Genomic DNA, 114013 nt, shown 5'->3' with positions numbered 1-114013 from the left:
TCAGCGTGGTACCGTCTTCCATCGCCAGGCGCACTTCTGTCCCGGCTGGCTCCAGCTTCGCAAGGCGGGTCCTGATCCATGTGAGGCCGTCAGCCGCTTTGATTGCAGCTTCCAGCTCCGCATTCAGCTCCCGGTTCAGCACATTGTAGCCGAAGGCCTCAAGCCCCAGTTCCGAGGCATCGAACGTGGTTTCGGGCGCGCGGATCAGGCGGCGGGTGTCGTCGATGAGGCGCATGTGAGCGAGCGGGGCCGAGCGGGCGGCGAGCTTGTCCCAGATACCGTTTTCGTCGAGAAGGGCAACCGAGGCCTGCAGCAGAGCCGTGGTGCGGGCGTCTTTCGTGTTGACCTCCGGTGCTACCAGAACAGTGCGCAGCCCCCGTCTGGCCAGCAGAAGGGCAGCGGCCATGCCGGACGGGCCCGCGCCAATGACAGCAGCGTCAAAATCCGTAGTGCGGTTCTGGCCCTGTGCCTTGTCCATCGTGCCTGTTGCGGAAGCTGTGTTCATGTCTCTTGCCCGATCTGTGGCCTGATCTTTTGACCTGTTGAAGACAGGATGGTGCCCCATGAGCGAAATGCAAGGCCTTGACCTTGCGCAAAGCGTCGCGCCCTGCGCCGGGGTAAGGGGTATGGTACTGACAGGCAAGTGCTTTCGCTTGAGGGGCCGGAGCACTTGACCGGTGGACGGCAGGAAAGATGCTCATGGGCAGCAGTGCGCCAATGTCTGAAGACCTCGAGGCTGGGGACGCCGGGAAGAAGATCGTGGCCAGCGGCGCGTCCGGCGGACGCCGTCTGGTCATTCTCCTGTGCAGTCTGCTGGCGGTGGCCGGATGGCTTTACCTTGCAGCTGTCGTCGCGGCGATGGTTCCGGTCATGGACATGACCGAGGCAGGGCCGGGCATGGGGCTCTTCAACGCTTTCAATATCTTCGGCGGCTTGCCAACGGATGTGCGCGCGGCACTGGCGGTGCTGTGCCTGCCGGCAGGCGCCACCACGTTCGGCATGCCGGCTGATGACTGGGGCATGGGCGGGGCAGGGCTCGTCTTCCTCATGTGGATGATGATGACGCTGGCCATGATGCTGCCCACGGCGATGCCCGTATTTCTGGCTCATGCAAAGCGCCGTGCCCATGCCGCCGCCGGTCCCTCTGCGGCGGTCACGGTCAGCCTGCTGGCACTCGGCTATCTCACCATCTGGACGGTATATTCGCTCGCCGCCACGCTGGTCCAATGGCTCCTGACGGATTACGGGCTGCTGTCATCCATGATGGCGCCAGTGTCGCTGGTGTTCTCGGCAACGACGCTGATGGCCGCCGGGCTGTATCAGTTCACCCCGGCCAAGCAGGCGTGCCTCCTGCGCTGCTGGTATCCGCGCTGGTCCAGCCCTGTTTCGGGCGGTGCGGCGGCGGCGTTCTACCGGGAAGGCCTGATCCAGGGGCTGGCCTGCCTCGGCTGCTGCTGGGCGCTTATGACCGTGATGTTCGCGGTCGGCATCATGAACATCATCTGGGTGGGCCTGCTGGGTGCGGTGATGGCGCTGGAAAAGAACCTGCCGAGCGGGTGGTTCTACAAGGCTGTTGGCGCTTTCCTGCTGCTGTGGGGGCTGTCCCTGATGGGGGCAACGTTGTTTCTCAGCGGGAAAATTTGACCCGAGAGCTGCAGAAATCCGCCAGTTTCAATGAAAATCCTGCTTTGCTGCCTGTCATGATATTGAAATATTGCCCAAACAGGTGCATTGATCCTGCTTGCGCAGGTGTGAGCCGGGCGTGGTGGGAACCAATGCGCCGGTCGCGTGTTTAGTCACGGATGCGGGCAGGGGTGTGCCAGCATCCGGTTCTAGGAACCGGCTTGGGCAGGATCTGTACCTGCCGCACGCAAGAAGCGTGAAAGCTTGGACAGATGTGCCGTTGAAGGCACCGGCATCCGGACCGCTCCAGGGCGGACCGGGCAAAGGGAAAGTGAACGCCGTGACTGACATTACCCCTGAAAAGCGGTCCCATGTGCCGGCGCTGTTCCTCATCCATGTGCTGACGGCCTCTGGCGCGCCGATTGCTCTTGCCGCTCTTCTCGCAGGTGCCCGCGGCAACTGGCAGGAAATGTTCGTCTGGCTTGGCCTTGCCCTTGTGGTGGATGGCATCGACGGCCCCCTCGCGCGCAAGTACAACATCGCGGAACGGCTGCCGCGCTGGTCTGGCGCATCACTGGATTTCGTCATCGACTACGCCACCTACGTATTCCTGCCCGCCTTTGCTCTGGCTGCGGGCCCAATGCTGGACCGCCCGTGGAACTGGGTTTGTGGCGGGCTCGTTGTCTTCACTGGTGCACTCTATTTTGCCGACAACGGCATGAAGACTCATGACAAGGCGTTCAAGGGGTTCCCGGCCTGCTGGAACATGGTCGTTTTCGGTCTGATGCTGCTGTCGCCCTCGCAGGGCTTCACCATTGCCGTCGTTCTGGCCTGCTGTCTCTTCACCTTCATGCCGGTGCGTTTCGTCCATCCTGTGCGGGTCAAGCGCTGGCGTCCGCTGACGCTGGTGATGACCTCTGCATGGCTCGCAACTGCCGGCATTGGGCTGTGGAACGAAATGACCTTGAGCGAGCCGATGGCTTGGGTCTTCGGTATTTCCAGCCTTTATCTGCTGACCGTTTCGGCGGTGCATCAGGCGCTGGAACGCTACGCCTGACCCAAAGCTGACAAGGGCTGCTTTCGCGTCAGAAAGCGGCTTTCCCATTGAGCGGTATTGCCTTTATCCTGCGCGCGAGAATGCCGTGTGCGGAAGCTGCCCTTTGCTGACTGCAGCTCGGGCCGGTTTTGCCGTACGGCACAAATCATCTGGAGGAGACATCATGGTTCACGCCATCCGCATTCATCAGACCGGTGGTCCCGAGGTTCTGACCTGGGAAGCATTCGAGCCGGGCAAGCCCGGGCCGGGTGAGGCGCGGGTGCGCCATGAGGCCGTGGGCCTGAACTTCATCGATGTCTATTACCGCACCGGGCTTTATCCGGCGCCGAATGGTCTGCCCTTCGTTCCCGGCAACGAGGGGGCCGGCGTTGTGATTGAAGTTGGCGACGGCGTTTCACATGTGGTGCCGGGTGATCGGGTGGCCTATGTCGGCCCGCTTGGCTCCTATGCGCAGGAGCGCCTTGTGCCGGCTGACCGTCTGGTGAAGCTGCCTGAGACGATTTCCAGCGACGTTGCCGCTTCCATGATGCTGAAGGGCATGACGGCGCGCTACCTGCTGCGCCGCACCTTCAAGGTGGGGCCTGGTTCCACGATCCTGTTCCATGCTGCTGCCGGCGGCGTTGGCCTCATTGCCGGGCAATGGGCTGCGCATCTGGGCGCAACGGTCATCGGCACCGTTGGCTCGGACGAGAAGGCGGAACTCGCCAGGGCCAATAGCTACACCCATGTCATCAATTACCGGACGGAGAACTTCGTCGAGCGGGTGAAGGAGATCACCGGAGGCAAGGGCTGCGATGTGGTCTATGATTCCGTCGGCCGCGACACATTCCCCGGTTCGCTCGACTGCCTGAAATTCATGGGCCTCTTCGCCTCCTTCGGCCAGTCCTCCGGCCCGATTACTGATTTCAACATCGGCATGCTGGCGCAGAAGGGCTCGCTGTTTGCCACCCGCCAGACGCTGTTCAATCACATTGCCGCCCGCTCCGACCTTGAGGAAACGGCGGGTGAGCTGTTTGACGTGGTGGAGCAGGGCATTGTCTCGATCCAGATCAACCAGCGCTACAAGCTGTCTGATGCGGCCACCGCACACCGGGATCTGGAATCGCGCAAGACCACCGGCACATCGGTGATGCTGCCCGAGTAAGGCTGACAGGTGAAAAAGGTGAGGGCGCATGGAAACCGGGCGCAAGCCAGCCGAACCTGACCGGTCGCGCAGTCTCTATGCGCCCGCCATGCGCTACTTTGCGGCTGTCGCCGCAGCCGGATCGATCCGCGCTGCAGCGCGTCAGTTGAATGTCGCTTCCTCTGCGGTGAACCGGCAGATCCTGTGGCTGGAAGAGGCGCTGGACCTTGCCCTGTTCGAGCGTCTCGGCCGGGGCCTGCGCCTGTCTCCGGCAGGCGAGGTGCTGCTTGCCCATGTGCGGCGCACATATTCCGATTTTGAAGGCACGGTGGCGGAACTGGACGCCCTGAAGGGCCTGCGGCGCGGCACAGTGTCGGTTGCTACCGTCGAAAGCGTGGCCGATTCCATCCTGCCGCAGATTATCGGCTCTTTCCGCAAGTCCTACCCCGGAATCCACGTGTCCGTGACGGTGACGAGCGCCCTGCAGGCGACCGGCATGGTGGAACGGGCAGAAGCAGATATCGGCTTTACCTTCGATCCGCCGCGCACATCCGCTCTCACGACTGCCTTCGCCCATGAACTGGTGATCGGTGCCGTGATGACGCCGGATCATCCGCTGGCCAGCCATGCGGGGGATCTGACACTGGCCGATTGCCTGCGCTATCCGCTGGCGCTGCCTGCAAAGGGCCTGTCACTGCGCGCCCGCATCGATGCCGCTCTCACCCGCTTGCCGGGCAACATCCGCACCTATGTTGAGGCCAATTCCCTCAGTTTCATGCGGGCGCTGACAAGGCGCGGGGCGGTGGTCAGCTTTCAGACGAAGATCGGGCTTGAAGCTGATCTGGCCGGTGGGCTTCTGGTTTTCCGGCCCTTGAGTGACGCCCCGCTTCAGGCGGACCGGCTGGCGGTGGTCACGTCGTCGTTGCGGGCGCTCGGGCTGGCGCCAGGTATGTTCTACGATCATGCCATGCTCGCCATCAAAGAGCACTTGCCGTTGATTGATGCCATTTAGGCATCGCTCCGCCCGCTAATCGGTTCTATTGTTTCCCCGGAAAGTAAGGCAACCTCAGGGTTGAGAAATTTCGGCTGGCGCGGGATGCCAGCCAGCCCGGGCTTGCGGACGCGCGGCAGACCGGGGCAGGACGAGAGGGAGAGCAGAATGGGCCGTCTGACTACGCATGTCCTTGATACCGCCTTGGGCAAGCCTGCGGCTGGACTTGTGATCGAGCTTTGGGCGGTGGAGCCGAAGCCCTCGCGCCTGCGCCGTGTGGAAACCAACGCCGATGGCCGGGTGGATGGGGCTATCCTGGAAGGATCGGAATTCGGCCCCGGCATCTATGAGCTGCGGTTCTTTGCCGGAGATTACCTCAAGGCCAGCGGCGCGCCGGTGACGGAACCTGCCTTCCTCGACATGATCCCGATCCGTTTCGGCATTTCCAATGCGCGCGAGCACTATCATGTGCCGCTGCTGCTTTCGCCCTACGGCTATTCCACCTACAGGGGGAGCTGAGCCATGCGGGACACGATCCGCTTCCTGCGGGCAGGAAAAGTGGTGGAGCTTACGGATATCGGGCCGATGGATACGGTGCTCGACTATCTGCGCCTCACCGAAAGGGCGACCGGCACGAAGGAAGGCTGCGGTGAAGGCGACTGCGGCGCCTGCACAGTTGCGCTTGGCCGGGTGATTGGCGGCAGGCTGACCTATCAGCCGGTCAATGCCTGCATCCAGCTTCTCGGCATGATCGACGGGGCGGAGCTGGTGACGGTGGAGGACCTCGCTGCCGATGGCCGCCTGCATCCGGTTCAGGTGGCGATGCGTGATCTGCACGGCTCGCAATGCGGCTTCTGCACGCCCGGCTTCATCATGAGCCTTTTCACGCTCTATCACGCGGAAGGCATGGAAAAGAGCCGCAAGGCAGTGACGGAATGGCTGGCGGGGAACCTCTGCCGCTGCACCGGCTACCGGCCGATCATCGACGCGGCACTGGCGAGCTGTTTTGAGGCAGCGGATGACGTCTTCTCCTGGCGTGCAGCCGAAACCCGTGAGGCGCTGCGGCGGCTCGCCGATTCCCGGGATGTGTTCATCGGTTCCACCGATAGCTTTTTTGCCGCTCCGGCGACAGTGGAAGGCCTTGCCGCGCTCTACAGCCAGTTTCCCGATGCCACGCTTGTGGCGGGTGCCACAGATGTGGGCCTGTGGATCACCAAGAGCCTGAAGACCCTGCCGCGCATCATCTGGCTTGGCCATGTGGCCGGGATGGACCGGGTGGAAGTGACGGGAGAGGGTATCATTCTTGGCGCTGCCGCCACCTATGCGGCGGCCGAACCGGCGCTGCGCGCTCTGTCGCCGGATCTCGGCGTGCTGCTTGGGCGCATCGGGTCAAAGCAAGTCCGTGCATCGGGTACCATTGGCGGCAACATCGCCAATGGTTCGCCCATCGGCGACATGCCACCGGCGCTGATTGCCCTTGGCGCCAGCATCGAATTGCAGCAGGGCGACAATCTGCGCGATCTGCCGCTGGAGAGCTTCTTCATCGACTATGGCAAGCAGGACCGGCAGCCGGGCGAATTCGTGGCCGGCATTTTCGTGCCGCGTCCGGGCTCCGACCAGCATTTCCGCTGCTACAAGGTGTCGAAGCGGTTTGATCAGGACATTTCCGCCGTCATGGCCGCCTTCAATCTGACGGTGGTGGAGGGCGCGATCACCGCAGCCCGCATCGCCTTTGGCGGCATGGCGGCCACTCCGCGCCGGGCATTGGGCACAGAGGCAGCGCTGACGGGGGCGCGGATTGACGATCCTGCCACCTGGGGTGCGGCGATCCGGGGGCTGCAGGACGATTTCAAGCCGATCACAGACATGCGCGCGAGTGCAGCCTACCGCATGGAAGTGGCCCGGTCCCTGCTGGCCAAGGCCCTGATGGAAATCGCCGGACCCGCAGAGCCCTTGCGCCTGCTCGCGCTTCAGCCGCAAGGAGGCGATCATGAATGCGCCGCATGACACCGCGATCATGGAAGGCGCAGAGGCGCTGACCCATGTGCACCGCTCGCTGCCCCACGACAGCGCCGAACGGCATGTCACCGGCACGGCGGTCTATATCGACGACATGCCGGAGCCGCAGGGCACCTTGCATGTGGTGCCGGGCTGGGCGCGCCATGCGGTGCGCGGGCCGCTGCTGGCGATGGATCTGGACGCCGTGCGCAATGCGCCGGGTGTGGTGGCGGTGCTGACCGCTGCCGATGTGCCGGGCCTCAACGATTGTTCGGCCTCCTTTGGCGGCGATCCCGTACTGGCGGACAAGGAGATCCTGTTCTATGGGCAGGTGGCTTTTGCCGTCGTTGCCACCAGCCGGGATGCTGCGCGCCGCGCCGCGCGCCTTGCGCAGATTGATGTGGGGCCGCAGACGCCGATCATCTCCGTTGAAGACGCCATCGCCGCCGATGTGACCGTGCTGCCGGACTACCAGTTCCGCCGTGGCGCTCCGGAAGCAGGGCTGGCCAGCGCCGAACACCGGCAATCCGGCACATTTCATGTGGGCGGACAGGAGCATTTCTACCTCGAAGGCCAGATTGCGCTGGCGATTCCTGGCGAGGAGCGGGCCGTTCAGGTTCATTCCTCCACCCAGCATCCGACCGAAGTACAGCATGTGGTGGCCAAGGTTCTGGGCGTGTCCGATGCGCTGGTGACAGTCGATGTGCGGCGCATGGGCGGCGGCTTTGGCGGCAAGGAATCGCAGGCAAACCAGTGGGCCTGCCTTGCCGCACTCGCCGCCCGCGTTACGGGCCGGCCCTGCAAGCTGAGGCTCGACCGGGACGACGACATGATCATGACCGGCAAGCGGCATGATTTCCGTGTCGATTGGTCTGTTGGCCATGACAACACGGGCCGCATCCGCGCCGTGGACATGACTTTCTTTGCCCGCTGCGGCTATTCGGCGGATCTGTCACTGGGGGTGGTGGACCGCACCATGTTCCATGCGGACAGCAGCTATTTCTATCCCGATGCCCAGATCCGCAGCCGCCGCCTGCGCACCGATACCTGTTCCAACACGGCCTTCCGCGGCTTTGGCGGACCGCAGGGCATGCTGGCGGCAGAACGGATGATCGATGCCATCGCCATCACGCTGGGGCTCGACCCGCTGGAAGTGCGCAAGCGCAATTTCTATGACTGGGCCCGCAACCAGACGCCTTATGGCATGGTGGTGGAGGAGTGGCAGACACTGCACACTATCGTGGAGCAGCTCGAGGCCACTTCCGCTTACTGGCAGCGCCGGGAAGAGGTGCGCGCCTTCAACGCCCGCAATCACGTGCTGCGCAAGGGGCTGGCGCTGACGCCGGTGAAATTCGGCATCTCTTTCACGCTGAAGCATCTCAATCAGGCCGGGGCGCTGGTGCATCTTTACACCGATGGTTCGATCCAGCTGAACCATGGCGGCACCGAGATGGGGCAGGGGCTTTATCAGAAGGTGGCGCAGGTGGTGGCCGAGGAATTCGGCGTCACCCTCGACAAGGTGATCATCACCGCCACCTCCACCGGCAAGGTGCCCAACACCGGGCCGACGGCTGCCTCCTCCGGCACCGATCTCAACGCCATGGCCGCACGCAATGCCGCCCGCGCCATCAAGGACCGGTTGATCGCCTTTGCGGCCGGGCACTTTCACTGCTCTCCCGAGACGGTGGTTTTTGCGAACAATCAGGTGCGCGCCGGAACCCATGTCATAAGCCTGGCGGAACTCGCCAAGCTTGCCCACATGGGCCGCGTCCACATGTCCGATGCCGGTTTCTATGCAAGCCCCAAGATCACCTGGGACCGCGAGAGCGCCAGCGGACGCCCGTTCCTCTATTTCGCTTATGGTGCTGCTGCATCCGAAGTCACCATCGACACCATGACCGGCGAGATGACCGTGGACCGGGTGGATATCCTTCACGACGTGGGCCGCTCGCTCAATCCGGCCATCGACATTGGCCAGATCGAAGGCGGGTTCATTCAGGGCATGGGCTGGCTGACGACGGAAGAACTGGTGTGGGATGAGCAGGGGCGCCTGCGCACCCATGCACCCTCCACTTATAAGATCCCGGCCATATCGGACACGCCGGCCGAGTTCAACGTCGCGCTCTATGCTTCACCGGGCAATCCGGAGGAGACGATCTACCGCTCCAAGGCGGTGGGCGAGCCGCCGGTGATGCTCGCCAACTCCGTCTTCTGCGCCATCACCGATGCGGTCGCCTCGTTGCGTCCGGGCACAGTGCCGCAGCTGGATGCGCCAGCCACGCCCGAAGCGATCCTGAAGGCGGTTCAGGCCATGCGGCAGGCAGGAGGGGCGCGATGATCCTCTGGCGGCGGATTCTGGATGAGTTGCGCAAGGACGGGGCCTGCTGCCTCGTCACCGTCGCAGCATCGGCCGGATCCGCCCCGCGTGAGGCGGGTGCCCGCATGACCGTGCGCGCGGATGGCAGCATTTCCGGCACGATCGGCGGCGGAACGCTGGAATTCGAGGCGATCCGATGGGCGCTTTCCGGCATGCGCGAAGGCCGCAGGGGGCTCGTCTTCCGGCGGGTGTCGCTGGGGCCGGATCTTGGCCAATGCTGCGGCGGGCGGGTTGATCTGGCGCTGGAGCATTTCACGGCAGAGGATATCGAGGCCGTACGGGTGCTGGTCCATGCGCAGGAGGAGCGCGGCGGTAAGCTGGCGGTCCTGGCCGTATTCGAGAGGGAAGGCATTCCGCTGCAGCGGCAGCTGCTGGGAGATTTGCCCGCCGGGCCGGATTTCCTGCTTGCGGAGGGCGTCATCACAGAGCGCTTCGGGCCCGAGCTTCAGCCGGTCTGGCTGTTCGGCGCCGGTCATGTCGGCCGGGCCGTAGTGCTGGCGCTGGCGCCGCTTCCCTTCGATGTCACCTGGATTGATAGCCGGGCGGATCTTTTCCCGCCCGCAATGCCCGGAAATCTGCGCTATGTCAGCGCTGGCCGGCCGGCGGAGTTGCTCAAGGACGCGCCGGACAGTGCCTTCATTCTGATCATGACACACTCCCATGCGCTGGATGAGGATATCGCTGCGGCTGCATTGGCGCAGGACCGTTTTCCCTACGTTGGTGTCATTGGCAGCGAGACCAAGCGGGCAAGGTTCATGAACCGTCTTCGCCGCCGGGGCCTTCAGGGGCGGCAGGTTGACCGGCTGGTCTGTCCAATTGGCACCTGCGGCGTGAAATCCAAGCTGCCGGCTGCGATTGCCGCGTCTGTTGCAGTTGAAATCCTGATTAAAAATGAGGCAGTAAAGCTGGAAGGTCTATACAATCAGCCTCTTGCGCAGGGGCAGCAGCCGGTCAATAACGCGGGGTGAACCCGACGGCAGAAGGGGCAATGTGGAGTGGGCAGTCTCGATCAGACCGCAGATGGGCAGCAGGCCGCTGGGGGCATGGCACGGCGGGCGCAAGGTGCGCCGCTGCTGAATGCGCGCGGCATCAGCAAGCATTTTGGCACCATCGCGGCCAACAATGCGGTTAATCTCACCGTCAACAAGGGTGAAATCCACGCGCTTCTGGGTGAAAACGGTGCGGGCAAGTCCACGCTGGTGAAGATCCTTTATGGCGCTCTGCAGCCTGACGCTGGCACGATCGAATGGGACGGGCGCCAGGTCCGAATCAACAGCCCCGCCGCCGCCCGGCAGCTTGGCATCGGCATGGTGTTCCAGCATTTCTCCCTGTTCGAAGCCTTGAGTGTTGTCGAGAATATTGCGCTGGCTCTTCCGAAACCTGGCGCGATGCGTGACCTGGCCGCACGGATCGAAAAGGTTTCGCGTGAATATGGCCTGCCGCTGGACCCGCATGCGCTCGTTGCCGATCTTCCGGTCGGCATCCGCCAGCGCATCGAGATTGTCCGCTGCCTGCTTCAGGCCCCGCGCCTGATCATCATGGATGAGCCGACCTCCGTCTTGACCCCGCAGGAGGCAGACGAGCTGTTCGTGACGCTGAAGCGCCTGGCAGATGAAGGCTGCGCAGTGCTCTACATCAGCCACCGTCTGGACGAGGTGCGCCGCATCTGCCACCACGCCACTATCCTGCGCCACGGCCGCTTCGTGCGCGAATGCGACCCGGCGCTGGAAACCCCCGCCTCGATTGCCCGCATGATGGTCGGAGCCGATGTCTCGCATGTGACCAGTTCCGGCGCGCTGACGGGCAGCGGGCCGGTGCGGCTTGCCGTGCGCAATCTTGAGACAAGCCCGCTTACGCCTTTCTCCGTGCCGCTGGCGGGCGTCAATCTGGATGTGCGGGCCGGAGAAATCGTGGCAATCGCCGGTGTCGCGGGAAACGGGCAGGGCGAGCTGTTCGATGCCATCAGCGGAGAGCGGCGCAGTGCACAGGGCATGGTGGAAATCGACGGCACGCCTTGTGGCAATGAAAGTGTCACCCGCCGCCGCCAGCGCGGGGCGGCCTTCGTGCCGGAGGAGCGGCTGGGGCACGGCGCTGTGCCCGGCATGCGCCTGTCGCACAACATCATCCTGACGCGTCATTCTACCGGCGATGATCTGGTCCGTTCCGGCTTTGCTGCCTATGGCCGCGCAGGCGAGATGGAAAAGCACATCACGCGGGCCTATGACATCCGCATGTCCCATGATGATCCGGAGGCGCGTTCGCTTTCAGGGGGCAATCTGCAGAAATTCGTCGTTGGCCGCGAGCTGAGCCGCAATCCCGGCATTCTGGTAGTCAATCAGCCGACCTGGGGGGTGGATGCAGGAGCCGCAGCGCTCATCCGCCAGTGCCTGCTGGACCTCGCCCGCAAGGGATCGGCGGTTCTGGTCATCAGTCAGGATCTTGACGAAATCTACGAGATTGCCGACCGCATCGCTGTCATTTCCCGCGGGCACCTGTCGCAGGCAGAGCCGGCCTCATCCATGACGCTGGAGCGTATCGGTCTTTTGATGGCGGGTGATGCGGAAAAGCCTGCATCTGTAAATCTATCCAGGGAGGGCGCGTGATGCGTATTGAACTCGTCAAGCGCGCCGAACACAGCGGGCTGATGACCGCCGTTTCCCCGCTGATCGCCGTGATGCTGACCATGGTCTGTGCGGCTGTCCTGTTTGCCATGTCCGGCGCGGATCCGCTGGAAGCGCTGTTCCGGTTCTTCATCGAGCCACTGACGGAAGCCTGGTCCCTGCAGGAAGTGCTGGTGAAGGCGACGCCGCTGGTGCTGATCGCCTGCGGTCTCAGCGTCTGCTACCTGTCGAACAACTGGAACATCGGCGCTGAAGGGCAGTTTGTGGCCGGCGCCATTGCCGGGTCTATCCTGCCGGTCATGTTCCCGGAACTGCAGGGCTTTTACACTCTGCCCGTGATGCTTCTCTGCGGTGCGCTTGGCGGGGCAGCCTATGCCATGATCCCGGCCATCCTGAAGACGCGCTTCAGCACCAACGAGATCCTTACCAGCCTGATGCTCGTCTATGTGGCCAACCTGCTGCTCGATTATTTGGTGCGTGGCCCCTGGCGCGATCCGCAAGGGTTCAATTTCCCGGAGACGGCTCTGTTTTCCGCATCCGCCACGCTACCGTCCCTTGGCCTTGGCCGTCTGTCGGTGTCGGTCTTCGTGGCAATGGGTGTCGCGCTGTTCCTGTGGGTGGTGCTGTCGCGTTCGCTGCGCGGCTATCAGATCCGTGTGCTGGGTGAGAGCCCGCGTGCAGGCGCCTTCGCCGGGTTCTCGGCCAAGCGTATGACGGTCTTCGCCTTTGCGCTTTCAGGGGCGCTGGCGGGCCTTGCTGGCATCATGGAGGTGTCCGGCTCGCTGAACCAGCTGCTGCCCGCCATCTCGCCCGGCTACGGCTTTACCGCCATCATCGTTGCCTTCCTTGGCCGTCTCAATCCGCTGGCGATTGTCGTGGCAGGTGTTGTTCTGGCCTCCAGCTATATCGGCGGGGAAAGCGTTCAGGCGTCGCTTGGCATCTCCGACAAGATTGCCAGCGTGGTGCAGGGCATGCTGCTGTTCTTCGTGCTCGCTTGCGACACCCTGATCTTCTACCGCGTCCGCCTGCACCGGAAGGTGCTTTCTGAAAATGCCGGGGAGGGCGCCCATGTTTGAAGCCATTCTTCTCACCGTCATCACAGCGGCAACGCCATTGCTGCTGGCGGCCATCGGCGAGCTGGTTGTCGAGCGTTCCGGCGTTCTCAATCTGGGCGTGGAAGGCATGATGGTGATGGGTGCTGTGACCGGATTTGCCGCCGCCAATCTCACCGGCTCCGGCACGCTCGGCATTTTCGCAGCCATTGCGGCTGGCATGGCCATGTCGGCCCTGTTCGGCGCGCTGGTGCTGGGCCTTGTCACCAATCAGGTGGCCACCGGACTGGCGCTCACGCTCTTCGGTCTCGGATTGTCGGGGCTCGTGGGTGAGAGTTTCATCGGGGTTCCGGGCCTCAAGCTGCCGAAGCTTGAGATCCCGCTCCTGAGCGATTTGCCGTTCCTGGGGCCTGTGCTGTTCGGGCAGGACGCCGTGGTCTATCTCGCCTTCGCCCTGGTGGCCGGTGTTTCCTACATGCTGACCCGCACACGTATGGGGCTGATCCTGCGCGCCGTGGGCGACAACCACGCCTCGGCCCATGCGCTTGGCTATTCGGTGCTCAAGGTGCGCTTTCTGGCAGTGCTGTTCGGCGGCGGCTGTGCCGGTCTTGCGGGCGCCTACATGTCGCTCGCCTATACGCCGCAGTGGGTGGAGAACATGACGGCGGGGCGCGGCTGGATCGCGCTTGCGCTGGTGGTCTTCGCCTCCTGGCTGCCCTGGCGCGTTGTCGCCGGCGCCTATCTCTTCGGCATGGTCACGGTGCTGACCTTCCATGCGCAGGCGAAGGGCATGGGTATTCCCTCGCAGCTTCTGTCGAGCTTGCCCTATCTCGCCACCATCATCGTTCTGGTGCTGATTTCTGCCAACAGGCGCCTGACGCTCGTGAATACGCCGGCCTGCCTCGGCAAGCCGTTCGTGCCGGATCGCTGACATCCGGTCCGAGCCGGGACCTCAATGGGGTCCGGTCCCGGCCGCCATCTTTGGACCCGCTGCATACCCGGTCCCAACGAGAACCGAAGGGGAAGTGTCAAAATGAAGACTCTGCTGAAAGCCACTGTCGCCGCCGCCGCACTGGCGGGCTCGCTTGCAACTGCTCAGGCTGCCGACCTCAAGGCATGCTTCGTCTACATCGGCCCGGTGGGTGACTTCGGCTGGACCTACCAGCACGACCAGGGCCGCCAGGCTGTCGAGAAGCATTTTGCCGGCAAGGTTGAGACCGCCTATCTGGAAAACGTGCCGGAAGGCCCGGACAGCGAGCGCGCCATCGAGCGCTTTGCCCGTGAAGGCTGCGGCATCATCTTCACCACCTCCTTCGGCTACATGAACCCGACCATCAAGGTGGCGCAGAAGTATCCGAACGTGAAGTTCGAGCATGCAACCGGCTACAAGACCGCTGAAAACGTTGCGACCTATAATTCCAAGTTCCATGAAGGCCGCTACATCATTGGCCAGATTGCAGCCAAGATGTCCAAGACTGGCACCGCCGGTTACATCGGCTCCTTCCCGATCCCGGAAGTGGTCTCCGGCATCAACGCCTTCATGCTTGGTGCTCAGTCGGTCAACCCGGACTTCAAGGTCAAGATCGTCTGGGCCAATTCCTGGTTCGATCCGGCCAAGGAAGCCGATGCTGCCAAGGCTCTGATGGATCAGGGCGCTGACGTCATCTCGCAGCACACGGATTCCACAGCGCCGCTGCAGGTGGCCGAGGAGCGGGGCATTGTTGGCTTCGGTCAGGCGTCCGACATGATCAACTTCGCGCCGAAATCGCAGCTGACGGCCATCGTGGACGACTGGGCTCCCTATTACATCGAACGCGTTCAGGCTGTCCTCGACGGCACCTGGAAGAGCGAACAGACCTGGCACGGCCTGAAAGAGGGCCATGTCGTGATGGCGCCTTACACCAACCTGCCGGACGATGTTGTCGCCATGGCCAAGGCCACGGAAGAGAAGATCAAGGGCGGCTGGGAGCCTTTCACCGGCCCGATCACCAAGCAGGACGGTTCGGAAGCCGCTGCTGACGGCGTGCGTCTCGACGATGGCGCCATCCTCGGGATGAACTGGTACGTCAAGGGCATCGACGACAAGCTGCCGCAGTAAGGAGAGCAGCAGCCCGCAGGTGCCGAACCTGCGGGCCTGATTGCTCTTGCACCGTGACCGTGCGCGGCCGGGCGTTCCGGCAGGGCCGCGCATGTCTTTCAGATAATAACAATTCCGTTCCAGAGCCTGCCCATGACCATGACCTTTGCCGCTGAATGGCTGAATCTGCTTTTCCGCTGGGCCCATCTGGTGGTGGGGATCGGCTGGATCGGCACATCCTTCTATTTCATCGCGCTCGATCTTTCGCTGCGCAAGCGGGAAGGCATGCGCGAAGGCGTCTATGGCACGGCCTGGGAGGTACATGGCGGCGGGTTCTATCACGTGGAGAAATTCACGGTTGCCCCGGCCTACCTGCCGCAGGATCTCATCTGGTACAAGTGGGAGGCCTATCTCACCTGGGTGACCGGATTTGCCCTGCTGGTGGTGCAGTATTACTTTAATGCATCATCTTATCTCATTGATGTGAATAAGCTTCAGATGATGCCGTCAGAGGCGGTTCTGATCTCGGTGATCAGTCTCGTGGCGGGCTGGTTCATCTATGACGGGCTGTGCCGCTCACCCATCGGCCGCAGCACGCCGCTGCTGGCGCTGTGTGTCTTCGGGCTCATCATGGGCGCCTCCTACATGTTCACGCAGGTGTTCTCAGGGCGCGGCGCGTTGATCCACGTGGGGGCATTCATCGGCACGATCATGGCCGTCAACGTGTTCGGCCTGATCATTCCGAACCAGAAGAAGATCGTCGCCAGCCTGCTGCGCGGCGAGGCCCCGGACCCGAAGCTGGGCCAGATGGGCAAGCAGCGCTCGGTGCATAACAACTACCTGACACTGCCCGTGCTGCTGATGATGGTATCGAACCATTATCCCATGCTGACCGGCCATCCGCAGGCCTGGCTTCTCGTCGGGCTCGTGCTGCTCATGGGCGGCATGGTGCGGCATTTCCTCAACCGGCATGAGGCGGGTGATCCGCTGAACCGCTACTGGTGGAGCCTTCCCATTGCCGCGCTTGGCTTTGCCGCAGCGCTGGTGATGACCGCCCCGCGCGACTTCTCCGGCGGCGATTCTGTCTCCGATGCAACGGCGCTGACGCTGATCCGCAACAATTGCGCCATGTGCCATGCTGCTACGCCGACGCATGAGGGCTTCAGTGAAGCACCCAAGGGTATCCATCTTGAGACGCTGGCCGAGCTGCGCCGCTATGCGGATCAGGTGATGGTGCAGGCGGTCCAGTCCGATGCCATGCCGCTTGGCAATGAAACAGGCATGACGCCGGAACAGCGTGAGGAACTGGGCCGCTGGATCGCCCAGAACAAGTGAATGGACCGGGACAAAAGACAGTTGGAGCACACCCACATGTCCGCCACGCCGATTGCCTTTCCCATCCCTGAAGCTTCGCTTGCGACGCTTGAGTTTGAGGCTTTCATGGCTGCCTTCGGCGATGTGGCCGAGCATTCGCCCTGGGTGGCGGAAGCCGCCTTTGCAGCGGGGCCTTTTGTCCGGCGGGAGGATTTGATCGCCGCATTTGAAGCAGCGATGCAGGGCGCTTCGCATGAAGAGAAACTGGCGCTGATCCAGGCCCATCCGGATCTGGCGGGCAGGGCGGCGATAGCGGGGGACATTGCAGAGGATTCGCGGAAGGAGCAGGCGGGGGCGGGCCTTGACCGGCTGACGGCCGATGAGTTTGCCCGATTCACTGCCCTCAACGATGCCTACCGTGCCCGCTTCGGCTTCCCGTTCATCTTTGCGGTGAAAGGCGCGACGAAGCACATGATCCTTGATGCTTTCGAGGCAAGGCTTGGCAATAGCCCGCAGTCCGAATTTGAAACCGCACTGGCCCAGATCACCCGTATCTTCCGTTTCCGCCTTGAAGACAGGATTGTTGCGGCCTGAGGCTCAGTTGGCGTCCAGAGGCTCGAACCGCCCGTCCATGAATTCGCCGCAGGGGCGGGCCCAGATGGTGCCATCTGTTCCCTGATAGAGGAAGGCCTCTTCGCCCGTGGCCTCGATCCGGCATTTGCCAACGATCCGGTAGATGCCGCCCGTTTTGCGGTGCTGCCACCGGGTGCCGCGCAGGGCCGGATCAAGCCCGTCGCAGGCAATCATCATCGTGGCATCTTCCGGTTCAGGCATTGGTACTTTCCGCTCTCTCTATCTGATGGCCCGCCGTCACGGGAGGCAAGCCATTTAGTTCAGCTTAGCGGCGCGTGATCTCGACGGGAACATTGAAATTCCATGTCGGTCTGCCTTCCTCTGCCGGAATGGGCGGGAAGGGCGCGGCGCGGCGGACGAGTTCCAGCGCGACTTCATCCACCTGCGGATTGCCAGAGCTGCGGGAGATGCGAATGGAGGAGACGCTGCCATCCTTGCTGACAACAAAGGACACGGTAGCAAGGCCTGCATCCCGCGAACGGACGCGGCGCATTGCCCGCTGCAGCGCGCGCTGGACCTGGCCCTTGTAGTTCGTGCGGTCCGAATTGCCGAGGACCGTTGACCGGCCCTGATTTTCGGAGCTGCCTTGTGAGGCTACCTGATCTGCGGCGCCGCCAGCGCCCTGAACCGCGTTGGCGCGGCTCTTGCCCTTCTGCGTGCTTGGCTGTCGCTGCGCTTCCGGCTTCTTCGTCTGGGTCTTCTTGACCGGCTGCACGGGCTTTGCCTCGCCCACCTTGACGGGCAGATCCTTCGGCCGCATGTCCGGCACGGGAACAGGCTCGATTGCGGTCACGGTCTCTTCCGGCGCCTCGTTGACCGGCGCGATGGCCTCCGCGCTGGTCAGCGGCTGGATCGCCAGCTCTTCCACGGGAGCAATTTCCTGCGGCTTGATGTCCTGAGGCTGGACTTCCGCCACCTGCTGCAGTGGTTCCTGAACAGGTGTCTCGACCGCTTCCTGCACTGGAGTTTCCTGCGGGTTGACCTGCTCCTGCGCCTCTGGCTCGGCCGCGTCGGGATCAACCGGCGCCAGCGTGTCGGGTGACTCGGCGGCAACCGCGTTGGCCGTGTCCGGATCACCCGCAGTCAGCATGTCCGTATAGGCTTCGCCCAGCATGGAGACGGAACCACCGCCCCCCCCTTCCAGCAGGGCCGGTTCCTCGGACGTATCCACCGTCAGCGCGACCGCGCCGAAATGAAGGCTCACGGAGGCCAGCAGAGCGGCTGCGAGATGCCAGGGTTTCAGTTTCATTGCGTGCCTGCCTTCCGCGTTACGACACGGATTGCCGGCGCACCGGCGGCATAGAGTTCGTCAACGATTTCCACGAGACGTGCCGCATCAAGATTGCGGTCCACACCGAGTTTCAGCAGGCTGTCCGGCCCCTCGGCGGGCAGCCGGTTGGCGGCGATATAGGAAGCCGCATCCGTGGGCTGGCCGCGGAACACCAGCGTGCCATCCGCGCGCACATAGAGCGCCTCCGGCGGCGGCAGGCTTTCCGCATCCGTGGTCTCCACCAGTTCCACCTGCTTGTCGGCGGGAGGCGCAAGCTGGCCTGCGACCAGAAAGAAAATCAGCATCAGGAATACGATGTTGATCAGCGAGATGGTGGTCTCCATCTGCCGCTTGTTTTTTTCGCGCGGGATCCGCACAGCCATGTCTGTAGCTCCTTGCTTCCGCAGCCGTTAGCGGGCGACGTGCAGGGTGAGCGCCGGCGCAAGGCGGCGCACGGTCTGGACGGTGTCGATCAGTGCCTGGGCGTTGGCCCCTTCGCGGGCGACAACGAGGGCGGAGGCCGCACCCTTTTCCTGCAGGTCAGACAGCCGTTCCTGCATCTCCTCAGGCAACACCGGAATGCCGTTGATGCGCAGGCCATCGGCCTCGACAAAAACGAGGATGCCCGGAGTGCCGGAGGCGCCGCCGCCAGCCTGACCGGGCTTGCCCAGATCCACCCCCGCAAACCGGGTGAAGGTGGTCGACAGCATGAAGAACAGCAGCAGCAGGAAGATCACGTCGATGAGGGAGGTCATCGACAGCGGCTTTCTGCGCCGCTGCGGCATGTCAATGCGCATGGGAAACCTTCCCGAGTGCAGCACCGTCCTGAGCGGCAGGCACATGGCGCTCGTGGTCATGATGGGCAACATCCACCAGAACCTGTGCGCTCAGGGTCTCAACCGCAACGCGCTCAGCCTCGATCCAGGATTCGAACATGGCCAGCAGGGCGGCCACCGGCATGGCGACGGCAAGGCCCGCTGCGGTGGTCAGCAGAGCCACCCAGATGCCGCCGGCGAGGATCGACGGATCAACCGCATCTCCCGCATTCTGCAGCGCCTGGAAGGCGTCGATCATGCCCAGAACCGTGCCGAACAGACCCAGAAGCGGGGCCAGCTGGGCGATGTTGTCCAGGGCACGGGTGCCGGACTGGAGCGAATGCAGCTGCTGGGTTGCCACACGGGCAATTTCGTCCTCGATGGCACTGCGGTCCATCTGGCCGGCTGCCGTCAGGCGCATGGCGGTGACGACCGCATGTTCTGCGGCGCTGACGGGGCGCGCCAGGCGCACCAGCGCTTCCTTGCGCCGGCCAGCCCGCCACAGAGCTGCTGCTTCCCGGGCCCGGCCCGGACGGGCAGTGCGGAAGCGGGCGAACTGGACAAACTTGGCAATGACAATGGCGCCAGCAACAACCGACATGAGCCCGATGATGGCGACGACCGAGCCGCCAAGCTCGATGAAGCTGAAGATCGGGGCGAGATAGGGAGAATCCAGCATGTCCGTGTCCTTACCGGGTAAAGCCGATGTCAGTGCGGCTTGTGGTGGTCAGCGGCGCGCTGCACAGCGGGCTGGCAGCGGCTGTCTTGCAGCCGGATGCGCCGTTGACGAGAATGGAACCGATGCCCGTGCAGGGCTGGTTCGGGATCTGGAACTGGCGGACCACTGTCTTTCCTTCCGGCAGGGCGCCGAAGTCGAAGACGGTCATGCGGTCCACCAGTCCCTCCTTGTTGAAAAGCACGAATTCGAAGCCTGCCGTCTCCAGCGCTGCCCCGGTGCCATTGGTGGCAACGAAGGTCAGCAGGCAGCCATTGCCCGCGTCCGCCGCCCGGTTCAGCTCCAGCTTGACCCCTTCTGCAGCAGCCGGGCCTATCTGGGCCAGAGCTACACCGGAGAGGGTGGAGACCGACAGCGCGGCGGCTGCGATCACTTCGAATTTGCGTGCCAGTGTCATGTCACCATCCGAATTTTTTGTTGACGGACAATTTGAACGTGCGCCCCTTGCCGTCATCGCCGGAGAGATTGTTGCGGTAGCGCTTGTCAAAGATGTTTTCGACGGAGGCGCGCAGCTCCAGTCCCTTGAACTGGCCCTCATCGAGCTTCCAGTTCACGAAGGCATCATGCAGGGCATAGCCGGGGAAGGGGCCTGTGGTGGCGCCAGCATCGGCAGAGCCGGTGAAATTGGCGCGCCAGCCGAAATTGACGTTGTAGTCCGGGATACGGCCGCCAAGCGTGAGGGCAACCGTTTCAGCCGGAATGGTTGTCAGTGCGGTATTGGTGGTTTCGTTCTTGCCGCGCGTCCAGCTGTAGGCGGCGCTGGCAAACACGTAGTGCGAGTCATACGCGGCTTCGAGTTCCACGCCGTAGATGTGCGCGCTGTGGACGTTCACATAGTAAGGCACAGCCGTGCGCTGGCGCTGCGGACCGGTGGTGATCAGGTTCGTCAGATCGTTGTAGAAGCCGGTGGTCTTCAGCGCGATGCTGTCATTGTCCTGGAACAGGTTCTGCCGGTTGATGGCAACGCCGGCCTCGTAGTTGAAGGATTCCTCCTTCTTCAGGTCAAGGCTGACGCTGCGCCCGCCGGGATAGGTCGCGTTGCGCGGGCCTGTCGAGAACAGTTCGTCCAGTGTCGGCAGGCGTTCGGTACGCGCAACCGAGCCGAAGACCGAGAAGCTGTCAGTGAACTTGTAGAGCGCGGCGAGCTTTGGCGAGAAGGCGTAGTCGGACTGGGTTGATGCGTTCGGGATCACGCTGTCCGGGCGCACGGTCACATAGTCAAGGCGCATGCCCGGAGTGATGGTCAGCCGGTCGTTCCAGATGAACTCGTTCTGCGCAAAGACGCCGATCTTGGTGTCCGTGCCTTCCGGATGAAAGTCGATCCAGCCCGTGCCACCCTTGGTGCTTGCGGTACGCTCCTGGTAGCTGACCTGCGTGCCCGCAGTCAGATAGTTTTCCCAGGTGTCACCTTTGAACTCGAAGGTGTTCTCCGCCTTGGCCTGCCAGGTGCGGTAGCCGTAGTCGGCATCGTAGAACAGCTCCGGCGAGCGCATCATGGAGCTCCGCGGCGCACGGGCGTTGGTCTGTTCGACCTGCGTGTCGGAGAAAGAGAGATTGACCTTCAGATCCAGGAACGGATTGTCGCTGGCCGGGTTCGCATAGGCCAGAACTACAGTCTGGTCAGTGATCTCGCGGTCGATGTTTCCGAAGGCATCCAGCGTGCCGGTCTGTGAATAGGCGGTGTTGTCCGCGTCGCTCTGCCAGCGCTCATAGGACAGGCGCACCGACTGCTCGTTGTTCTCGCCGAAGTGATGGGTGACCTTGGCGAGGCCGGAGAAGCTGTCGAAAGCCGAGCCAACCACACGGGTGCCATTGCCCGTCTCGTAGTCGGACGAGCGGCGGAAGTTGCCATTGATCAGGGCTTCGGTATTGGGGCCAAGCCGCATGGCGGCAATGGCGGAAGTCATCAGACCGTTCTTGTTGCTGTCAAATCCGGTCTTCAGGCGGACGGCAACCTTTTCTCCTTCTTCAAGGAAATCGGAAGCATCCTTCGTCTCGAAATTGATGACACCGCCAAGGGCGCCGGCTCCATACAGCGTGGAGGAGGCAGGGCCGCGCAGAACCTCGACACGCTTGTAGAGCTCAGGGTCCGAGAAGAAGGAACCCATGCGGTACATTTCGAAGAACTTGTTGGCGCCGTCGACCGTGATGATGATCTTGGATTCGTCCGCCGACCCCAGATCACCGATGCCGCGGATGTTGAAGGCCTGGCCGCCGATGCGGTCGCTGCCGACCACGGTGATGCCCGGTGTCTGGCTGAAAATGCCGCCGATGGTCGTCGCCTGGGCGTTGTCGATCTGCTCCTGATCGATCACCGTCACGGCCTGCGGGGTATCGATGGCGACCTTTTCCTGTCCGGCGCCGAGAACGATCTTCTGCAGTGACGTCGTGGCCTGCGGCTTGTCTGCTGCCTTTTCTGCCACTGGTGCCTGCTGCGCATTTGCGCTGCCAGCATATGCGAGCGCAATCAGCGCCACGCCGCTCAGCCAATACCCTGCCGTGCCCCGTCCGCGAGTCATTTGATGTGCCTCTTTCTGGTGTGTCTCGCTGGCTGGCAAAGGGCTCGCTCGCTGAACTGTCAAACGCTAAAACCTGATTAACGTATTCAGGTATTGCGGTCGATACAAAAGATGAATATTGAAGTCAACTATCGGCGTGGCAATCCTGTCGCGGATCAGCATTTTTGCGGGATCTTGCGCGGTTGGGCCGCCGGATGAATCTGAACAGAACGGCGGGCCTGCCAGGCAAGACCCCAGCTTCCGGCCGCCGGTTCCCATCACGCACCATGCTTGAAACGCGTTCTGCAAGGGCTTGGCGTTAGCAGGCGCGAACGCTTGCCTGCTCCCAGCAGCAGCACCCAGCAAACCGGGGGAAACGATGACGTCTACTGCCTATCGCGATCTGGCGCCGGAGGAGATCCGCGCCGCTGTCAGCGCCAATCCGGACCGCCGCGAGCGCGATCTGGCGCAGGAACTGGGGATCAGCGAAGCACAGCTTGTGGCCTCGTTTTGCGGCCATGGCGTGCGCCGTGTCGAGCCTTCGATGGCTGGCATCTGCGAGGGCATGCGGGCTGTGGGGGAGGTGATGGCTCTGACCCGCAACGAAAGCGCCGTCCATGAAAAGATCGGGCTATTTGAAAAATTCGTGAACGGCACCCGCACCGGCCTGATGCTGGGCAGCCAGATCGACACCCGCATGTTCCCATCGCATTGGGTGCATGCCTTTGCGGTGGAAAAGCCCTCTGATCAGGGGCCGCGCCGCAGCCTGCAGGTGTTCGACGCTCATGGAGAGGCCGTGTTCAAGGTGCATCTGCGCGCCGCTTCCAATGTGGAGGCCTACGAGGCGCTGGTGGACCGCCTTATGCTGCTGGACCAGACGCCGGGCCTCGGCACAGTCCCCCTGCGCCCGCAGCCTGAGCCTCGCCGCCCCCTCGATGGCAGCAAGGCGGATGACCTGCGCAGCCGCTGGTCTGCCATGAATGACCCGCACCAGTTCTTCAACATCCTGCGTGAACTCGACATCGAACGCATCAATGCGCTGGCGCTGGCGGGCGAAGACAAGGCCTGGCAGGTGGATGGCGACAGCATCCGCGTCATGTTGCGGCTGGTGTCCGACAATGCCATTCCGCTGATGTGTTTCGTCGCCAACCGGGGATGCGTGCAGATCCACTCCGGTCCGGTGATGAACATCAAGGAGATGGGGCCGTGGATCAATGTCATGGACCCGGCTTTCCATCTGCATCTGCGGCTTGACCACATCAGCGAGATCTGGGCCGTGCGCAAGGGCGCTGATGTGGGGCATGTGACGTCGCTGGAAGCCTATGGCGCTGATGGCAATCTGATCATCCAGTTCTTCGGCGTGCGCGGTGAAGGCAACCATGAGCGCGGCGACTGGCGCGAACTGGTGGAGCATCTGCCACGCCTTGTTTCTCAGACAGCGGTGCTGCCGTTTGCAGCCGAATGAGCCCGGCGCCTTGCAAGGATAAGATGATGCGTGTGCTTTTCTCTCTCTCCCGTCCGTGCAGCCTGCCGCTCACGCCCATGGCCGTAGCGCTGCTGTGTCTTGGTCTTGGCTTCACGGCACCTGAAGCCCGTGCGCAGGAGCCTGCCTCTCTGGCTGAAGCCCAGCGTATCGTCTCCGTTGGTGGAGCCGTGACGGAGGTGGTCTACGCCCTTGGCGCGGAAGAGCGTCTGGTGGCGCGCGACAGCACCAGTTCCTATCCGCCGGAGGCGCTGGCGCTGCCCGACACGGGTTACATGCGCGCGCTGTCGCCGGAAGGCGTGCTGGCGGCCGCCCCCGATGGCCTGCTTGTCATTGAAGGCAGCGGCCCGGCGGAAGCGCTGGATGTGCTGAAGAAGGCCGGTGTGCCGCTCGTCATGGTGCCGGACCGCTACACCGCAGAAGGTGTTGCCGAAAAGGTGCGCGTGGTGGGCAAGGCGCTGGGGCTGGAGGACAAGGCCGAGGACCTGGCGGTGAAGCTGGAGGCGGATCTCAAGGCTGTGGCGGAAGCTGCGGCCAAGCGGCAGGTGAAGCCGCGCGTGCTCTTCATCCTGTCCATGCAAGGCGGCCGCATCATGGCCTCCGGTGAAGGCTCGGCTGCCGACGCTGTCATTCAGCTTGCCGGCGGCGTCAACGCGGTTTCCGGTTTCAACGGTTACAAGCCGCTGAGCGATGAGGCGGTTACGGAGGCAAAGCCGGATATCATTTTGATGATGGAGCGCGGCGGGCAGCATGATGCGACCCTGGAGCAGATGCGTGCCAATGCAGCCCTGGCGCTGACACCGGCAGTTCAGGCCGGGCACATCGTGCGGATGGACGGGCTGTTCATGATCGGCTTCGGGCCACGCACTGCCGATGCCGTGCGCGAGCTTTCGGCCGCCTTTGACAAGGCCGCAGCGGCGGGCCAGTGAGGAACCGGCAGATGGCCATGACAGCAGCTGAGACAGTCGCCGCCGTGCACGGGCCTCTTGAAGGAGACCGCAGCGGGCGGGCGCGGCTGGTGATTGCCGGGCTCTCCGTCCTCCTGATCCTCGCCATCCTGCTGGCGCTGATGACCGGCCCGACGGGCCTTGCGAGCCTTGATGCGCTTCTCGGCATTCTCACAGGCCGCGAGAGCGAGGGCCCCTTGGCCCTGCGCAACCGGATCATCCTCGCCGATATCCGCTTTCCGCGCATGGTGGTGGGCGTCTTCATCGGCGCGGGGCTGGCTGTCTCCGGCGTGCTGATGCAGGGGCTGTTCCGCAATCCGCTGGCCGATCCCGGCATTGTTGGCGTCTCGTCAGGGGCCGGACTTGGAGCAGCGCTGATGATCGTCGCCGGGTCCTGGCTGCCGGCCGGTCTGATGGCTTCGCTGGGCATTCTCGCGCTGCCCCTTGCTGCCTTCCTTGGTGCGCTGGGGGCGACGGTGCTGCTCTACCGGATCGGCACGCGCGGCGGCTACACGGATGTGGCAACCATGCTTCTGGCGGGGCTCGCGGTCGCAGCCCTTGCGCAGGCTGCCATCGGCTTCCTGATCTTTACAGCCGACGACAAGCAGCTGCGGGATATCAATTTCTGGCTTCTTGGATCGCTCGCGGGCGCGACATCAGACAAGATCCTGATGTGCGCACCGGTGATCGCCGCCGTGCTTGTGTTCATGCCTTTCATGGCGCGCGGGCTGAACGCGCTGGTGCTGGGCGAGGCGGCGGCGGGGCATCTGGGCATTCCCGTGCAGCGGTTGAAGCGGCTGTGCATCGTCGCCGTTGCGGCGGCGACCGGGGCCGGTGTGGCCGTCAGCGGCAGCATCGGCTTCGTCGGCATCGTCGTACCGCATCTGCTGCGCCTGACCATCGGCCCGGATCACCGCTACCTTCTGCCTGCATCTGCGCTGCTGGGGGCAAGCCTGCTGCTTCTTGCCGACACGGTGGCACGCACCATCGTGACGCCCGCCGAACTGCCCATCGGCATTCTGACCGCACTGGCTGGCGCGCCCTTCTTCCTCTGGATCCTACTGAAACGGCGGGGCTTTGCGCTGAGGTGACGGACATGGCAACGCTGGATGTGAAGACCCTTACCGTTTCGCTCGCCGGGCGCGACATCGTGCGGCAGATTTCCTTCGAGGCGCGGGCAGGCGAGGTAACGGCGATTGCCGGGCCGAACGGATCCGGCAAGAGCACGCTGCTCAAGGCCATCTGCGGTGAACACCGGTATGACGGAGACGTCTATCTGAACGGCCATGATCTGCGCCGTGTTCCGGCCCATGTGCTCGCGCGCTTCAGGGCCGTTCTGCCGCAAAGCTCGGCCATCGCCTTTCCGCTGACCGTGACCGAACTGGTGCGGCTGGGCGGCGCGGGAGTGCCGCCGCCGGATTCCCGCGTGCGCGAGGCGCTGGCTCGGGTGGGTCTGAACGGTTTCGGCGGGCGGCAGTATCAGTCGCTGTCGGGCGGCGAGCAGCAGCGGGCGCAGCTTGCCCGCGTGTTGTGCCAGATCTGGGAACCAGTGGGGCCGGAAGGGCCGCGCTGGCTGTTCCTGGACGAGCCTGTCGCCAGCCTCGACATTCACCACCAGCTGATGATCATGGACCTGGCCGCAGATTATGCGCGGGCCGGGGGCGGTGTCGTGGCCGTGATGCACGATCTCAACCTCACGGCGATGTATGCGGGGCGTGTGCTTGCCCTGAAAGCGGGGAAGGTGATTGCCTGCGGCACGACCGCCGAAACGCTGACGACCGAGGTTCTGTCCGAGGTCTATTCCTGTCCCTTGCGCGTCGGTGCCGTGCCGCCGCCCGGAACGCCTTTCATCCTGCCGCATCTTTGCCATGCGCGTCTGCATGCTGCGGAATGACGACGATCTGCGCCTCTGTGGTTTCATCCGCCAGTGAGGATACAGATCAGTCCATTCCAGACACAGGAAGCCTGATGATGCGCCTTCTTCCAGTTCCGCCCCGCGCCTTTGCCCTTGCGGTCCTGATGGCCGCCGCTCTTGTTCCGGCGGGCTGCGCCTCGGTCGGCGTTGGCGGTGCGGTGATCACCTCCAGCCCGGAAAATGGCACGCAGGTGCGCGGCGGCGCTGCCGGTCTTTCCACCGGTCCCGATGGCATCACCGCCAGCCGCGTGACCATTGATGGCGGTTCGGCTGGCGGATACTGAGGTTATTTGGCTGGCTCAAGGCGAACCAGCTTGCCGTCTTCTGCATCCGTCAGCAGATAGAGGAAGCCGTCCGGGCCAGTCCGCACGTCGCGGATGCGCCAGCCCTTGTCTTCCAGCAGCCGTTCCTCACCCACGATCTCGCCGTTTTTCATGTCGAGCCGGTTGAGGTGAGTGAGCGCCAAGGCGCCCATGAACAGGTCTCCCTGCCAGCCCTTGAAGGCATCGCCCTGATAGAAGGCCATGCCGGACGGCGCGATGGACGGCACATAGACCTGGATCGGCGGCGTCACGCCCTCCTTCTCCGGCCCTTCGCCCATAGGCAAGCCCGAATAGGCGCGGCCGTGAGTGGTTTCCGGCCAGCCGAAGTTGAGCCCGGCCTTGATGGCATTCACTTCATCGCCGCCGCGCGGCCCGTGTTCGTTCGCCCAGATCTCGCCATCTGGCGTCAGCGTCATGCCCTGCGGATTGCGGTTGCCATAGGTGTAGATTTCCGGCAGCGCGCCAGCGGTGTCGAGGAAGGGATTACCCGGCGCAGGTGCGCCATCCTTCGTGATGCGGATGATCTTGCCCGAGTGCAGCGACAGATCCTGCGCCGTATCGTCTGCGCCATGGTCGCCGATGCTGGCATAGAGATAGCCGTCCGTCCCGAAGACAAGCCGGGAGCCGAAGTGGCGGCCATTCGAGCCCTTCGTCTTCGCGGTGAAGAGAACGGTCACGTCCTCAAGTCCTGTATCCGTCAGCTTTGCCTTGGCGATGCGCGTGGTGCCGCGCCGCTCCACCGGGGTGGAGTAGGAGAAGTAGATGGTGCTGTTCGCCGCAAAGTCCGGATCAAGGATCACATCCAGCAACCCGCCCTGACCGCTGTCATAAATCTCTGGCATTCCTTTGAGCGGCGCGCTCAGGCTGCCATCGGCGCCCACGATCCGCAGGCGGCCCGGCCGTTCGGTGACGAGCATCCGCCCATCGGGCAGGAAGGCTAGGCCCCAGGGATGCTCCAGATCCCCGGCGACTTCCACGATCCTGAAATCTGCGGCTCTTGAGCGGACGGTTTCCTGCGCGAGGGCGGCAGGCGCGGCGCAGCCCATGAGCGCGGCAAGACCAAGGGGGAAGAGGCGTGACAGGGGCATCAAGGATCTCCGCAGCTTGAACAAGACGTTTGAGCACGCGGCAGAGCCGCGCGCAGCGTCATTCGCATATGGGGCGTGTGCTGGGAGAACCAACAAGGGAAGCCGGGCATGGGATGGAGGCTCACGCAAGCGTGAATGGGGGAACTTACAGGAACTGCAAGCCGAACTGCCTCGAGCTGGCATTGCGACGCCAACAGGCACTGGGTCACCCCGGCCAAGCGTAGCGCGAGCCGGGGCCTACTCGTTTGCAGAGAGATGCCGAAATCTGCTGAACTGAAGCCCGGGTGACATCAGGAGCTTGCCGCACCTTCCGCAGTTACAATGACCGCTCTGGGAGCGAGTAGTCCCCGGGTCTTCGCTTCGTTCCGCCCGGGGCGACCGCTGCGGATGGGATGGCATCGGGAATAATGACTTCGCCTCCGCATCCCCTCGCTCCCTCTCACCCCCGGCGCGGCAGGGATTGGCCTTTTTCCGCGATGTCCAGGAACAGACCGGTCATCAGCCGCATGCCTTCTTCCATCACCGGCAGCAGCACGTGCTCGTTGGGGCCGTGCTGGCCGCATTCGGCGTGGGAGTGGGGCACCCAGATGGTGGGCAGACCGAGGATTTCGGTGAAGGCGTCGTTGGGCAGGGATCCGGCAAGGTTCGGCAGAACATGTGGCTTCCTGCCGGCCGTTTCCGCCAGCGACTGCTCCACAAATTTGACCCACGGATGATCCGGCGGGAAACGGGTGGCGCGGAAGCCTTCGCCGCGTGAGGGTTTCACCTCGACCTGCGGGAAACCTTCCTTGTCCAGATGACGGCGCAGGGCAGGGATGATGCTTTCCACATCCGTGCCGACCACAAAGCGCAGCTGGATCGTTGCCTTTGCCTTGCCGGAAATGGCGTTCTGCGGAGCATCGATATTGCCGTTGGCCATGGCCAGCACGGCCACCGAGTTCCAGCCGAAGACGCGCTCCGAAGGTGTCAGGTCTTCCTGTCCCCAATCCGCATCATGGCGGCGGGGCGGCAGATCCTTCAACGCGGCGCGGATATCCGGCGTCAGGCTATCGGGCAGCCATTCCTTGATGCGGATCTGTCCGCGCTTGTCGGTGATCGAGGCAATGGCATGGGCGAGGATGATGGCCGGATCGGCCAGCAGCCCGCCGAAATTGCCCGAGTGGTGGTCCGAGGGGCGCAGATCGACGGTGAGATCGATACCCATGCCGCCGCGCGAGCCCATGAACATGGTCGGCGTATCAGCGGCAAGGCGCGGCCCGTCCGATGCAATGAGAACGTCCGAGGCGAGCAGGTCCTTCTTTGCCTCAAAGAAATCCCTGAGGCCATAGGAACCGGTCTCTTCGGCCATCTCGATGATGACCTTGGCATTGAATCCGAGACGGCCCTTCTCCTTGAGAATCAGTTCGATGGCCTTGAGGTTGATGAGATGCTGCACCTTGTTGTCGGCGGTGCCGCGCCCGTAGAGCTTGTCATCCTCGCGGGTCAGCACGAAGGGAGAGAGGCCTTCGCGCCAGCGGTGCGCCTCGCCATTGCATACATCGCCATGGCCGTAGACCAGCACGGTGGGCAGGGCCGGGTCTTCAATGCGCACACCGGTCAGCAGCGGCGCGCCACCCGGACGGGGATTGGCGTGAATGGCCACGTCGAAACCCATGGACTTGAGCATCGGCTCCATCTCACCAGTGAGATAGGCCATCAGGTCTTCCGGCTTGCCTTCGGACTGGCTGACCGACTTGTGCGCCACAAGCCGTGCGAGATCGGTTTCCAGTCCGCCCTCCGTGACATAGCGGGAGGCGGCGGCGATGAGGTCCTGTCGTGTTGTCATATCTCAAATGCTCATGCTGGGATGGGTTGCGGCGCCGTGATGGCGGGGCCAAGGGCGGCGATGTCCGGCACTTCCCAGCCGCGGCCGGGCATGGCGGAGAGAAGCTGGCGGGTATACTCGTTCTGCGGGTTGCCGAAAACCTCGTCCACCGTGCCATATTCCACCGCGACGCCTTTCTGCATCACGAGGATATGGTCGGAGATTTCGGCCGCCACCCGCAGGTCGTGGGTGATGAAGAGGATCGTCAGGCCGACCTTTTTCTTGATGTCTGCCAATAGCCTCAGCACATCCTTCTGAACCGATACATCAAGTGCCGAGACGGCCTCGTCGGCGATCAGGATCTTCGGATCGACCATCAGGGCGCGGGCGATGGAGATGCGCTGGCGCTGGCCGCCGGAGAATTGCGAGGGGTACCGGTCGAGCGCATCCTGCTCCAGCCGGACGATCCTGAGCAGCTCCTTCGCCTTTTCCATCGCCTGCGCACGCGGCACGCCGAAGTTGGCCGGACCTTCGAGCAGCAGGTCGCCGACCTTCCGGCGCGGGTTCAGTGAGCCGTAAGGATCCTGGAAGACGATCTGGATGTGGCGGCGGAAAGCGCGGCGGCCGGCGGCCGTCGTGATGTCCAGCCGTTCATTGCCGATGAAAACGGAGCCTTCATCCGGCTCTTCCAGTCCCATGAGGCAGCGCACCAGTGTGGTCTTGCCCGATCCGGACTCGCCAACGATGCCGAGGGTTTGCCCCTGCAGCACTTCGAAGTCGATGGGGCGCACGGCCTGGACCGTTCTTGCGGGTTTGAACAGGCTGCGCGGGCTGCGGAAGGTTTTTTCGATGCCTGCGACCTTGAGAGCCACAGGCTTGCCGGTTTCCGGTCCGCCCTTGCCGCTGTGCTTGCGCGGCACGGCGTCGATGAGCATGCGGGTATAGGGATGCTTCGGCCGGTTCAGCACCTCATCTGCCGAGCCTTGCTCGACGACAATGCCCTTCTGCATCACCACCACGCGGTCGGCGAGCTCCGCCACCACATCGAAGTCGTGGGTGACGAACAGGATGCCGGCCTTGTGGGTTTCCTTGAGCTGCTTGAACATGCTCAGTATCTGCGCCTGTGTGGTTACGTCCAGTGCCGTCGTCGGCTCGTCGGCGATCAGCAGGCGCGGTTCCATGGCCAGTGCCATGGCAATGACGATGCGCTGGCGCTGGCCGCCGGACAGCTGGTGCGGATAGGCATGGTAGATCCGCTCCGGGTCGGGCAGGCGCACTTCCGTCAGCAATGCAATCGTGCGGGCCTTCTGCTCGGAGGGGGGCATGGTGGTATGGGCGCGGAAGACTTCCTCGATCTGCTCTCCCACCGTATAGCAGGGGTTCAGAGCGCTCATCGGCTCCTGGAAGATCATGCCCATGCGGTTCCCACGCAGCGCCATGTGCTCGCGCGCAGATAGTTTCAGCAGGTCCTTGCCCTCGAACCAGATCTCGCCCGCCGATGGCTTCAGCGCCTTGGGCAGCAAACCCATCGCGGCAAAGGACGTGATCGACTTGCCCGAGCCAGACTCTCCGACGATGCAGAGGATCTCGTTCTCGCGGATTTCGACGGAGAGGTTTTCCACGGCATGGGGCCGGTCGCCGCCTTCCGGCAGGTCGATGGTCAGGCCCTTGATGGACAGAACGGTGTTGCCGGCAGTTGTCATCAGTTTCTCCCTTCCGGCGCGGTGATGTCGCGGATGCCATCGCCCAGCACGTTGATACCGAGGACGAGCGCGAAGAGGGCGGCGCCCGGGATGGTGATCAGCCAGCTCTCGAACAGGATCATCGACTTACCCTCGGAGATCATCAGGCCCCAGGACGGCAGCGGCGGCTGCACGCCAAGACCGAGGAAGGACAGGGCGGCTTCCAGAATGATGGCGTGGGCCATTTCCAGCGTGATGACGACGATCAGCGCATTCATCACGTTGGGCAGCACGTCCTTCCACAGGATGCGCGGCAGGCTGGCACCCAGCACTTCTGCAGCGGAGATGTAGTCCATCTGACGCACCTGCATGGTGGCGGCGCGCATGACCACGGCAAAGCGGTCCCACAGCAGCAGGCCGAGCACGGTGACGACGACCTGCAGCGAGCCGCCAAAGATGGCGACCACGGCCAGCGCCACCAGTGTGGCCGGCAGGGCGAGGCGCACGGACAGTATGAACATCACCACGGCATCCACGCGCCCGCCGAAATAGCCTGCGAGCACGCCCAGCGTGGTGCCGATGACAGCAGAAATGAACGCGGCCACAAAGCCGATCAGCAGAGAGATCCTCGCGCCATAGATGAGGCGGGAGAGATAGTCACGGCCGAGCTGGTCGGTGCCCAGGATGTGCTCCCAGGTGCCGCCCATGAAGACGGGCGGCTTCAGGCGCATCAGGAGGTCCTGATGATAGGGATCATGCGGGGCAAGGACCGGGGCCAGCAGCGCCACGGCGGCCGTGAAGGCGACGATGACGAAGCCGATGAGAAAGCCCTTGTGGCGGAAGGCCTTGCGCAGGAGCTGGCGTGAGGGCGAAAGCGCAACGCGGGGTGCAGCCGCCGGAGCGGCTGTGTTGGAAGGTGTGCTCATGTCAGGCGCTCCTCAGCCGCGGGTCCAGCCAGGCGTTCAGCACATCGGCCAGGAAGGTGAAGATGATGTAGAGCATTGCAAAGATCAGAATGAGAGCCTGCAGGGTCGGCAGGTCATTGCGGGAGATGGACTCCCAGGCGAGAAAACCGGCGCCGTGCAGGGCGAAGATCGTCTCCACGATCACGGAGCCGCCGAACATGAAACCCAGCTGCACGGCAGCCAGGCTGACGACCGGGATGATGGCGTTGCGGAGCGCATGCTTGAACATGATGATGCGCCAGTTGAGCCCCTTTGCCCGCGCGGTGCGGATGTAGTCCGCCGATAGAACTTCCAGCATGCCTGCACGGGTCAGGCGCATGATGGCGGGCGTGGCATAGTAACCAAGCACGACCATGGGCAGGATATAGCCGGTCCACACGCGCGTGCCGGATGCCGGAACGACCCCGAGATTGACAGCAAAGATGACAATCAGGATCAGCGCGAACCAGAAGCTCGGGATTGCCTGGCCGACGACGGCGATAGCCAGGGCGATGCGGTCGATGATCGTGTTCGGAAAGGCGGCGGCGATGACGCCCATCGGAATGGCAACGATGAGCGCAAAGCTCATGCCCAGGCTGCCGACGATGAAGGTGACGGGCAGCCGGTCAGCAATGAGATCTGCCACCGGCACCTTGAAATAGTAGCTCATGCCGAAATCCCCGGAGAGCGCCCGCATCAGCCATTGCGCATATTGGGTCAGCAAGGGCTTGTCGAAGCCGTACTGGGCACGGATGGCGGCGATGGCTTCCGGCGGGGCTTCATGACCGGCGATGGCGATGGCCGGATCGCCTGCCATGAAAAGCAGCATGAAGCTGAAGAAGGATACTGTCAGCGCCACTAGGGCCGCCAGTCCGAGCTTTGAGAGAATGAACTTGAGCATGTTGCCGCCTGCATGAAAAGGAAGGGAGACGGGCTGGCCGCCTCCGGTCTTGTCTGGGCGCAGCTTCGCCGGTGTGGTGAAGGCACGGACAGCCCGGAGCCGGGCGGGCCCGGCTCCGGCGGATCAGGAGCTTACTTCCAGCTGATCTCGTTGAACCGCACCAGCTCGTCCGGGGTGGGGGTGAAGGACACATCCTGGCCCATCACGTAGTTGGACGAATAGGTCCACAGCGGCACCCAGTAGGCCTTGTCGACGATGTAGGTCAGGGCTTCCTTGTAGGCCGCCTTGCGCGCGGCGTCGTCGACAGAGAAGTCGCCCTTGTCGAGGATGGCCTGCAGGTCCGCGTCACGGGCATCATCCTCGCCCTGCATCTTGAAGAACTGGCTGGCGATGGCCGACACATCGGCGATGGAGTTCGAGCCCCAGGTCTGGAAGGAGATCGCAACCTCGCCCTTGAGACGCTTTTCGCGCAGGGCCGAATACTGCAGGTAGTTGAGGTTTGCCCTGATGCCCACGCCAGCCAGCATGCCGATCATGGCTTCGGCGAGCGGACGGTCGCGGTAGGCGTAGAGCTCCATCTCGAAGCCGTTCGGGTAACCGGCCTCGGCAAGAAGGGTCTTGGCCTTTTCCGGATCATAGGTGTAGGTCGGCAGGTCCTGATCACATCCGAACTGGACGGGCGAACAGGCGCTGTCCACCACCTGCGAGGATCCCTTCAGCAGCGCATCGACAATGCCCTGGCGGTTGATGGCATGATAGATCGCCTGCCGTACCCGCACGTCCTTCATCGGCGTGCCGGGAGAAGAGCGGCCGGCGGCATCCATCGTCAGATAGCCGATGCGCATGGTCGGGGCGTTGACGATCTGAAACTGCTCCAGCGTCGCCATCTTTTCCGCCTGGTCTGCGGGCACACCCCAGACGAGATCGACGGAGCCGCTGAACAGCTCGGCCATCTGCGTGTTGGTGTCCGGAACGGTGCGGATGTCCACGGTGCCGATGGAGGCTTTCGGCTTTGCCGTTTCGACGTATCCGTCAAACCGCTTCAGCACATAGTGCTTGCCCGGATCAAGGCTCTCGACCATGTAGGGGCCGGTGCCGACCGGCTTGGTCGCAACACCGTCCGGACCGACGGCGGCATAATATTCGTTGGGGTGGATGATCACGCCGTTGGCGAGATATTCGAGGGCGGCCGGGAAGGGGCCCTTGGTGTGAATGCGGACCGTGTACGGGTCCACCTTTTCAGCGTGATCGATCCAGCTGGTCTTGGCGGTGGCCTTGATGCCGTTCTTCGGATCGACGGTGTAATTCAGGGTGTAGACGACGTCGTCGGCATCGAATGCCTCGCCGTTGTGGAACTTGACGCCCTCGCGCAGCTTCATCTCCAGGGTCTTGTCGTCAATCCAGTTCCAGCTGGTGGCAAGGACGCCCTTGTATTCGCCGGTTTTCTGGTCGCGGTAGACAAGTTCATCCCAGATTGCAGTGGCCAGAAGAAGACCTTCTCGGGCTGTGTTGAAATAGGGATCGATATGCTCAACTTCCTTGGTGAAGGCAATGTTGAGTGTATCATCTGCTTTTCCGGCAAGTGCTGAGGTGGAAAGCAGGCATGCAGGCAGGATCGCTGCCACGGCAGTCGTCAAAAGCTTCATCAATCTTCCCCTCTTGCCCGTTTCGAGCTTGTTACATTGTCAGCGTACGCGATTTTTAAGTTTTGTACACAAAAAATGACATACTACATGCAATCGGATGCTACGCTGTTCTGACCTTGCGGGAGATCCAGCTTCCCGCCATAGAGGTTTGCGGGAGAAGGAGAACGGCTTTGGGCACTGTCAAACTGCCAACCGCAGAACATATTTTTGAGCAGCTTGAGGGCCTTATTGCCGAGGGGCGTTTCAGTCAGGGCGAGCGGCTCGACGAGGTGTCACTGGCCCGTGAGTTTGGTGTGTCGCGCACGCCGCTGCGCGAGGCCTTGCGGCTGCTGGCTGCCTCCGGTCTCGTTGAGCTTATCCACAACCGCGGGGCCTTCGTCCGCCAACCCGACTTCGTGCGGCTGGTTGAGATGTTCGAGGTGATGGCCGAGCTTGAGGCCTGGTGCGCCCGTCTTGCTGCAGCCCGTATTACGGCCGCGCAGCTGATGCTGCTGCGCCGTGCGGCGGATGGATGCGAGCGGGCCTTCGCCACCGGCGATTTCCGCAAGTACTATGACGAGAACGCCGTCTTTCACGGCCTCATTTATGATGCGTCCGGCAACAGTTTTCTGGCGGAAGAAACGCGCGCCATGCAGCGCCGCCTCAGGCCTTTCCGCCAGGCACAGCTTTCTGCCGCAGACCGGCTGCGCGCCTCCATGCAGGAGCACAGGGATATCCTCAACGCTCTGGAGGCCGGGGACACGGCTGCGGCAGAACGGCTGATGCGCTCCCATATTCAGGTGCAGGCGGCCGTATACGGCGAATTGCGCGGTGAATTTGCCATGCGCACGCTGGAGCAGGCCAGCGCCTGACATTGGTTTAAGAAGAGCGTTAAGGGCCGCCAGTGATCGGCTCGCCCAGCGCGATGCGCATGGAATTGGTGATGTGATGCGCCAGCGCCTGCTGCGCATCTGCGTAGCGGCCTTCTGCCATTGGCTCCAGAAACGCCAGGTGCTCGCGGATGACGCGCACCGCATTCGCCGGCGTCACCTTGATCTGCGATTGCACCGCCATCCGCACCTTGATGGCATTGACCCGGTAGACATTGCTCATAACCGCATTGCCCAGCGCTGCGATCAGCCCTTCATGCATCTCCCAGTCGAGATGCTGGATGGTGTGGGCGGCTGCGTCATGGCCTGACGGATCTGCGTGCAGCAGCTGCGCCTGGCCGTCCTGGTGGCGGGCAATCCAGCTTTTCAGGCGCGCAGGCTCCAGCCTTTCGGCAATCTCCGGCAGGGCGGCCACTTCCAGCAGGCGGCGCATCTGATAGGCATCGCGGACGAAATGAATGTCGAGTCCCGGCACCATCAGGCCGCGTTTGGGAACGGTCACCAGCAGACCCTCCGCCTCGAAGCGCGGGATGGCCTCACGCACGGCGCCCAGCGTTGCGCCGGTCATGTCCATGAGTTCACGCTGGCTGATAAGCTGGCCGGGCCGCAGGCGGCCTGAGTTCAGCAGCTCCTCGATCCCTTCATAGGCGGCCTGACGCAAGGAGACGGGCTTTGCTCCGGCGCCTTCTCCCTCAGACACTGGCTCCTTTTTCCGGGATATCATTTGCGTGTTCATTCCTGCTTGACCCAGATTGCTAACAGCATTCTGACATGTTACGACACTGTCACGCCGTTTTCCAGTGGTGTGAATTTCACGCTGGTCTGGGAAATGGGGCGGCCACCTGGCCTGGAGGAGCAGGACCGGGGCCCGAACAAGACCGAACTGGGAGGATATGATGGATCTGAGCCTGACACGCCGCAAGTTTCTGAGCACCGTCGCCGCCGTTTCTGCGGGCGCAGCCGTGCTGTGCACGATTCCGGCATTCGCTGCTGACAAGGTCACCCTGCGCATGTCGACGCCTGCGACCGAGACCGACAGCCGCACTGTTGCTCTCTCCACGGTCTTCGCACCGGCAATCGCAGAATTTGCCGAGTATCAGCCGCATTATAATGCCTCGCTGTTCAAACAGGGCACCGAGCTGGAAGCCATCGCCCGTGGCAACCTAGAAATGGCCATCACCTCTGCTCAGGAGCTGGCAGCAATCTTCCCGGAATTCTCGATTTTCACGGCCGGCTACCTGCACAAGGACGCCGAGCACCAGAAGAAGGTGTTTGCTGCCGATTTCATGCAGCCGCTGAAGCAGAAGGTTGAGGATGAGCTCGGTGTCAAGCTGCTCTCCGTCATGTATCTCGGCCGCCGCCAGTTGAACCTGCGTACGGACAAGGAAGTGAAGACCCCGGCGGATCTGGCCGGCGTCAAGCTGCGCATGCCGGGCTCTGATGCATGGCAGTTCCTCGGCAAGGCGCTGGGTGCAAGCCCAGTTCCGATGGCCTTCACCGAGGTCTATACCGGTCTGCAGACGGGTGCGATCGACGGTCAGGACAATCCGCTGCCGACCAACCGCGACGTGAAGTTCTATGAAGTCACCAAGCAGATCGTGCTGACCTCGCATCTGGTAGACCTCAACTATATCGCCTTCTCCAAAAAGGTCTGGGACAGCCTGACCCCGGAACAGCAGGCCGCCGTGCAGAAGGCTGCCGACGATGCCGCCGAAAGCGGCCGCCAGAAGCAGCTGGCTCTTGAGTCCGAGCTGGAGCAGTTCTTCAAGGACAAGGGCCTGAAGGTCTACACGCCGGATGTCGAAGCGTTCCGCACCCATGTGCAGAAGCAGTATCTGGAGTCGGATTTCTCCAAGTCCTGGCCGGAAGGCATGGTCGACAAGATCAACGCTCTCTGAGTTCCGGAGATCCAGGTCATGCGTGATATCGCCCGCCGTTTGCAGGCCGGGGCGGACCATGTGGCGGCGGGGCTTCTCGCTGCCATGTTCGCCACTTTCATCTTTCAGGTGCTCGCCCGCTATGTCTTTCTCCGGTTCTATCCGGGGCTCGAGATTGGCTGGACGGTGGAATTCAGCATGACCCTATGGCTTTGGGTGGTGCTCTGGGGGGCGGCTTTCTGCCTCCCGGAAACTTCCCATGTCCGTTTTGACCTGTTCTATCAGGCGGCAGGCCGCCGCACGCGCCGCATGATGGCCCTTGTGGCCGCGCTGGTGATCATTGCCGGTTTCGCTGCGGCTTTGCCTGCAACCTGGGACTACATCACCTTCTACAAGATCAAGAAGAGCGCCATCCTGAAATGGCGCCTTGACTACGTCTTCGGCATTTACGCGCTGTTCGCCGCTGCCATCATCGGCCGCTATATCTGGCGGGCCGCCAGGATCGTGCGCGGGCAGGCCCCCGGCGAAGACGATACGGACAACTCGGCCGAAATCCTGGCCAATGGGGGAGGGCGGCTGTGACCCTTGCATTCATCGTCTGCCTGGGCGTGCTGCTTGCACTGGCTGCCCTCGGGGCTCCCATTGCCCTGTCCATGATCGTTTCCTCGATCGTCTATGTGGCGATGCGCGGACAGGATCTGGCTTTGCCTGCCGAGCAGCTCATTCAGGGCATCTATGACAGCTACGTCATTCTCGCCGTGCCGCTGTTCATCGTTGCAGCCAATATAATGAATGCGGGAACCGTGTCCGAGCGGCTTCTGGGCTTTGTCGTAGCCATTGTCGGCCGCTTCCGGGGCGGGCTGGGCCATGTGAATGTGGTGGCAAGCCTCATCTTTGCCGGCATGTCCGGCTCGGCGGTGGCCGATGCGGCCGGTATCGGCAAGCTGATCATCAACATGATGCGCGAGGGCGGCCGCTATACGGCTGGCTATGCCGCTGCCATTACCGCAGCCTCCTCGACCATCGGTCCGATCATTCCCCCGTCGATCCCGATGGTGCTCTATGCACTCGTGTCGGACCAGTCGATCGGCTACCTGTTCCTGGGCGGCGTCGTGCCGGGCCTGATCATGGGCCTTGTGCTCATGGTGATGAATGCGCGCATCGCCCGCATCCGGAACTTCAAGCTGGAAGAGCCGGTTCCGGCCCGCGATATTCCGCGCCTGACGCTCAACGCCTTCCCGGCGCTGATGATGCCGGTCATTCTGCTGGTGGGCATCTATGGCGGCATGACCACGCCGACGGAAGCTGCGGCGCTGGCAGCGCTTTATGCTCTGTTCCTGTCGGTTGTCTTCTACCGTGCGCTGTCGTTCCGCGCCTTCTGGGACATCATGCGCGTCAGCGCCAGCCAGTCAGCTTCTGTTGGTGTGGTCATCGGCGGCGCGCTGATCTTCAACTACATCGTCGCCTCGGAGAATATCCCGGCGCATATGCAGGCCTTCGCCGGATCGCTCGACATTTCGCCGCTGATGTTCCTGCTGATGATCAACGTCCTGCTGCTGCTGCTCGGCTGTCTGTTGGATGCCTCGACGCTGATCCTCGTCATCATTCCGCTGTTTTTGCCCGCATGCCGGGAGCTGGGCATCGATCTGGTGCATTTTGGTGTCGTCGCCATCGTCAACTGCATGATCGGTCTCATCACGCCGCCCTATGGCATCGTGCTCTTCGTCATCAACGCCGTCACGGGCATCGCTCTCAGGGACATGATCCGCGAGATCTGGCCTTTCCTCGGGGCGCTTCTGGCGGCGCTGCTGGCGCTCATTCTCTTCCCTGATCTGGTCCTCTGGCTGCCCCGCATGTTCGGCTACGCCGGCTGACCTCACCTGTTCTTAATGCTGAAAGGAACCTGACGTGTTCGCTCCTATTGGCGGAATTGTGCCTGTCGTCCTGACCCCGTTTACCCCGGACAACCGGATCGACTGGGAGGGCTACGAGGCCCTGATCGAGTGGTATCTGGCCCATGGCAGCGAGGCGCTCTTTGCCGTCTGCCAGTCTTCCGAAATGCAGTTCCTGAGCCTTCAGGAGCGGGTGGATCTTGCCCGCTTCACAATGGACAAGGTGAAGGGCCGCGTGCCGGTCGTGGCCTCGGGCCATATCTCGGACAGCGCCGAAGACCAGAAGGCGGAAATGACCGCCATTGCCGCCACGGGCGTTGACGGGCTGGTGCTCGTGACCAACCGTCTGGCGCAGAAGGATGAGGGCACGGATGTGTTCCGCGCCCGTCTTGAGGATCTGCTGGCCGCCCTGCCGAAGGACGTGCCGCTCGGCCTCTATGAATGCCCCGCGCCGTACCGCCGCCTGCTGACGGATGACGAGATCAAGTTCTGCGCAGACACAGGCCGCTTCCTGATGCTGAAGGATGTCTCGTGCAATCTGGACGTGGTCAAGCGCCGCGTGGCGCTGACCAAGGGTTCGCCGCTTGCCATCAGCAACGCCAATGCGGCCATTGCCTATCCGGCGATGCAGGCCGGCTCCAAGGGCTTCTGCGGTGTCATGAACAACGTGCATCCGGATCTTTACCGCTGGCTGGAGGATCACGGCACGTCCCATCCGGAGCTGGCTGAAGAGCTGGCGGTGTTCCTTGCCCTTGCCGCGATGTGCGAGCCCATGGGCTATCCGAAGCTTGCCAAGGTCTACCATCAGCGCCTCGGCACCTTCCGGCATGACCACTGCCGCACCATCACCTATGACATCTTTGACAAGTTCTGGGCGCTGGATGTGATCCTCGACCGGATTGAGCAGGGCACGGCGCAGTTCCGTCAGAAGATCGCCGCGCTTGGGTGAGGCGCGGTTGTAAAGATCCGGTGGAACTATCTCCGGGCTTGCGAATTTTGACGGGGGCGCTAGTCCTCGTCAAAAGCTTCGGTCAAACCGTCGCGGGCGAGTCCGGGAGAAGTCACGCATGCCGCAGTCCTCATCCGCCTTAAACAATCGGTCCTCCGGCGGGAAAGCGGCAAGGCAGTTGATCAGAAGCCTGAGGAACGGCAGCGCGGCTCTGGCGCTTGCTGTAAGCCTTGGCTGTTTCGCTGCGGCCCACCCGGCCCTCGCGCAGGCGCAGGACGATCTTTCGCTGCCCGGGGATATGAGCCGCTATATTGGTCCGGCTGCGAAAGAGCGGGATGACCTGCGAAAGGCCCTGACTGAGGAACTTGCCGAAAAGGACCCCGAACGCGCTGCCGCGCTCGTTACCGAACTTGCAGACAAGACGGCAGCCGCAGGAGGTTGGCCGGAGGCATACAAGGCTATTGCTGTTGTGGCGGCGCCCTTGTTGGAGCGGCTGGAGGGGCCGCGTCTCGATTCATTCCTGTTCGATTTTTCCGTGGCCGCAGGCAATGCCGGCAAGAAGGATCAGCAGGATGCGCTTCTGCGGCAGATGGTCCGGACGGCGGAGGCCGAAGAGGGCCAGGCATCGAACCGCTACCGCCGGGCCATCGTCAACAAGGCCTATTCCCTGCTTTCCGCCGACCGGGACGATGAGGCCTTCGCAGCAATAATGGCGGCGCTGGACACGCTGGAGGCATCCGGCGATGAGAGCCATTTCTTCAACACGGTTCCGGAGGCCGGAGACGCCTTCCGCAGCCATGCAGACGCCGAACAGGGTGCGGAGATTTATGAGCGCGGCATGACCTCGCCGCTGTTCCGCACGACGACCAGCCCAGGCCGGGCCTTCATGATGTTCAACTATGCGGTTTTCCTGCGGGACATCGGCAAGTATGACGAGGCGCTGCGGCTGCATCTGCCTGCGATGAACGAGCTCTTCAGCATTTTCGGGCCGGAGAGCAAGGAGGGCTACAATGCCTATGACGGCCTTGCCCAGACCATGCATGCCGCCGGACAGCTGGCGGGGGCAGAGGCGGCCTACAGCTATATGGTGCCGCAGATGTGGCGCCTGTTCGGGGGGGACGATCCGGATTACTGGCGTGTCAGGAACAATCATGCAGCCGTGCTGCGCTCGCTGAAACTGCCGTCCGATGCGCTGATCATCGACTTTGACGTCTATCTGAAGCGCCATGACAAGTTCGGCAATGCGGCGCCCGTGACGCTGGCATCGGCCTTGAACATGGCCCATGACCAGCTGGATCTGGAACGCTGGGAGGATGCGGAGCGGACGCTGAAGCCGCTTGAGGCCATCGCCACAGATATGGACTACGCGCCGCGCTATATCCAGATGATCGCTGCCTGGCGCGATTACGTGGCCTACCGCAGCGGTGTGAAGGCGATTGAGGATGCGGCGCTGCGCGATACTGCCGGGCTTGAAGGGCGTACTGCCGGAACCGAGCAGCGGCTGGCCTATCTTGATCTCTATGCCTCGGAGGCAGAGCGGCGGGGGTATGACGATCTGGCGCTGACCTACCGCGAGAGCGCCCGGGATGTGGCCTATGAGCGGTTCACGGACGCTCATCCCTTGAGTTTCGACGCGGAGCTTGCGCGCCTGCGGCTGCTGAGCCGGTTGAAGCCGGAAGAGGCCGCAGAGGGCTTCCGGCAGCTGGATGCGGCGATGTCCGGCTGGACGCGGGCGAATGTCACGGCGGCCGGAAGCCTGAGCGCCGCGCGCTCGGCGCGCATTCTGGCCGACGACATGCTGGCGGCCTTCGCGGATTTTGCGCGGGATAACGCGGATGCCGCCCGCCACTTCGCCGCCGCGCTGGACAGCTGGAAGACCCTGACGCGCCAGACCGAGCTTGATCTGCGCCGGGAAGCCGAGACCACGGATGACCAGGCTTACCGGGAACTGATCCTCAGCTATTTCCGCAAGTTCGGCCGCTTCCGCGAGCTGGTGACGGGCACGCTCTATACGGATGAGCTCGATCCTCAGCGGCAGGAAATGGAGGAGGCCCGCAACGCACTCAACGAGGCCCGTGCGGCGCGTGGCATGCCCGAGGTGACGCCCTGGTTCCTTGGACCTGTGACGGTTCCCGAAGCGGTTGCGGAACCGGAGGCGGGGGATGTGATCGTGGATCTTGCGGTCACCCGCAGATGGCCGGTGGAACGCCGGGGCTATCCGGATACTTACGAGATCCGTGCTGTGATCTCACGCCCCGGCCAGCCGCCGCAGGTGGACCAGATCGGCACCATCCGCATGAAGGATGGCGAGGCGCCGGCAGGCTTCGTCATGAAGGCGATCGAGACGCGCCTTGCCAAGGTTCTGGCTTCGGCCGCCGAAGGTGCTGGGGCGCTGTATATCATCCCGGACGACTCGCTCTATCAGTGGGCGCTTGCCGAATTGAGGACCGGGGATGGCAAGCGTCTGGGCGAGCTGGTGGACGTGCATCTCATCACCAGCCGCGCGGCCTATGCCTACCGGGACAGCCACAGCAGGCCGGAACCGGGGGCGGGGATTCTGTTGGCTGGCGGGCTGGACTATGGGCCGGATGCCAGCGTGCTGCCCTTGCCCGGAACTGCCAGCGAAGTGAACGAGATTGCGGAGCTTGCCGGTGCGGCCGGCTTCAAGCCCAGCCTTCTCACCGGCAAGATGGCGACTGAGGCCGGAGTCCGGGCGGGGGCGGAAAGCTCTTCCATCATCCATCTTGCCACCCACGGTTTCTACCGGGAAGTCGATGGCGGCGCCGAGCGGCTGACCAATACGGGTTTCGTGCTCGCAGATCTCAAGGACAGCTGGGAGGGCGATAATCCGTCCGACAATATTGTCCATGCCCGCGAGGTGCTGGACTGGGACCTGAGCGGTGCCGGGCTTGTCGTCATCGCTGCCTGTGAAACCGCGCTGGGAGACCCTGGGGTCACGGCCACGGTGCGCGGTCTGCCGATGGCGCTGTCCATCGCCGGTGCCCGCCGGTCGCTGCTGACCATTGATAACGTGCCGGACCAGGCGACCTCCCGTTTCATGATCCGCTTTCATGAACACCTGCTGGGCGACGGCATGACCTATTCCAAGGCCTTCATCGAAACCAAACGCGATGCCTGGGCCGGGCGGATCGAGGGCGTCGATCCGGAACTGACCTATGCCTTCGTGCTGTTCGAACACTGAGGCCGGGCCAAATATGCCGCCAATCTGCGTTTAGGCGGGCACGGGCATACCGGGAATTACACATTGGCAGGACTGAGGCTTAGCCTTATATTTTCAAAATAATGAAAATATGGGAATCCCGATGCCCGTACCGACTTGCGCCTTTCCGCCCGCGCGTTCGCGCCGCCTTTGTGATCCTCAACACCTGATCTGCACGGCCGCTGTCGTTGCTGCCTTGCTTCTGCCCGCCGGGGCCGGCGCGGCTGATCTTGCGGTCCAGCCGCTGGAGGTGACCGACTGGAAGGCGGTTTATGCGACTGTAGAGCCATCTGTCCGGGTGCCGGTGCGGGCCCGCACGCAAGGCACGGTGACGGAGCTGGCTGTGAAAGAGGGCGACGCTCTGCAGGCGGGGCAAAGGATTGGCCGCATCGTCGATGAGAAGCTGGCATTGCGCCGTCAGGCGCTCAGCGCCCAGATTGCGGCGGCGCAGTCCGAAGCGGCCAATCTGGAGACGGAGGCGGGCCGGGCGCGGCAGCTGCTGGCGCGCGGCACCATCTCGCAGGCCCGTGTCGATCAGCTGGAAACCCAGCTGGAGGTGGCGCGCAACAGTCTGAGGGCCGCCGAAGCCGAGCGTGACGTGCTGGATCAGCAAGAGCGGGAGGGCGAGATACTGGCTGCGGCCAGCGGCCGCGTTCTGTCCGTACCCGTTGCGCTTGGGGCGCTGGTGATGCCGGGCGAAACCATCGCCGAAATCGCGCGTGAAGGCTTTATCCTGCGGCTGGAGCTGCCCGAGCGCCATGCGGGTCTGATGAAGGCCGGAGACACCCTGCACCTGCCGCAAGAGGAGGGCGCTGCCCGGCGCAGCGGCGAGATCACGCTGGTCTATCCGGAGCTGCGCGGCGGGCGGGTGATTGCCGATGCCTCTGCGCCGGACATGGGTGACTTTTTCGTCGGCGAACGGATACCGGTCGAGATCGCCACGGGCACCCGGCGTGTTCTGGCCGTGCCTGAGGCGGCGCTGACGACCCGTTACGGGCTCGATTATGTGCAGTTGCGCCGCAAGGACGGCAGCGCTGCGGCCATCACCGTTCAGCGCGGACAGGTGTTCGAAACGCAGGATGGCCCGCAGGTGGAAGTCCTGAGCGGTCTTGCCGCCGGTGATGTGGTGGTTCTGCCATGACGAAGACACCCAACGGCATGCCGCCGCAGACGGGCCTGGGCCTGTCGGGCCACCTGACTGCCGCTTTCATCGCATCGCCGCTGACGCCGCTGCTGCTCTTTGCCTCGCTGATTGTCGGGCTCATCTCGCTGGCCACCCTGCCGCGCGAGGAAGAGCCGCAGATTTCCGTGCCAATGGTGGACATTCTGGTCAGCGCCGATGGCCTCAAGGCCCCCGATGCGGTCAAGCTCGTCACCGAGCCGCTGGAAACCATCGTCAAGGCCATCAATGGCGTGGAGCATGTCTACAGCCAGACCCAGGACGACCGGGTCATGGTGACAGTCCGTTTTCTGGTCGGGACGCCCTCCGACAGTGCCATCCTGCGGGTGCATGAGAAAATCCGCGCCAACATGGATCGCATTCCTTCCGGCATTCCCGAGCCGCTCGTCGTCGGGCGCGGGGTGGATGATGTGGCCATCGTGGTGGCAACGCTCGCCCCGGATGCGGCCTCGGCAGAGAACTGGAGCCCGTCGGCGCTCTACGGACTCGCGCAGGAAGTGCGCACGTCACTGGCGCGGCTGGATGATGTGGGATTGACCTATCTGGTGGGCACTGGCCCGGACGAGATCCGCGTGGAGCCGGACCCGGAACGGCTGTCGCGGCTCAATGTGACGCTCGACCAGCTTTTGGGCAAGATCACCAGCGCCAACCGCTCGTTCCTCGCCGGAACCGTGCGGCAGGAGGGTGAGGCGCTGCAGGCTGTCGCGGGGCAGACGCTCGGTACCATTCCTGCCATCGGCAACCTCTTGATCACCAGCCGTGATGGCCGCCCGGTCTATGTCAAGGACGTGGCCACCATCACGGTCGGCGCAGGAACGGAAGACCGTCAGGTCTGGCATTATGGCCGTGACACGTCTTCCGGCGGCCTGACGCCGGTGCCGGCCGTCTCCATTGCGGTTGCCAAGCGGGCAGGGGCCAATGCGGTGCTGATCGCCGAAGAGGTCCGCGATCATCTGGAGAGCCTTCAGGGCTCGCTGATCCCGGAAGGCGTTTCCGTCCACATCACCCGCGATTATGGCGAGACGGCCAATGAAAAGGCCAATGAGCTGCTGTTCCATCTGGCGCTGGCGACGGTGTCCATCGTCATTCTGGTGGTGGTGGCAATCGGCTGGCAAGCCGGGCTAGTGGTGGCCATCGTCATTCCCGTGACGATCCTGCTGACGCTCTTTGCCGCCCAGATGATGGGCTACACCATCAACCGGGTGAGCCTGTTTGCGCTGATCTTTGCCATCGGCATTCTGGTGGATGATGCCATCGTGGTGATCGAAAACATTGCCCGCCACTGGGCCATGAATGATGGCCGCAGCCGGGCCAGCGCAGCGATTGCCGCCGTGGCGGAGGTTGGCAATCCGACGATCATCGCCACGCTGACGGTGGTGGCCGCGCTGCTGCCGATGATGTTCGTCTCCGGCATGATGGGCCCCTACATGAGCCCGATCCCGGCCGTGGCCTCGGCGGCGATGCTGTTCTCCTTCTTCGTTGCTGTCGTACTGACGCCTTGGGCGATGCTGAAGATCGCCGGGCGCAAGGCGGGCGAAGGCCACCACGAGGCAGCAGACGGGGGCAAGCTGGGGCGGCTGTTCCGTGCTGCCGCGCGGCCATTGCTGAAGACACGGAGCCGGGCGCTTGCCTTTCTGCTGCTGGTCGGCTTTGCAACGCTTGCCAGCATGGTGCTGATCTACACCCGGCATGTGACGGTGAAGCTGCTGCCCTTCGACAACAAGTCCGAGGTGCAGGTGGTGCTGGACATGCCGGAGGGCACGGCGCTGGAAATGACCGCCCGCCAGCTGGGCGAGGCTGTGCGCCTGCTGGAAGGCGTGCCGGAGATCCTGTCCGTTCAGGCCCATGCGGGCACGGCAGCTCCCTTCAACTTCAACGGTCTCGTGCGGCATTACTTCCTGCGCAGCGGGCCGGAACTGGGCGATCTGCAGGTCAACCTCCTGCCGAAGGGTGAGAGGTCCCGCGAGAGCCACGCCATTGCGCTGGAAATCCGTGAGCGGCTGGCGGAGCTTGATTTGCCAAGCGGCTCCTCGGTGAAGGTGGTGGAAGTGCCGCCCGGACCGCCGGTTATGGCGACGCTGCAGGCGGAAATCTATGGGCCGGACCCCGACATACGCCGGGCTGTGGCGCAAAGGGTGGCGGATATCTTCAGGGCAGTTCCCTATATCGTTGATATCGATCTCAGCCAGGGGCTTCCTGCCGGGCGCATCCGCATTGAGATCGACAGCGAGAATCTGGAGTTCCACGGCGTCTCGGAGGCAGACGTCTACCAGTCCATCAGCACGCTTCTCGGCGTCACGCCTGCGGGCTATTCGCACCGGGGCGCGGGGCGGGCGCCGCTCGCCATCGTTCTGGCGCTGCCGAAGGCAGACCGGAGCCTCGGACAGCGGCTTCTCTCGACGCCTGTGGCCGCCAATGCCATGCCGGGCAGCCGTGGCGTTGTCGAACTGGGCGATGTGGTGCGCCTGACCCGTGAACCGGCGTCCCACCTCATCTACCGCCACAATGGCCGCCCGGCCGAACTGGTGACGGCCGAACTCGCCGGGGATTTTGAGGCACCCATCTACGGCATGCTGGCGGTGGCGGAAGGCATCGATGCCGCAAGCTGGAATGACCTGCCAAGGCCACGCATCAGCTATCACGGCCAGCCCGTCAGTGATGACGAAACCGTGCTTCTGTGGGACGGGGAGTGGGAGGTGACCTTCATCACCTTCCGCGACATGGGCGCGGCCTTTGCCGTGGCGCTGCTCGGCATCTACGTGCTGGTGGTGGGGCAGTTCCGCTCCTTCACCGTGCCGCTGGTGATCCTGACGCCGGTGCCGCTGACGCTCATCGGCATTCTGCTCGGGCACTGGATCTTCGGGGCGCCGTTTTCCGCCACCTCGATGATTGGATTCATCGCGCTGGCTGGCATCATCGTGCGCAACTCGATCCTGCTGGTGGATTTCATCCGCCATGCCCGCAGGCCGGAACGCTCCCTGCGCGATGTGCTGCTGGAGGCAGGCTCCATCCGCTTCAAGCCGATCCTGCTGACGGCTGTGGCGGCGATGATCGGCGCGGCAGTGATCCTCACCGATCCGATCTTCCAGGGGCTGGCGATTTCGCTGCTCTTCGGCCTTGCGTCCTCGACGCTGCTCACCGTGCTGGTGATCCCGGCGATCTACGTGGTGCTGCGGGAGGATGGCCGGACATGACGGAAACGGCCTGAGACAGATCTGCATCAGGCCGGACCCCTTCAGGAAACCGCCGTCCTCATGGCGCCATTGCGCCTCTGGTGAAGGCGATGATGCCGTCGGCGACGAACTGGATGGAGAGCGCGGCCAGAAGCACGCCCAGCAGCCGGGTGACGACCATCTGCACCGTATCGCCCATCAGCCGCTCGATCTTGTCGGCCAGCAGGAATGCGCCCATGCAGCAGGCAAGGATGCTGAGGATGACGCCGGCCACCCCGGCATAGGTTGCCGTATCAGGCGCCTGGCTCGACAGCAGGATGACGGCGGAAATGGCCGCAGGACCAGCTATGAGCGGGATGGAGAGCGGGAAGACCGCGAGTGCCTGCAAATCCTGCCGGCTGTGCACCACGGCTTTCTCTGCCGTCTCCGACTTGCGCTTGTTGCGGTGGTCGAACACCATTTCAAAGGCGATGGCAAACAGCAGCAGGCCGCCCGCAACGCGGAAGGCCGGGACGGAGATGCCCAGAAGGTTCAGCACCGTCTGGCCGCTGAAGAAGAAGACAAAGAGGATGGCTCCCGCCGTCAGCGTCGCCCGGACCGCCACGCGGCGCCTGTCAGCCGCTGAGACGCCAGCGGTGAGCGCCAGGAACATGGGCGCCAGACCCACCGGATCGATGGTGACGAAGAGCGTCGCAAAGGCGTTCAGGATGAACTCGATCAAGACCATTCCCCCCAAGGATTCCGGTGACCTTATGCTTCTTTATAGCAGCGTGGCGGGGCGTTTTGCCCGCATGCTGCCGCATTCTTTTCCGGGGGCTGTGAATTGTTCCTGTAAGTCATTGATGAGCATAGAGAATATCTGGCGCCGCCGGGGCGGGGCGATTTGGAGGGCAGGGCGGAATCGGCTATAAACGGCACAGCATAAAGAGAGAAGGCGAGTAACTCCTTGGCCGATCAGGATTCAAGTACGCCGGGCGCATCCCTGCCGTCCGACATTCGCCCCGTCTCCATCACGGATGAGATGAAGCGCAGCTATCTCGATTACGCCATGAGCGTGATTGTCAGCCGTGCGCTTCCGGACGTGAGGGACGGGCTCAAGCCTGTTCACCGGCGCATCCTCTATTCGATGCACGAGAACGGCTACGAATGGAACAAGCCCTACCGCAAGTCGGCCCGCGTGGTCGGTGATGTTATGGGTAAGTATCACCCGCATGGTGACAGCGCGATCTATGACGCCCTCGTGCGTATGGCGCAGAGCTTTTCCCTGCGTCTGCCGCTCATCGACGGGCAGGGCAACTTCGGCTCGGTGGACGGCGACCCGGCTGCGGCCATGCGCTATACCGAGTGCCGTCTGGAAAAGGTTGCCCACACACTTCTGGATGACATCGACAAGGATACCGTCAATTTCCAGGAGAACTACGACAGCTCCGAGACCGAGCCTGTCGTCCTTCCGGCGAAATTCCCGAACCTGCTCGTCAATGGCGCAGGCGGCATCGCAGTCGGTATGGCCACCAACATTCCGCCGCACAACCTCGGCGAAGTGATCGATGGCGCCATCGCTGTGATGGAAAACCCGGCGATCAGCCTCGGCGAGCTGATGGAAATTATCCCCGGCCCGGACTTCCCGACCGGCGGCACGATCCTCGGCCGCTCCGGCATCCGCTCGGCCTATGAGACGGGCCGCGGCTCGCTGGTCATGCGCGGCAAGGTCGAGGTGGAGCAGCTGCGCGCCGGGCGCGAGGCGCTGATCGTCACCGAGATCCCCTATCAGGTCAACAAGTCCACGATGATCGAGAAGATCGCCGAACTGGTGCGCGAAAAGCGCATCGAAGGCATCTCCGACATCCGCGACGAGAGCGACCGTCTCGGCATGCGCGTGGTGATCGAGCTGAAGAAGGATGCCGTCGCCGACGTGATCCTCAACCAGCTCTACCGCTTCTCCTCGCTGCAGCAGAGCTTCGGCTGCAATATGGTGGCGCTGAACGGCGGCCGTCCCGAGCAGATGACGCTGATGGACATGCTGAAGGCATTCGTCGCCTTCCGCGAGGAAGTCATTGGCCGGCGCACCCGCTTCCTGCTGGCCAAGGCGCGTGACCGCGCCCATGTGCTGGTGGGCCTTGCCATCGCCGTTGCCAACATTGATGAGGTGATCCACCTCATCCGCACCGCGCCGGACCCGGCCACCGCCCGCGCCCTGCTGATGGGCCGCGACTGGCCGGCCAAGGACATGGAGCCGCTGGTCCGCCTCATCGACGACCCGCGCCACACCGTCAACGAAGACGGCAGCTACCGGCTTTCCGAGGAACAGGCCCGCGCCATCCTCGACCTGCGCCTGCAGCGCCTGACCGCCCTTGGCCGCGATGAAATCGGCGATGAGCTGAACAAGCTCGGCGACGAGATTTCCGACTATCTGGAAATCCTGCGCTCGCGTGCCCGGGTGCAGCAGATCATCCGCGAGGAGCTGCTGGCCATCCGCAACGACTTCGCCACGCCCCGCAAGACGGAGCTGGTGGAAGGCGGCGCGGATCTGGAGGATGAAGACCTCATCCAGCGCGAGGACATGGTGGTCACCGTCAGCCATGGCGGCTACATCAAGCGCGTGCCGCTGGCGACTTACCGCGCCCAGCGCCGTGGCGGCAAGGGCCGCTCGGGCATGGCGACGAAGGACGAGGATTTCGTCACCCGCCTGTTCGTGGCCAACACCCACACGCCGGTGCTGTTCTTCTCTTCACGCGGCATCGTCTACAAGATGAAAGTCTGGCGCCTGCCGCTGGGCGGGCCGACCTCGCGTGGCAAGGCACTGATCAACATGCTGCCGCTGGAACCCGGCGAGCAGATCTCCTCGATCATGCCGCTGCCGGAGAACGAGGACACCTGGGGTGATCTGGACGTGATGTTCGCCACGACGCGCGGCACCGTGCGCCGGAACAAGCTGTCCGACTTCACCCAGATCAACCGCTCCGGCAAGATCGCCATGAAGCTGGAAGAGGGCGACGGCATCGTCGGCGTCTTCACCTGCACCGAGCATGACGATGTGATGCTGACGACGGCGGCCGGCCAGTGCATCCGCTTCCCCGTGTCCGATGTGCGCGTCTTTGCGGGCCGCAACTCGGTCGGTGTGCGCGGCATCAACCTGGCGGACGATGACCGTCTGATCTCCATGACGATCCTGCGCCACTTCAACGCCACCTCGGAAGAGCGTGCCGCCTATCTGAAGCTCCGCCGCCTGATGCGCGGTGAGGCCGATGATGCGGGCAGCGAAGCTGTGGCCGAGGAAGGCGAGGAAGCCGCAGCCGGTGAACTGCCGCAGGAGCGCTATGCCGAAATGAGCGCGGCGGAACAGGTGATCCTCACCGTCTCCGAAAACGGCTACGGCAAGCGCACCTCGTCCTTCGAGTACCGGGTGACCGGACGCGGCGGCAAGGGCATCACGGCCATGGCGGTGAACAAGCGCAACGGCCCGCTGATTGCCTCCTTCCCCGTGGAAGACCGCGACCAGATCATGCTGGTGACCGACGGCGGCCAGCTGATCCGCTGCCCGGTTGACGGCATCCGCGTCGCCGGCCGCGCCACCCAGGGCGTCATCGTCTTCAACACCGCCGAGGACGAAAAGGTTGTCGCCGTGGAACGCGTCAGCGAGGAAGACGACAGCGAAGAAGCCGTGGACGGCATCGCCGCTGAAGGTGCTGCCGGTGAGGGCGCTGGCCCGGAAGCTGGTGAGGACACCGGCGGCGAGGACACGAGCGGCGAAGAGTAAGCCGCACGGTGTTCTGACGCAGAAACGAGAAGGGCCGTCCCATCTGGGCGGCCCTTTTGCCTTGCGGTACGATAAGTGCCCGTACAATGTGATCTTCTTACTGAGATTTTTAAATAATATTCCGGAAGACCTGAGTATATATAAAGTATCCTGCTTCTCCTGCCGTTGTCTTGCGTGTTCTTGCCGGTGGCATTATAACGGCTCTTGCATAACAATATCGTGAGGTATGTCTTATTCTCATGGACGACGAATGGTTGCAGCCGCAAACTGAGCAAGACAATATAGCTATTATGATGTTTCTTGGGCGCTATGTTCGCTGCGTAACGGGGGGTGAAATTGTTCAGTCTTGGCCGAAGATACGAGCACCTTGCTCACAATGCTGATTGTGCCTGCCATAGTCTTGGCGCTCAGACGCTGTTTGCAAAGATTGGCCGTGACATGTCGCGCCGTTCGGTGATCAAGGGAATTGCTGCGACACTTTCAGCCCCTGCTCTGGGGCTCGTCAATCCTGCCTTCGCGCAAACGGCCGGCAGGCCCGTGCTGTTCACGAATGCCAGTGTGTTTGATGGTGTGGGCACGAAGCTGATTGGCGGACAGAATGTTCTAGTTGAAGGCAAGCTAATCAAGGCGCTCGTACCGGTGGGCGAAACCGTGGCAGATGCAGAAGTGATTGACTGCGGCGGCCGCACACTGATGCCTGGTATGATTGATGCGCACTGGCATTCCATTCTGGCTGGGATCTCACGTGTTGTGGCGATGTCTGCCGATGTTCCCTATGTTCATCTCGTCGCCGCCCAAGAGGCCGAGCGGACTGTCCTTCGCGGCTTTACAACAGTGCGTGACACTGGCGGTCCTTCGTTTTCCCTGAAGCGGGCCATCGACGAGGGACGCATCGCGGGGCCTCGCATCTATCCTTCCGGTGCCATGATTTCCCAAACCTCGGGCCATGGCGATTTCCGCCTGCGAACTGACTTGCCGCGATCACCGCAGACCAATCTCAGTGCCGCAGAGGAGGCCGGCATTTCAGCGATTGCCGACGGCGAAGCGGAGGTGTTGCGCCGCGTTCGTGAGCAGCTGATGCTGGGTGCCAGCCAGATCAAGATCATGGGCGGCGGAGGTGTGGCATCGGTTTATGATCCGATCGACACTGTTCAATATTCAGAAGCCGAAATGAGGGCCGCAGTTTCCGCTGCAGCTGACTGGGGGACCTATGTCTGTATTCATGCCTACACTTCGGCCGCTATTCAGCGTGCTCTGGCTTGTGGCGTGAAATCAATCGAACATGGCCAGCTCGCAGATGATGAGGCCGCCAGACGTATGGCCGATTCAGAAGCATGGTGGAGCATCCAGCCTTTCCTTGCCGATGAGGATGCCAATTCATATTCATCGCCTGAGCAGCGGGCTCAACAGAAGCGCATCGCCGAAGGTACAGCTCGTGCCGTCGAACTTGGCCGCAAGTACGGGGTTAAGATGGCTCTGGGAACCGACATTCTTTTCAATCCGTTGGGGACGGCGTCTCAGGGTAAACAATTAGCCAAGTTTGCAAGGTGGTATGGCAATGCAGAGGTGCTCCGGCTTCTGACGAGCGGAAATGCAGAGCTTGTAGCTCTGTCTGGAGCACGCGATCCGTATCCTGCGAAGCTGGGATACATCGGGGCTGGAGCCTATGCGGATATTCTGGTGATCGATGGCGATCCTCTGGGGAACATCAGCCTGATTGCGGACCCTGATCGAACGTTGAAGCTCGTCATGAAGGATGGGCGTATCCATAAGAACATGCTGTCTGTATGAACGAGGGGAGGAGAACTTGAAAAGAGTTGCAGCGTTTTTCATTCTGTTCTTGAGCTCGGCTCATGCGGCGGGAGCAGCAGATGTCGCTATGGGGCAGGGTGTTTCCCTTTCCGAGCCGGAAGATGATTCACGCTGGGTGACACAGGTCACGCCTTATCTCTGGGCGGCCGGCCTTGAGGGGAAAATTTCACCTTTCCGGCGCGGCCCCGTCATCGAAACGGACAAGTCCTTTTCCGATGTGCTTGATGACCTGAATTTTGGCGGTTTCGCCAATCTCTGGACACGTCATGGCCGTTTCGTCTTTTCGGGCGATGCTATGTACATCAAGACTACAGATGCCGACGCCATCGGGCCGTTGCCCGCGTTTCAGATACCCGGCCTTGGCGTAACCATTCCTGTAGGGGCCACCATCGGCGCACGTGTCGATACTGAGCAATTTATGGCGACTTTGCAGGGTGGATACCGCATTGTCGAGACTCCGCGGTTCACGCTTGACGCGCTTGCAGGTGCCCGGATCTGGCATATCTCCAATGAGATCAAGGTGACGGCAGAGCACACCGGAATTGGCCGCCGGACTGCTAGCTATGGGGAGAGCTTCGGCTGGGCCGATCCGCTCGCGGGCCTTCGCGCATTTGTCCCTCTAACTGAACAGTTTTCGCTACAGGCACAGGCGGATGCTGGCGGCTTTGGGGCGGGTGCAGACCTTACGTGGTCTGTGCTGGCTACAGCAAACTATACGGTGAATGATAGCCTATCCTTGTCTGCGGGTTACAAGGCATTGAAAGTTGATTATGACCGCGATGGGCACGTCTATGACGTGTTCTTAAGTGGTCCCGTTGTTGGCGTGACCTTGCGTTTCTGAGCCATTCTCGTTGAACGTAAAGCCGCTGGCTCTGTTCTGTCTAAATGTTTTCGAACGATGATAGGCGCATATCTAGTTTACGCCTGTACAGAACCTGGATTGAAGGCGGTGTCTGTGAAAACAGCAATGAACCTGACGCTTTAGCTGGCTGATGCGCCTTCCGAGCTGCTAGGCGGTACGATCTTGCAAGAAAATTTAGATAAGAAAAGACGGATGAGGCTGCTGCTCTCATCCGCCTTTAGTCGTGGGGGGAAGTTTGGGGGAGGGAGGAGGTCAGAGGTGGGGATCAGCCTTCAACCGGGGTCCGCACGAGGACCGAAACCGGGCCGCCGGGGCGCTGTTCCACCGTGGTGGTGGAGATGGAGCGCACCGTGCGCTCGCCGTTGAGGCTGGCGAGGCAGGCGGCAGACCAGTTGCCCCAGCTCTGGCCGTCACAGGCAGAGGGAAGGCTTGCTTCAACCCGGTTGCCCTTGGTCGCCTGAGCGGTCTGGGTGGTTTCGAACTGGGCGAAGGCCAGTGCCACGGAGGCAAGGACGCCGAGGATGGCCAGCGCAAAAAGTCCGGCAACTCCGGCGAAGCTCAACCTGGCAATGTTGAAGCTGGTTGTCCCGGAAACATGCGGTGTAAAGCTGTTCTGCGTCGTCATCTGGCTCTCTCCTGCCATCTGGTCAGGTTGTGAGAGCATAACACCTCAGAAACGGCTTTGGTTCCGTGACAGGCGTCACAAGTTGTCACGAAAAAAGCTGCAGGCCGCCACGGTGATGCCGGAACTTACCTTGGGTCAGATCCGGATGGGGCGGCCTGCTGTCTGAATCAGAGGGCCAGAATTCAGGTGCCAGGCTCAGAGAGCCGGGCCGCCGTTGCGTGGCCGGTCGTCGCGGGCGCGGTAGGAGCAGGCCGGTTCTTCCTTCAGGAACTTCAGTTCGGCGCAGCCGTAAGGATCCTTCACGGCAGTCTTGCCGGGCGTCAGCGTCTGAGGCGGCAGAGGGGCTGCGATCGTGTCGAGGCGGGCAATGCCCGCGCCCATGAGGAGAACGAGTCCGGCCAGCGCTGCCAGCCAGAAAGCAACAGGTGTTGAGACGCGCGAAAAAAGCCCGTCTCTCAGGGAGGAGAGGAATGTTGTTTTCATGATGAGCCGGATATGGGCCTGTTCGGGCCTCATGTCCAGCCAAGCTGGCTAAACAAATTGTCAACGTTATGTGAACACGTTGAAACTGTGTTCAGTGAACGGCAGGCGGGTTTCAGATGCGCCCATCTTTGTGCAAGCCGCAGGCCCGGTGCCGCGATGGCTTGCCGGGCAATGCCAAGGGCGCTATCACTTTGCCATGACACGTACCGCCCTTTACGCTGGATCCTTTGATCCCATCACCAACGGCCATCTCGACGTGCTTGTCCAGGCGCTCAGCCTTGCGGACAAGGTGATCGTCGCCATTGGTGTCCATCCCGGCAAGACGCCGATGTTCTCGTTCGATGAACGGGCGGACCTGATCCGCGCCTGCGTGGCAGACAGGCTTGGGGAAGCGGCCGGGGAACGGGTGTCCGTGCTGTCCTTCAGCGGGCTTGTGGTGGAAACGGCGAAGGCCGAGGGCGCCAGCATGCTCATTCGCGGCCTGCGCGACGGCACGGATTTCGACTATGAAATGCAGATGGCGGGTATGAACGGCACCATGGTGCCCGATGTTCATACCGTTTTTCTTCCCGCCTCACCGGGCGTGCGTCACATCACTGCCACGCTTGTGCGTCAGATCGCGCGCATGGGCGGTGATATCACCCCCTTTGTCCCGGCACCGGTTGCAGGCCCGCTTGCGGCCCGGGCTGCGGAAAAGGGCTGATCTGTCAGCTGTCCAGTCATTTGTTGTATCAGGAGCATCGCGTGAAACGCATTTTTGCATGCCTTGCGGTCATCTTGTCGCTCGTCCTCGCCCCCGCGATCCCGCAGGCCCAGACGCTCGACAAGGAAAACACCCTCTATCTGGACTTGAAGGATGGCCGCGTCGTCATCCGCCTGCGCCCGGACCTTGCGCCCAATCATGTGGAGCGAATCAAGAAGCTGACCCGCGCAGGCTTCTATGATGGTCATGTCTTCCACCGCGTCATCGACGGCTTCATGGCCCAGACGGGCGACCCCACCGGCACCGGCATGGGCGGCTCCGGGGAGCCGGATCTGGCGGCCGAGTTTTCCCGCACACCGTTCAAGCGCGGCACGCTCGGCATGGCACGTGCCGCTTCGCCGGACAGTGCCAATTCGCAGTTCTTCATCATGTTTGCGGACGGCGACTGGCTGAACGGCGAGTACACGGTCTGGGGCGAAGTGGTCGAAGGCATGGAATTCGTCGACAAGATTGCCAAGGGCGAGCCGCCCGCCAACCCGGACAAGATCATCAAGATGACGGTTGCTGCCGACGCGGGTTGACCGCGGCGCTGTGCAGGCTAAAACCCGTCCATACACAAGCATCCGAACTGGAGATCCAAGTGGCAGACTACAAGGACAGCGAAAACACGCTCCTGATGGAAACGACCAAGGGAGCCGTGGTCATTGAAATGCGTCCGGACCTTGCGCCGACCCACGTGGCCCGCATCAAGGAACTCGTCCGCGAGGGCTTTTACAACGGCATCGTCTTCCACCGCGTGATCGAAGGCTTCATGGCCCAGACTGGCTGCCCGCATGGCACCGGCACCGGCGGCTCGGGCAAGAAGCTGAAGGCCGAATTCTCCAAGGAGAAGCACAAGCGCGGCACCTGCTCCATGGCCCGCGCCATGGACCCGAACTCCGGCGACAGCCAGTTCTTCATCTGCTTCACCGACGCGCCCTGGCTCGATGGCCAGTACACCGTCTGGGGCGAGGTGATTTCCGGCATGGAAAACATCGACCAGATCAAGCGCGGCGAGCCCGTCCGTGACCCGGACAGTATCGTGTCGCTGAAGGTTGCGGCGGACGCCTGATTTTCGTATGAGCCGGGAAACCGGCATCATGTAGCGCGGGCGTGGCGGATCAGATCTGCCGCGCCCGATTGCTTGTGCCCTTGCTCCGACACCGTTGCTGAAGAACCGCCCCCATGCGTGTTGACGACTTCGACTTTGACCTGCCGCCCGAGCGTATCGCCCTGAGGCCCGCCCGGCCGCGTGATGCGGCGCGCATGCTGCTGGTGCGCCCGCAGGCTGATGCGGTTCTGGAGGACCGGGGCGTTCTCGATCTGCCTGGGCTGCTGCAGCCGGGCGATGCGCTTGTCTTCAACAACACCAAGGTGATCCCGGCACAGCTGGAAGGCACGCGCCAGCGCGGCGATGCGGTCGCCACCATCGGCGCCACGCTGCATCTGCGCGCCGGCGCTGACCGCTGGTGGGCCTTTGTCCGTCCGGCCAAGAAGCTGGTGCCCGGTGACCGGGTGCGCTTTGGTACGGCCAGTGAGGGCATGGCCTGCCTGGCAGGCGTGCTGGATGCGACGGTGGCGGAGAAGAAGGACACGGGCGAAGTGCTCTTCGTCTTTGATCTTGCGGGGCCGGATCTAGACGCCGCCATCCACGCCACCGGCCATATTCCGCTGCCGCCCTATATCGCAGCCAAGCGCGGCGAGGATGCGCAGGACCGGGAAGACTATCAGACCATCTATGCCGAGAAGGAAGGCGCTGTGGCCGCGCCGACTGCGGGCCTGCACTTCACCCCGCGCCTGTTCGAGATGCTGGATGCGCGCGGCATCGAGCGCCACACGGTGACGCTGCACGTGGGCGCCGGCACCTTTCTGCCCGTGAAGGCGGATGACACGGACGAGCACGAGATGCACGCCGAGTGGGGCGAGATTGCCGGTGAAACGGCTGCGGCGCTGAAGGCGGTGCGGGCGCGGGGCAACAAGGTGGTTGCCGTGGGCACCACCTCGCTGCGCATTCTGGAAAGCGCGGCACAAGGCCCCGGCGGGCTTGCCGCCTTCCGGGGCGAAACGCGCATCTTCATCACGCCGGGCTACCGCTTCCGCGCCATTGATGCGCTGATGACCAATTTCCACCTGCCGCGCTCGACGCTGTTCATGCTGGTGTCCGCCCTCAGCGGCCTGGAGACCATGCGCGCGGCCTATGCCCATGCGATTGCCGATGGCTACCGGTTCTACAGCTATGGCGACAGCTCGCTGCTGTTTCCCGCTGCCGGAAGCATCGCCGCCCAGGATGAGATCGACCGATGACCGGTGACACCCAGCGTTTCTCCTTCCGCCTGCTTGCGACCGATGGCATGGCCCGGCGCGGGGAGATCACCACGCCGCACGGCCTCGTGCGCACGCCAGCTTTCATGCCCGTGGGCACGCAGGCAACTGTCAAGGCCATGTACACCGATCAGGTGCGGGAGCTTGGCGCCGATGTGGTGCTGGGCAACACCTATCACCTGATGCTGCGCCCCGGTGCCGAGCGTGTGGCACGTCTTGGCGGGCTGCATCACTTCATGAAGTGGCCGCACACGATTCTGACAGACTCGGGCGGCTTTCAGGTCATGTCGCTGGCGCAGCTGCGCAAGCTGGACGAGACGGGCGTCAAGTTCCAGAGCCATATCGATGGCCAGCGTTATCATCTGACGCCGGAACGCTCCGTCGAAATCCAGGGGCTGCTCGGCTCCGACATCCAGATGCAGCTGGACGAATGCATCGGCCTGCCAGCACCTGAAAAGGAAGTGCAGCGGGCGATGGAGCTGTCGCTCCGCTGGGCCGAGCGCTCGCGCGCGAAGTTCGAGGCCATGGGCGGCGTTGAAAAGGGGCAGGGGCTCTATGGCATCGTGCAGGGCGGAGACGTGCCGCATCTGCGCATCCGCTCCGCCGAGAGCCTCGCGGCCATGCCGTTCGAGGGCTATTCGGTTGGCGGCCTTGCGGTTGGCGAGCCGCAGGACGTGATGCTGCGCATGCTGGAAGTCACCACACCGGTGATGCCGGTGGACAAGCCGCGCTATCTGATGGGCGTCGGTACGCCGGACGATATTCTGGAAAGCGTTGCCCGCGGCATCGATCAGTTCGACTGCGTAATGCCGACCCGCGCCGGCCGCCATGGCCTCGCCTTCACCCGCCGCGGCAAGATCAACCTGAAGAATGCGCGTCACGCCGATGATCCGCGTCCGCTGGACGAGGAGAGTGATTGCCCGGCGGCGCGCGACTACTCCCGCGCCTATCTGCATCATCTGGTGAAGGCCGGTGAGGGGCTGGCGGCCATGCTGCTGACCTGGAACAACCTTGCCTATTACCAGCAGCTGATGCAGGGCATGCGCGATGCCATCGAGGCCGGACGCTTCGAGGATCACCGCCTCAGCGTCAAGGAAGGCTGGGCCAAGGGCGACCTGCCGCCGCTGTAAGGGGGGGCTCAGGTGGTCGCTACTGCACGTCGAACACACGTTCCGAGCCGCCCCGGCCTTGTGCCGGGGCCTGTGAGGCGGGTACCGCCTTCGCGGCTTTAAAGGCTGGCTTGAGCAGGCTGGAGGTGCAATGTCACTGCGTCCCTGACAGGTCCCGGCACAAGGCCGGGACGGCGCGTGAGGAGGGGATGCGGGCCGTAGTGTTTGCCCGCATGCTTTGCAAGCCCGACAACGCCTTGCAATCCGCTTACGCCTGAAAGCCCTTGTCCTTGCGCAGGATGCAGCCGGAAATGCCCCAGGTGCCGTCCTCACGCCTTGCAAAGGAGTAGAGCGCCAGCCAGTCGTCCCCATCGGGACCGGTGACGAAGACTTCCTGAACGGGTCCGTTCTTCGTCTGGCGCAGCTTGCCGAAGCTGACGCTCTTTGGCCGGTAGACGGGCAAGTAGACCTCCCTCACCATGTTGATGAAGATGTCTGGCGTCATGAACTGCTTCTGCAATCCGGGTGTGGCAAAAGAAAAGGCCCCCGCAGCGTCATTGCGCCGGAAGGCCTGCATCTGCTGCTGGATAAGCTGACGGAACTCCTGTCCCGTGGCATCCTCAGCCTGAACCGCCTGAGGCCCGAGCCTCAGCGCTGCCGGGTCTGGCGTTATGAAAAGGCCCAGACTGCCTGCCAGAACCCACATCACTCCCTTGGCTGCTGCGTTCATGACACGTCTCCTCACGTGGGGAACATGAGAAGACTACGCCAGAAAACAAAAAAGGGATCTGCCTGTTTCGTCACGTTTTCGGGAAGAGGCGGGTTTGAGACAGAGAAAAGGGGCGGATTGCTCCGCCCCTTGAATTCGCCCGTGCCCGGAATATTGCTTATTCGGCAGCCTTGGCGCGGGTCAGGTCGGACATGATCGTCATCAACTCGCCCGAAATGTCGGACTGCTCGAGGCCGAAGGCGATGTTGGCGGCGATGAAGCCGATCTTGGAACCGCAGTCATAGGAGCGGCCTTCAAACTGCAGCGAGGTGAAAGTCTGGCTTTCCATCAGTTTGATCATGCTGTCGGTCAGCTGGATTTCGCCGCCTGCGCCCTTTTCCTGATCGGACAGCAGCTTGAAGATTTCCGGCTGCAGGATGTAACGGCCGGTGATCATCAGGTTGGACGGAGAGGTTCCCGGAGCCGGCTTTTCCACCATGCCTTCAATTGGCATGGCGCGGTTGCGCGGGCCATTGGCCAGCTTGACGATACCGTACTGGTGGGTCTGGTCTTCCGGCACTTCTTCAACGGCGATGACGTTGCCGCCGCGCTCGTTGTAGACGTCCACCATCTGGGCAAGGCAGCTCTTCTGCGACTTGACGATCACGTCCGGCAGAAGGATGGCGAAGGGCTCGTCGCCGATGATGTCACGGGCGCACCAGATGGCATGGCCCAGACCCAGCGGCTCCTGCTGACGGGTGAAGCTGGTGCTGCCTGCGTCCGGGCGGATCTTGTCGAGAAGCTCCAGCGCGGCGGCCTTGTTGCGGCGGCGCAGGGTGTCTTCCAGTTCGTAATTGATGTCAAAATGATCTTCGATGACGTGCTTGTTGCGGCCCGTCACGAAAACAATGTGCTCGATACCGGCTGCACGGGCTTCGTCCACCACGTGCTGAATGATCGGGCGGTCAACAATTGTGAGCATCTCTTTCGGAACGGCCTTGGTCGCGGGAAGAAAACGCGTACCGAGACCTGCCACCGGCAATACGGCCTTGCGGATCGGTCTGCTCATGGAAAATACTCCTGTGAAACACGTGGACTGTTTGTCCGGTAAATATGTTATGGGTTGCTCACGCTGGCGCCGAAACATGGCAAGATTGCAGGCAACACCCCCTGAATATCAAATTTTTCGCAAATGCGAAACGGGGTTGCTTGGGGTTCTGCGGAGTTGCGGCAGGGGCAAAAGGCCTGTATGCAGACCTCCGTTGGCCCCTACGCCCAAAGGATGATCTGCGCATGGTGACTCCGAACAAGGAAGTCGTTGTTGGCAACGTCACATTCTCCAATGACGCGCCTTTCTCCCTCATTGCCGGTCCCTGCCAGATGGAAAGCCGCGCACACGCGCTGGAGATGGCAGCGGCGGTCAAGGAAATCGCCGGAAATCTCGGTATTCCCGTTGTTTTCAAGAGCTCCTTCGACAAGGCGAACCGCACCTCGCTAAAAGGAAAGCGGGGCATCGGTCTCAAGGAAGCGCTGCCGGTATTCGCCGAAGTGCGCGAGACCTTCGGCATGCCGGTGATCACCGACATCCACAACGAGGCCCAGTGTGCGCCGGTTGCGGAAGTTGTTGATATCCTTCAGATCCCCGCCTTCCTCTGCCGTCAGACGGACCTTCTCGTCGCCGCTGCCCTGACGGGGCGGACGGTGAATGTGAAGAAGGGCCAGTTCCTGGCACCCTGGGACATGGCCAATGTGCTGGCCAAGATCGTCGAGAGCGGCAATCCGAATGTGCTGCTCACCGAGCGGGGCGCCTCCTTCGGCTATAATACGCTTGTCACGGACATGCGCTCTCTTCCCATCATGGCGCGCACCGGTGCGCCGGTGGTGTTCGATGCCACCCACTCGGTTCAGCAGCCGGGCGGGCAGGGGGCTTCCACAGGCGGTGACCGCACCATGGTGCCGGTCCTCGCCCGCGCGGCAGCCGCTGCAGGCATTGCAGGGCTCTTCCTCGAAACCCATGACGACCCGGACAATGCCCCGTCCGATGGTCCGAACATGGTGCCGCTGAAGGACCTTGGCGCGCTGCTTGCTCAGGTGCGCGACATTGACCGCGTGGTGAAGGCTGCCTTGCAGGCCTGACCTTAATCCATACCGCGGCGGCTGCGGGCTGCTGCGGGGAATGTGAATGCACCGGACAGATGTCCGGTTCCTACCTTGCCCGAGCCGGAGGGCCGGCCGGGCCGATCTCGAGGAGATACGAATGACCGCCATTGTCGATATCACGGCGCGCGAAATTCTGGACAGCCGCGGCAATCCGACCGTTGAAGTGGACGTGCTGCTGGAAGACGGCGCATTTGGCCGCGCCGGCGTGCCTTCTGGCGCTTCGACTGGTGCGCATGAAGCTGTCGAGCTGCGCGACGGCGGTTCCCGCTACCTGGGCAAGGGCGTGCTGAAGGCCGTCGATGCCGTCAACGGCGAGATCTTCGACACCATCGGCGGCCTCGATGCGGAAGACCAGATCCACATCGATCAGACCATGATCGAGCTGGACGGTACCCCGAACAAAGCCCGCCTCGGCGCCAACGCCATCCTCGGTGTGTCGCTGGCTGTTGCCAAGGCTGCTGCCCAGTCGTCCGGCCTGCCGCTCTACCGCTATGTCGGCGGCGCCTCCGCCCGCCTGCTGCCGGTGCCGATGATGAACATCATCAACGGCGGCGCCCATGCGGACAACCCGATCGACTTCCAGGAATTCATGATCATGCCGGTGGGTGCGGAGAACTTCTCCGAGGCGCTGCGCATGGGTGCGGAAGTGTTCCACACGCTGAAGAAGGCCCTGAAGGACGCCGGTCACAACACCAATGTGGGTGACGAAGGCGGCTTCGCGCCGAACCTCGAATCGACCGACGCTGCCATCGGCTTCGTCATGAAGGCCATCGAGAAGGCCGGTTACAAGCCGGGTGAGGACATCTACCTGGCGCTCGACGCCGCTTCCACCGAGTTCTACAAGGACGGCAAGTACGTTCTGGCCGGTGAAGGCAAGACGCTCGACTCGGACCAGATGGCCGCTTACCTCGCAGACCTCAGCGCCCGCTACCCGATCATCTCCATCGAAGACGGCATGGCCGAAGACGACTGGGCCGGCTGGAAGGCCGTGACCGAGCTGTGCGGCAACCGCGTGCAGCTGGTGGGCGACGACCTGTTCGTGACCAACACCAGCCGCCTGCGCCAGGGCATCGCCAGCGCCACCGCCAACTCGATCCTCGTCAAGGTGAACCAGATCGGCTCCCTGACCGAGACGCTGGACGCCGTGGAAACCGCCCACAAGGCCGGTTACACCGCCGTCATGTCGCACCGTTCGGGCGAAACTGAGGACGCAACCATTGCCGATCTCGCCGTTGCCACCAACTGCGGCCAGATCAAGACCGGCTCGCTGGCCCGCTCCGACCGGCTTGCCAAGTACAACCAGCTGCTGCGCATCGAGCAGGAACTGGGCTCGCAGGCCCGTTTCGCCGGCCGCTCCATCCTGAAGGCCTGATTGGCCTGACGGCTATCAGTCTGACAGACTGGTGAGTTTCAAGCCCCCGGAGCCGGAAGGTTCCGGGGGCTTTTGTTTCTGACTATTCTTATTCTGGCTATGGAGGCGGTGTGTTTTTTGCTCTGCCTTGCCACTCACCGCAGTGTCGCCCCGGCCTTTGAGCCGGGACCACTCATTTGCAGAGAGATGCCGAAATCTGCTGAAGGTGAGAAACAGATAATCTCGTGTGCCTGCCGCGCCTTCGCGGTTCATTTCGCTGCTCTGCAAGCGAGTAGACCCCCGGGTCTGCGCTCCCCTCCGCCCGGGGCGACGCCGGGTGGCGAGTTGCAGGAACAAAACAAAGCCCTCGGAACCTCGGGGCGCCGGGGGCTTTTCAATAGTCAGACAGCCTGCCGGATTACTCCGCAGCGGCCTTGGACTTGGCGGGCTGCTCCAGCGCGACAACCTGGCGGCCGTCGAAGGCGAGGGCAATTTCACCGCGCTTGAGCTTCAGCGCCATCTCGCCGAACATCTCGCGGCGCCAGCCTTCCAGCGCAGGCACGCTGGCATGATCATCGGCGGCGATCTGTTCGAGATCCTCAACCGTGGCAATGACCTTCGCGGCAACGCCCTGCTGTTCGCTGACGAGTTTGAGCAGGACCTTCAGAAGATCCACCGCAGCGGCGGAGCCATCGGGCGCCTGACGGCCCTTGGGCAGCTTCGGAAGCTTCTCCTTGGGCAGGCTCATGGCAGCGTTGACGGCCTTGAGGATGTCCTCTGCCTGTTTGGAGCGTTCAAAGCCGCGCGGAATGGTGCGCAGGCGGCTTAGGGCATCTGCATTCACCGGCTGCTGGGCGGCAATCTCGTAGATGGCATCGTCCTTGAGCACGCGGGAGCGAGGCACGTCGCGGGACTGTGCTTCACGCTCGCGCCAGGCGGCGACTTCCATCAGTACAGCCAGCTCGATCGGCTTGCGCACGCGCATTTTCAGCCGCTGCCATGCATCTTCCGGCTCGGTGCGGTAGGTGCCTTCCGACAGCAGCACCTGCATCTCGTCGCCCACCCAGCTGATGCGGTTCTGTTCGGCCAGATTGGCCTTGAGGAACAGATAGACATCGCGCAGGTAGGTAACGTCCGCCAGCGCATATTCCAGCTGCTTCTGTGTCAGGGGCCTGCGGGCCCAGTCAGTGAAGCGGGAGGACTTGTCGATGCGCGCACCGGTGATGCGCTGCACCAGCTGGTCATAGGAGACCGAGTCGCCAAAGCCGCAGACCATTGCTGCGACCTGAGTGTCGAAGAGGGGCGTCGGGATCAGGCCGCCGAGATGATAGACGATCTCGATATCCTGCCGGGCGGCGTGGAAGACCTTGATGACAGCCTGATCGCGCATCAGCTCGAAGAAGGGCGCAAGATCAAGCCCCGTAGCCAATGCATCGACGATGAAAGCATCATCCGGGCCAGCCAGCTGGATGACACAGAGCTTCGGCCAGAATGTCGTCTCGCGCAGAAATTCCGTGTCCACAGTCACGTAATCATGGGCGGCAAGGCGCTTGCAGGCGTCGGCGAGGGCAGATGTGGTCGTGATCAGATTCATGGTAACTCTGGTCTATACCGCAGACTTGCCATCTTGTCGCCATGAAACCGTCAGCCTCTTGTAATGTGCGCCAGCGAGGTTGCATCAGGGAAACACCTGCGCAAAGCTCAGGTTCCGGAGGACAGCTTCATGCGCAAGATTCTCATCGTCAATGGCAAGGGCGGCTGTGGCAAGACCACTCTCACGACGACTCTGGCCTCAGCCTTTGCCGTCCGGGGAGAGCGGGTGTTTCTCGCTGATGCCGACCGGCAGCGCTCGTCCCTTGGATGGCTCAAGCGGCGGCCGCCGACCATGCAGCAGATCCATGGGCTCGACTGGAGCAAGGGCGAGCATGACATGCCTTCCTTCAGCCGCGGTTTCATCTTTATTGATGGTCCCGGCGGCCTGCGCGGCGAGAAAGCAAAGGAACTGGTGGCGGAGGCGGACGATATCGTTGTGCCGCTGATGCCTTCTGCCTTTGATTGGGATGCAACGGCAGCATTCCTCGACCGGCTGACCGAAATGAAACGGATCCGCAAGGGTAAGGCAGAGATTCTCGTCGTGGCGAACCGGGTGCGCCGCAGCCGGGCTGATCAGCTTTTGCTGCAGCAGCAGGCTCAGGAGGCTGGTCATCCGCTTCTGACGGAAATCTCCGACCGGGTGATCTACGCCCGGCACGCCGCCAATGGCTCGAGTGTCTTCGATCCGCCGGCGGCTCCCGCTGATGTTCTGGCGCAATGGCATCCGCTCATTCAGGCGCTGGATTGAAATGGCTTTACCTGATTTCAGGTGTTGTACCTTGCCTGAATTTCCGGCGCCTCCCGCTGCAGCATGTGCTGGAGGCGATTTACCTGGCGCCTGAAATCTTGCCATTTGCTCAAGCCGTCACCCTGACGAAGCAAAGCGTGATCCGGCGATTGTTTCATTGAGGCCTGATTGTTTGGGCAAGACAACCGCCGTTCGGGAGGCGCGTGATTCCCGGCTTGCACTGCGCATGGCAGGGACAGCACGGGGGTTATTCGCCGTCCTGCTTTCCCTTCGCGGCCTGCCAGATCTCTTCCATCTCATCCAGAGTGAGGGCCTCAAGTGTGGTACCGCGCCGGGAGGCTTCCGCCTCGATGGCGGCGAAGCGGCGGCGGAACTTTGCGTTGGTGCGCTTGAGGGCTGCTTCCGGCTCCACTTCGAGATGACGGGCGAGATTGGCAACGGCAAACAGCACGTCGCCCAGCTCGTCCTTCACCGCTTCGGGCACGGAACCGGTGACTGCCGGCGGTGTGTGGTCCGTGAGTTCGGCTTCCAGCTCATCCAGTTCCTCGCGGATTTTTGCAAAGACCGGAGCGAGCGTATCCCAATCAAATCCAACCTTTGCAGCCCGGCGCTGGATCTTTTCCGCTTCCATCAAGGCAGGGAAGGCTGAAGGCACCGCATCGAGATAGCCGGGTTCGGTGTCGGGCAGGCCCATGGCCGCACGGCGTGCCTTTCGCTCGGCCTTTTCTTCCGCCTTGATTCTGTCCCACATGCCTTTGGCCATGCCGGACGAGCGGGCTTCCTCGCTGCCGAAGACATGCGGATGGCGGCGGATCATCTTCTTCGTGACCGCTTCGACCACATCAGGAAAGCTGAAGGCACCTTCCTCCTCGGCCATGCGGGCGTGATAGACCACCTGCAACAACAGGTCGCCCAGTTCCTCGCGCAGATCATCCAGATCATTGCGGCTGATGGCTTCCGCCACCTCGTAAGCCTCTTCCACCGTATAGGGCGCGATCGTGCCGAAATCCTGCTCCAAATCCCAGGGGCATCCGGTCACCGGCGTACGCAGCGCCGCCATGATGTCGATGAGAACGGAAATGTCGCGGCCAGGTTTCATGGGAGAATCCGGTAAGGAGGTGTCTTGGGAACTGGACCTTACCGGCTCAAAGGCCCCGCGTGAAGCTGCGGGACCCGTCATCGCTCACCCCCGCTGCGAGGGATGCCAGAAGGTGGCCCAGCGTTCTACCGCCGAAACGGCGGCGTAAAACAGGGAACCCGCCAGCGCGGCCACGGCGATTTCCGCCCAGACCATGTCGAGGTTCATGCGCCCCACTTCCGTCGAGATGCGGAAGCCCATGCCGACGATGGGCGTACCAAAGAACTCTGCCACGATGGCGCCGATGAGGGCGAGGGTGGAGTTGATCTTCAGCGCGTTGAAGATGAAGGGCATGGCCATGGGCAGGCGCAGCTTTACCAGCATCTGGCCGTGGCTGGCCGCATAGGTACGCATCAGGTCCTTCTGCATGGCGTCGGCGGCGGCGAGGCCTGCCACCGTGTTCACCAGCATGGGGAAGAATGTCATGATGATGACCACGGCTGCCTTCGACGGCCAGTCGAAGCCGAACCACATGACCATGATGGGTGCGACGCCAATGATCGGCAGGGCGGAGACCAGATTGCCAATGGGCAGGAGACCGCGCTTCAGGAAGGGCACCCGGTCGGCGATGAGGGCCACCAGAAAGCCCGAGCCGCAACCGGCCACATAGCCGAAGATGACCGCCTTGAGGAACGTCTGCTGGAAATCGGCCCAGAGGATCGGCAGGGACCCGGCAATGCGCAGGCCTATGGCTGAGGGGGCAGGCAGCAGCACTTGGGGCACGCCGGCGCCAACCGTGATCAACTCCCACAGGGCCAGAAGCGTCAGGCCGAAGACGAGAGGAATGGCCAGATTGACCGCTCGTGCTGCCGTCTTGCCGAGCCCCCGCCATTCCGACAAGCGGCTTGCCAGTAGCCAGGCGGATAGCCAGATGGCGGCCACGAGCGCCCAGAATCCGGGCGCGGCCTGTCCCCGGTGTTGATGGGCGACGCCGATCAGCAGCAGGGCGGAAATGGCAGTGACAATGCCGATGGCAACATCGCCGATGCGGTTCTGCTGGAAGCCGAGCATGATGCGTACGCCCATGATGGCCATGAGGCTGACTGCAATGGCAACACGCGGCATTTCGACGACGCCGAAATCCGGCGCGAAGATGATGCTGGTGAGGCCAATGAGGGTGAGAAGCAGGCTGCCTCCGGCAAGAAGCGCCGTGCTGCTGAAAGTGGTATTGCGCCGGGACTGGATCATCGGCTCATCCCCATGCGGCGGAGGGTGATTTTCTCGGCAAGGCCGATCAGCGACACGAGCAGGCCCGCCAGAACGGCAGCCATGATCAGGGCGGACCAGATCTGCACCGTCTGCCCATAGTAGGACCCGGCCAGCAGCCGCGCCCCGAGGCCTGCGACCGCGCCGGTCGGCAACTCGCCGACGATGGCGCCGACAAGACTTGCGGCGATGCCCACCTTCATGGAGGTGAAGAGATAGGGCACCGCATAGGGCAGGCGCAGCTTCCAGAAGGTGTCAAGCTTCGTCGCCGAATAGGTGTGCATCAGGTCCATGTGAATGACCTCCGGCGAGCGCAGCCCCTTCACCATGCCGACTGTCACGGGAAAGAAGGACAGGTAGGTGGAAATGAGCGCCTTGGGCAGAAGGCCCGAAATGCCAACAGAGTTCAGAACCACGATGATCATCGGCGCAATCGCCAGAACGGGGATGGTCTGCGAGGAAATGACCCATGGCATCAGCGATTTGTCGAGCACCCGGCTGTGAACCACGAGAACGGCCAGCACGATGCCGAGAAGCGTGCCGAGCGCAAAGCCGGTCAGCGTCGAGGAGAGGGTGATGCCAGTGTGGTAGAACAGACTGCGGTTGGAGGTGATGCGTTTGTTGACCGTGGTGTCCCAGATCTCCACCGCCACCTGCTGCGGCGAAGGCATGACGGGCCGCTCCTGCATCATGGTGTCGGCGACAAGCTGTGTGAAAGGCACATCCGTTTGCCCGGCGCGGGCATAGATGTCGCGCTGGAAGGGGGCGTTGAGGGCAACCGTTGCCACATACCAGAGGCCGAGGATCGCCAGCAGGAGCGTGAGGACGGGACCTGCCGCACCGGTTGACGGTAAACCGAATAGACTCGGCCGCTGATTTTCTATGCGCTTAACCTCCGCACGTATGAGCCGACTTCTAACCACTCGGTACACAACAAGAAGGGAGAAAACTACAAAGATCCAGACAATAAAAATCTCAAAAGAAACACTTAGTCCGAAAGATGAAACTATTCCAATCACAGCTCCCGCTAAAATCAATAAAAAACCAACAGCGTCATCAAATTTTTTTCCGATAAGTGATTCGAATAAAAACGGGTTACTATCCCAGAGAGATCTTGAAATCTGATAAAGTATATGACTTCTCTGAAATAGTGAGTCAAAAGCGATTATAAGGGCGCCAAAAGCTCCTGCCATATAACTCAAAACTGAAAGGTAATTGATCTCAGTCATCGTATGCGTGCCCCGCCTTCAGCCCTTCGCGGACGCGGTGGGCGATCTTCAGGAATTCCGGACTCTCGCGCATGTCCAGCGTCCGCTCACGCGGCAGATCGCTTTCGATGATGTCATAGATCCGGCCGGGGCGCGGGCACAGGACGACGATCTTGGTGGAGAGATAGACCGCCTCCGGGATGGAGTGGGTGACGAAGACGACCGTCTTGTTCGTCTTGGCCCAGAGCTGGTGCAGCTGATCATTGAGGTGATCGCGCACGATCTCGTCCAGCGCGCCGAAGGGCTCGTCCATCAGCAGAAGATCGGGCTGAACGGCAAGGGCGCGGGCAATGGAGGCGCGCTGCTGCATGCCGCCCGAGAGCTGCCAGGGGTATTTGCGGGCAAAGCCGCCGAGTTCCACCAGTTCCAGCACCTGCGCAATGCGCTTTTGCTGCTCCGCCTTTGCAAGGCCCATGATCTCAAGCGGCAGGGCGATGTTCTTCTCGATGGTGCGCCAGGGGTAGAGCGCGGCGGCCTGAAACACATAGCCGTACGAGCGGTCGAGCCGGGCATTTTCCGGCGTGGTGCCGTTGACGGTGATCTCGCCCGAGGTCTTCTGCTCCAGATCGGCGATGACGCGCAGCAGCGTGGTCTTGCCGCAGCCCGAAGGGCCGATGAAGGAGACGAAATCGCCCTTGGCAATGTCCAGATTGATGTTCGACAGGGCATGGACTGGCCCGTCATTCGTCTCGAAGGTCAGGCACAGATCCTTCGCCGAAATCACCGGCTGGGAGGAGGCTGGCCGCTCAACTGCTCCACTCGTCACGTTCATCGTTCCCCGCTGTTGCTGCCTCTCCGCCGCCGGATTTTCCCCGTGTCATGCGGAGTGCTGTCTTGCCTGTCTGTAGAATACCAGTGCGCCGGTCATGCTGGCCGGGAGGCAGATGGCCAGAAATACCATCAGAAAGACAGCGCCGAATGCCACTGTGAAGCTGAAACCACCCACTGGCGCCAGCATCAGGCTTGCCGTCATTACGGCCGTTATTACCCCCATGACGGTGCCAAGAAGCAGATAATTTAGCAAAGTCACCCGAATAAACCTGGAAACCAGATAGAGAACAAGCGCCGGGAGAGGTGTCATCAGGGAAGCGAAGAACAGGGTCAGCAAAGGATAAAGAAGAATATCTGTCCACGGCCGGCCCTCCAGAAAAGGCGCCTCCTGCAGAAATAACACAATCAGAAAGCCCAGCGTTGCCACAAGTGAACCCAGCACAGACGCCACCAGCCAGGTGGCCAGAAAACGCAAGGCTTCAAGTATTCCCCTCTTGATCATCGATCTGCCTCATCCTTCCGTACATCCAGACTTGAAGAAAATTCCGAATCCCTTGCTCTCAATGACAAGCGGCCTGCATCGTGAAGGCGTTTCCAATCCCCTCCCCTCAAGGGGGAGGGGGATTGGGAGGCATCAGCCTGACGAAATGTTTCTCACACCCCGCTCGCCGGAATGCCGGTGCGTTCCACCTTGCGGGGGGCGGTGAGTTCTTTCCAGGTGGACAGCGCCTTGTTGACCGCCTGATAGGGCTCACGCTTGACGAACTGGCCGTGGCCTTCCTGCGGGCGCACAGTGCCGTCTTCCACGGCGACACGGCCGCGGGTGAGGGTGTAGCGGGGCAGGCCCTTCACCTTCTTGCCTTCGAAGACGTTGTAGTCGATGGCCGACTGCTGGCTGGCGGCGGAAATGGTCTTTTCCTTGGCCGGGTCCCAGACCACGATATCCGCATCCGCGCCCACAAGAATGGCGCCCTTTTTCGGATACATGTTCATGATCTTGGCGATGTTGGTGGAGGTGACGGCGACGAATTCGTTCATCGTCAGCCGGCCCGTTGCAACGCCGTAAGTCCAGAGCATGGGCATGCGGTCTTCCAGGCCGCCGGTACCATTCGGGATCTTGGTGAAGTCGCCGATGCCGAAGCGCTTTTGTTCTGACGTGAAGGCGCAGTGGTCCGTCGCCACCACCTGCAGCGAGCCGGAAGCAAGCCCGGCCCAGAGGCTGTCCTGGTGCTTCCTGTCGCGGAACGGCGGGCTCATCACCCGGCGGGCGGCGTGGTCCCAGTCGGGGTGGCGGTACTCGCTGTCATCCAGCGTCAGGTGCTGGATCAGCGGCTCGCCATAGGCGCGGATGCCGTTCTGGCGGGCCCGGCGGATGGCCTCATGCGCCTGTTCGGACGACGTGTGGACGATATAGACCGGCACGCCGGCCATGTCGGCAATCATGATGGCGCGGTTGGTGGCCTCGCCTTCCACTTCCGGCGGGCGGGAATAGGCATGCGCCTCCGGCCCGTTGTTGCCTTCAGCCAGCAGCTTTTGCTGCAGCGAGGCGACCACGTCGCCGTTTTCCGCATGGACAAGCGGCAGGGCGCCCAGTTCGGCGCAGCGCTGGAACGAGGCGAACATCTCGTCGTCATTCACCATCAGCGCGCCCTTGTAGGCCATGAAGTGCTTGAAGGTGTTGATGCCCCTTTCGCGGACAACGGTCTCCATCTCGTTGAAGACCGTTTCGCCCCACCAGGTGATGGCCATGTGGAAGGAATAGTCGCAATGGGCGCGGGTGGACTTGTTGTCCCACATGGACAGCGCCTCCAGCAGCGACTGGCCGGGCGAGGGCAGGGCAAAATCCACAACCATCGTTGTGCCGCCGGCAAGCGCCGCGCGGGTGCCGCTGTCGAAGTCATCGGCGGAATAGGTGCCCATGAAGGGCATCTCGAGGTGGGTATGCGGATCAATGCCGCCCGGCATGACATAGCAACCCGTGGCATCCAGCACGGTATCGCCGGAGAGGTTCCTGCCGATCTCGGTGATCCTGCCGCCCTCGACCTTCACATCGGCCTCGTAAGTGAGGTCGGCGGTCACCACGGTTCCGCCCTTGATCACAGTGCTTGCCATGTCTGTTCCCCTTTTTCCGTTTCCGCGCCGTTGCGCCTTGTTGCGGAGCATCCGGCGGCTGTCTTTATGTCAGTTTTTCTCGATACTCCGGCTCATGAACAGGCTGTAGGGATTGGCCTCATAAGGCCCGAACGGCCCGCAAGGTGCATAACCGAAAGCCTTGTACATGCGCACGGCCTCCACATTGAGCTCGCCCGTTTCCAGATACAGCTGCAGCACGCCGCGCTCCCGCGCCAGATTCTCCAGCTTTTCCATCAGCGCCCGCCCGGCGCCCATGCCGCGCGCTGCCGGATCAACGAAAATGCGCTTCAGCTCGCCACTGCCTTCTTCAAACCACTTCACCGCTCCGCAGCCGATCGCCTCACCATCCGCCTTGCGCACAACGATGAAATCCACGTCAGCTTGCATCAGATCCTCAAGCGGCGAGCCGAAATTGCCCTCCGGCGGATAGAGACTGTCCGCATAAGCATCCGACTGAGCCAAAAGCTCCAGAACTTCGGGCTGGTCAGGTGTCTCGATGGCGATGCGCAGCGGTGTCATGCGGTGCTTTCTTTGGTTCGAGTAATGGACTTCCACCCTCTCGATCGTCATCCCGGACAAGCGCAGCGCAGATCCGGGACCGGTGAGCCGAGGTGCTACCGGTTGAGATCTGGATAAAGATCACGCCATTGCGGATTGCCCTTCTCGATCAGGTCGAACTTCCACTGCCGCTGCCAGCGTTTGATCTTCTTTTCCATCGCAATCGCTTCATTCATCGTGGCAAACTCCTGAAACCAAACGAGCGACTTGATGCCGTACTGCTCCGTGAAGCCTTCAACCTGTCCTTCGCGGTGCTCGTAAACCCGTCTTGTCAAATCTGCGGTTACGCCCGTGTAGAGTGTTTCATATGGCCTTGATGCCATGATGTAGACCCATGCGGGCATTGTCCGTTCCGTCCTCCAGTCAACTCAGGCCCCGGCTCACCGGTCCCGGATCTCCGCTTCGCTGCGTCCGGGATGACGATGGAGAGAAACGGGGCGTTCAGCGGGAGCAGGGAGCCAAGCCTCACCCCACGACCTCCGCCGTCTCCAGCACCGCGTGCAACAGAACATCGCACCCCGCGCCTGCCCATTCCTTGGAAATCTCCTCCGCCTCGTTATGCGAGAGACCGCCCACGCAGGGGCACATGATCATGGTGGCCGGGGCGACCTTGGCGGCCCAGCAGGCGTCATGGCCTGCGCCCGAAATGATGTTCATGTGGCTGTAGCCGAGCCGTTCGGCGGCGGAGCGCACGCTGGAGACGAGTTTCGGGTCGAAGGTCACCGGATCGAAATGGCCGACCGCCTCCACCGAACAGCCGACGCCGAGCGCCTCGCAGATGGTGGCGGCTTCCGCCTCGATGCGGGCGCGCATGGCGGTGAGTTTGGCAAGGTCGGGTGTGCGGATATCGACAGTGAAGACCACCTGACCGGGCAGCACGTTGCGGGAGTTGGGCGAGAAGAACACCTGACCGACGCCGCCAACGGCCCCCGGCTGATGGTCCATGGCAACGCTCTGGACCATCTCCAGAATGCGCGCCATGGCAAGACCGGCGTTGACGCGCAGGTTCATCGGCGTGGAGCCGGTGTGCGCCTCGCGGCCCGTCAGGGTGAATTCCAGCCACCACAGGCCCTGGCAATGGGTGACGACGCCGATCTGCTTGCCTTCGGCCTCCAGTATCGGTCCTTGTTCGATGTGCAGCTCGTAATAGGCGTGCATCTTGCGGGCACCCACCTCTTCCTCACCAACCCAGCCGATGCGCTTCAGCTCATCGCCATAGGTCTTGCCCTCCGGGTCCTTGCGGCCATAGGCATAGTCAAGGCTGTGCACACCGGCGAAAACGCCGGACGCCAGCATGGCGGGGGCAAAGCGGGCGCCTTCCTCGTTGGCCCAGTTGGTGACAACGATGGGATGCTTCGTCTTGATGCTGAGATCATTCAGCGTGCGCACCAGCTCCAGCCCGGCCAGAACGCCGAGCACCCCGTCATATTTGCCGCCGGTCGGCTGGGTGTCGAGGTGCGAGCCCACATAGACGGGCAGGGCGTCCGGATCGGTGCCCGGCCGGGTCATGAACATGGTGCCCATCTTGTCGACGCCCATGGTCAGGCCTGCGTCCTCGCACCAGGACTGGAACAGCCTGCGTCCCTCGGCATCGGCATCCGTCAGGGTCTGGCGGTTGTTGCCGCCCGCGATGCCCGGACCGATCTTGGCCATGTCCATCAGGCTGTCCCACAGCCGGTCCGGGTTGATCTTCAGGTTCTGTCCGAGTGTTGTCATCGTGCTCTGCCTTGAAAATTGCGCCGCTGGCGGGTGGGGGCCTCTCTGCCTGCCTCAGTCGAGGCTGGGGAAGGTGAAGACCGCGCCGTCCTTGATGCCGGCCGGCCAGCGGGTGGTCACCGTCTTGAGGCGGGTGTTGAAGCGCACGCCTTCCGGCCCGTAGATGGAGTGATCGCCGAAGAGCGAGCGCTTCCAGCCGCCGAAGGAGAAATAGGCCACCGGAACCGGGATCGGCACGTTGATGCCAACCATGCCCACCTCGATCCGGTCGGCAAAGGCGCGGGCGGCGTCGCCGTCGCGGGTGAAGATGGCTGTGCCATTGCCATATTCATGATTGTTGATGAGGTCGAGCGCCTCGTCATAGCCCTTGGCGCGCACCACGGAGAGCACCGGGCCGAAGATTTCTTCCTTGTAGATGGTCATGTCCGGGGTGACCCGGTCGAACAGGGTGCCGCCGACGAAATAGCCGTTCTCATAGCCCTGCAGCGAGAAGCCCCGGCCATCAACCAGCAGCTCTGCGCCTTCCTTGACGCCCTGGTCGATGTAACCCAGCACCTTGCGCTTGTGGGCATCGGTGATCACCGGGCCCATCTCGGCGTCCTTGTCGGTGGCCGGGCCAATCTTGAGGGCCTGCACACGCGGCACCAGCTTTTCGATCAAGGCATCGGCGGTCTTTTCGCCAATCGGCACGGCGACGGAAATGGCCATGCAGCGCTCACCGGCAGAGCCGTAGCCTGCGCCCATCAGCGCATCAGCGGCCTGATCCATGTCCGCGTCGGGCATGATGATCATGTGGTTCTTCGCCCCGCCAAGCGCCTGCACGCGCTTTCCATGGGCGGTCCCGGTGGCATAGACATATTCGGCAATCGGGGTGGAGCCGACAAAGGACACGGCCTTCACATCCGGATGGGTGAGCAGCACATCCACGGCGTCCTTGCCGCCATGCACCACGTTGAGCACGCCTTCCGGGAATCCGGCCTCGCGGAACAGCTCATACACCACCATGACGGCGGAAGGATCACGCTCGGACGGCTTCAGGATGAAGGTGTTTCCGCAGGCAACGGAGATCGGATACATCCACAGCGGCACCATGGCCGGGAAATTGAACGGCGTGATGCCGGCGACCACACCCAGCGGCTGGCGGTCGCAATAGCTGTCGATGGCTGGCCCAACGTTGCGGGCGAAGTCCCCCTTCAGCAGATGCGGGATGCCGCAGGCAAACTCGACAACTTCGATGCCGCGCGCGACTTCGCCAAGGGCATCGTCATGGGTCTTGCCATGCTCGGCGGAGATCGCCCTTGCGATGTTGTCCGCATTCGCGCTCAGCAACTCCTTGAAGCGGAACATGAACCGAGCACGCTTCAGCGGCGGCGTGTCGCGCCAGGCCGGAAAGGCGGCCTTGGCAGCGGCAATGGCGGCAGCAACATCGGCGGCATTGGACAGGCCAAGCTCGGCCACCTGCTCGCCGGTTGCCGGGTTGAACACGGGCGAAACCTTGCCGGAGGTGACGGGCGTTTCCTTGCCGGCGATGATGTTGTGGATGGTCTTCATGGGTCGCGTTTCCGGGTTCTGCCTTTGGGCGCGCAAGTGAGGGGCTGGCGGCGGTCTGGCTTGGTCTTGTCGTGTGTGCGGGGCATTTGTGGAGCGTCAGGGCAGGCGGTCCCGCCCTGACGCAAGGCTTCGTCAGATATTGTTTTCCAGCACCTTGCGCAGCTTGCCGAACAGCTCGTCGATCTGCTCCTTCGAGATGATCAGCGGCGGCGACAGGGCGATGATGTCGCTTGTGGTGCGGATCAGAATGCCGTCCTCATAGGCCTTCAGGAAGGCGGAGAAGGCGCGTTTGGTCGGCTCGCCGGGGATCGATTCCAGCTCAATGGCGCCGATGAGGCCAAGGTTGCGGATGTCGATCACGTGCGGGCAGTCCTTCAGCGAGTGCACCGCCGCTTCCCAGTAGGAGGCAAGATCGGCTGCGCGGGTCAAAAGGCCCTCTTCCTCGTAGGTGTCGAGGGTGGCAAGGGCTGCGGCACAGGCGACCGGATGGGCCGAGTAGGTGTAGCCGTGGAACAGCTCGATCATGTGATCGGGGCCGGTCATGAAGGTCTCGTAGATCTGCTTGGTGCAGAACACGGCGCCCATCGGAATGACGCCCGAGGTGATGCCCTTGGCCGTGGTGATCATGTCCGGCATCACGTCGAAATATTCGGCGGCGAACGGCGTGCCGATACGGCCAAAACCGGTGATCACCTCATCGAAGATCAGCAGGATGCCATGCTGGGTGCAAAGCTCGCGCAGGCGCTTGAGGTAGCCCTTCGGCGGGATCAGAACACCCGTGGACCCGGCCACTGGCTCAACGATGACGGCAGCGATGGTTGAGGGATCATGCAGCTGGATGACCTTGATCAGATCATCGGCAAACTCCGCGCCATGCTCCGGCTCGCCGCGCGAGAAGGCGTTGCGGACGGGGTCATGGGTGTGGCGGATGTGATCGACGCCATTCAGCATGGTGCCGAAATGCTTGCGGTTGTTGACGATGCCGCCAACGGAAATGCCGCCGAAGCCGACGCCGTGATAGCCGCGCTCGCGGCCAATGAGGCGGGTGCGGGAGCCCTGGCCGATGGCGCGCTGATAGGCAAGTGCGATCTTCAGCGCCGTATCGACGCTTTCAGAGCCGGAGTTGGTGAAGAACACGTGGTCCATCGGCGAGGGCAGCATGGCGGCAAGGCGGGCTGCCAGCTCGAAGGCCTTGGGGTGACCCATCTGGAACGCCGGCGCATAGTCCAGCTCGGCGATCTGCTTCTGAACCGCTTCGACGATGCGCGGGCGGGAATGGCCCGCGTTGCAGCACCACAGGCCGGCCGTGCCGTCCAGCACCTTGTTGCCCTCGGCCGTGGTGTAATGCATGTCCTTGGCCGCGACGAACATGCGCGGCGCCTTCTTGAACTGGCGGTTCGCCGTGAACGGCATCCAGAAGGCTTCCAGATTGTTGGGAATGGCAGCGGACGCGGCCTTGTCAGACATAGTTCCTCCTTGCCGGTTCCGGCCCGATTTGGCACGGATACACGGTCGTGGCTGCAGCAAACTTGCACACGGGTTCGGCTTCAGGCGAACACGGGTAAGGTGAGCCTAGCAGTGCCGGGCACGCTTGTCCGTCATCGTCTTGCGATTTTGCACCTGCGCTGTTCCCTTCTTGGCCTGCCGCAGTCTTCTTGCTGCGTGCGGGCCGGTCGATCTCTGGATATGCCCTGTGCGGGATCTTGTCTTTTGACGGTCAGGCCCTTTGAGAGAACCCGAAAGAAACCTGACCAATTGGTCAAGGAGCGTATGAATCCTTGACCAGACGGTCAAGATGATAATTTCATCGGCAGGATGAAAATCTGATCACGGATGCGCCGCACCGCAACATGCGGGTGGCATCGTTCAACACGGAAGCGGGGGCGAATGGAGCGCAAACCATCCAGCCGGAGCGCCGCACGGGCGGAGACCGAACGGGCAATCCTGGAGGCCGCCGAAACCGTGTTTGCCGAACATGGCTACCGTGGGGCAACCACGGGCATGATCGCGGCACGGGCGGGCATCCCGAAGGCAAACCTGCACTATTATTTCGCCACCAAGGAAGCGCTGTACCGGCAGGTGGTGGAAAACATCTTCACGATCTGGCTCGACGCTGCCAACTCCTTCGATGACTGCGAGGACCCGGAAGAGGCGCTGACCCGCTACATCACCACCAAGATGGACATTTCCCGGCAGCATCCCATGGGCTCGAAGGTCTGGGCCAACGAAATCCTGCACCGGGCACCGGTCATCCAGGACTATCTGGAGACCACCTTGCGCGACTGGACCGCGAGCCGTATTGCGGTCATCGACAGATGGGTAGCCGAAGGGCGGATGGACCCGGTGGACCCGCGCACGCTGCTCTACATGATCTGGGCCACGACCCAGCATTATGCGGACTTCATCCATCAGGTAGAGACGCTGAACGGCGGAGCACCTTTGTCTGACGAGCAGTTCGCCACCGCCCGGGAGAACGTGGTGCGAATCGTGCTATCGGGCGTCGGAATAAGGCCCAAGGCTGGCGCCAGGGCAGAGGGTGGAGACAGCCCCGCATGACGGACCAGACTTCTTCCGGCCATCCCCCGGCGCGCAACCGCACGCCGCGCCCGCGCACCCGCACGGCCAGAAGCACGGGAGCTGCCGCGCAGAACGAGGATGGAAACCTCAGCCGCATCCAGGAGTTGAACCGCAGCCGCCTTCTGGATGCTGCGCTGGCCGAGTTCTCCCGCCTTGGCTTTTCCGGCGCGACGCTGGACGCCATCGCAGGCGGAGCGGGCATGTCCAAGTCGAACCTGCTCTACTATTTCCGCTCCAAAACAGAGATCTACGAGGCTGTGCTCGCCTATATTCTCGATGTGTGGCTAGCCCCCTTGCGCCGTCTTGATCCCGCGGGCGATCCGGCAGCGGAGCTGACCGCCTATATCCGCCAGAAGCTGCAAATGTCTGCGGATTTGCCGGAAGCCTCCCGCCTCTTTGCCAACGAAGTGTTGCAGGGTGCCCCGCGCATCCGCAAGGTGCTGGAGGAGGATCTGAAGGAGCTGGTGCGCGAGAAGGCCGGCGTCATCCGGCACTGGATGGACAAGGGGCTGATCCGGCCCGCTGACCCGGTGCATCTCATCTTCATGATCTGGGCCATGACCCAGCACTATGCCGATTTCGAAACCCAGATCCGTATGGTGACGGGCAAGTCGCTGGAAGACCCTGAGTTCCGCGAAGGGGCGGCAGAGACAGTCTGTGGGCTGGTGCTGTCTTCGCTGGGGCTGAAGACAGCCTGATACTGGCGTGGCAGGAACGCAAAAGGCTGCAGCGCCAATGGCAGCGCCGCAGCCCTTGCAGGAGATCAGATGTCTTATGGGACCGCAGGATACGTCAGGGCGGGGACCTCCTGACGGGATGGGCGGTCAAGGCTCAGCCCTTCTTCTTGTGAAGCGCCGTGCCCGGGGCACTGGAGGCCGTGCCGCTGCTTGCGGACTTCTGCTGTGTCTTGCCCGTCTGGGCGGCTGCGGCCGGTTTGGTGGCCGAAGTCTTCGTCAGCAGCTGCGTCTGGTGCTGTGCAGGTGCTCCGGTGTCCGCGCGCTTCATCGTGGTGGCTGCGAATGCGCCGCCTGCCATGGTGGCAAGGAAGGAAGCGGCAAGAACCGGGGCAATCATCTTCTGCAGTTTCATTTCACCAACTCCTGGGTTATCAGGCCATAAGGGCCTGCAGGAAGCATCCGCCTTGCCCGGAGCGGCGCGTGGAGCGCTGTGGGGGAGGGCTTGGCTTGGTCGCTCCGGAAGGCAAGATCAGCATCCGCCTTTCCGAGTGTTCTGCCAAGCCATTGTTTTGTTAATTCTTTTTAAGATGAACGCGCGCAATTCCGCCGTAATGCAGGCGGACGGGAGCAAAGGAGGCGGGACTATGGCGGAAGAGAACGGCATGCCGCCGCGCGGCCGCATTCCCGTGACCGGAAGGCTGTTTATCGAGGAAGCCGACCTGCGCGAGGATTTCATCCGGGCGTCCGGGCCGGGTGGGCAGAACGTCAACAAGGTTTCAACTGCGGTGCAGCTGCGCTTTGATCTTTCCGGCAACACAAGCCTGCCGGAGGATGTGAAGGCACGCGCAGCGGAACTTGCGGGCAGCCGCCTGACGCGCAGCGGCGAAATCATCATCCAGGCCGACCGGTTCCGCACCCAGCAGATGAACCGGGATGACGCGCTGGCGCGCCTGATCGAGCTTCTCGCCCGCGCCGCCCACCGGGACAAGCCCCGCAAGGCCACCCGGCCAACCCTTGCCTCCAAACGCCGCCGCGTCGAAGGCAAGAAACACCGCGGCAGCATCAAGAAGATGCGCGGCAGCGGGCCGGTGGAATAGGGGATGGGCTATAGGCTGGCGTTCTATAATTCATGAAGGGCGTTGTTTGTGGGCTATAGAAGGCCTTTGGCCTTGAGGCCCGGGACAAAGACTGCCAAGGGAATGACCAGCGTCAATGGGCTGTCGTGCAACGGTTCCGCGCCAAAAGTCTGGTACCATGCAGCTGCGCGATCTGACTTGGCGTCGATTACGAGCAACAGACCGCCGCCAGCATTGGCCAGCCGCAGGCATCTAAGGGCAGCTGCTGCCAGCAACTGGCCACCAAGACCCTTTCCTGCCACGGAAACATCGACGGCCAGCCGGGCTAGGCGGAAACCAGGCACTTCATGCCGGGCAAGCCGCCGTGTCATGTGAGATGGAACTTCTGCATATTCGACGCTGGCAGGCGTAAGCGTGTAGAAGCCAAGCACACGGTTGGGCTGCGCATCGGAGATCGCGCAGAAGGTCTTGGAGGCATTCATCTCATGGCTTTGGCGTGCATAACGCCGCAGGAAGACATTGAGTTCTGCATCGCCGCAATCAAAGGCGTCACGGTCATGAGCCTTCGCCACAGGCTCCTCATGCCAGCCGGGCAGGTTCACAATGATTCAGGCAGAGCGCGGATGGCTGCCGCAAGACGGTCGTTTGCCTTGGGAGGACTTTCCAGAAGCGTCATGATCCGAGTGAAATCGCGGCGGGAGGCCTTAAAGGATTCAGCTTCTTCAATCACGGCTTCAGCCTCACGCAGAGCCGTCTGGGTGACGAAGCTGGTAAGATCCGTGTGCTTCAGGGCGGCAGCGCGGACAAGCTTCGCCTTTACCTCCGCCGGGATGCGCAGGTTCATGCGTTCATTGTCTTCAACAGCGGCCCGCGGCATCGCACTCATCTCCGTATGTCTTCAAAGAGTACAGAAGAAGCGCGAAGCCGTCAAACTCACGCCTCTTGCACCTTCGGCAGGCGGAAGTTCCAGGCGATCAGCAGGTTCATGATCAGCGCGCCCAGGAGCGACCAGACGAGCTTGTCGGGCGCAATGACGAAAAGCGCACCGGTAAAGATGAGCAGATCCAGCGCCATCTGCACCCAGCCTGCCGGGATGCCGCGGGTTTCCTGCAGATAGAGGCCGAAAATGCCGATGCCGCCGGCGCTGGCCTTGTGGCGGAATAGGGCAATGAGGCCGATGGAGCAGCAGCAGCCGGCAAGAACGCCCGCCAGCGGCACCGGCAGCTGATGGAAGGTGATCAGGTCCCCGAGCAGCGGCGACAGCAGCGAGATACCGGCAACGGATATCAGCGTGCGCAATGTGAAACCCGCCCCGCGCCGCCGCCAGGCCAGCAGATAGAAGGGCAGGTTGACGCAGAAGAACACCAGACCGAAGGGCAGGGGTGTTGCCATGGAGACAAGAACCGAAAGGCCCGCCAGCTGCCCCGTCACCAGCCCGGCCGCCTTGAGGAAGACGACACCAAGGCTGGTCATGACGATGCCGAAGACAAGGCCCTGCACGTCATCGAAAATGTCTTTGGCTCTGGACATGGCCGGAGGGCTCCGAAGGATCAGGACAGCTGGCTGGCCGGGGAAAGGACATGGGGCAGACTGCCGGTGGCATCCTGCTTAAGCTCCCCGTCCAGCGCACGGGCAAGGATATCCGCCGTGACCGGGCCCAATGTAAAGCCCTGATGGCCGTGGCCGAAATTCACCCACAGGCCTGTTTCACGCGGCACCGGCCCCACCATGGGCAGCATGCCGGGCAGGCAGGGGCGGGTGCCGGACCATTGCGGCTCCTCGATGCGCGGCCCCAGTTCGATCAGTCCGCCAACGCTGGCCTCTGCCCGGCGCAGCTGGCGCGGGTCGGCCTTTGCACCATGCGCCACAAGCGCTGCACCAGAGGACAGGCGCAGGCCCTTGCGCATGCCCGCCACAACAATTCCGTTGGCGGCATCCAGGAAGGGGCGGCGCGGCATCTGCGGGGCCTGATAGTGGGCGTGATAGCCGCGCTTCAGTACCATTGGCACACTAATGCCGAAGCGCTTCAGAAGCTGCCCCGTCCAGGGGCCGAGGCAGAGCACCACGGCTTGCGCACTGACCGGCCCCTCGGCACCTGCCACCTGCCAGCCGGATGAGGTCCGCCGCAGCGTTGCAGCATCAGCGGCGGCGATTGTGCCGCCACGGCTTTCAAAGAGCGCGGCATAGGCCTTGGTGAGGCCGCCGGGATCGGAACAGCTCCAGCTGCCCGTGTAGTGGATGACGCCTGCGGGAGCCTTCAGCAAGGAGGGTTCTTCACGCATCCATGCCGCACCGGCCACAGCCCGGAACGGCACGCCATAGGCTTCCTGCAACCGCCGCGCCTCACTTGCGGCAACTTCAAAGGCCTTCGGATCACGATGCAGAATGGCCAGCCCCTCGCGGGCAATGAGGTTGCCGCTGCCGGAGGCCTCGATCAGCGGCGCATGGGCGGTGCAGGCCTGCGCCGTCAGCTGGCTGTAAACGGCAGAGACCGCACGGTGCCGGGCCGGGGACGATGCCCGGAAATAGCGCCACAGGGCGGGGGCCATGGCGGCAATACCGGCCGGGGACCAGACAAGATCATTGCTGCCCCCGAGCGCGTAGCGCAGCAGCGTCGGCAGATCACGCGGCATGGCATAGGGCTCTGCGGCCTCAGCCTGAATGACACCGGCATTGCCGTAGCTTGTTTCTTCTCCCGGCGCTCTCCGGTCCGCCAGCACCACACGGTGCCCGCGCCCCTGCAGCGCCAGCGCGGTTGAAACGCCCACCATGCCGGCGCCGAGCACGAGAATGTCCTGCATGGATGAGATTCCTTGAGAGCGGAAATTCCAGGCCACGGAGACCGGCCGTCCCCCCGCGCGCCGTCCCGGCCTTGTGCCGGGACCTGTAAGGGACGCGTGAGAGCGCACTTCACAGGCGACGGCACAAGGCCGGGACGGCGCGGAGTTTGAATGATCTTACGCCTGCGCGATGACGGTGATTTCCAGCTTTGCATCAATCATCAGCCCGGACTGGACCGTGGTGCGAACGGGCAGGGGATCGGAGAAGAATTCCGCATAGACCGCGTTGAAGGCGGCGAAGTCCTTCGCATCCGTCAGATAGCAGGTGCAGGAGACCACATGGGCCATGGTCAGGCCCTCGCCTTCCAGCGTCGCCTTGATGCGCGACAGGCAGTTGCGGGTTTGCGCTTCGATTCCTTCAGGAATGGAGCCATCGGCAGCAAAGCCGAGTTCACCGGCCAGATAGACGGTGGAGCCAGCGCGGCGGACCTTGGAGAAGGGGAGTTTGGCTGGTGCGGTCATGGTTCAGTCCTCTGTTTTTGTGGAAGAACATTTGCGGCTTTCCGCAAGCGCGGAAAGACCATTGATCAGCAGATCGAGCAGGAACTCATAGCTGGCGCCATAGGGCACTTGCGTCCCGTTTTGCCAGCGCAGCACGAAGATGCGGTTGGCAATGTCCGGCAGGGCTGCATGGGTCAGCGGGTAGAGAGCGGGGTCGATGGCGGCCACCTGCTGCTGGAAATGGCTCTCCCAGCCGCTGCCGCCGCCTTGCGGGCCGGGGGCAAGCTCCATGGTGACGAAGCCGCCAAGCCCGCCGATCAGCGCATTGAAGGCATGGGTCAGGTCATTGCCGCGAAACCCGCCATCACGCAGGGCGGCCAGCACGGTTTCCACCCAGCCGAGATTGGCAACGCCGTTCGACTGCATTTCCGCACCCAGCAGCGGCGCGAGGTTGGGGTGCTCATGCACCAGCGCCCGGTAGCCGAGAAACACCTGCCGCAGCCGCAGGCGCCAGTCCGCCGAGCGATCGAAACCGGCAGGCAATGCACTGGTGATCGCGCCGGAAATGGCGGCAAACAGGTCTTCCTTGGTTCCTCCAACGTGCCAGTAGATGACATTGGGCGAAACCTGTAGCGCTCTTGCCAGCTCGCGCAGGGAGAAACCGGCAAGGCCCTTCTCGTCGATCTGTGCAATCGCGGCCGTGACGATTTGTTCCCGCGTCAGACCAACGGAAGCGGCCCGCCCGCGTGGCGGCTTTGCTGGTTTTAGGCCCTCTTCTGCCGCCATTTTCCCCTCAAAGGCTCAGGAAGCCATCGGCTTCGGACAGGCGCGGAGCTGCCTTCAGCGCGGCAAGATCCGGCCCGTGCGGAGCAAGATCAGGGATGCCAGCGATCACAGCTTCAAGCTCGGCGGCAACAGCCAGCACGCCAAGGTCATCATGGCGCTTGCCGACGATCTGCAATCCGAACGGCATGCCGTTGCCGTCAAAACCGCAAGGAATGGTGATGGAGGGATGGCCTGCAATGGTCGAGGCATAGGCCATGGCGAGCCAGTGGTAGTAGCTGAGTGTTGGCTTGCCATCGATCTCAGTGGGATAAAGCTCATGCCAGTCACGCGGGCTGATGCAGACGGCGGGGGAAATCAGCACGTCCCAATCCTCGAAGAAGACCTGCCAGCGCTGGTAATAGGCACCCTGCTGTGTCAGCGTACCCGCCACATCCTCGCCGCTGAAGGACCGGCCTTCGCGGACGTTTTCGGTGACATTGGGGCCTACCAGATTCGGGAACTCGTCCACCCGCTTGCCGTGGGTGCTGACGAAGAGCACACCGCGCAGGACGGAGAAGATCCGGTCCGCATTTGCGCAGTCCGGCGTTGCCTCATCCGCCGTACCGAAGAAGGGCAGGAGGGTTTTCACGGCCTTGCGGAAATGAACGCGCACCAGCCCCTCGACCGGCGCAAAGCCGTAATCTTCGGTGACAGCCACCTTCAGGCTGGAGAGATCGCGCCGGGGCAGGGCGGCGAAACTCTGCGCATCCCAGGGGGTGCGGCCGTTGATGACCGTGGTGTAGGGGTCCTTGCGGTCAGCGCGGGCCAGAACCGACAGAATCAGCCCCGCATCCGCCACGGAACGCGCCATGGGGCCGGAAGTGGACATGGGGATGAGGCCGATGGCCCGCGTGTCGCCCGGTACAACGCCCGGGCTGGGGCGGAAGCCAACGGTGCCGCAGAAGGCTGCCGGATTGCGTAAGGAACCACCCGTGTCCGAGCCCGTCGCCAGCGGCGCATATCCGCAGGCGAGCGCAACGGCGGAACCGCCGGACGAGCCGGCGCAGCTGCGGGTCACGTCATGCGGGTTGGCGGTGACGCCATAGACCCGGTTGCGGGTGTTGCCGCCCGCGCTCCATTCCGGATTGTTGGTCTTGCCCAGCGGAATGGCGCCCGCCGCCCGCATGGCCGCGACAATGGCGTCATCCTTCGTGGCGATGTTCCTGGCAAAGAGTTCGGAGCCGAAGGTTGTCGGCAGACCCTTGACGTCGATCATGTCCTTGACGCCGAAGGGCAGGCCATGCAGCGTGCCAAGCACATCACCCCGCGCCAGCGCGTCATCTGCAGCCTTCGCGTCCTTCAGCAGGGCATCAAAGTCACGGGCAACCAGCGCATTAACCGCGTGGTCCACCGCTTCCACCCGGTTGATGCAGGCCTGTGCGAGCTCGACGGCTGACAATTGCCGCCGTGCCATCATCTGCCGCGCCTCAAGGGCTCCAAGATCAGCGGGGTCCGTGACTTGAGAATGGGGGCGGGCGGCTGCGGACATCGGCAAGGCTCCAGCGGAAGGGGCATATGCCACTACCGGTAGCGCACAATTGCACGATGTTCAATTGGTTTGAGGTGGGGAGAGGCCGAGACAAGTTCTGTGCGGCGCTGGCGCCAGACCGGAACTTATCTACAGGAGTGCTGCTGAACGCATTGCGAAATCAGAATTGAATCTGAGTCACCGGTTCATTCTCTCCGCAGCGCTGCCGTGACGAGGGAGAGACCGTAATCAAGTTGAGCGGCGGGTTAGTCCAGGTTGAGCGCCCCTTACAGGTCCCGGCTCAGAGGCCGGGACTGCACGGTGTGCTGGGCCACCTCCGTGCCAACAGCCCGGCCTCCTGCTCCTTGCCTGCCACCACTTCGCACCGCCCCGGCCTTGTGCCGGGGCCTGTAAGGGGAGCACATGCGCTTGCCATGTCATCCCCGCCTTCGCGGGGATGACAAAGCGGGAGGCTGGGGGAATAGTCCTCACTCCACCGCAAACAGGCTGATCACCACGCCTTTGCCGAGCCTTGCGCCACGGCTGACGAAGATGGTGCGGTTGACCCATTGGTAGCGTGGATCACCGGTTTCGAGCCGGGCGGAAGAGCGCATGTAATAGGCGTCGGGGGACACATCGCCGCCTTTGGCAAGCTCTGCCATCACATCCGCCGGGCCGTGGCGGAAGCCGCTGTCGCGCATTTCGATGAGGGCGCCGTCTTCCGTTTCGAAGGCATAGCGGGCATCGAGCACCGCCAGCCCGCCTTCGTGCAGCGTCAACCAGTCCGCGCCCAGATTGAGAATGCGGCCGTTGAGACGGGGGCCGGAGACCGTGCCGCCGGTGATCTGCATGATCTTGCGCTCGCCGCCTCTGCCTTGCCCCATGGCGCGGGGCGGCGCAACCTCGACCCTGAGGTCGCAGACATGCACAAGGCTCGGAGCAGCAAGAGCAGGGGCTTCTGGGGCAGGGGCTTCCCGGCTCGAATCTTCCGGCGTGCGGCTCGTCATTGGCGGCTTCCTTCCATGGTTTCACACGGGAGCAGGGGCTGGCACCCTTGCGCCTTCGGCGATCATGCGCGGGGCAGCGTTGAGGGCGTCCTTGGCAAAGCCGGCAGCGGCCTTGTAGGCGCCCATGAAACTTGCGCGCTCTTCAGGTGAAATCACGTCATCGATGTTGTCAAAGTCACCGCCACAGCGCTCGTCCACCATGTTGAGAAGGCCGAATGGGCCTGCACCACGGTTGCGCAGGATGAGCTGCGAGACAGGGCCGCAGAGCTTTTCGTCATAGGCGGAGAGCGCCTCAGGCGTGACGCCATGGTTCAGCATCATGACGCCGAGCGTGCGCGCATCAATGATGGCCTGGCTCGCGCCATTGGAGCCGGTCGGATACATGGCATGAGCCGCATCACCCATCAGCGCCACCGGACCATCGGCCCATGTGTCCACCGGGTCCCGGTCGATCATCGGGTTTTCATAGGCCACATCCGCACCGCGCAGCAGCGACGGAACATCCATCCAGTCATAGGTCCAGTCGGCGAAGTGATGGAAGAAATCCTCCACCTCAACCTGACGGAACCAGCCGGTGGCATCGCGCTTGCTGATGTCATCATAGGTGACTTCGGCAATCCAGTTGATGCGGGCAAGGCCGGTTTGAGGATCAACGGGCGAAATCGGATAGATGACCATGCGGTGCCGGTGCGAGCCCAGGCCGATGAAGGACGAACCGGTGCGCACCGGCTTTGCCATCGCCGTGCCACGCCACATGACAGCGCCGCCCCAGTGGATCGGCGGCTGATCCGGATGCATCTGCGCACGCACGGCCGAATGGATGCCGTCAGCACCGATCAGCAGCGTGCCGGTTTCTTCACTTGCAGAGCCATCAGAATGGCGGAGCAGGGCGGTGACGGTGCCATCCGGGTTCTTGCGGTAGCCGGTGACCTTCGCCCCCAGAATTGCTGCCTCTTCACCGGCGCGGGCGCGGAAGGTTTCAAAGAGCAGCATGTGCAGCTCGCCCCGGTGCACGGCATATTGCGGCCAGTTGTAGCCGGCCTCCAGCCCGCGCGGTTCGGCGTAGATTTCCTGGCCGTTGCGTCCCACAAGCGCCCATTCCCGCGCCGGAACGCCCACCTTGTCCAGCATGTCCGCCGTGATGCCGAGATCGAACAGCTCGCGCACCGCATTGGGCTGGATATTGATGCCAACGCCCAGAGGCTTCAGCTCGCGCACGGATTCAAACACCTTGCAGCGCACGCCGATCTGATGAAGCGTCAAGGCCAGAGCCATGCCGCCAATTCCGCCGCCTGCGATCAGGACCAGAGGTTCCTTCACCCGCATTCCTCCCCGAGATTGCTTTTGGCAAGGGATATAGCGGGAGCAGGGCGAAATGGGAATGGATTTGGCAGGGAGGGATCAGGCCCTCACCCCATGCTTTGCCCAGACGGCGCGCACATCATCGTCAAACGCAAACGCACCACGCGCCGCCTGTGACCGGGCGGTGGCCAAGGACGCCGTTTCCTCCGGGTTCAATTCACGAACGGCGTGCCCGTTGACTGCCCCAAGCAATCCAGCCCCCTTCGCATCGCCGGGGGAAGGGCGTCTGGTGAGACCCAGCTGAGGGCTGATATCTCGTCAGGATTGGCAAGAAGTGCGCCGGACGGGTTCGCAAAGAGATAGCGCAGATCGATATGGATATGCGCCGGCTCGTTTTTCTTCCTGTTTTCAGGGATGCCGTGGACATCGATATCGATGGGGAGCCCGGCCTGCAGTTGCGCGGTGAGACCGGTTTCTTCGGACAGTTCCCGGGCGGCAGCTTCATGGGGCATTTCTCCGGCATCGATGTGTCCGCCGGGAAACAGCCGTTTTCCGAGCGTGAGATGCTCCACCATCAGGATTTTGCCATCCTGCAGCAGCACGGCACTTGCGGTCACATGCGCCGGAACCGTCGACCGTGCCGTCATGTCCGCATCGCTCCGCCAGAGCTGGTCAATGGCGGAAATCTCATCCTGACGCGCCGGATGGGCAGCGTAAAAAGCGCTGATCAGGTCTTTGATTTCGGTATTGTATTTTGAAAACAATACTTTGTATCCCGAAGCTGAACAAGCCAATCAGCTGGCCGCGATGGCCTTTAGAATGGCAGAAGCCGGCGCAACCGCCGCGATCTTGCCGTCCATATAGGCCAGCGAGACACGGGCATGGTCCTCGTCATAGGAGGCCGTGCAGTCCCGTGCAATGGTGACGCGCAGATCGCGCTGATAGGCATCGATGGCAGTCATGCGGACGCAGGCGTGGGTGTTGATGCCGCACAGAACCACATGACCGGCGCCTATATGCGCCAGCCGGTCTTCAAGGTCTGTCCGGAAAAAGGCGCTGTAGCGTTTCTTGACGATGACCGCATCTCCGGGCCGCCAGTCGAGATCCGCATGAAGCTGCGCGCCGCGCGTGCCCATGATGGTGGCCTTGATATTGCGCACACGCATTTCGGCAAAGGCATCGCTGAGATCGGGTTTGAATTCCTGCCGGACCCAGATGACGGGAAGCCCAGCCATCCGGAACGCCGCGGCCAGCCGGTTGGTCTGCGCAATCAGCTCCGCCGTTCGCCCGGCGTCCCAGCGGTCGAGAAAGTCGTTGAGCAGATCGATGATAATGAGACAATGTGAGGCCATGACGCAAAGCAACCGCAGCACCGTGTCATCCATGTGACGGGTGGCATGTGACGGGTTGGCATGTAACGGGCGGCCTGTGACTGGCGGCCTCGTTTCAGCGCCAATCTCATCACATACAGACAAGTTCCATAATATATCTTATCCGACTTTTTTGGATCCCGCAGGCACCCTTCATTCTGCCAAAGGCCTTCGCGCTGTGACGGTGGATCATTCGGCTTGTGGGACACCTCAAACCGGTGAGCAAAGATCTGACAGCTCCAGACGGCAGGAACAAACCGTATGCACCCCGGCTCAACGGTCCAGGCTCGCGCTGCGCTTGGCTGGAATGACGATGGAACGGTGCTGTATGAGGCTGCTCACTCTTCCATTGCCTCCACGTCCTGCAAGGCGGCGCGTGCGGCGGAGATGGAGTGGCCGGCACGGCACATGGCCGCCATGTCCTTGCGGTCCTTGTCGCGGCGGGTTTCCGGGTTCTCGTCTGCGTGCCCCTTGCGCCACGGCCCGAGCCTGCGCCGCTGCGCAAAGCGGCGTGCGGCGCTGGCGTCCGAGGTTTCGTCCTGATCCAGCACCGCGTCGATCATCTGACGTGCCACACCTTTGGCCCCCAGCTGCGCGGCGATCTTTCGCGTGGAGGCTCCCTTGCGGCGCAGGCTGGCCAGTTTGGTTTCGGCAAAGCTGCGGTCGTTGACCAGTCCGCTGCGGCTGCATTTGTCCAGCACCGCCTCGATCATCGGCGCATAGGCGCTTGCATCCGTGCCATGATGACGGGCAGCGCGGGAAACCTTGCGCTCCAGCACGAGCCGCAGATTGGCCAGCGACGTGGCGTAGCGCTCCAGATAGGCCAGGGCCTGCCGCGTGAGGCGCTCCTCCGTCGGAATGCGCGGTGCCCGGCGTTGTCCCTTGCCGCCAGCGGACTTTGCAGATCCCGGACTTTCGTCACTGCTGCTGGCTGTCCGGGCGCTGTCCGGATGGTCCTGCGCGCCGTCATCGGCCATGAAGCCCTCCGAAAATCCGTTCCATACCAATCAAGGTATTGGAAATGTTGGATTTTTCAAGGATAAAATGGCCGCATCTCACTGGAGGGCATCAGTGCCCTCCTCCGCCGCCGCCGGCAAGATTTGGTTTTTCGACAAAGAAGATGGCGGCCAGCAGGCAGACGAACAGCAGCGTCAGCAGCATGAACATGTCGATGAAGGACATGATGAAAGCCTGCTCCGTGACCATGCCCTTCACGGCATTGAGGGCCGCTGTGGGAGCCGTATCGCCCAGCGGCGCATAGGCCTGCGTCAGCATGGACATGGTCTCCTGCACCGGCTCACGGGCGCCATTGACGCTTTCGGCAAGGCGCTCGTAGTGGAAGGCGCGCCGTTCGGTCAGGAAGGAGTTGATCAGCGCAAGGCCCACGGCACCGCCGAGGTTTCGCGTCAGATTAAACAGGCCGGAGGCGTTCTTGATCATCTGCGGTGGCAGCATGCCAAGGGCGATGTTGTTGATCGGCACCATGCACAGCATCAAGGAGCAGCCGCGCAGGATCTGCGGCAGCAGCAGCTCGTAGAAATCCCAATCCTGCGTCAGGCCCGTCACCAGATAGGTGCCAAGCGCAAAGCCGCCAAAGCCGATGCCCATCATCACGCGCGGATCGAGCACGCTCATCAACCGGCCGGCCACCGGCGCGGTCAGGAACATGGCAAGGCCGCTGACGAACATGGTCTCGCCGATCTGCAGCGCGGTGTAGCCGCGGATGCCGGAGAGATAGACCGGATAGAGATAGGTCAGGCCATAAAGCCCGATGCCCATGACGAAGCTGAACAGGCTGCCCATGGCGAAGTTCTTGTTGCCGAAGGCGCGCAGATCCGCAACCGGCTCATCCACCGTGAATGCCCGGTAGAAGAACAGCAGCGCGGCGGCACCCGAGAGCACGGAGAACAGGACGATGTGCTCGCTCTGGAACCAGTCGTCGTTGGTCCCCTCCTCCAGCACGTATTCGAGCGAGCCGAGGAATACCGCCATGGCGGCAAAGCCGGTCCAGTCGAACTTGTCGAGAAGGCTCATGTCCGGCTCGTCGAAGTCGATCAGTGTAACGGCGGCAATGGTCACGAAAACGCCGGGAATGACGTTGATCAGGAACAGCCAGTGCCAGGACATGAAGTCGGTGAGATAGCCGCCCAGCGTCGGGCCGATCGTCGGGGCCAGGGTTGCGACGAGGCCGATGACCGGCGACACGATGCTGAATTTCTCGCGCGGGAAAATCAGATAGGCCGTCGCAAACACGGTGGGGATCATGCCGCCACCCAGAAAGCCCTGCAGCGTGCGCCAGAGGATCATTTCGTTGATGGTCGTGGCCGTGGCACACATGAAGCTCATGGCGGTGAAGCCGCCGGCGGAAATGGCGAACATCCAGCGGGTCGAGAGCATGCGCGACAGATAGCCGGACAGCGGGATCATGATCACTTCGGCGATCAGATAGCTGGTCTGCACCCACGGAATTTCATCGCTGGAGGCGCCAAGCCCGGCCTGGATCTCGGACAGGGAGGCCGAGACGATCTGGATGTCCAGGATCGCCATGAACATGCCGAAAACCATGCACAGGAAGGTCAGCATCCTGCGTGTGGTGACGACGGGTTGGGCCGGAGCGGCCATCGTTGTATCTGTCATGTTGCGTCCGCCGCCCTTGTGGGGCGCCCGCTGTCAGCGGGCGCTCGCGGTCTTGCTGCCGGGAAGGCCCGTTATCCGCGTGCCGGTGCGGGTATCGACCTCAACGACCACCGACATGCCGGGGCGCAGGACGGAAGCGCCCTCCTCGCTCACCGGCACGGAAATGCGCACCGGCACGCGCTGCACCACCTTGGTGAAGTTGCCCGTGGCATTCTCGGACGGCAGCAGGCTGAAGACGGAGCCGGTCGCCGGGGACAGGCTCTTCACCGTGCCATGCAGCTCCAGCTCCGGATAGGCATCGACGGTCACCTTCACCGAAGCGCCGGGCTGGATGGCGTCCAGCTGGGTTTCCTTGAAATTGGCATCGATCCGGGCATCGGCCAGCGGCACGATAGAGGCGACGCGGCTGCCGGTCTGCAGGAGCGAGCCCACCTGCGCCGCCCGGTTGCCGACAACGCCAGAAACCGGCGCCCGCACCACCGTGAAATCCAGGTCCCGTTCAGCCTTCTCCAGCGCGGTGCGCGCCGAAGCCACGGCCTGTTCGGCTTCCTTCTTCTGGCTTTCCAGTACGGCCACATTGGCTTCTGCGACAGAAACCGCTGCCCTGCTGCTTGAAACCGTGGCAGACGCATCGCGCATGTTGGCAAGGGCCGTGTCCAGAGAAGCCTGGCTCGACACCTTGCCCTCTGTCAGCTTGACTTGCCGCTCATAACTGGCCTTTGACTCGATCTCGCGGGCCAGCGCGGCTTCCACGGAGGCCTTTGCCTGTTCGACGGAGGCTTTGCCAGCGATGATCTGGCGGGCAATGCGCTCCACTGCCGCTTCGGCGCTGGCCACACTGTCCTTGGCAGATTGCACGGCCAGCCGGTAGTCGCCATCGTCAATGCGGGCGATCACCTGCCCTGCTTCCACATGCTGATTGTCGGTCGCCTCAATGCTGGCCACATAGCCCGACACCTTGGACAGGACCGTGGTGATGTCGGCAGAGACATAGGCATCATCCGTTGATGCCATGAAGCGGCCGTGCGTCCACCAGGCGTAGCCCTCATAGGCTCCTGCTGCGATGGCCACCAGGAGGATGGCGCGCAGAACCTTGCCCGCCTTGCCCTTTTTCTTCGCCGTAGTGCCGCCCTCTCTTGCCTCTTGTCCGGAGGCAGGCTGCGGGTCTCCCTGGGCATTCCGGGCACGGGTGGGGGATGGTGCTACCGGGTTGCCAGCGGGAGACCCGCTGCCATCCGCCGCGGGTGCAGCCGCGCGGCGTTCCTCTCCACCGCCGGTGGGGGTACCGGAAGCGGGGGATTGTGTTTCTGTCTTGAGACGTGTGGCAGTGGTGGTCACGGCGGGGGGAGCCTTCGTTGTATGCCTTTCGCACATAAATAGTTTGACTGAACGGTTCGGTCAATAGATGATTTGGGCAAGCGCCCTCCAGAAAAAGAGCCCTTCCCCCACTGAAATAACGGCATCTTCCGGGTGGAGTTTGACAGAGTGCCCTTCACGAACCTACGTAGGGGCAACGCCGCTGCGAAAAAGTTGAAACGGATCATGACCGCACAGGATGCACAGGTAGACGGAGATAAGTCCGGCCAGACCGCCAATGCCAAACGCCACCAGATTCTGGATGGCGCACGCCGTGTGTTCCGTGCCAATGGCTTTGACGGGGCCAGCATGGAAACCATCGCCCGTGAGGCCGGGGTGTCGAAGGGCACGCTCTATGTCTATTTCGACAGCAAGGAAGCCCTGTTCAAGGCGCTGATCCTGAAGGACAGGCAGATGCAGCCTGAGCATTGCCTGACTGATCTCGACGACAGCGCACCGCTTTTCGAGGCCCTGATGCGGCTCGGCGGGGTCTATCTGTCCCGGATGATCCTTCCCGAAACCATCTCGACCCTGCGCATGGTGGTCGGTGCATCGGAAAAATTTCCGGAGTTTGGCGCCCTGCTCTATGAAGAAGGCCCGAAGAAGGGCATACGCCACCTCAAGCAGTTCCTGTTGCACCGGCACGAGATCGGCCAGATCGTCGATTGCGATCTGGAGCTGGCCGCCACACAGTTTCTGGATCTGTGCATCGCAGGCACCATGCGCCGGATGCTCCTTGCCTCGGGCTCGTCTCCCACGCCAGCCGAACAAGAGGCGATCATTGCCGCCGCCGTGCGCGTGTTCATGAAGTCCTATGCGGTGGACAATGGCTGACTGAGGCCGGTCAGTCCGAAGACCCGGGGGCCGCTGCCCCGCCCGCCAGCCTGATCACCATGCCGTCATGGGCGGGTTTCACATGCTGCGGCAGCTCACGGCAGAGCGTGGCATAGTCCATATCGTTGTGCATGTTGGTCAGGATGGCCTGTGCGGGCTTCAGGCTTGCGATCCAGTGCAGCGCATCATCCAGCGAGAAGTGACTGGGGTGCGGTGTGCGGCGCAAGGCGTCGATGATGAACAGCCGCAGACCGGCAAACCGCACGACTTCGCTTTCGGGAATCTCCGACACATCAGGAAGATAGACGATATCCTGAAAGCGGAAGGCGAGCGAGTCGATCTCCCCGTGGTGGACCGGTATGGGCAGGAAGCTGATTGGCCCGCCTGCTCCGGTGATCACGGTTTCCACGCCTGCCGTCAGCCGCCGCTCGTCAAGGATCGGCGGATATGAAGATCCTGGAGGCGTCTCGAAGCAATAACCGAAAGCTGCATGAGCCCGCGCGGATGTGGGCTCGTCCATATAGACCGGCACCTTCATGCGGTTGCGCAGCGCCAGCATCCTCAGGTCATCGATGCCATGCAGGTGGTCCGCGTGGGCGTGGGTGTAGATCACGGCGTCGAGGTAGCCGACCCCGGCCTCCAGCAGCTGGGCGCGCATGTCCGGCCCGGTGTCGATCAGCACCGTGGTCTCGCCGCCCTCGCCCCTCTGGCGGACAAGCAGAGCGCAGCGGCTGCGGCGGTTGCGCGGCTCGGCCGGATCACAACGTCCCCAGTCGTCACCAAGACGCGGCACGCCCCCTGATGATCCGCAGCCAAGGATGGTGATCTCCAGCTCTGCGCTCATTCTGCCTCCGGCCGTTTCGCCTTGGAGAAGAGACGGAAGAAATTCTCCGTCGTCTGCCGCGCCATCTCCTCTGCGCTCACGCCATGCACTTCGGCAAGGGTCTGCGCGGTGAAGGCCGTATAGGCTGGCTCGTTCCTCTGGCCGCGCTTGGGCTGAGGGGCAAGATAAGGCGCATCGGTTTCGACCAGCAGCCGGTCAAGCGGCACGCTGGCGGCAATCTCGCGGATTTCCTCCGAGCGCTTGAACGTCAGAATGCCGGAGAAGGACACATAAAGCCCCAGTTCAACCCCGCGCCGGGCAAGCTCTGGCCCTGAAGAGAAGCAGTGCAGCAGCGCCGGAAACGCCCCCTGCCCCATTTCCTCGCTCAGGATGGCCATCATGTCCTCATCCGCATCACGCGAATGGATAACCAGCGGCAGCTGGGTGCGCCGGGCCGCCTCGATATGGGTTCTCAACCCCTGCGCCTGCGAGGCCCGCGGTGCCTTGTCGTAAAAATAGTCGAGCCCGGCTTCGCCAATCGCCACGACCTTCGGATGCTGCGCCAGCTTCACCAGTTCGTCCGCCGTCACGTCCAGTTCCTCATGGGCGTTGTGCGGATGGGTTCCGACCGAGCAGTAAACGCTGTCATAGGCTTCCGCGATGGCCAGCACTTGCGGGAACTTGCGTACCCGGGTGGAGATCGTGACCATCAGCTTCACGCCTGCCGCATGGGCGCGAGCAATCACCTCGTCCCGCTCGGCTTCGAAGTCGGGGAAATCGAGATGGCAATGACTGTCGACAAGCATAGGGAAGCCTTGTGGGAAACCTTGTGGATAACATGCGGGCAATCCATGTGGAGAACCGGTGTGCTCCGCTGTGGATCGCGATCATAACATTATGAAAGAGCGGGGTTTTCCCCGCCCTTTCGAATCTGGGGCGGCTTATGCGTCCGCCTGTTCCGGTTCCACGTAGCGCGGGAAGGCCGGCTCGGGCTTCGGGATTTCCACGCCAGCGGCAAGCCGTCCGCCTGCGCCAAGCGTTGCGAAGCTGCGTGCGCCCGCCGGTACCGAGAGGTTGTCCAGCAGCTTGGCCGCTGCAGTGGGGGTCACCGGCTGAGCCAGAATGGCGATCTGGCGGATCACTTCGGCCGTGACATAGAGCACCGTGTTCATGCGCTCCGGATCGGTCTTCTTCAGTGCCCAGGGCTCCTGCGCGGCGAAGTAGCGGTTGGCTTCGGCCACACAGGCCCAGATGCAGGCAAGGCCTGCATGGATTTCCTGCTTGCCGAAAGCGGCACGGCAGGTCTCCAGCATGGCATCGGCCTGCGCCAGAATGGCCTCGTCGGCTGGCTGCAAGGCACCCGGCTGCGGCAGCTTGCCATCGCAGTTCTTGGAGATCATCGACAGGGAGCGCGACGCCAGATTGCCAAGGTCATTGGCAAGGTCCGCATTGATGCGGTTGACGATCGCCTCGTGGCTGTAGTTGCCGTCCTGTCCGAAGGGCACCTCGCGCAGGAAGAAATAGCGGGTCTGGTCGAGGCCGTAATGCTCGATCAGGCTGAAGGGATCGATGACGTTGCCGACCGACTTCGACATCTTCTCCCCGCGGTTGAACAGGAAGCCGTGAGCATAGACACGCTTGGGCAGCGGAATGCCGGCCGACATCAGGAAGGCAGGCCAGTAGACCGCATGGAAGCGGATGATGTCCTTGCCGATGATATGGGCATCCGCCGGCCAGTAGGACCAGCGTGCGTCGCTCTCATCCGGGAAGCCTGCGCCGGTAATGTAGTTGGTGAGCGCATCCACCCAAACATACATCACGTGCCGCTCGTCGCCCGGCACCGGGATGCCCCAGTCAAAGGTCGTGCGCGAAACGGACAGGTCCTTCAGGCCGCGGCTGACGAAGCTGACGATCTCGTTCCGGCGCTCGGACGGGCCGATGAAATCGGGATTGGCCTCATAATGGGCCAGCAGCTTGTCCTGATAGGCGGACAGGCGGAAGAAGTAGCTCTCCTCCTCCACCCATTCCACCGGCGTGCCTTGCGGGCCGTAGCGCACGCCATCAGCGCGCACTTCTGTCTCGCCCTCCTGATAGAAAGCCTCGTCACGCACGGAGTACCAGCCGGAATAGCTGTCCTTGTAGATGTCGCCATTTGCCGCCATCCGCTTCCAGATTTCCTGGCTCGACTTGTGGTGCCGCTCCTCGCTGGTGCGGATGAAGTCGTTGTTGGTGCAGCCGAGGGCCTCCACCATGGCGCGGAAGCGGGCCGAGTTGCGGTCCGCCAGTTCCTGCGCGGTGATGCCTTCCTTGCGCGCCGTCTGCAGCATCTTCTGCCCGTGTTCATCCGTGCCCGTCAGGAAGAACACATCCTTGCCATCCAGCCGCTGGAAACGGGCCATCGCATCGGTGGCAATCGCCTCATAGGCATGGCCAATGTGCGGCACACCGTTGGGATAGGAAATGGCCGTGGTGATGTAGTAGCGGGGCTTGTCGGTCATGACGCTTCGGATGCTTTCGGGCGAGAACTGGCTACAAACGGGAGAAACAGACGGACATGCGTCCGGTCATCAGCAGGTGCCTTGCGGGCGGCAAGGCTTCATGCAGGCATTCGCATGGCCTCGGAGAGGGACCGGAACACGTCGATGACTACCTGTTTCTTGTCAAGATTGAGCGCCTCGGCATCCGCCGCCGCGCGGCCCATCTTTTCCCATACCTCGGTCCACCTGACAAGCCGTGAGCCGTGCCCCGCGTCCGGTCCGCGCAACTGTGCATGTATCCAGTCCCGCGCCACCGAGAGGAAGGCTTCCCAGTTGTCGGTTTCACCGCGCGCCGAAACGAGATCGGCAAAGGCATGCAGCGCCACGGGATCGACGCGCGGCAGGCTGGAGGCGAGATTATGGAAGCCCTGCGTCACTGCGAGTCCCTCGCCCGCCAGCAGCAGCAAGGCCGAGCGCAGGCTGCCGCCCGCAAAGCGCGCCACATCCGCCATGGCGGTGGGATCAGCAGCGCTTCCCATGCCGGTGAGTGCCTGTGTCATGGCACGCTCGTCCAGCGGATGCAGATCAAGCCTGCGGCAGCGCGAGCGGATGGTCGGCAGCAGACGGCCCGGTGCGTGCGACAGCACGAAAAACAGGGAGTTCGCAGGCGGCTCTTCCAGGATTTTCAGAAGCGCATTGGCGGAACTGGCGTTCATGTCATCCGCTGCATCGACGATGCAGATCCGCAGCCCCTGCCCGGACGCTGTGGTGCCGAAGAAGGACACGGTGCGCCGCACCTCATCGACCGGCAGATCGGTCTTGAAGCGCTTCGTCTTCTCGTTATAGGGCCTGCGCAAATGCAGCACATTGGGGCTGGCACCCGCCGCAATCTGGCGGCTGACGATATGCCCCTCGGGCACGGCAAGGCTGGTGGCAGCGGCAACGTCTGCGGAAAATCTGTCCGGGTGGGCCAGCGCAAACCGGGCAAAGCGGAAGGCAAGTGTTGCCTTGCCGATGCCTTTCTGCCCGCCCACCAGCCAGGCATGGTGGAAGCGCGGCGAGCGGTAGGCCTCGATCAGCTCCCGCTCCGCTGCGTCATGCCCGACAAGCAAAAACTGCTCGCGCGGCAGCGGCACACCATCAATGGCGTCAGCTTCCGGAACGGCCTCGATTTCCGCGTTACGCGCCATGAACGGGTCCTGCGCCTTGCCGGTTCTTCAGGCCGAAGCGGGAGGACACCACCTGCCAGATGGCTTCTTCGACTTCGCCCGCATCCTGGGCACCATCAATAACCACGATACGGTCCGGTTCGGCGTCCGCAAGCTCCAGAAAAAGCTGCCGCCGCCGTTCATGGGTCTCCAGGGTGTCGGTCTCGAACCGGTCCGGGCTGCTGCCGCTGGCATTCTGCGCCCTCGTGTCCACCCGTTTCAGGCCGATGGCAGCCGGAACGTCGATGAGCACCGTCAGGTCAGGCCTCAGGCCGTTTGTGGCCGTCACTTCCAGCACATCCAGCACTTGCGGCTCTACGCCTGCTTCCCCCTGATAGACCCGCGTCGAATCGGCATAGCGGTCACACAGCACCCACTGCCCGCGCTCCAGCGCCGGGCGGATGGTCACGTCCACATGGTCGGCACGGGCGGCGGCAAACAGCATGGCCTCGCCGCGCGGGCCCAGCTTGCGCGCAGCACCCGACAGTAGCACTTCGCGGATCATCTCCGCGCCCGGCGAGCCGCCCGGTTCACGTGTGAGGGTCACGTCCAGCCCCTGTTGCTGCAGACGCTCGCGCAGGCGCCGGATCTGGGTCGACTTGCCGGCCCCTTCCCCGCCTTCAAATGTGATGAACCGCCCCAGCGCCAAGGAAACTCTCCAACTCATGCGCCCCGCAGGGCGCTGTATCATAACCAGCCGAACAACAACTGGCGCACACCATTCATGGCCCGCTGGCTTAATGTGCCCTCACGGATGTCACTGCCCGTCAGAAGCGGAGCCCGGTAGACGACGGCATCATCCGGCCCCAGCACCCTGATTTCGCCCGCGAGGGCCCCTTTTTCAACCGGCGCAATCAACGGCCCCTCATAAACGGCGCGCAGACGGTAATTCATCGTCCCGCCGTTTGGCAGCAGGACATCGACATTCTGTGCCGCCACCAGAGGCACCTCCCCTGCCGTACCGCCGAACACGCGGGCGCTGGCCACCTGCGCCCCGGCATCAAACAGGCGGTTGAGGGTAAAGGCATCCCAGGCGCCTTCGACAAGGTCCTTAACCGACGCCAGCCGCGCCTTGTCGCTGGGAAGGCCGGAGAGGGCCGCGATCACACGCCGCCCGTCCCGCTCCACAGAGACAAGACCGCTGAACCCGCCCGGTTCGCTCTGCCCTGCTCCCAGCCCGTCAAGGCCGGTGACATTGCCCAGAAACGGGTTCTTCGCACGCTGGAAGATATTGTTCCAGGTGAACTCCGGCTGGCTGAACAGACCGTACCGGTCCTTGTGCTCACTCAGAATATACCCCGCCAGCAGGCTGAGATCGCGTGCCGTCACCTTCGCGCCCGGTGCAGGATAGCCTGTTGGATTGGCAAAGTGCGTGTTCTTCATGCCAAGCCTGGTGGCAAGCGCATTCATCCTCTCCGCGAAGGCCTCCTCGCTGCCCGCGAGCCCCTCGGCCAGCACGATGGCCGCGTCATTCGCATTATGGACAATGAGCCCCTGCAACAGATCGGAGATGGCGATCTGCGACTTCACGGACGCAAACATCGTCGCCCCGCGTGACGGCGCACCACCTGTGCGCCAGGCATGCTCGCTGACGGTGTAAAGCGTCTCGGGGGTAACCTCTCCAGCCTTCAGCGCATCAAAGACGGCGGCTGCAGTCATCACCTTGGCGAGTGAGCCCGGCTCGAACGGTTGATCCGGCGCCTTCGCATAGAGCAGCGTGTTGCTGGACTGATCGACAAGGATGGCTGTCACCGCCTTCGTCGCAAGCACATCCTGCGCGGCGGCGTCTTGTGGTGAGAACACGCCTAAAACCAGAAACCCTGCGGCAAGGACCGCAAGGCTGAAAGATCTAACCCTTGTCTGTAGCGGCCGCACGGCCATTCCACCCTGCCCGGTCATGTCCCGCACATGTTCCACCTGGCCCGTTTCAGGCCCGGTCGAGGCCGGGCGCTGGCCACGAAATCAGCGGCTCAGCTTCTGAAGGGGCGTCGCGCTGCTCTCGAACGTTTCGAACGCGCCGAAAACACCATTGATACGGTCGTTTGCCGCATAGGACGACACGGCGCCGCCACGCAGCAGGTTGCGCGGTGCGTTAAGTCCCGGCTGCCAGATCATCTGGGGCTGGGCGGCTGCGGGGTCCTGATAGGCAGCTGGTGCCGCATTCACCGGCGATGCCGCGGGTACGCGGATCGTACCAAGGGTCTGCGGCTGCGCCCCCAGCGTCTGGACGGCGGGAGCGGGAACTGGAACCTCAGCCCCGGTCACGGCAGCCGGGCTCATGATGGCCTGAGCCTCGGTGGCCGCAGGAGTGGCATTAACCGCAGATACAGCCGGGCTTGCCGAGGCAACCATGATCTGCGCAGAGCTCTCGTAGGCAACCGCCGGATCGAAGGCGATCATGTAGGACGGGTCAAGCTGCGGATGGGTCGTGCCTGAGGTGGAGGCCACTGTCACCGGCTGCGGCAAGGTCAAAGGACGCGGCCGGGGCGCAAAGCTCGGTACATAGTTCGTGCTGCCCGCGCCCTGCGCCAGCGGCTCGGCGGAAGCCACCATGACATTGGCTGCCGGTGCCGCAGCAGGAGCTTCAGCCAGCATGGTTCCCGGCATCGTTCCGCCCGGTGTCACGGCGCCCGGCCCTTCATAGCTGGCCAGCAGAAACTCTTCATCCCTGCCGTCCATACGCGCCGGACCGATGTATTCCACCTTCACCTTGCCGATGCCGGACTGTTTGGTGCCCAGCATCTTGGCGACGCGCTGCGACAGATCGATCTCGCGGTTGCCGTGGAACGGCCCGCGGTCGTTGACGCGCACGATCATCGAGCGGCCATTTTCCACGTTTGTGACGCGGGCATAGGACGGAAGCGGCATGGTGGTGTGCGCAGCGGTCAGCGAGTGGCGGTCATAAATCTCGCCATTGGCCGTCTTGCGTCCATGGAAGGCCTCGCCGTACCAGGAGGCAAAACCAACCTTCGTGTAGCCTGGCACTTCCTTGGGATAGTACCAGCGACCTGCCACCTTGTAGGGCTTGCCGACGATGGCGCGGCCACCGCCCTTGGGCACCGGCTTGCCATCGGCCACAACGCGGGGGCTGGCCTTCACGCCGTATTTTGATTCAGGAAAATATTCGGAAGAGCGTTTCTTGGGCGCGCTCTCGCAGGCTGCCAGTGCAAGCGCCGCGGAGAGTGCGATCATCAGTTTCAGGGCGGGCTTGCGGAGTTTAACACCGCCTGCCTCCTGAGCGTCCTTGCTGGCGCACACAGCCTCTTCAGCCATTGCTGCCACCGGGCGTTTCCCCAAACCTTGCATCCTGCCGTCCCACTCACAACGCGTCTGGCGGCCCCAGCACACGCGCTCCATAAAGCCGGTTTCCCGGCGCTGTCTCGCGGTTGCGCAAACTGACCGTTAGGCCCCTTGCGCGCAAGTGCATTCCGCCCCCGCAGAAATGCAACAGCCGCAGTTAATCGCATAGTGGTTACCTGATCCTTACTGCTTCGCCAAGTCCCAAACCGCCGCAGCACACGCCAAACCACCTGAGGTGCACCGCAAAGTCCCGGATTGCCGGTTTTCCGCCATTTGCGGAGGCTTCTCCAAACTGAAGGCAGAGAGAAACAATTTACCATATCGGGAGCCAAGCGGATGGCCGTGCCCGAATCCTGCGCTTCGGGTGCGCAGGCGTCCTTCAGGACGCCTGCTTCCCCTCGCAAGACTCGCTGGAAGTTTTGACGCAGCGCCTCCGCTGTCACTCATTCACGCCCGCCCTCTCCTGCCGTTCCCGGCAGTCCCTTCCCTTGCATGACCTTCATTGCATCACTTTGTGATCGCCATCACAAACAGCCGCGCCGGCACCGCCTAAGGTGATTTCACTGCAACGGGCCGCCCCGCCCTGCGCAGGCTGGGGCCCTCCCGGCAACGGCCGCTGATCCTGCACCCCTGCCCACGACACGCCGGATCAGCGGCCCCCTACGGGGGACACACGGCGGGCAATTCTTCCTGACAATGCAATGATGCGCTGCGCGGACACCGCCGTTCTTTGCGTAAGGGGGCGGCTCGCCGCAGCGCCGCCCCGGACGGAGCGCAGCGGAGATCCGGGGCCCGCTCGTTTCCAGAGAAAAGCCGAATCCTGCAAAATTTCCCGCAAAGACATCATTGCGCATCTGCCGTAGCCGCCACACATCACGTGAGCCGCTCTGCAAACGAGTGGTTCCCGGGTCTGCGCTCCGCTTCGCCCGTGATGACCGCCGAAGGATACGGCAAGGCTGAGACCGTCTTTCCGCATCAATCCAGCTGTTCCGGAGATGCGCCCCAAGGTGGCGCCCGCCCCGTCCCCGAGCGTTTTCAGCTAATGTTTCTGCGAGGTTTTCAGGCAGAGCTCTCTGGCAAGTTCCGGGCAGTCCTCACAAATTCACACCGCCCCGCTTGACATTCCCCCTCAAAGCCCCGAAACGGTTTGCAGAACGGAAGAGTGGCCGAGTGGTTTAAGGCACCGGTCTTGAAAACCGGCGTAGGTGAGAGCCTACCGTGGGTTCGAATCCCACCTCTTCCGCCATCGCCACATCCATTATCATCCGCCAGCGCCCATTTTCTGTTGTAAGCTGCCATTTTGGGCGGCTTTCTTGTCCGCGCCCGTCCATCGTCATCCACGACCAGCAAAAACAGAATGTGGGCGCAGATGATGCCGGCCGCGATCCGCTCATTCAGGCTTTTACCTACAGCCGGCAGCATGTCGCCCTTCTCCCGGAAACAGGCGCCTACAAGACCGGCCAGTACATCCGCGGCAGGCGCGCCGGTGACAGCTTCGGTGAGGTGGGCATGGACACCGCTCCGCAGAATCAGCCCCATGACCGCTATGTTGACGGCGAATGAAATGAACCTTGCGCCCATGCCCATGCCCGAAGCCATGCCTGTCCGCTCCCGCGGCACAGCAGCGGTTGCGGTGTTGGTGACCGGCGTGTTGGTGAAGCCAAGGCCGATCCCCTCGCAGTCCATCGTGCTGCATTCGTCGCTGACCGGCGCCAGAACCCGCGAAACCCTGCGCGCCATCACGGCGGTGCTCAGCGAACACCGCCGCAACAGCAACCGGCAGATCAGCCTTCCGGCAGAGTGAGACCTGTTTCCCACTCCTTGCGCAGCAGGGCGAACTGGAATGTGTTCTCATAGACCGGATTGCCCGCTGAATCATTGCGGAAGCTGATGTATTCCAGAAGCAGGCCTTCCTTGCGCATGCCCAGCTTTTCGCACAGGCGCTGCGAGGCCATATTGTGGTCTTCCACATAGGCATAGACCCGGCGGGCCTTGCAGGTGGTGAAGAGATGGGTGAAGAGCGCCCGCGCCGCCTCCAGCGCATAGCCTGCGCCGCCATAGGCGGGATTGAAGTTCCAGCCCACGGACCAGCTGTCCTCTTCCTGCATGGCGAAGACATCACCGATCAGTATGCCCGTGTCCTTCAGGGTTACCGCGAGATATTCGTCATCCAGGCCGCGCTTTCCAGCCTCCGCTTCGGCAGCCTCAAGGCTCTCAAGCCGCATCGACAGGAAGCAGCTCGCCACAGGCTCGCGCAGATAGGCATAGAGCCCTTCGCCATCGCCGCTTCGGAAATTGCGGATGATCAACCGGGCCGTTTCAATCGGCTGCATGAAAACTCCATGGTCAAATCTCTGTCCGGTGCCCCTGTGCCCGGCCGGGCCACTCCAGCGCCGCCCCGCAGGTGGGGCTTTGTCCGGGAAGTTCAATGACAAGAGTGCCGCCAGCACCGCTATTTCCCTGTGGGGACAAGCAAAAAGGCCAGCCTCTTGTGAGGCCGGCCTTTCCGCATTTTTCAGGAAATGTCAGGCCGATCAGCCGACGATTTCGTGACCGGCGAACCAGAAGGCGATTTCTTCGGCAGCGGTTTCCGGAGCGTCGGAGCCGTGCACGGAGTTTTCGCCGATGGACAGGGCGAAGAGCTTGCGGATGGTGCCTTCGTCAGCGTTGGCCGGGTTGGTGGCGCCCATCACTTCGCGGTTCTTGGCGATGGCGTTCTCGCCTTCCAGAACCTGAACGATGGTCGGGCCGGAGGACATGAACTCGGTCAGTTCGCCGAAGAACGGACGGTCCTTGTGGACGGCGTAGAAAGCTTCAGCCTGACGCTGGCTCATCCACACGCGCTTGGAAGCAACGACGCGCAGGCCGGCTTCTTCGAGCTTCGCGGTGATGGCGCCGGTCAGGTTGCGCTTGGTGGCGTCCGGCTTGATCATGGAGAAAGTGCGTTCGATGGCCATTGGTCTCATCCTTTAAAAATACGGCTGCCGCGCATGCGGCGGTGAAGTGTGTGAAGGCCGCCCTTTCGGAGCGGCCGCGTTGCGCTGCGCCCCATCAGCTGACGGGCGCGGAAACTTGGCCGTTCCTATAGCTTTGCCTCGCGCGCCCCGCAAGGGGGGCGGCGCGAAAGACATGGGCGCTTTGCGCAAAGACGCTGGCGGCACGTTGCCCTCTTGCAATGCGGGCCAAGCTCGCTCAAAGATCCGCCCATGTTGCAGATTTCAGACCTCACCTATCGCATCGGCGGACGTCTCCTCATCGACAATGCCAGCGTCACCCTGCCTGCCCGCAGCAAGACCGGCCTTGTGGGCCGCAATGGCGCGGGCAAATCCACGCTGTTCAAGCTGATCACCGGCGATCTGACGAGCGAAGGCGGCTCCGTCAGTGTGCCCCGCCTTGCCCGCATCGGCCAGGTGGCGCAGGAAGCGCCAGGAACCGGACAAAGCCTGATCGAGGTGGTGCTGGCCGCCGACACGGAGCGCGCCGCCCTTATGGCTGAGGCGGAGACGGCGAAGGATCCGGACCGGATCGCCGCGATCCACACCCGCCTTGCCGATATTTCCGCCCACACGGCAGAGGCGCGGGCTTCCGCCATTCTGCACGGCCTTGGCTTTGATGCGGAGGCGCAGAAGCGGCCCTGCTCGGCCTTTTCCGGCGGCTGGCGCATGCGTGTGGCGCTGGCAGCGGTGCTTTTCTCCGAGCCTGATCTGCTGCTGCTGGACGAGCCGACCAACTATCTCGATCTGGAAGGCACGCTATGGCTGGAAAGCTATGTGGCGCGCTATCCGCATCAGGTGCTGCTGATCTCGCACGACCGCGATCTTCTCAACAAGGCGGTTGATTCCATCGTGTATCTGGACCGGGGGAAGCTGACCTTCTACCGCGGCGGCTATGACAGTTTCGACCGGCAGCGGCGCGAAACCATGATGCTGCAGCAAAAGGCCAAGGAAAAGCAGGACGCGCAGCGCAAGCACATGCAGGCTTTCGTGGACCGGTTCCGCGCCAAGGCCACAAAGGCCCGGCAGGCCCAGTCCCGCCTGAAGATGCTTGAACGGATGGAACCCATCGTGGCGCTGACCGAGGAAAGCGGCCGGCCGATCCATTTCCCTGATCCGCAGGGGCGGCTTTCGCCGCCGATCCTGAAGCTGGAAAACGTCTCGGTGGGCTACGATGGCAAGCCGGTGCTGTCGCGCCTGACGCTCAACATCGATACCGATGACCGCATCGCCCTGCTCGGCTCCAACGGCAACGGCAAATCCACCTTTGCCAAGCTGATTTCCGGCCGCCTGGCAGCGCTGTCCGGCGAGGTGACGAGCGCCACCAAGCTGAAGATCGCCTTCTTTGCCCAGCACCAGCTGGACGAACTGCGCCCGAACGAGAGCGCCGTCCAGCATGTGCGCATGCTGATGCCGCAGGCTGCCGAAGCACAGGTACGGGCCCGCGTGGCCCGCTTCGGCCTGCCGACCGACCGGATGGAAACGCCTGCCAAGGATCTCTCGGGCGGTGAAAAGGCGCGCTTGCTGCTCGGTCTTGCCACCTTCGACGGGCCAAACCTGATCATCCTCGACGAGCCGACCAACCATCTCGACATCGACAGCCGCGAGGCACTGGTACAGGCACTGAATGAGTTTCAGGGCGCTGTGGTGCTGATCTCGCACGACCGGCATCTGGTGGAAGCCTGCGCCGACAGGCTGTGGCTGGTGGCCGATGGCAAGGTCAGCACCTTCGACGGCGACATGGAAGACTACCGCCGCTACATCCTGCAGGGCCCGGATGCGGTGAAGAAAGCGCGCGAGGACGAGGCCAAGGCGGCCTCGGCCACGGACAAGCGGCGTGAAGCTGCTGAACGGCGCGCCCGTGAGGCCCCCTTGCGCAAGAAGATCGAGGCGGCAGAAAAGGAAATGGCGCGGCTCTCCGACAAGATCGTCATGCTGGACGCCACCATGTCCGAACCGGATTTCTTCACCCGCGATCCCGAACGGGCAGCGAAATTCGCCAAGGAGCGGGCCTATATCGAAAAGAAGCTCGTCACCACGGAAGAAGAATGGCTGCTGCTGTCAGCGGAGCTGGAAGAGGGGTGAGTTGCCTTCCCCCTCTCCTACAGCCACCCATGCTGGATGGCCCATATCACGGCAGTCACCGTAACGACCGAGGCCATGGTGCCGATCATGACAAGGCTTGAGGCCCGGTTGACGTAGACCTGATACTGCTGCGCGATGACGAAGACATTCGTGGCGGGTGGCAGGCAGGCCATCAGCACGGCGGTGGCGATCCAGACCGGATCGAATCCGCCGACCCAGGTCAGCATCAGGTAGACCAGCACCGGGTGCAGGATCAGCTTGACCGCCAGAATGACCGGCAGCTCCAGCGGCACCTTTTCGATGGGGCGCTGCGCTACGGTCACGCCCATGGCAAACAGCGCACAGGGAGCCGCGGCACCGCTGAGGAACTTCAGCATGGTATCAAGCCCCTGAGGCGGCTTGAAGCCGATGAAGGCGGCGCCGACGCCCGCAATTGTTGCCAGAATGAAGGGATGGGTGAAGACGCGCACAGCCACCTTCTTCATGGTCTGCGACAGATGCTCCTTTTCCGTTCCGGCCATGGCCATCATCAGCGGCGCCAGAATGAACATCAGCGTATTGTCGAAGCACAGGACGAAAGCTGTCGGCACGGTCGCAGCCGGCCCCAGCACGGCCATGGTCAGGCCCGGCCCCATGTAGCCGACATTCGAATAGGATCCGCCAATGGCCATGATGGTGGATTCGGGAATGCTGCCCTTCGTCGCCAGCACGCCGATGCAGAAACAGATGGCAAAGACCGTGTAGGTGACGAAGGTGGTCGCGGCCACATAGCTGAGGTCGGTCAGCTGTTCCACCGGTGTCTCCGAAAGGAGGCGGAAGAACAGGGCGGGCAGTGCGATATAGATGATGAAGAAATTCATCCACGCCATTCCGGACGGCGGAATCTTGCTGAACTTGCCCGCTCCAAAGCCCAGGAAAATCAGGCCGAAGAAGGGAAAGGCGAGCGCGATGACATCTTGCATGGCAGGATCCGGAACCTTTGACCAAGACTTGGGGGCCAGGACAGGGTGAGGAATGCGCAGTGACAGAGGATCTGCCGCTTGCAACCGGCATGTGGCTTGGGTAATCCACGCCTAACCTGTTCGCGCCAGACGGTCAATGAACCCTCTGGCTATGTGACGCGCCAGCCGGACACATGTGCCATCCGTGCATGCCCTGCCGGCCATGATCCGGATCTGACCGCAGCCTATGACCAAACCTTCGCCGCTCCGCACTCTCGCACTGAAGGCTGAGTGGGCCGTTCTGGCGGCTGTTGTGTTTCTGTTCCGCCTTGTGCCGGTGGACCGGGCTTCGGCCGCCATGGGCTTTCTGTGGCGCAAGCTTGCCCCGCTCAACAAGCGGCACAAAAGGGCGCTGAAGCATCTGGAGCTGGCCATGCCGGAACTGACGGCTTCAGAACGCCGCCAGATCATCGACGGCATGTGGGACAATCTCGGCCGGGTGACCGCCGAGACCTTCCAGATCGACCGGATGATCCGCGACGAAAGCCGGTTCGAGCTGCAGGTGGATGCGCGCACCGATGCCATTCTCAACGGCGCTGGCCCTTGCGTCTTCGTATCGATGCATTCGGCCTGCTGGGAACTTTGCGTCACGCCTGCCTATCAGCGCGGCCTGCCGATGGCCGGCGTCTATCAGGCGCTGAAAAACCCCTATTCCGATGCCTTGCTGCGCAGTCTGCGCGGAACACTTTATCCGCTCGGGCTCTATTCCAAGGGGCATCAGACGGCGCGCAAGCTGCTGTCCATCCTGCGCTCCGGCGGCGTGTTTGCCCTGATGGCGGACCTGCGCGAGCGGCGCGGCGTCAAGGTGCCGTTCTTCGGACGTGAGGCCTATGCAACGCCGGTGCCGGCCACCCTCGCCCGCGCCTGCGGCGTGCCGATCGTCATAGGCCGCGTGGTGCGGCTGGACGGTGCCCGCTTCCGCATTGAGGGCATCTGCATCGATCCGGCCTCGGATGGAGACAAGGAGGCCGACATCCTGGCGACGACCGCCGCCATCCATGCCCAGTTCGAGGCGTGGATCCGCGAAGTGCCGGAGCAATGGATGTGGATCCACCGCAAGTGGGCGGACTGATCCGCCGCTTGCGCTTCCGTCTTTCGGTGAATTGCTGCTCCGCACCATGATGCTATAGCTGTGGGTCATGAGGACCGGAGGAGCCGCAGCATGACGAAGACACCACGCGCCTTTTATGCCCCGCTTGCCATTGGCGCGCCGGCACCCTTCCGCGACCTGCCGGTTAGGCTGGAGCGCATGATCCATTTCGTGCCGCCGCATCTGGAAAAGATCCGTGCCAAGATCCCGGATCTCATCCCGCAGGTGGATGTCATTCTTGGTAATCTGGAAGATGCCATTCCCGCCGATGCCAAGACGGCAGCCCGGCATGGCTTCATCGAAATGGCCAAGGCCAATGAATTTGGCAGCACTGGGTTGTGGACCCGCGTCAACTGCCTCAACAGTCCCTGGTTCCTGGATGACATGCTGGAGATCATTCCGGCGGTGGGCCACAAGCTTGACGTGGTGATGCTGCCGAAGGTCGAAGGCCCCTGGGACATCCATTATCTCGACCAGCTGCTGGCCCAGCTTGAGGCCCGCGCGGGCCTGACGAAGCCGATCCTCATTCATGCCATTCTGGAGACGGCTGAAGGCGTGAAGAATGTCGAGGCCATCGCGACCGCCTCTCCGCGCATGCATGGCATGAGCCTTGGGCCGGCGGATCTTGCCGCCTCGCGCGGGATGAAGACGACCCGTGTCGGCGGTGGCCATCCTGGCTATGCGGTGCTGGCGGATGAGGATGGCAGCGGAGCCCGTCGCGCCCGTATGCAGCAGGACCCCTGGCACTATACGGTGGCCCGCATGGTCGATGCCTGCATGTCCGCCGGTCTCAAGGCCTTTTACGGCCCCTTCGGTGATTTTTCCGATCCGGCCGCCTGCGAAGCACAGTTCCGCAACGCCTTCCTGATGGGCTGCCTTGGCGCCTGGTCGCTGCATCCCTCGCAAGTGGACATCGCCAAGACCGTGTTCAGCCCGGACCCGGCGGAAGTTGCGTTTGCCCGCCGGATTCTGGAGGCCATGCCGGACGGCAGCGGCGCCGTGATGATCGACGGCAAGATGCAGGATGATGCCACCTGGAAGCAGGCCAAGGTAATTGTTGACCTTGCACGCCTCGTTGCGGCGCGCGACACCAAGTTTGCAGAGGTTTACGGACTCTAGACGGTTCCCTATTATAAGGGAAAGTCTTCACCGCGCGCTGACGCCGCATCGTGCCCCTCCACACCCTGGGGCGTCTCCGCCGGTTCAAGCCACGGTGACAGTCATGCGTACGGCAAAATTCAAGATCGGACAGGTTGTCCGGCACAAGGTCTATCCCTTCCGGGGGGTGATCTTCGATGTGGATCCGACCTTCTCCAACACTGAGGAATGGTGGAATGCCATTCCCGAGGATGTCCGCCCCAGCCGCGATCAGCCTTTCTATCATCTGCTCGCGGAAAACGAGGAGACGGAGTATGTCGCTTATGTGTCGGAGCAGAACCTCGTTCCGGACAACACGGGCGAACCGGTCCGCCATCCGCAGATCGAGGAGATCTTCGAGGAGCAGGATGACGGCTCCTATCTGCCACGCTCAACCGGCCTGCACTGAAGACTGGCTGACCTGCCCCGCTTGCTTACGGCATCTCAAGGCCTGAATGAAAACGCCGCCCGGTTTCCCGCGCGGCGTTTCATGTTCATGCAGGGGAAAATAATCCAATCAGTTGCCCGACTGGGTCTGTTCCTTCTGCTTGTCGATCAGCTTCTGGCGGGCTTCGTCAGCGCGGCGCTGCAGTTCGCTCTGAAGCTGCTCCTGCTTCTTCTGGATCTCGCCCACATCCATCGCTGCACCGTCGTAAACCTTGGTGAAGCCTGCGAGCGTCAGCTCCAGCGGAACCGGCTTTGCCTGCTGATTCAGCGCAGTGATGACGAGCTTTGTGCCCTTCTTCAGCTGTGCGATGAAGGCGTCGTCGATGACCAGCTCTGAGTAGCAGGCATTCGGGAAGCAGATGCCGTACTTGGCTTCGGTCTGCTTGCCTGCATCGATCTGGACGCGCATGCCCGGCTGGATCAGCATCCCGGTCGGAACCGCGATGAGCAGCGTCTTGCGCGCTTCACCTGCGATCTCGCGAACGGCGACGGAGGACAGGAACTGACCGGTCGCGGTGCGCAGCTCCTGCGTCACAAGGCAGATTTCCTTGTTCACGTTCGGATCGGTGTTGCACACCTTGACCCAGGGAGATTCAGCTTCGGCCTGCTGGGCCGAAACGGTGGCAGCGCCACCAAGCATGGCAAGCGCAGCGACCGCACAGCCCGCCATCCCCCTCATCAGAAAACTCTTCATTCGAAACATCCTCGATTGTGCGTTCGCTCTTCCAGGCCCTGCGTTACCGCTGCCCCGCGCGTCCAGCGGAATTGCCCATGCCGTGCAGGCCAGCATCCACGCCCCGATGCCGGAGAATTGCGGCAACAGGGTGACCTATTCCATGCGCGGGCCCATGTTTAACCGCATCGCGAGCCGATTTCCAGCATCTCCGGCTACCGAATGCGCGGCTGGCCACTGGTGTGTTACCATTCGGCCAACAGAATCAAGATGGACGTGCATCACACAATGGCTTTTTCCCTGAAATCTGTGTCTGGAAAAGCAGCTTATCTGGCGGTTTTCCGCCGGTTTGCGCTGGCTGTTCCTGTCTTTGCACTGGTCGCAGGAGGATTAACCATCGGTACGGACTGTCATGCACAGTCCCCTGGGACCGCCGCAGCCGGTGAAGAAAACTCCGTTCCCTGGGTCCATGGAATCGCAATGCACGGCGAGCCGGCCTTGCCGGCAAACTACACGCATTTTCCCTATGCGAATCCCGATGCGCCGAAAGGCGGCACTCTGACGCTTGGAGTGCAGGGCACATTCGACAGCCTCAACTCCTTCGTGGTGCAGGGCGGCTTTACCAGTGCCCGCGGCATGAAGGAGCGCCAGTTCGGGGAGAACATCATCGAAAGCCTGATGGTTCGCTCCAACGCCGAGGCTTTCTCGCTCTACGGACACCTTGCCGAAGCCGTGCGCATGGCCGAAGACCGGTCCTGGATCGAATTCCGGCTGAACCCGAAGGCGAAGTTTTCGGACGGCAGCCCCTTCACGGTCGAAGACGTGATCTTCTCGCTCGACATCATGCGTGAAAAGGGCCGCCCGCCCTTCCGGAACTGGTATGCCGAGATCGCGAAGAGTGAAATCACCGGTGAAAGAACCGTCCGCTTCACCTTCAAGAACAATGAGAATCGGGAACTGCCGCTGCTCATTGCGCTGGCGCCGATGTTCTCCAAGGCGGCGATCGATCCGGCCACATTCGACAAGTCCAGCCTGAAGCCGCCGCTTGGCACCGGGCCCTATGTCTTCGCCGAGATTGTTCCCGGCCGGCGGGCCGTCTACCGGCGCAATCCGGATTACTGGGGCAAGGATCTGCCGTCCAAGCGCGGCATGGACAATTTCGACGAGATCCGCATCGAATATTACCGCGACGAGACCACCTTGCAGGAAGCGTTCCGCAAGGGGCTGATCGACGTTCTGCCTTTCAACAATCCCTCCCGCTGGGCCAATGGCTTCGACTTCCCTGCGGCGAAGGAAGGCAAGGTGGTGCGCAAGGAGATCGTCAAGGGCATTCCGCCGGTGATCCAGGGCCTTGCCTTCAACACGCGCCGTCCGGTCTTTGCCGACAAGCGCATGCGCAAGGCCCTGTCGATGCTGTTCGATTTCGAGTGGATCAACCGCAATCTCTACGCGGGCCTTTATGACCGCACCGCCGGTTACTGGGACAAATCGGAACTGTCTTCCATCGGCCGCCCGGCGAGCGAGCGGGAGAAGGAGCTTCTGGCCCCCTTCCCCGGTGTTGTTGATCCGGATGTGATGGCGGGCGCCTGGATTCCGGCGCAGACCGACGGGTCTGGACGCGACCGGGCTGTCCTGCGCGATGCCATGGCAGTGCTCAAGGACGCCGGCTACACGCTC

108 protein-coding genes and 1 tRNA gene (2 of these 109 running past the window's edge) are annotated in these 114013 nt (G+C 62.8%); 51 read left to right on the top strand and 58 right to left on the bottom strand.

All coding sequences use genetic code 11. The features are described from left to right. Nucleotides 1-505, bottom strand: partial view of a UbiH/UbiF family hydroxylase gene (locus V6L75_RS01575; protein ID WP_334249777.1) — the beginning only. It extends 734 nt beyond the left edge of the window; only the first 505 of its 1239 coding nucleotides appear in the window; it begins with the start codon at nucleotides 503-505; its stop codon lies beyond the left edge, outside the window. 212 nt (nucleotides 506-717) lie between these two features. Here V6L75_RS01575 and V6L75_RS01570 point away from each other — a divergent pair, with 212 nt between their 5' ends. From V6L75_RS01570 to uraD, 14 genes are all read left to right on the top strand, one after another. After that, the gene (locus tag V6L75_RS01570) at nucleotides 718-1644 is read left to right on the top strand and encodes a DUF2182 domain-containing protein (protein WP_334249776.1); all 927 of its coding nucleotides are present in this window, start codon (nucleotides 718-720) and stop codon (nucleotides 1642-1644) included. Between the two features lie 319 nt (nucleotides 1645-1963). Then, nucleotides 1964-2680, top strand: a complete 717-nt coding sequence (locus tag V6L75_RS01565) for a CDP-alcohol phosphatidyltransferase family protein (protein ID WP_334249775.1) — start codon at nucleotides 1964-1966, stop codon at nucleotides 2678-2680. A gap of 163 nt (nucleotides 2681-2843) precedes the next feature. Next, a complete protein-coding gene (locus V6L75_RS01560) occupies nucleotides 2844-3824 on the top strand; it encodes a quinone oxidoreductase family protein (protein WP_334249774.1) in 981 nt (326 codons plus the stop codon). A gap of 28 nt (nucleotides 3825-3852) precedes the next feature. Next, complete coding sequence (locus tag V6L75_RS01555) at nucleotides 3853-4815, top strand: LysR substrate-binding domain-containing protein (RefSeq protein WP_334249773.1); 963 nt, start codon at nucleotides 3853-3855, stop codon at nucleotides 4813-4815. Between the two features lie 147 nt (nucleotides 4816-4962). Beyond that, on the top strand, nucleotides 4963-5313 hold the full coding sequence (gene uraH / locus V6L75_RS01550; protein WP_019965688.1) for a hydroxyisourate hydrolase: 351 nt from the start codon (nucleotides 4963-4965) through the stop codon (nucleotides 5311-5313). 3 nt (nucleotides 5314-5316) lie between these two features. Continuing rightward, nucleotides 5317-6801, top strand: a complete 1485-nt coding sequence (gene xdhA, locus V6L75_RS01545) for a xanthine dehydrogenase small subunit (protein ID WP_334249772.1) — start codon at nucleotides 5317-5319, stop codon at nucleotides 6799-6801. Further along, nucleotides 6785-9130 carry a xanthine dehydrogenase molybdopterin binding subunit gene (xdhB, locus tag V6L75_RS01540; protein ID WP_334249771.1) on the top strand — a complete coding sequence of 782 codons (2346 nt, stop codon included), beginning with the start codon at nucleotides 6785-6787 and terminating at the stop codon, nucleotides 9128-9130. Before xdhA ends, xdhB begins: the two co-directional genes overlap by 17 nt. Then, nucleotides 9127-10137: a xanthine dehydrogenase accessory protein XdhC gene (xdhC, locus tag V6L75_RS01535; protein ID WP_334249770.1), complete on the top strand. Its 1011-nt coding sequence runs from the start codon at nucleotides 9127-9129 to the stop codon at nucleotides 10135-10137. Before xdhB ends, xdhC begins: the two co-directional genes overlap by 4 nt. A 75-nt stretch (nucleotides 10138-10212) precedes the next feature. Beyond that, nucleotides 10213-11772: an ABC transporter ATP-binding protein gene (locus V6L75_RS01530; protein ID WP_334250007.1), complete on the top strand. Its 1560-nt coding sequence runs from the start codon at nucleotides 10213-10215 to the stop codon at nucleotides 11770-11772. Then, nucleotides 11772-12866 carry an ABC transporter permease gene (locus tag V6L75_RS01525; RefSeq protein WP_334249769.1) on the top strand — a complete coding sequence of 365 codons (1095 nt, stop codon included), beginning with the start codon at nucleotides 11772-11774 and terminating at the stop codon, nucleotides 12864-12866. The genes V6L75_RS01530 and V6L75_RS01525 overlap by 1 nt, the downstream gene beginning before the upstream one ends. Further along, nucleotides 12859-13773, top strand: a complete 915-nt coding sequence (locus V6L75_RS01520; protein ID WP_334249768.1) for an ABC transporter permease — start codon at nucleotides 12859-12861, stop codon at nucleotides 13771-13773. The genes V6L75_RS01525 and V6L75_RS01520 overlap by 8 nt, the downstream gene beginning before the upstream one ends. A gap of 102 nt (nucleotides 13774-13875) precedes the next feature. Then, nucleotides 13876-14940, top strand: coding sequence for a BMP family ABC transporter substrate-binding protein (locus V6L75_RS01515; protein ID WP_334249767.1), 1065 nt, complete (start codon nucleotides 13876-13878; stop codon nucleotides 14938-14940). Nucleotides 14941-15072: 132 nt separating this feature from the next. Continuing rightward, nucleotides 15073-16254, top strand: coding sequence for a urate hydroxylase PuuD (locus V6L75_RS01510; RefSeq protein ID WP_334249766.1), 1182 nt, complete (start codon nucleotides 15073-15075; stop codon nucleotides 16252-16254). 36 nt (nucleotides 16255-16290) lie between these two features. Further along, on the top strand, nucleotides 16291-16827 hold the full coding sequence (uraD, locus tag V6L75_RS01505) for a 2-oxo-4-hydroxy-4-carboxy-5-ureidoimidazoline decarboxylase (RefSeq protein WP_334249765.1): 537 nt from the start codon (nucleotides 16291-16293) through the stop codon (nucleotides 16825-16827). A 3-nt stretch (nucleotides 16828-16830) separates the two neighbouring features. On the opposite strand, the gene V6L75_RS01500 is transcribed toward uraD, so the two are convergent. From V6L75_RS01500 to V6L75_RS01470, 7 genes are all read right to left on the bottom strand, one after another. Further along, complete coding sequence (locus tag V6L75_RS01500) at nucleotides 16831-17067, bottom strand: hypothetical protein (RefSeq protein ID WP_334249764.1); 237 nt, start codon at nucleotides 17065-17067, stop codon at nucleotides 16831-16833. 64 nt (nucleotides 17068-17131) lie between these two features. Next, complete coding sequence (locus V6L75_RS01495; protein WP_334249763.1) at nucleotides 17132-18115, bottom strand: energy transducer TonB family protein; 984 nt, start codon at nucleotides 18113-18115, stop codon at nucleotides 17132-17134. Beyond that, nucleotides 18112-18519 carry an ExbD/TolR family protein gene (locus tag V6L75_RS01490; RefSeq protein ID WP_334249762.1) on the bottom strand — a complete coding sequence of 136 codons (408 nt, stop codon included), beginning with the start codon at nucleotides 18517-18519 and terminating at the stop codon, nucleotides 18112-18114. The genes V6L75_RS01495 and V6L75_RS01490 overlap by 4 nt, the downstream gene beginning before the upstream one ends. A gap of 27 nt (nucleotides 18520-18546) precedes the next feature. Beyond that, complete coding sequence (locus V6L75_RS01485) at nucleotides 18547-18933, bottom strand: biopolymer transporter ExbD (protein ID WP_334249761.1); 387 nt, start codon at nucleotides 18931-18933, stop codon at nucleotides 18547-18549. Further along, on the bottom strand, nucleotides 18923-19630 hold the full coding sequence (locus tag V6L75_RS01480; protein ID WP_334249760.1) for a MotA/TolQ/ExbB proton channel family protein: 708 nt from the start codon (nucleotides 19628-19630) through the stop codon (nucleotides 18923-18925). The genes V6L75_RS01485 and V6L75_RS01480 overlap by 11 nt, the downstream gene beginning before the upstream one ends. Before the next feature lie 10 nt (nucleotides 19631-19640). Beyond that, on the bottom strand, nucleotides 19641-20084 hold the full coding sequence (locus V6L75_RS01475; protein ID WP_334249759.1) for a hypothetical protein: 444 nt from the start codon (nucleotides 20082-20084) through the stop codon (nucleotides 19641-19643). Nucleotide 20085: 1 nt separating this feature from the next. Beyond that, nucleotides 20086-22206 (bottom strand): TonB-dependent hemoglobin/transferrin/lactoferrin family receptor, encoded by a 2121-nt coding sequence (locus V6L75_RS01470; RefSeq protein WP_334249758.1) that lies wholly within the window; start codon nucleotides 22204-22206, stop codon nucleotides 20086-20088. 358 nt (nucleotides 22207-22564) lie between these two features. On the opposite strand from V6L75_RS01470, the gene V6L75_RS01465 reads away from it, so the two are divergent. The 5 genes from V6L75_RS01465 to V6L75_RS01445 all read left to right on the top strand — a co-directional run bounded on the left by V6L75_RS01465 (nucleotide 22565) and on the right by V6L75_RS01445 (nucleotide 26814). Then, nucleotides 22565-23650 (top strand): hemin-degrading factor, encoded by a 1086-nt coding sequence (locus V6L75_RS01465; RefSeq protein ID WP_334249757.1) that lies wholly within the window; start codon nucleotides 22565-22567, stop codon nucleotides 23648-23650. 23 nt (nucleotides 23651-23673) lie between these two features. Further along, complete coding sequence (locus tag V6L75_RS01460; protein ID WP_425498643.1) at nucleotides 23674-24597, top strand: heme/hemin ABC transporter substrate-binding protein; 924 nt, start codon at nucleotides 23674-23676, stop codon at nucleotides 24595-24597. An 11-nt stretch (nucleotides 24598-24608) separates the two neighbouring features. After that, entirely contained in the window at nucleotides 24609-25706 is a 1098-nt protein-coding gene (locus V6L75_RS01455) for a FecCD family ABC transporter permease (RefSeq protein WP_334249755.1), read from the top strand. Between the two features lie 5 nt (nucleotides 25707-25711). Further along, nucleotides 25712-26509 (top strand): heme ABC transporter ATP-binding protein, encoded by a 798-nt coding sequence (locus tag V6L75_RS01450; protein WP_334249754.1) that lies wholly within the window; start codon nucleotides 25712-25714, stop codon nucleotides 26507-26509. A 74-nt stretch (nucleotides 26510-26583) separates the two neighbouring features. Then, nucleotides 26584-26814 carry a hypothetical protein gene (locus V6L75_RS01445; protein WP_334249753.1) on the top strand — a complete coding sequence of 77 codons (231 nt, stop codon included), beginning with the start codon at nucleotides 26584-26586 and terminating at the stop codon, nucleotides 26812-26814. A 2-nt stretch (nucleotides 26815-26816) separates the two neighbouring features. On the opposite strand, the gene V6L75_RS01440 is transcribed toward V6L75_RS01445, so the two are convergent. The 6 genes from V6L75_RS01440 to V6L75_RS01415 form a co-directional block, all read right to left on the bottom strand. Beyond that, a complete protein-coding gene (locus V6L75_RS01440) occupies nucleotides 26817-27941 on the bottom strand; it encodes a PQQ-dependent sugar dehydrogenase (protein WP_334249752.1) in 1125 nt (374 codons plus the stop codon). A gap of 439 nt (nucleotides 27942-28380) precedes the next feature. Next, nucleotides 28381-29766, bottom strand: coding sequence for a M20 family metallopeptidase (locus tag V6L75_RS01435; protein WP_334249751.1), 1386 nt, complete (start codon nucleotides 29764-29766; stop codon nucleotides 28381-28383). Nucleotides 29767-29777: 11 nt separating this feature from the next. Then, nucleotides 29778-31448, bottom strand: a complete 1671-nt coding sequence (locus V6L75_RS01430) for an ABC transporter ATP-binding protein (RefSeq protein WP_334249750.1) — start codon at nucleotides 31446-31448, stop codon at nucleotides 29778-29780. After that, nucleotides 31448-32353: an ABC transporter permease gene (locus V6L75_RS01425; protein WP_334249749.1), complete on the bottom strand. Its 906-nt coding sequence runs from the start codon at nucleotides 32351-32353 to the stop codon at nucleotides 31448-31450. The genes V6L75_RS01430 and V6L75_RS01425 overlap by 1 nt, the downstream gene beginning before the upstream one ends. Before the next feature lies 1 nt (nucleotide 32354). After that, nucleotides 32355-33272, bottom strand: coding sequence for an ABC transporter permease (locus V6L75_RS01420; RefSeq protein ID WP_334249748.1), 918 nt, complete (start codon nucleotides 33270-33272; stop codon nucleotides 32355-32357). A 131-nt stretch (nucleotides 33273-33403) separates the two neighbouring features. Next, complete coding sequence (locus V6L75_RS01415; protein WP_334249747.1) at nucleotides 33404-34918, bottom strand: ABC transporter substrate-binding protein; 1515 nt, start codon at nucleotides 34916-34918, stop codon at nucleotides 33404-33406. A 170-nt stretch (nucleotides 34919-35088) separates the two neighbouring features. Between V6L75_RS01415 and V6L75_RS01410 the strand changes: the two genes are divergently transcribed. Further along, nucleotides 35089-35769, top strand: a complete 681-nt coding sequence (locus V6L75_RS01410) for a GntR family transcriptional regulator (RefSeq protein WP_334249746.1) — start codon at nucleotides 35089-35091, stop codon at nucleotides 35767-35769. A 19-nt stretch (nucleotides 35770-35788) separates the two neighbouring features. Here V6L75_RS01410 and V6L75_RS01405 read toward each other — a convergent pair whose 3' ends face one another. Further along, the gene (locus V6L75_RS01405; RefSeq protein ID WP_334249745.1) at nucleotides 35789-36487 is read right to left on the bottom strand and encodes a GntR family transcriptional regulator; all 699 of its coding nucleotides are present in this window, start codon (nucleotides 36485-36487) and stop codon (nucleotides 35789-35791) included. A 196-nt stretch (nucleotides 36488-36683) separates the two neighbouring features. On the opposite strand from V6L75_RS01405, the gene V6L75_RS01400 reads away from it, so the two are divergent. The 7 genes from V6L75_RS01400 to V6L75_RS01370 all read left to right on the top strand — a co-directional run bounded on the left by V6L75_RS01400 (nucleotide 36684) and on the right by V6L75_RS01370 (nucleotide 48099). Then, nucleotides 36684-37685 carry a sialic acid TRAP transporter substrate-binding protein SiaP gene (locus tag V6L75_RS01400; protein ID WP_334249744.1) on the top strand — a complete coding sequence of 334 codons (1002 nt, stop codon included), beginning with the start codon at nucleotides 36684-36686 and terminating at the stop codon, nucleotides 37683-37685. Between the two features lie 18 nt (nucleotides 37686-37703). Continuing rightward, nucleotides 37704-38246 (top strand): TRAP transporter small permease, encoded by a 543-nt coding sequence (locus tag V6L75_RS01395; RefSeq protein WP_334249743.1) that lies wholly within the window; start codon nucleotides 37704-37706, stop codon nucleotides 38244-38246. Continuing rightward, complete coding sequence (locus V6L75_RS01390; RefSeq protein ID WP_334249742.1) at nucleotides 38243-39538, top strand: TRAP transporter large permease; 1296 nt, start codon at nucleotides 38243-38245, stop codon at nucleotides 39536-39538. The genes V6L75_RS01395 and V6L75_RS01390 overlap by 4 nt, the downstream gene beginning before the upstream one ends. Nucleotides 39539-39572: 34 nt before the next feature. Next, the gene (locus V6L75_RS01385; protein ID WP_334249741.1) at nucleotides 39573-40505 is read left to right on the top strand and encodes a dihydrodipicolinate synthase family protein; all 933 of its coding nucleotides are present in this window, start codon (nucleotides 39573-39575) and stop codon (nucleotides 40503-40505) included. A 178-nt stretch (nucleotides 40506-40683) separates the two neighbouring features. Further along, the gene (locus V6L75_RS01380; RefSeq protein WP_334249740.1) at nucleotides 40684-43707 is read left to right on the top strand and encodes a CHAT domain-containing protein; all 3024 of its coding nucleotides are present in this window, start codon (nucleotides 40684-40686) and stop codon (nucleotides 43705-43707) included. Nucleotides 43708-43828: 121 nt separating this feature from the next. After that, nucleotides 43829-44866 carry an efflux RND transporter periplasmic adaptor subunit gene (locus V6L75_RS01375; protein WP_334249739.1) on the top strand — a complete coding sequence of 346 codons (1038 nt, stop codon included), beginning with the start codon at nucleotides 43829-43831 and terminating at the stop codon, nucleotides 44864-44866. Continuing rightward, entirely contained in the window at nucleotides 44863-48099 is a 3237-nt protein-coding gene (locus V6L75_RS01370; RefSeq protein WP_334249738.1) for an efflux RND transporter permease subunit, read from the top strand. The genes V6L75_RS01375 and V6L75_RS01370 overlap by 4 nt, the downstream gene beginning before the upstream one ends. A gap of 58 nt (nucleotides 48100-48157) precedes the next feature. Here V6L75_RS01370 and V6L75_RS01365 read toward each other — a convergent pair whose 3' ends face one another. Then, a complete protein-coding gene (locus tag V6L75_RS01365; RefSeq protein ID WP_334249737.1) occupies nucleotides 48158-48805 on the bottom strand; it encodes a MarC family protein in 648 nt (215 codons plus the stop codon). Nucleotides 48806-49099: 294 nt separating this feature from the next. Here V6L75_RS01365 and gyrA point away from each other — a divergent pair, with 294 nt between their 5' ends. The 3 genes from gyrA (at nucleotide 49100) to V6L75_RS01350 (ending at nucleotide 54488) form a co-directional block, all read left to right on the top strand. Next, on the top strand, nucleotides 49100-51835 hold the full coding sequence (gene gyrA, locus V6L75_RS01360; RefSeq protein ID WP_425498658.1) for a DNA gyrase subunit A: 2736 nt from the start codon (nucleotides 49100-49102) through the stop codon (nucleotides 51833-51835). A gap of 438 nt (nucleotides 51836-52273) precedes the next feature. Continuing rightward, nucleotides 52274-53626, top strand: a complete 1353-nt coding sequence (locus V6L75_RS01355) for a metal-dependent hydrolase family protein (protein ID WP_334249735.1) — start codon at nucleotides 52274-52276, stop codon at nucleotides 53624-53626. Nucleotides 53627-53669: 43 nt separating this feature from the next. Next, nucleotides 53670-54488: a hypothetical protein gene (locus V6L75_RS01350; RefSeq protein WP_425498657.1), complete on the top strand. Its 819-nt coding sequence runs from the start codon at nucleotides 53670-53672 to the stop codon at nucleotides 54486-54488. Between the two features lie 286 nt (nucleotides 54489-54774). Here the strand turns inward: V6L75_RS01350 and V6L75_RS01345 are convergent, their stop codons facing one another. Continuing rightward, nucleotides 54775-55134: a hypothetical protein gene (locus V6L75_RS01345; RefSeq protein ID WP_334249734.1), complete on the bottom strand. Its 360-nt coding sequence runs from the start codon at nucleotides 55132-55134 to the stop codon at nucleotides 54775-54777. 195 nt (nucleotides 55135-55329) lie between these two features. Next, complete coding sequence (locus V6L75_RS01340) at nucleotides 55330-55617, bottom strand: hypothetical protein (RefSeq protein WP_334249733.1); 288 nt, start codon at nucleotides 55615-55617, stop codon at nucleotides 55330-55332. Nucleotides 55618-55813: 196 nt separating this feature from the next. On the opposite strand from V6L75_RS01340, the gene coaD reads away from it, so the two are divergent. The 5 genes from coaD (at nucleotide 55814) to tgt (ending at nucleotide 59811) form a co-directional block, all read left to right on the top strand. Then, entirely contained in the window at nucleotides 55814-56320 is a 507-nt protein-coding gene (coaD, locus tag V6L75_RS01335) for a pantetheine-phosphate adenylyltransferase (protein ID WP_334249732.1), read from the top strand. Between the two features lie 41 nt (nucleotides 56321-56361). Continuing rightward, the gene (locus tag V6L75_RS01330; protein ID WP_425498641.1) at nucleotides 56362-56901 is read left to right on the top strand and encodes a peptidylprolyl isomerase; all 540 of its coding nucleotides are present in this window, start codon (nucleotides 56362-56364) and stop codon (nucleotides 56899-56901) included. A 95-nt stretch (nucleotides 56902-56996) separates the two neighbouring features. Beyond that, nucleotides 56997-57431, top strand: a complete 435-nt coding sequence (locus V6L75_RS01325; protein WP_425498656.1) for a peptidylprolyl isomerase — start codon at nucleotides 56997-56999, stop codon at nucleotides 57429-57431. A 113-nt stretch (nucleotides 57432-57544) separates the two neighbouring features. After that, nucleotides 57545-58663 carry a tRNA preQ1(34) S-adenosylmethionine ribosyltransferase-isomerase QueA gene (queA, locus tag V6L75_RS01320; protein WP_334249730.1) on the top strand — a complete coding sequence of 373 codons (1119 nt, stop codon included), beginning with the start codon at nucleotides 57545-57547 and terminating at the stop codon, nucleotides 58661-58663. Then, complete coding sequence (tgt, locus tag V6L75_RS01315; protein ID WP_334249729.1) at nucleotides 58660-59811, top strand: tRNA guanosine(34) transglycosylase Tgt; 1152 nt, start codon at nucleotides 58660-58662, stop codon at nucleotides 59809-59811. Before queA ends, tgt begins: the two co-directional genes overlap by 4 nt. Before the next feature lie 247 nt (nucleotides 59812-60058). Here tgt and V6L75_RS01310 read toward each other — a convergent pair whose 3' ends face one another. Both V6L75_RS01310 and galU read right to left on the bottom strand, forming a co-directional pair. Continuing rightward, complete coding sequence (locus V6L75_RS01310; protein WP_334249728.1) at nucleotides 60059-60520, bottom strand: DUF4864 domain-containing protein; 462 nt, start codon at nucleotides 60518-60520, stop codon at nucleotides 60059-60061. 157 nt (nucleotides 60521-60677) lie between these two features. Further along, nucleotides 60678-61568, bottom strand: a complete 891-nt coding sequence (gene galU / locus V6L75_RS01305) for a UTP--glucose-1-phosphate uridylyltransferase GalU (RefSeq protein ID WP_334249727.1) — start codon at nucleotides 61566-61568, stop codon at nucleotides 60678-60680. Nucleotides 61569-61792: 224 nt separating this feature from the next. On the opposite strand from galU, the gene kdsA reads away from it, so the two are divergent. After that, nucleotides 61793-62635: a 3-deoxy-8-phosphooctulonate synthase gene (kdsA, locus tag V6L75_RS01300; RefSeq protein WP_334249726.1), complete on the top strand. Its 843-nt coding sequence runs from the start codon at nucleotides 61793-61795 to the stop codon at nucleotides 62633-62635. Nucleotides 62636-62756: 121 nt separating this feature from the next. Next, entirely contained in the window at nucleotides 62757-64031 is a 1275-nt protein-coding gene (eno, locus tag V6L75_RS01295) for a phosphopyruvate hydratase (RefSeq protein WP_334249725.1), read from the top strand. Nucleotides 64032-64428: 397 nt separating this feature from the next. Here eno and rnd read toward each other — a convergent pair whose 3' ends face one another. After that, nucleotides 64429-65604 (bottom strand): ribonuclease D, encoded by a 1176-nt coding sequence (gene rnd, locus V6L75_RS01290; RefSeq protein WP_334249724.1) that lies wholly within the window; start codon nucleotides 65602-65604, stop codon nucleotides 64429-64431. 129 nt (nucleotides 65605-65733) lie between these two features. Here rnd and V6L75_RS01285 point away from each other — a divergent pair, with 129 nt between their 5' ends. Both V6L75_RS01285 and V6L75_RS01280 read left to right on the top strand, forming a co-directional pair. After that, nucleotides 65734-66351 (top strand): ParA family protein, encoded by a 618-nt coding sequence (locus tag V6L75_RS01285; RefSeq protein ID WP_334249723.1) that lies wholly within the window; start codon nucleotides 65734-65736, stop codon nucleotides 66349-66351. Continuing rightward, the gene (locus V6L75_RS01280) at nucleotides 66348-66512 is read left to right on the top strand and encodes a hypothetical protein (protein ID WP_334249722.1); all 165 of its coding nucleotides are present in this window, start codon (nucleotides 66348-66350) and stop codon (nucleotides 66510-66512) included. Before V6L75_RS01285 ends, V6L75_RS01280 begins: the two co-directional genes overlap by 4 nt. A gap of 86 nt (nucleotides 66513-66598) precedes the next feature. On the opposite strand, the gene mazG is transcribed toward V6L75_RS01280, so the two are convergent. The 11 genes from mazG to aptA all read right to left on the bottom strand — a co-directional run bounded on the left by mazG (nucleotide 66599) and on the right by aptA (nucleotide 78159). After that, nucleotides 66599-67450 (bottom strand): nucleoside triphosphate pyrophosphohydrolase, encoded by an 852-nt coding sequence (mazG, locus tag V6L75_RS01275; RefSeq protein ID WP_334249721.1) that lies wholly within the window; start codon nucleotides 67448-67450, stop codon nucleotides 66599-66601. 84 nt (nucleotides 67451-67534) lie between these two features. Beyond that, a complete protein-coding gene (locus V6L75_RS01270; protein WP_334249720.1) occupies nucleotides 67535-68677 on the bottom strand; it encodes an ABC transporter permease in 1143 nt (380 codons plus the stop codon). Next, nucleotides 68674-69579 (bottom strand): ABC transporter permease, encoded by a 906-nt coding sequence (locus tag V6L75_RS01265; protein ID WP_334250004.1) that lies wholly within the window; start codon nucleotides 69577-69579, stop codon nucleotides 68674-68676. Before V6L75_RS01265 ends, V6L75_RS01270 begins: the two co-directional genes overlap by 4 nt. Before the next feature lie 337 nt (nucleotides 69580-69916). Continuing rightward, nucleotides 69917-70735 (bottom strand): ABC transporter ATP-binding protein, encoded by an 819-nt coding sequence (locus tag V6L75_RS01260; protein WP_334249719.1) that lies wholly within the window; start codon nucleotides 70733-70735, stop codon nucleotides 69917-69919. 45 nt (nucleotides 70736-70780) lie between these two features. Beyond that, entirely contained in the window at nucleotides 70781-71236 is a 456-nt protein-coding gene (locus tag V6L75_RS01255; protein WP_334249718.1) for a hypothetical protein, read from the bottom strand. A 152-nt stretch (nucleotides 71237-71388) separates the two neighbouring features. After that, nucleotides 71389-72846 carry a dihydropyrimidinase gene (gene hydA, locus V6L75_RS01250; protein ID WP_334249717.1) on the bottom strand — a complete coding sequence of 486 codons (1458 nt, stop codon included), beginning with the start codon at nucleotides 72844-72846 and terminating at the stop codon, nucleotides 71389-71391. Between the two features lie 69 nt (nucleotides 72847-72915). Further along, nucleotides 72916-73386 (bottom strand): GNAT family N-acetyltransferase, encoded by a 471-nt coding sequence (locus V6L75_RS01245; RefSeq protein WP_334249716.1) that lies wholly within the window; start codon nucleotides 73384-73386, stop codon nucleotides 72916-72918. Between the two features lie 95 nt (nucleotides 73387-73481). Continuing rightward, nucleotides 73482-73769, bottom strand: coding sequence for a GIY-YIG nuclease family protein (locus V6L75_RS01240; protein ID WP_334249715.1), 288 nt, complete (start codon nucleotides 73767-73769; stop codon nucleotides 73482-73484). A 121-nt stretch (nucleotides 73770-73890) separates the two neighbouring features. Beyond that, nucleotides 73891-75141, bottom strand: coding sequence for a Zn-dependent hydrolase (locus V6L75_RS01235; RefSeq protein WP_334249714.1), 1251 nt, complete (start codon nucleotides 75139-75141; stop codon nucleotides 73891-73893). A gap of 54 nt (nucleotides 75142-75195) precedes the next feature. Beyond that, nucleotides 75196-76692, bottom strand: a complete 1497-nt coding sequence (locus tag V6L75_RS01230) for a CoA-acylating methylmalonate-semialdehyde dehydrogenase (protein ID WP_334249713.1) — start codon at nucleotides 76690-76692, stop codon at nucleotides 75196-75198. 132 nt (nucleotides 76693-76824) lie between these two features. Further along, nucleotides 76825-78159: an omega-aminotransferase AptA gene (gene aptA / locus V6L75_RS01225; protein ID WP_334249712.1), complete on the bottom strand. Its 1335-nt coding sequence runs from the start codon at nucleotides 78157-78159 to the stop codon at nucleotides 76825-76827. A gap of 420 nt (nucleotides 78160-78579) precedes the next feature. Here aptA and V6L75_RS01220 point away from each other — a divergent pair, with 420 nt between their 5' ends. Both V6L75_RS01220 and V6L75_RS01215 read left to right on the top strand, forming a co-directional pair. Continuing rightward, nucleotides 78580-79248, top strand: a complete 669-nt coding sequence (locus V6L75_RS01220) for a TetR/AcrR family transcriptional regulator (RefSeq protein ID WP_334249711.1) — start codon at nucleotides 78580-78582, stop codon at nucleotides 79246-79248. Continuing rightward, nucleotides 79245-79967, top strand: coding sequence for a TetR family transcriptional regulator C-terminal domain-containing protein (locus V6L75_RS01215; RefSeq protein ID WP_334249710.1), 723 nt, complete (start codon nucleotides 79245-79247; stop codon nucleotides 79965-79967). Before V6L75_RS01220 ends, V6L75_RS01215 begins: the two co-directional genes overlap by 4 nt. Nucleotides 79968-80100: 133 nt before the next feature. Here V6L75_RS01215 and V6L75_RS01210 read toward each other — a convergent pair whose 3' ends face one another. Beyond that, complete coding sequence (locus tag V6L75_RS01210; RefSeq protein ID WP_334249709.1) at nucleotides 80101-80358, bottom strand: hypothetical protein; 258 nt, start codon at nucleotides 80356-80358, stop codon at nucleotides 80101-80103. 232 nt (nucleotides 80359-80590) lie between these two features. Here V6L75_RS01210 and arfB point away from each other — a divergent pair, with 232 nt between their 5' ends. Next, on the top strand, nucleotides 80591-81043 hold the full coding sequence (arfB, locus tag V6L75_RS01205) for an alternative ribosome rescue aminoacyl-tRNA hydrolase ArfB (RefSeq protein ID WP_334249708.1): 453 nt from the start codon (nucleotides 80591-80593) through the stop codon (nucleotides 81041-81043). 53 nt (nucleotides 81044-81096) lie between these two features. On the opposite strand, the gene V6L75_RS01200 is transcribed toward arfB, so the two are convergent. The 14 genes from V6L75_RS01200 to V6L75_RS01135 form a co-directional block, all read right to left on the bottom strand. Next, nucleotides 81097-81624 carry a GNAT family N-acetyltransferase gene (locus V6L75_RS01200; RefSeq protein WP_334249707.1) on the bottom strand — a complete coding sequence of 176 codons (528 nt, stop codon included), beginning with the start codon at nucleotides 81622-81624 and terminating at the stop codon, nucleotides 81097-81099. After that, nucleotides 81621-81899, bottom strand: a complete 279-nt coding sequence (locus V6L75_RS01195) for a type II toxin-antitoxin system TacA family antitoxin (protein WP_334250003.1) — start codon at nucleotides 81897-81899, stop codon at nucleotides 81621-81623. Before V6L75_RS01195 ends, V6L75_RS01200 begins: the two co-directional genes overlap by 4 nt. 56 nt (nucleotides 81900-81955) lie before the next feature. Next, nucleotides 81956-82552, bottom strand: coding sequence for a YitT family protein (locus tag V6L75_RS01190; RefSeq protein WP_334249706.1), 597 nt, complete (start codon nucleotides 82550-82552; stop codon nucleotides 81956-81958). A 20-nt stretch (nucleotides 82553-82572) separates the two neighbouring features. After that, nucleotides 82573-83823: an NAD(P)/FAD-dependent oxidoreductase gene (locus tag V6L75_RS01185; protein ID WP_334249705.1), complete on the bottom strand. Its 1251-nt coding sequence runs from the start codon at nucleotides 83821-83823 to the stop codon at nucleotides 82573-82575. Between the two features lie 156 nt (nucleotides 83824-83979). Next, nucleotides 83980-84324, bottom strand: a complete 345-nt coding sequence (locus V6L75_RS01180) for a RidA family protein (RefSeq protein WP_334249704.1) — start codon at nucleotides 84322-84324, stop codon at nucleotides 83980-83982. A 3-nt stretch (nucleotides 84325-84327) separates the two neighbouring features. Next, a complete protein-coding gene (locus V6L75_RS01175) occupies nucleotides 84328-85089 on the bottom strand; it encodes a TetR/AcrR family transcriptional regulator (RefSeq protein ID WP_334249703.1) in 762 nt (253 codons plus the stop codon). Nucleotides 85090-85096: 7 nt separating this feature from the next. Continuing rightward, nucleotides 85097-86545, bottom strand: coding sequence for an amidase (locus V6L75_RS01170; protein WP_334250002.1), 1449 nt, complete (start codon nucleotides 86543-86545; stop codon nucleotides 85097-85099). Between the two features lie 539 nt (nucleotides 86546-87084). Beyond that, nucleotides 87085-87603 (bottom strand): DUF3237 domain-containing protein, encoded by a 519-nt coding sequence (locus tag V6L75_RS01165; RefSeq protein WP_334249702.1) that lies wholly within the window; start codon nucleotides 87601-87603, stop codon nucleotides 87085-87087. 21 nt (nucleotides 87604-87624) lie between these two features. After that, a complete protein-coding gene (locus V6L75_RS01160) occupies nucleotides 87625-88929 on the bottom strand; it encodes a flavin-dependent oxidoreductase (protein WP_425498640.1) in 1305 nt (434 codons plus the stop codon). A 188-nt stretch (nucleotides 88930-89117) separates the two neighbouring features. After that, nucleotides 89118-89669 carry an NUDIX hydrolase gene (locus V6L75_RS01155; protein WP_334249700.1) on the bottom strand — a complete coding sequence of 184 codons (552 nt, stop codon included), beginning with the start codon at nucleotides 89667-89669 and terminating at the stop codon, nucleotides 89118-89120. Nucleotides 89670-89699: 30 nt separating this feature from the next. After that, on the bottom strand, nucleotides 89700-90278 hold the full coding sequence (locus V6L75_RS01150; RefSeq protein ID WP_334249699.1) for a cysteine hydrolase family protein: 579 nt from the start codon (nucleotides 90276-90278) through the stop codon (nucleotides 89700-89702). Between the two features lie 335 nt (nucleotides 90279-90613). After that, nucleotides 90614-91252 (bottom strand): regulatory protein RecX, encoded by a 639-nt coding sequence (locus V6L75_RS01145; protein ID WP_334249698.1) that lies wholly within the window; start codon nucleotides 91250-91252, stop codon nucleotides 90614-90616. 91 nt (nucleotides 91253-91343) lie between these two features. Then, nucleotides 91344-92912 carry a DHA2 family efflux MFS transporter permease subunit gene (locus V6L75_RS01140; protein WP_334249697.1) on the bottom strand — a complete coding sequence of 523 codons (1569 nt, stop codon included), beginning with the start codon at nucleotides 92910-92912 and terminating at the stop codon, nucleotides 91344-91346. 33 nt (nucleotides 92913-92945) lie between these two features. After that, complete coding sequence (locus V6L75_RS01135) at nucleotides 92946-94250, bottom strand: HlyD family secretion protein (protein ID WP_334249696.1); 1305 nt, start codon at nucleotides 94248-94250, stop codon at nucleotides 92946-92948. Between the two features lie 204 nt (nucleotides 94251-94454). Here V6L75_RS01135 and V6L75_RS01130 point away from each other — a divergent pair, with 204 nt between their 5' ends. Next, a complete protein-coding gene (locus V6L75_RS01130) occupies nucleotides 94455-95102 on the top strand; it encodes a TetR/AcrR family transcriptional regulator (RefSeq protein WP_334249695.1) in 648 nt (215 codons plus the stop codon). 10 nt (nucleotides 95103-95112) lie between these two features. Here V6L75_RS01130 and V6L75_RS01125 read toward each other — a convergent pair whose 3' ends face one another. The 7 genes from V6L75_RS01125 to V6L75_RS01095 all read right to left on the bottom strand — a co-directional run bounded on the left by V6L75_RS01125 (nucleotide 95113) and on the right by V6L75_RS01095 (nucleotide 102883). Next, a complete protein-coding gene (locus V6L75_RS01125; RefSeq protein WP_334249694.1) occupies nucleotides 95113-95946 on the bottom strand; it encodes an MBL fold metallo-hydrolase in 834 nt (277 codons plus the stop codon). Next, complete coding sequence (locus V6L75_RS01120) at nucleotides 95943-96731, bottom strand: TatD family hydrolase (protein WP_334249693.1); 789 nt, start codon at nucleotides 96729-96731, stop codon at nucleotides 95943-95945. The genes V6L75_RS01125 and V6L75_RS01120 overlap by 4 nt, the downstream gene beginning before the upstream one ends. A gap of 135 nt (nucleotides 96732-96866) precedes the next feature. Then, nucleotides 96867-98423 (bottom strand): methionine--tRNA ligase, encoded by a 1557-nt coding sequence (gene metG / locus V6L75_RS01115; RefSeq protein ID WP_334249692.1) that lies wholly within the window; start codon nucleotides 98421-98423, stop codon nucleotides 96867-96869. 98 nt (nucleotides 98424-98521) lie between these two features. Then, nucleotides 98522-99592 carry a DNA polymerase III subunit delta' gene (locus tag V6L75_RS01110; RefSeq protein WP_334249691.1) on the bottom strand — a complete coding sequence of 357 codons (1071 nt, stop codon included), beginning with the start codon at nucleotides 99590-99592 and terminating at the stop codon, nucleotides 98522-98524. After that, a complete protein-coding gene (gene tmk / locus V6L75_RS01105; protein WP_334249690.1) occupies nucleotides 99582-100259 on the bottom strand; it encodes a dTMP kinase in 678 nt (225 codons plus the stop codon). The genes V6L75_RS01110 and tmk overlap by 11 nt, the downstream gene beginning before the upstream one ends. A 38-nt stretch (nucleotides 100260-100297) precedes the next feature. Then, the gene (locus V6L75_RS01100) at nucleotides 100298-101413 is read right to left on the bottom strand and encodes a D-alanyl-D-alanine carboxypeptidase family protein (protein WP_334249689.1); all 1116 of its coding nucleotides are present in this window, start codon (nucleotides 101411-101413) and stop codon (nucleotides 100298-100300) included. 159 nt (nucleotides 101414-101572) lie between these two features. After that, nucleotides 101573-102883 (bottom strand): septal ring lytic transglycosylase RlpA family protein, encoded by a 1311-nt coding sequence (locus V6L75_RS01095; RefSeq protein ID WP_334250001.1) that lies wholly within the window; start codon nucleotides 102881-102883, stop codon nucleotides 101573-101575. Between the two features lie 1183 nt (nucleotides 102884-104066). Here V6L75_RS01095 and V6L75_RS01090 point away from each other — a divergent pair. From V6L75_RS01090 to V6L75_RS21075, 3 genes are all read left to right on the top strand, one after another. Beyond that, a tRNA-Ser gene (locus V6L75_RS01090) sits at nucleotides 104067-104156 on the top strand. A gap of 113 nt (nucleotides 104157-104269) precedes the next feature. Continuing rightward, nucleotides 104270-104473 carry a hypothetical protein gene (locus V6L75_RS01085; protein WP_334249688.1) on the top strand — a complete coding sequence of 68 codons (204 nt, stop codon included), beginning with the start codon at nucleotides 104270-104272 and terminating at the stop codon, nucleotides 104471-104473. After that, on the top strand, nucleotides 104448-104714 hold the full coding sequence (locus V6L75_RS21075) for a hypothetical protein (RefSeq protein WP_425498639.1): 267 nt from the start codon (nucleotides 104448-104450) through the stop codon (nucleotides 104712-104714). Before V6L75_RS01085 ends, V6L75_RS21075 begins: the two co-directional genes overlap by 26 nt. Here V6L75_RS21075 and V6L75_RS01075 read toward each other — a convergent pair. Together V6L75_RS01075 and ndk are read right to left on the bottom strand one after the other, a co-directional pair. Then, nucleotides 104695-105243 (bottom strand): GNAT family N-acetyltransferase, encoded by a 549-nt coding sequence (locus V6L75_RS01075; RefSeq protein ID WP_334249687.1) that lies wholly within the window; start codon nucleotides 105241-105243, stop codon nucleotides 104695-104697. The genes V6L75_RS21075 and V6L75_RS01075 overlap by 20 nt on opposite strands. A 201-nt stretch (nucleotides 105244-105444) precedes the next feature. Next, the gene (ndk, locus tag V6L75_RS01070; RefSeq protein ID WP_094461759.1) at nucleotides 105445-105867 is read right to left on the bottom strand and encodes a nucleoside-diphosphate kinase; all 423 of its coding nucleotides are present in this window, start codon (nucleotides 105865-105867) and stop codon (nucleotides 105445-105447) included. A gap of 249 nt (nucleotides 105868-106116) precedes the next feature. Between ndk and V6L75_RS01065 the strand changes: the two genes are divergently transcribed. Further along, nucleotides 106117-107988, top strand: coding sequence for an ABC-F family ATP-binding cassette domain-containing protein (locus V6L75_RS01065; RefSeq protein ID WP_334249686.1), 1872 nt, complete (start codon nucleotides 106117-106119; stop codon nucleotides 107986-107988). A gap of 17 nt (nucleotides 107989-108005) precedes the next feature. Here the strand turns inward: V6L75_RS01065 and V6L75_RS01060 are convergent, their stop codons facing one another. Further along, on the bottom strand, nucleotides 108006-108950 hold the full coding sequence (locus V6L75_RS01060) for an AEC family transporter (RefSeq protein WP_334249685.1): 945 nt from the start codon (nucleotides 108948-108950) through the stop codon (nucleotides 108006-108008). A gap of 226 nt (nucleotides 108951-109176) precedes the next feature. Between V6L75_RS01060 and V6L75_RS01055 the strand changes: the two genes are divergently transcribed. From V6L75_RS01055 to hspQ, 3 genes are all read left to right on the top strand, one after another. Further along, complete coding sequence (locus V6L75_RS01055; protein ID WP_334249684.1) at nucleotides 109177-110061, top strand: lysophospholipid acyltransferase family protein; 885 nt, start codon at nucleotides 109177-109179, stop codon at nucleotides 110059-110061. Nucleotides 110062-110151: 90 nt separating this feature from the next. Further along, nucleotides 110152-111198 (top strand): HpcH/HpaI aldolase/citrate lyase family protein, encoded by a 1047-nt coding sequence (locus V6L75_RS01050; RefSeq protein ID WP_334249683.1) that lies wholly within the window; start codon nucleotides 110152-110154, stop codon nucleotides 111196-111198. 103 nt (nucleotides 111199-111301) lie between these two features. After that, a complete protein-coding gene (gene hspQ, locus V6L75_RS01045; protein ID WP_050471480.1) occupies nucleotides 111302-111625 on the top strand; it encodes a heat shock protein HspQ in 324 nt (107 codons plus the stop codon). 108 nt (nucleotides 111626-111733) lie between these two features. On the opposite strand, the gene V6L75_RS01040 is transcribed toward hspQ, so the two are convergent. Next, nucleotides 111734-112357, bottom strand: a complete 624-nt coding sequence (locus V6L75_RS01040; protein ID WP_334249682.1) for an invasion associated locus B family protein — start codon at nucleotides 112355-112357, stop codon at nucleotides 111734-111736. A gap of 459 nt (nucleotides 112358-112816) precedes the next feature. Here V6L75_RS01040 and V6L75_RS01035 point away from each other — a divergent pair, with 459 nt between their 5' ends. Further along, a protein-coding gene (locus tag V6L75_RS01035; protein WP_334249681.1) for an extracellular solute-binding protein crosses the window boundary here: on the top strand, nucleotides 112817-114013 show its 5' portion. Its footprint extends 531 nt past the window's final position; only the first 1197 of its 1728 coding nucleotides appear in the window; the start codon lies at nucleotides 112817-112819; its stop codon lies off the right edge, out of view.

This window comes from Pannonibacter anstelovis, assembly GCF_036881715.1.
GTDB classification, from domain to species: Bacteria; Pseudomonadota; Alphaproteobacteria; order Rhizobiales; family Stappiaceae; genus Pannonibacter; species Pannonibacter anstelovis.
The sequence above is the reverse complement of the archived record's forward strand: the minus strand, read 5'-3'. Positions and strand labels throughout refer to the sequence as shown.

Coding starts and splice junctions, on each gene's coding strand:
- eno (WP_334249725.1), top strand. CDS start 62,757: ATGACCGCCATTGTCGATATCACGGCGCGCGAAATTCTGGACAGCCGC.
- V6L75_RS01075 (WP_334249687.1), bottom strand. CDS start 105,243: ATGCAGCCGATTGAAACGGCCCGGTTGATCATCCGCAATTTCCGAAGC.
- V6L75_RS01510 (WP_334249766.1), top strand. CDS start 15,073: ATGACCATGACCTTTGCCGCTGAATGGCTGAATCTGCTTTTCCGCTGG.
- V6L75_RS01490 (WP_334249762.1), bottom strand. CDS start 18,519: ATGGCTGTGCGGATCCCGCGCGAAAAAAACAAGCGGCAGATGGAGACC.
- V6L75_RS01520 (WP_334249768.1), top strand. CDS start 12,859: ATGTTTGAAGCCATTCTTCTCACCGTCATCACAGCGGCAACGCCATTG.
- V6L75_RS01345 (WP_334249734.1), bottom strand. CDS start 55,134: ATGACGACGCAGAACAGCTTTACACCGCATGTTTCCGGGACAACCAGC.
- V6L75_RS01260 (WP_334249719.1), bottom strand. CDS start 70,735: ATGAACGTGACGAGTGGAGCAGTTGAGCGGCCAGCCTCCTCCCAGCCG.
- V6L75_RS01425 (WP_334249749.1), bottom strand. CDS start 32,353: ATGAGCACACCTTCCAACACAGCCGCTCCGGCGGCTGCACCCCGCGTT.
- V6L75_RS01480 (WP_334249760.1), bottom strand. CDS start 19,630: ATGCTGGATTCTCCCTATCTCGCCCCGATCTTCAGCTTCATCGAGCTT.
- V6L75_RS01475 (WP_334249759.1), bottom strand. CDS start 20,084: ATGACACTGGCACGCAAATTCGAAGTGATCGCAGCCGCCGCGCTGTCG.
- coaD (WP_334249732.1), top strand. CDS start 55,814: ATGACACGTACCGCCCTTTACGCTGGATCCTTTGATCCCATCACCAAC.
- V6L75_RS01220 (WP_334249711.1), top strand. CDS start 78,580: ATGGAGCGCAAACCATCCAGCCGGAGCGCCGCACGGGCGGAGACCGAA.
- V6L75_RS01040 (WP_334249682.1), bottom strand. CDS start 112,357: ATGAAGAGTTTTCTGATGAGGGGGATGGCGGGCTGTGCGGTCGCTGCG.
- V6L75_RS01470 (WP_334249758.1), bottom strand. CDS start 22,206: ATGACTCGCGGACGGGGCACGGCAGGGTATTGGCTGAGCGGCGTGGCG.
- V6L75_RS01460 (WP_425498643.1), top strand. CDS start 23,674: ATGATGCGTGTGCTTTTCTCTCTCTCCCGTCCGTGCAGCCTGCCGCTC.
- V6L75_RS01485 (WP_334249761.1), bottom strand. CDS start 18,933: ATGCGCATTGACATGCCGCAGCGGCGCAGAAAGCCGCTGTCGATGACC.
- V6L75_RS01560 (WP_334249774.1), top strand. CDS start 2,844: ATGGTTCACGCCATCCGCATTCATCAGACCGGTGGTCCCGAGGTTCTG.
- V6L75_RS01195 (WP_334250003.1), bottom strand. CDS start 81,899: ATGCCGCGGGCCGCTGTTGAAGACAATGAACGCATGAACCTGCGCATC.
- V6L75_RS01430 (WP_334249750.1), bottom strand. CDS start 31,448: ATGACAACTGCCGGCAACACCGTTCTGTCCATCAAGGGCCTGACCATC.
- V6L75_RS01145 (WP_334249698.1), bottom strand. CDS start 91,252: ATGGCCGATGACGGCGCGCAGGACCATCCGGACAGCGCCCGGACAGCC.
- V6L75_RS01355 (WP_334249735.1), top strand. CDS start 52,274: ATGTCGCGCCGTTCGGTGATCAAGGGAATTGCTGCGACACTTTCAGCC.
- xdhA (WP_334249772.1), top strand. CDS start 5,317: ATGCGGGACACGATCCGCTTCCTGCGGGCAGGAAAAGTGGTGGAGCTT.
- V6L75_RS01240 (WP_334249715.1), bottom strand. CDS start 73,769: ATGCCCGCATGGGTCTACATCATGGCATCAAGGCCATATGAAACACTC.
- V6L75_RS01325 (WP_425498656.1), top strand. CDS start 56,997: ATGGAAACGACCAAGGGAGCCGTGGTCATTGAAATGCGTCCGGACCTT.
- V6L75_RS01065 (WP_334249686.1), top strand. CDS start 106,117: ATGTTGCAGATTTCAGACCTCACCTATCGCATCGGCGGACGTCTCCTC.
- V6L75_RS01525 (WP_334249769.1), top strand. CDS start 11,772: ATGCGTATTGAACTCGTCAAGCGCGCCGAACACAGCGGGCTGATGACC.
- V6L75_RS01180 (WP_334249704.1), bottom strand. CDS start 84,324: ATGACCGCACCAGCCAAACTCCCCTTCTCCAAGGTCCGCCGCGCTGGC.
- V6L75_RS01160 (WP_425498640.1), bottom strand. CDS start 88,929: ATGCGGGTGAAGGAACCTCTGGTCCTGATCGCAGGCGGCGGAATTGGC.
- V6L75_RS01110 (WP_334249691.1), bottom strand. CDS start 99,592: ATGGCGCGTAACGCGGAAATCGAGGCCGTTCCGGAAGCTGACGCCATT.
- V6L75_RS01210 (WP_334249709.1), bottom strand. CDS start 80,358: ATGAAACTGCAGAAGATGATTGCCCCGGTTCTTGCCGCTTCCTTCCTT.
- V6L75_RS01255 (WP_334249718.1), bottom strand. CDS start 71,236: ATGATCAAGAGGGGAATACTTGAAGCCTTGCGTTTTCTGGCCACCTGG.
- gyrA (WP_425498658.1), top strand. CDS start 49,100: ATGAAGCGCAGCTATCTCGATTACGCCATGAGCGTGATTGTCAGCCGT.
- V6L75_RS01440 (WP_334249752.1), bottom strand. CDS start 27,941: ATGCCCCTGTCACGCCTCTTCCCCCTTGGTCTTGCCGCGCTCATGGGC.
- V6L75_RS01450 (WP_334249754.1), top strand. CDS start 25,712: ATGGCAACGCTGGATGTGAAGACCCTTACCGTTTCGCTCGCCGGGCGC.
- V6L75_RS01515 (WP_334249767.1), top strand. CDS start 13,876: ATGAAGACTCTGCTGAAAGCCACTGTCGCCGCCGCCGCACTGGCGGGC.
- aptA (WP_334249712.1), bottom strand. CDS start 78,159: ATGTCTGACAAGGCCGCGTCCGCTGCCATTCCCAACAATCTGGAAGCC.
- V6L75_RS01120 (WP_334249693.1), bottom strand. CDS start 96,731: ATGCTTGTCGACAGTCATTGCCATCTCGATTTCCCCGACTTCGAAGCC.
- V6L75_RS01060 (WP_334249685.1), bottom strand. CDS start 108,950: ATGCAAGATGTCATCGCGCTCGCCTTTCCCTTCTTCGGCCTGATTTTC.
- V6L75_RS01175 (WP_334249703.1), bottom strand. CDS start 85,089: ATGGCGGCAGAAGAGGGCCTAAAACCAGCAAAGCCGCCACGCGGGCGG.
- galU (WP_334249727.1), bottom strand. CDS start 61,568: ATGAGCAGACCGATCCGCAAGGCCGTATTGCCGGTGGCAGGTCTCGGT.
- V6L75_RS01340 (WP_334249733.1), bottom strand. CDS start 55,617: ATGAAAACAACATTCCTCTCCTCCCTGAGAGACGGGCTTTTTTCGCGC.
- V6L75_RS21075 (WP_425498639.1), top strand. CDS start 104,448: ATGACCGCTATGTTGACGGCGAATGAAATGAACCTTGCGCCCATGCCC.
- V6L75_RS01400 (WP_334249744.1), top strand. CDS start 36,684: ATGGATCTGAGCCTGACACGCCGCAAGTTTCTGAGCACCGTCGCCGCC.
- V6L75_RS01235 (WP_334249714.1), bottom strand. CDS start 75,141: ATGACAACACTCGGACAGAACCTGAAGATCAACCCGGACCGGCTGTGG.
- V6L75_RS01500 (WP_334249764.1), bottom strand. CDS start 17,067: ATGCCTGAACCGGAAGATGCCACGATGATGATTGCCTGCGACGGGCTT.
- V6L75_RS01245 (WP_334249716.1), bottom strand. CDS start 73,386: ATGACACCGCTGCGCATCGCCATCGAGACACCTGACCAGCCCGAAGTT.
- V6L75_RS01130 (WP_334249695.1), top strand. CDS start 94,455: ATGACCGCACAGGATGCACAGGTAGACGGAGATAAGTCCGGCCAGACC.
- arfB (WP_334249708.1), top strand. CDS start 80,591: ATGGCGGAAGAGAACGGCATGCCGCCGCGCGGCCGCATTCCCGTGACC.
- ndk (WP_094461759.1), bottom strand. CDS start 105,867: ATGGCCATCGAACGCACTTTCTCCATGATCAAGCCGGACGCCACCAAG.
- V6L75_RS01365 (WP_334249737.1), bottom strand. CDS start 48,805: ATGGTCTTGATCGAGTTCATCCTGAACGCCTTTGCGACGCTCTTCGTC.
- V6L75_RS01190 (WP_334249706.1), bottom strand. CDS start 82,552: ATGTCCAGAGCCAAAGACATTTTCGATGACGTGCAGGGCCTTGTCTTC.
- uraD (WP_334249765.1), top strand. CDS start 16,291: ATGTCCGCCACGCCGATTGCCTTTCCCATCCCTGAAGCTTCGCTTGCG.
- V6L75_RS01420 (WP_334249748.1), bottom strand. CDS start 33,272: ATGCTCAAGTTCATTCTCTCAAAGCTCGGACTGGCGGCCCTAGTGGCG.
- uraH (WP_019965688.1), top strand. CDS start 4,963: ATGGGCCGTCTGACTACGCATGTCCTTGATACCGCCTTGGGCAAGCCT.
- V6L75_RS01375 (WP_334249739.1), top strand. CDS start 43,829: ATGCCCGTACCGACTTGCGCCTTTCCGCCCGCGCGTTCGCGCCGCCTT.
- V6L75_RS01415 (WP_334249747.1), bottom strand. CDS start 34,918: ATGAAGCTTTTGACGACTGCCGTGGCAGCGATCCTGCCTGCATGCCTG.
- V6L75_RS01270 (WP_334249720.1), bottom strand. CDS start 68,677: ATGATCCAGTCCCGGCGCAATACCACTTTCAGCAGCACGGCGCTTCTT.
- hydA (WP_334249717.1), bottom strand. CDS start 72,846: ATGGCAAGCACTGTGATCAAGGGCGGAACCGTGGTGACCGCCGACCTC.
- rnd (WP_334249724.1), bottom strand. CDS start 65,604: ATGAATCTGATCACGACCACATCTGCCCTCGCCGACGCCTGCAAGCGC.
- V6L75_RS01570 (WP_334249776.1), top strand. CDS start 718: ATGTCTGAAGACCTCGAGGCTGGGGACGCCGGGAAGAAGATCGTGGCC.
- V6L75_RS01285 (WP_334249723.1), top strand. CDS start 65,734: ATGCGCAAGATTCTCATCGTCAATGGCAAGGGCGGCTGTGGCAAGACC.
- queA (WP_334249730.1), top strand. CDS start 57,545: ATGCGTGTTGACGACTTCGACTTTGACCTGCCGCCCGAGCGTATCGCC.
- mazG (WP_334249721.1), bottom strand. CDS start 67,450: ATGAAACCTGGCCGCGACATTTCCGTTCTCATCGACATCATGGCGGCG.
- V6L75_RS01455 (WP_334249755.1), top strand. CDS start 24,609: ATGGCCATGACAGCAGCTGAGACAGTCGCCGCCGTGCACGGGCCTCTT.
- V6L75_RS01170 (WP_334250002.1), bottom strand. CDS start 86,545: ATGATGGCACGGCGGCAATTGTCAGCCGTCGAGCTCGCACAGGCCTGC.
- V6L75_RS01140 (WP_334249697.1), bottom strand. CDS start 92,912: ATGACAGATACAACGATGGCCGCTCCGGCCCAACCCGTCGTCACCACA.
- V6L75_RS01395 (WP_334249743.1), top strand. CDS start 37,704: ATGCGTGATATCGCCCGCCGTTTGCAGGCCGGGGCGGACCATGTGGCG.
- tgt (WP_334249729.1), top strand. CDS start 58,660: ATGACCGGTGACACCCAGCGTTTCTCCTTCCGCCTGCTTGCGACCGAT.
- kdsA (WP_334249726.1), top strand. CDS start 61,793: ATGGTGACTCCGAACAAGGAAGTCGTTGTTGGCAACGTCACATTCTCC.
- V6L75_RS01435 (WP_334249751.1), bottom strand. CDS start 29,766: ATGACAACACGACAGGACCTCATCGCCGCCGCCTCCCGCTATGTCACG.
- V6L75_RS01165 (WP_334249702.1), bottom strand. CDS start 87,603: ATGACGAGCCGCACGCCGGAAGATTCGAGCCGGGAAGCCCCTGCCCCA.
- V6L75_RS01465 (WP_334249757.1), top strand. CDS start 22,565: ATGACGTCTACTGCCTATCGCGATCTGGCGCCGGAGGAGATCCGCGCC.
- V6L75_RS01495 (WP_334249763.1), bottom strand. CDS start 18,115: ATGAAACTGAAACCCTGGCATCTCGCAGCCGCTCTGCTGGCCTCCGTG.
- V6L75_RS01125 (WP_334249694.1), bottom strand. CDS start 95,946: ATGAGCGCAGAGCTGGAGATCACCATCCTTGGCTGCGGATCATCAGGG.
- V6L75_RS01230 (WP_334249713.1), bottom strand. CDS start 76,692: ATGAAGACCATCCACAACATCATCGCCGGCAAGGAAACGCCCGTCACC.
- hspQ (WP_050471480.1), top strand. CDS start 111,302: ATGCGTACGGCAAAATTCAAGATCGGACAGGTTGTCCGGCACAAGGTC.
- V6L75_RS01370 (WP_334249738.1), top strand. CDS start 44,863: ATGACGAAGACACCCAACGGCATGCCGCCGCAGACGGGCCTGGGCCTG.
- V6L75_RS01095 (WP_334250001.1), bottom strand. CDS start 102,883: ATGGCTGAAGAGGCTGTGTGCGCCAGCAAGGACGCTCAGGAGGCAGGC.
- xdhC (WP_334249770.1), top strand. CDS start 9,127: ATGATCCTCTGGCGGCGGATTCTGGATGAGTTGCGCAAGGACGGGGCC.
- metG (WP_334249692.1), bottom strand. CDS start 98,423: ATGACCGACAAGCCCCGCTACTACATCACCACGGCCATTTCCTATCCC.
- V6L75_RS01215 (WP_334249710.1), top strand. CDS start 79,245: ATGACGGACCAGACTTCTTCCGGCCATCCCCCGGCGCGCAACCGCACG.
- V6L75_RS01185 (WP_334249705.1), bottom strand. CDS start 83,823: ATGCAGGACATTCTCGTGCTCGGCGCCGGCATGGTGGGCGTTTCAACC.
- V6L75_RS01555 (WP_334249773.1), top strand. CDS start 3,853: ATGGAAACCGGGCGCAAGCCAGCCGAACCTGACCGGTCGCGCAGTCTC.
- V6L75_RS01310 (WP_334249728.1), bottom strand. CDS start 60,520: ATGAACGCAGCAGCCAAGGGAGTGATGTGGGTTCTGGCAGGCAGTCTG.
- V6L75_RS01050 (WP_334249683.1), top strand. CDS start 110,152: ATGACGAAGACACCACGCGCCTTTTATGCCCCGCTTGCCATTGGCGCG.
- V6L75_RS01055 (WP_334249684.1), top strand. CDS start 109,177: ATGACCAAACCTTCGCCGCTCCGCACTCTCGCACTGAAGGCTGAGTGG.
- V6L75_RS01530 (WP_334250007.1), top strand. CDS start 10,213: ATGGCACGGCGGGCGCAAGGTGCGCCGCTGCTGAATGCGCGCGGCATC.
- xdhB (WP_334249771.1), top strand. CDS start 6,785: ATGAATGCGCCGCATGACACCGCGATCATGGAAGGCGCAGAGGCGCTG.
- V6L75_RS01445 (WP_334249753.1), top strand. CDS start 26,584: ATGATGCGCCTTCTTCCAGTTCCGCCCCGCGCCTTTGCCCTTGCGGTC.